The organism is Marinobacter sp. (assembly GCF_039977835.1).
Taxonomy (GTDB): domain Bacteria; phylum Pseudomonadota; class Gammaproteobacteria; order Pseudomonadales; family Oleiphilaceae; genus Marinobacter.
Map to the genome: position 1 here is coordinate 1 of NZ_JBDWCL010000070.1, position 83,603 is coordinate 83,603.

The following is an 83,603-nucleotide window of genomic DNA, read 5'->3' on the forward strand; positions in this document are numbered from 1 at the left end:
CGATTCTGCGGAGGTAATAGCTTCTTCAACACTGCGGCTTTTCGTTCTTCGGAATAGCGTGGCATGAATGCTCCCATGCCGCCCCTGGATTATTAAATTCAGGCGAAACCGCCTACTGGACAACTAGGCTGACAGAGGGGGCCGGCATGCCGCCCGTGCTGCTGGAGAATTTCCGGCGCATGATCAAGAAACCCCACGGTATGATCCTGGTCACCGGCCCCACAGGTAGCGGTAAAACGACCACCCTGTATGGGGCACTGACGGAACTGAACCGTCCGGAAGTGAAGATCATTACCGCAGAAGATCCGGTGGAGTACCGGCTGCCAAGGATTACCCAGGTTCAGGTAAACCCGAAAATCGGTCTGGAATTCGCCAGCGTTTTGCGCGCCGCCCTGCGCCAGGACCCTGACGTTATCCTGGTGGGGGAGATGCGCGATCACGAAACCGCAGAAATCGGCCTGCGCGCAGCCATGACCGGTCACCTGGTGCTCTCCACCCTGCACACCAACGATTCCATCAGCAGCGCCATGCGTCTTATCGATATGGGTGTGGAGCCTTTCCTGGTAGCCAGCTCCCTGCTTGGTGTGGTGGCCCAGCGGCTGGTACGTAAGGTATGCGATAACTGTCGCGAAACCTACGAACCCACCAGCCAGGAAAAAGTCTGGCTTGACCAGTTTGATCTCGACCCACTGGATCTCGAAGCCGGCTTTGTTCATGGCAGGGGCTGCTACCAATGCAGCAATAGCGGATACCGTGGCCGACTGGGTGTCTACGAAATGCTGGAAATGAACGAAGGCATGTTGGATGCGCTGCGCCGCCAGGACCTTTCCGCCTTTACCCGGGAAGCCCGCCGAAGTCACCTGTATCGCCCACTGGGGCTGTGCGCCATGGATTTTGCCCTCCAGGGGATTACCACGCTGGAAGAAGTGGCGCGGGTGGCCGCCACCTCGGAAGGGGACATTTCTCTGGAGGAAGTGCCGGTGCTCTCGCAAACCCGTGGCAATGGTGCGCAGCACCCTGCGGCCAGTGAGGGCGGTGCCTGATGCAGTTCAGTTATCGGGGTAAAGACAGCCGGGGAGCTGTCCAGCAGGGTGCGCTGGCCGCACCGAGTCCGGAAGCGGCAGCGTCCGAGCTTATGCGACGGGGTATTACGCCTCTGTCCATTCGCGAGCAGGACCAGAGCGAATCCCTGGGCGAGCGACTGAACAAAATGCCGATTTTCCGCAAGAAAATCAGCCTTGATGAACTGATAGTGTTCTGCCGCCAGATGTATGCGCTGACCAAGGCCGGCATCCCCTTGATTCGTACCATGCGGGGGCTGGCGGATACTACCCGCTCCCAGGTGCTCAGCGAAGTACTGGACGATGTCACCGACCGACTGGAGGGTGGCTCGACCATGGCGGCTGCCATGCAGGCCCACCCGAAGGTCTTTTCCGAATTGTTTATCGCCATGATCCACGTGGGGGAGAATACCGGGCAACTGGATGAGGCGTTCAAGCGTCTGTCGGACATTCTGGAACTGGAACGGGATACCAAGCGCCGCCTCAAACAGGCCATGCGTTACCCCATGTTCGTGGTGATTGCCCTGTTTGCCGCTTTGATGGTGGTGAATTTCCTGGTGATCCCGAAGTTTGCGTCCGTCTTCAACAAACTGGGTGCCGACCTGCCGTTCCTGACACAGGTGCTGGTGGGCACATCCAACTTCCTGCTGGGTTACTGGTACATCGTGCTGTTTGGTATCGCTGCCGCCGGGCTGCTGGTACGTCAGTGGAAGCAGACCGAGCAGGGGCGGCTGACCTGGGATCGCTACAAGCTGAAGGTGCCCATTATCGGGCCGCTGATGGAACTGATTACCCTGAGCCGCTTCGCCCGCAACTTTGCCAGCATGCTGTCGGCGGGCATGCCCGTGACCCATGCACTCACCGTTGTGGCAGATGCTACGGATAACGCCTGGATATCAAGCCACATCAAGGAGATGCGGACTGGCATCGAGCGTGGCGAAAGCCTGCTGCGCACGGCCCGGCAGAGCGAGATGTTCACGCCACTGATCCTGCAGATGATTGCTGTGGGCGAGGAGACAGGCTCTGTGGATGACATGCTGGTGAACGTGGCGGATTTTTACGATGAAGACGTGGACTACGGCCTCAAACGCCTGGCGGAATCCATCGAACCGATACTGATTGTGGCCATGGGCATACTGGTTCTGATTCTGGCGCTGGGTGTGTTTCTGCCCATATGGGACCTGGGGGCTGCTGCCATGGGGCGCGGTTAAGGTATGGCCCGGCAGCCGCTATCGGATGCCAGCAGTATGAAGAGTGAGCGCTGGCTCCGAAACCTGGTTGCACTGGCAATACTGTTTTTTCTCTGGTGGTTTTTGTTGGGCGTACTTGAGCGAGAGGTCCGACGAGCAGAGGAACAGGCCGCCAACATGGTGATCAGCCAGTTGCGATCTGCGCTGGTGATCAAGGGGGCGGAAGTCATGCTTGACCGGCATGGCAGCCTGGAAGAACAGGAAGGCATCAACCCCTTCGAGTTGATAGACCATCAGTGGGGAAGCTACGCCGGCCAATGTAAGGGGCGCGTGCCTGAGCCAGGCGCCTGGTGCTTCAGGAACAGAACACAAAAAGAAACAGTAAAACAGGGTAGTGGGTGGTTAATTTATAACCCACGGCAGCCGATAACCATACAGAAGCGGCAAGCAAACACAGGTGAGCCCCTGGCCTGGAGAGTGACCACAGAATTTGCAGACCGCAACCAGAACGGAGAGCGGGAGCAAGACGAACGATCAACTGGCCTCAGACTGATGCCAGTGTCGTTACAAGAAGACTCAGTGGGTACGCAAAGTGCGGCACGCTGACGAAATGAAACCAGTAATCAAAAATCAGAAACCGGGTATGGGGCAGACTATGAAAGAGATAAACGAAAAACGGAAACAGCGGGGTTTTACGTTGATTGAGCTGGTGGTCGTGATTGCCATCCTGGCGATTTTGGCGGCGTTTGCGTTGCCTAGGTTTGCGCAGCTTTCGGAGCAGGCGCATCAGTCCAGCATCCGGGCGACAGCTGGTGCACTGAGTGCAGGTGTGGCACTCGTTAAAGCACAGTGGGTGGGCAATGGTAATACCGGAGCAGTTGCGGCTGTTGAGGGCTTTGGAAACAACAACGTTGCCGCTAACGCCGAGGGCTGGGCAACTTCCACAAATGGCAACACCGGTGCGCCGAATGCCACCCGCTGCCTGCAGGTGTGGCAGGGGTTGTTGCAGTCCAATGCGCCTGTGGCCGCGACAAGTGAAGCTGCTGACACGGAATACCTGGTCAGCCTGTCCGGGGACAACTGTGAGTATGAATACCTGCTTGATGAACAAGGCAGCACCATCGTGTATGACACAGACACCGGTGAAATCACTACAACGATTAACTGATCAACTGGTCAACTGAACAACCATCAACAAAGCAAATGGAGAAGACTATGAATGTAATGACTTCAATGGCATCAAGAAAAGAGAAAGGTTTCACCCTGATCGAACTGGTCATGGTGATTGTGATTCTGGGTATTCTGGCGGCGTTTGCGTTGCCGCGGTTTGCGGATTTGGGGGGTGATGCCAGAACGGCGACCATCCAAGGTGCGCGCGGAGCGGTGACGTCTTCGGTAAGTATTGCTCGGTCAGCATATTTGGCCAACGGCGAATCGACGCCAGTAGATCTTGATGGCGCGGATATTACGATGTCTAGCGATGGCTATCCCGCGATCCAAGGTGCTACTGATGAAGGCGGCATTCGTGAAGCGGCTCAGCTAAGCGCGGAGTTTGATGTATCGGCTGCAACGGATGGGGAGACAACCATTTCTTTGCTGGATGGTGACGATGCTGCAATTGAAAACTGTTCATTCACATATAACGAACAGACCGGTGCGGTTTCGGAAGCTACTGTAAATGGTTGCTAGCATCATAGGTCGGATTAGCGAAAGCGTAATCCGACAAATCTGATCACCGGTTCCACCCAAAGTCGGGTTACGCTTTCGCTAATCCGACCTAGGTTTTGCGTTGGGTGGCGGCCGGGAATCCGGGAGAGGGGCATGACAATAAAGAACGCCCCGAGGTCGTCGGGGTTCACCCTTGTTGAGCTGGTTATGGTCATCATCCTGATCGGGGTTCTCTCCGCTCTGGGTGTTGGCCTGTTTGCCGGCCGTTCTGCCTTCTCTCCGTTGCTGGTTACCCAGCAGCTTGCCTCCGCCACGTTGCTTGCTCAACAGGCAGCGCTGGCGGGCCAGCCTAATGCCTCCCTGCGAATTGAACACCCGGCTGGTGGTGGGCCGCTCTTTAAGGCTCAATTCGACCCTGATGGCGACGGGGCAAACCCGCCCATCGTTATTCAGGAATTTACCATGCCCGGGGGCGATGTATCGGTAACTTTGGATGGCATGGTGCTACCAGTGACGATTGGTTTCGATAAGCTCGGAGCGCTGGATGATCGCAATAATAGATCCATTGATATCTCTGGCGAAACCAGTTTCACAATTTGCTTGAGTTCACTGGGTGCGGTCTATCAGGGGGAGTGCGATGCCTCCTAGATGTCTGTCCCGGCAACACCAATACGGCGCCACGCTGGTGGAGTTGGTGATGACCATCGTGATCATCAGCATTGCGATTGCGGGGGTGGTCGGTGCTTTTTCCCTGATTGTGGGCAGAAGTGCGGACCCGCTGAATCAAAGCAGGGCGGTATCTCTGTCCCAGTTATATATGGACGAAATACTCGCCAAAAAATTTGCCGAGAGCTCACCGGTAGGCGGCGGTAAGGTTTATAGTAGTTCAGCTGCAAACTGTGGGAACTTAGGCGCTGATGGCAGTGAATCGCGCGCTACCTATAATGATGTCGATGATTACAATGAGCTGAATAACGTATCTCCTGAAAACAGTGAAAGTGATCCACTAAGCGGCTACACCGCCTTTCTGGTTTCGGTCTCCGTTCGATGCGCCGGAAGCGAACTTGGCTTCGCCGAGAACTATCAGGCGAAACGTATCGATATCACGATTGTCGATCCCTCCGACAATAGCTATCTGTTTAGCGCCTACCGAGGGAACTTCTGATGCCACGGCAACAGGGCTTCACGTTGGTAGAGCTGATCATGGTGATCGTGCTACTCAGCGTTGTTGCCACGATCTCTGTGCAGTTTGTCGCGCTGTCCACCCGTGGAGCCATTGATGTAGGCGATCGCCAGCAACGGGCGTTGCAGGGCGTAGTGCTCAGTGAACAGGTGACTCGTGAAATCCGTGAAGCCTTTCCTCTGTCGGTGAGGGAGAACGGAGAGTGCCTGGAATGGCGGCCGATTCTTCGTGCCACAGGCTATGAAAAGCTGCCGACTGGGCCAGATTTCGATCAAGTACAGATCCTGCCATTTGGCACCATTATCCCCGAGGGCGCTCGCCTTGTTGTTTACGGTTACGGCTCAGCCCGTAGCGACCTTTATGGAAGTAATGATCCTGGCCCCGTCTCGCCACCGGTTAATAGGGTGGAGCTCACGGATACCACTGTGACTTTCCGGGGAAGCGATCAGGAGCATCGTTTTCGGGAGCGCTCTCCTCTAAAGAGAATTTACGCGGTTGGAGACCGGATCAGTATCTGTCAGGGACAGGGAACCAATGGTCGCTGGCTTTATCGCTACAGCGGCTATAGCCATGGTGCCGATCAGCCAACGACCAGCGAGCTGGCGGGGAAATCCGGACGCACCCGTGAAGTCATGAGTGCTGGCCTGGTTCCTGGCAGTCTGGACCTGAGGGTAGAGCCACCCTCCCTGAACCGGGGCGCTTTAGTGCACTTCTCATTCGAATTGTCTGATCCGGACGGTGATGAAACCACTGAAGTTAGTCAGGAGGTGCAGATTCGCAATGTGCCCTGAACGAAAGCTTTCGAAACAGGCAGGCGCCGGTCTGCCTATCGCCCTGTTCTTAATAACTGTCCTGGCGCTACTGGTGGTGGGGATGGCACAGTTGCAGGAAAGCTCCGGTCGGTCCATCAGCCTGCAGATCCAGTCCCAGCGCGCTTTTTTTGCAGCAGAGAGCGGCGGTCAGGTCGGTGTTAGCAGGGTTCTGGCTGACCCGGATAGTCTTCAATGTTTTGCCAACGATACCATCAACTTTTCCAGTCCAGGACTGGGCGGTTGCAGCGCGGTACTCCGTTGTTCGGATACGGGGGGAAGTGGCCTTTTTGAGGTGACCAGTGAAGGCCGTTGTGGCAGTGGTCAGGAAAGAGCATCCCGGACGGTGGAGGTAAGGTTGAGGTGAGGCTGTTCACGTTTGCTAAGTCTGTGATGGAGCGTCAAACGGGGTCCCTGGTGTCGGTACTGGCATTGCTTGTGCTAATGCTGGGAGTCTTCTCACCAAAGGCGTGGGCACAGGACCCGGTAGCGTTCTGGCAGATGGATGAAGGCCAGTGGAGCGGCGACGCAGGAGAGGTCATAGACAGTTCGGGTAACGGCAACAACGGGACGGCGCGAACAGCAGGCAGCAGTAATTCATTCCCGGACACCATTGATGCGAAAGTCTGTCGGGGCGGATGGTTCCGTGGGCAGGGCTATGTTGAAGGTGGTGTTTATAACGATGCCCAGCACTATGTCGAGATTCCGGACAGCAACGAACTGTCCCCTCTGGCGACCACAGCCGAAATGTCCATATCAGGTTGGGTCCGTCTGGACGATCGCAGTGGCACCCAGACGGTTGTGCACAAGGGGGGCGGTGGCCAATCCCAGGAATACAACGTTTCGTTTGAGAATGGCCGTCTCACGCTCACACTGTGGAATAGATACGGGAGCGCAACCTCCCTCCGTCTGAACAGCCGGGTTAGCGAAGGCCAGTGGTATTTTTTCTGGGTCCAGGCAAGCCGCTCTAGCTTTTTCAACGTTTTGTATCCAGTGGATTTTCAGGTGGCGCTTTTAGATGACAGCGGAAATGTTGTTGCCAGTAACGGTGATACCGACTGGACTTCTTTCGATAGCGACTACACAAACAAGCCGTTCAATACGCCCCTTATCATCGGCGGGACCCGGTACGGCTCTGGCAATCCAACCAGTTTTCTGAACGGTACACTGGACGAGTTGTACATCCATGATACGGAGCTTTCAACGAACGAGGCCCAGGATTTGGCACTCAACACAAGGCCGTGTTTATCCCCAGAACCCTTGACTTGTGCCAGCGATGCTTTTTCCGGCGCGGCTCTCTCCGAAGACTGGGTAACGTCCGTGTCTGGAGGGCAGTTTACCCCACAGATTGTTAATGGCCGACTTCGTCTAACCGAGGATGTTGGCAACCAGGCAACGGCAGCAACCTACCAAAGGGTCTTCCCCGGAGCCGATAACCTGATTCGGGTCGAATTTGATTACTACGCATATGACGACAGCACTGGAGCTGATGGCATCGCGGTGGTTTTTTCTGACGCCTCGGTGACACCACAGGCAGGCGGTTATGGCGGCTCACTTGGTTATGCGCAGGCGCCAGATGGTAGCGGAGGCTTTGCCGGCGGCTGGCTGGGCATCGGGCTTGATGAGTACGGCAATTTTTCCAACGATAGCGAAGGCCGGGAGGGAGGTAACAATGGACGCACGCTGGATTCCGTGGCTGTACGTGGTGCCGCTCCAGATTACGCGTTTATTGCGGACACGGGGGAGCTTCAACCAGGCATTGATGCCAACAACGACAATAACCCTTATCGATATCGCATTACCATTGACTCTCTGAACGGCAAGACTCCGGTCCTTACCGTTGAGCGTAACGGTAGGGGGACTGGCAATAGCTATGAACTGCTGATTCAGGAAACTCTTACCGGACAGCCGGTGATTCCGGAAAACCTGTTTCTTTCACTAACTGGGTCTACCGGCGGCTCAACAAACATTCACGAACTCGATAATTTGGAGATCTGCGCTGACAAAGTAGGGTCTGTCCAGAACCTTGTGGATCACTTTGAGATTGAGCATGGTGGTACGGGACTGACCTGCAGTCCACAGGAAGTGACGATCCGAGCCTGCGACAATGTAGACTGCAGCCAGTTGTTCCCTGATCCGGTAGAAGTGACCCTGGCACCTACGGGGTGGGTAGGGGGCGACACCTTCACCTTCACCGGCGAGGCAACACCCTCTTTGCGGGTGACTACCCCGCAAACTGTGACGCTGGGTGTGGCAAGCTCCGTGCCAGGCAGCGTGGCTTTCTCCCAGACACTGTGTGACAACGGAACCAGTGGTCTTGCCCCGACCAATTGCGACATGACGTTCTTCGACTCCGGATTCGATATTTCGATTCCGGATCACATTTCCGATACCACGGTTTCGGCGAGCATCGCAGCAGTTCGCAAAGATGACATTGCCGAGCAATGTGTGCCTGAGTTTTCGAGCGAAACAAAGTTAGTTGCACTCTGGTCGAATTATGTTAACCCCTCCTCAGGCACCAGGAGTCTGTTTGTTGAAGGCAACGCGCTTGAGGATTCACCGGGTGCGACGACGCCGTTGCAGTTTGATGGCAACGGCGTGGCGACGGTCGGAGTTCGCTACCCGGATGTTGGGCGTATGCGACTGAATGCGCGCTATGAAGGTTCGGGTGAAGATGCGGGGTTGGTCATGGTGGGGGATGGCGCGTTTGTGGTTCGCCCTGATCATTTTGAGCTGGATATACCCGGCAATCCTGCGGCAACGACCGTACAGGACGGCAATGACTTTGTATCCGCCGGTACCGATTTCGAAATCCGGGTGTCGTCAATCAATGCCAGCGGCAATGTCACTCCGAACTTTGGACGGGAAACTCCGGCGGAGGCGGTAGCCCTCGAGTCTTCACTGGTTGCGCCAGGCGGCGGGGATTCACCGCCATTGTCCGGCGCGTTCGGTGCTTTCGGTGAGGACTGCAGCGGCGATGCGATAACGGGCGGAACGGCATGTGGCCAGTTTCAGTGGCCCGAAGTCGGGATTATCCGCATTACTCCTTCACTGGTTAGTGAAAACTACCTGGGTACGGCCGATGTCGCAGGTGATCCCATAAGTCACGTTGGTCGTTTTATTCCCGATCGGTTCAACGTGATCGTGGCCGAACGCGGAGAAGTGGAGCCGTTTTGCACGGTATCCACAGCATTTGCCTATGCTGGCCAAGACCTTAACTGGCAGGCAGGCCTGGAGCCAAGGCTGACACTGGAAGCCCTGAATGCCAACGGTACTCTGACCCGAAATTACACCCTGGGTGATTTCCAGCGGTTAACCACCGGTAGTCTCTCCCGCTCACCGAGCAGCTCGGACCTCGCTGCAGTGGATACACTCGGAAATTCCTTCCCCGTTTCCGCAAATCTTGACCCGCCCGGGTTAGCAGTGATTGAGCGTGGTCGGCTGCAGTACCAGTTTTCATCGAGCGACCAGATCAACTATACGAAAACCACTCAAAGCCGGGTGCCGCCATTTACGCCGAACTATCGAATCAGTTTAATCGGGTTGATGGATGCTGATGGCGTTTCTTCCCCTCAGTTGCCCGTTGCCATTGATCCGAATTTTGCGTTCGAGATGATGTATGGCCGGTTGCAGATGGAGAATGCCTACGGGCCGGAAACGTCTAACTTGCAAATTCCCTTCCGGGCGGAGTACTTCACAGCCAACGGGTTCACGCTCAATACGGCGGATAGTTGCTGGCTCTATAACACAGCAACAACAGTCACTCTGGATCAGTCCGGGCTGAGTGGTGGCAGTACATCTGTGGTAGCAGCCTCGGGCAGTTTGGAGGCAGGAATTCCTGTACCAGGTAATGAGTTAATTCTGTCTGCCCCTGGAGAAGGAAACCGGGGTAATGTCCGGGCGACGTTCTCCGTCCCGCTCTGGTTGCGCGGAGATTTTAGTGAGGATGGGGCGCTGGAAGACCCGTCGGCTCTTGCCACTTTCGGCGTCTACCGTGGCAACGACAGAATCATTTACTGGCAAGAAGTCTTGAATTGACACCATTGAAAAGAACGGGTGAGATGAAAATTCGCATCTGACCCCAAAAACTCAACGAAGACTGCTAGTTCATCAGTCGTCCTCCCCCTCCGGATGATCCATCCCCAACTCATTAATCTTCCGTGTCAGCGTATTCCGCCCCCAGCCCAGCAGAATTGAAGCATCCCGCCGCCGCCCGCCGGTATGCTTCAGGGCCGTCTCGATCATAATGCGTTCAAACTCCGGAATTGCCGTATCGAGAATCGCCTTGCGCCCCCGTTTTAATTCCTGCTCGGCCCAGTTGCGCAGGCCTTCCTGCCAGGTCTGGCCTGTCGCGGGTGCTTCCGCCTGCTGCATGAGCTCCGGCGGCAGGTCATCAATGTGTACTTCGCGGCCACTGGCCATTACGGTCAGCCAGCGGCAGGTGTTCTCCAGCTGTCGGACGTTGCCGGGCCAGGGCAGGGTGGTGAGGTATTCTTCCGCTTCCGGACGTAGCAGTTTGGTTTCGACCGCCAGTTCCTTGGCGGCGCGTTTGAGGAAGTGCTCCATCAGGCGGGGGATGTCTTCCCGGCGTTCTGCCAGTTTTGGCAGGTGTACCCGGATCACGTTCAGTCGGTGGAACAGGTCTTCCCGGAAGGTGCCGGCCTGTACCAGTTTTTCCAGGTCCTGGTGTGTTGCCGCAATGATGCGTACGTCCACCTTGATAGGCGTGGTGCCGCCAACCCGGTAGAACTCGCCATCCGCCAGTACGCGCAACAGGCGGGTTTGAGTATCGGCAGGCATGTCACCAATTTCGTCGAGAAACAGGGTGCCGCCGTTGGACTGCTCGAATCGCCCCTGTCGCGCAGCTGCAGCGCCGGTAAATGCGCCTTTCTCGTGGCCGAACAGTTCGGACTCAATCAGGTCTTTGGGGATGGCGGCCATGTTCAGAGCGATAAACGGGCGGCTGGCACGTGGGCTATGGTTGTGCAGCGCCTGAGCCACCAGTTCCTTACCGGTGCCGCTTTCACCGTTGATCAGTACGGTGATGTTGGAGTGTGACAGTCGTCCAATGGCCCTGAACACTTCCTGCATGGCGGGCGCTTCACCAATGATCTCGGTGTTGCGCTGGGAGCTCTCTGCCTGGGGTTCCGCTGTGGCTTTGCGTTCGTGACTGTGGGCCACCGCCCGCTTCACAAGCGCAACGGCGTCATCCACGTCGAAGGGCTTGGGAAGGTATTCGAAGGCACCGGTCTGGTAGCTGGTTACCGCGCTTTCCAGGTCGGAATGGGCCGTCATGATGATCACCGGCAGATCCGGGTGGGCCTCGACAATCTGGGAGAGCAGGGTGATGCCGTCCACGCCGGGCATGCGGATATCGCTTATGATGGCGTCTGGCTGTTCGTGTTCCAGCCGCATCATGATGCTTTCGCCGCTTTCAAAAACCCGGGGTTGCATGCCGGCCTGATTCAGGGCGCGCTCCAGCACCCAGCGTATACTGCGGTCGTCGTCAATTATCCAGACGTTTGCCGGTTGGCTCATTGATTGTCCTCCAGGGGAAGGAAGATGATGAAGTCGGTTTCGCCGGGCTCGCTCTCACATTCAACCAGCCCGTGATGTTGCCCGATGATGCTTTGGGTGATGGACAGGCCAAGGCCGGTGCCGCTCGCCCGTCCACTGATCATCGGGTAGAAAACGTTTTGCAGCAGGTCCGGTGGTATGCCCGGCCCGTTGTCGATGACATCCACACGGCAAACAAGGCGGTGGCGCTTGTGGCCGATGGTGAACTGTCGAAGCGCGCGGGTGCGGAAGGTGATGGTTGGTTGTTCGTCGCCGGTCATCTCTGCCTGGTTTTCGAAAGCGGCTTCCATGGCGTTCCGGGCAATGTTGAGAAAAGCCTGGATAAGCTGTTCCTTGTCACCCTGAAACTCCGGAAGGCTGGGATCATAGTCGCGGCGGAAATTGATCCGGCCGCGGCTCTCGGCTTCCAGGAGAGTCTTGACCCGTTCAAGCACTTCGTGAATGTTGGTGAGGGCCAGTTTCGGTGCTTTGTTGGGGCCTAGCATTCTGTCTACCAGGGACCTGAGGCGATCAGCTTCTGCAATGATCACCTGGGTATATTCCTTCTGCCCTTCATCGTTCAGTTCCCGGTCCAGTAACTGCGCGGCTCCCCGAATTCCGCCAAGTGGGTTCTTGATTTCGTGGGCCATGCCCCGCACCAGGATTCGGGTGGTTTCCTGCTGGGAGATGATGTCCTCTTCCCGGCTGATGCGCAGCAGCCGGTCCCGTGGCTGTATTTCGATCAGCAGTTCAGCGGGGTCCAGGCTGATGGGAGAAACCGAGTAGTCAACGGTCAGCCGCAGGCCGCTTGTAAGCACGAACTCGGCTTCACGGCGAGTGTAGGACTGACCGTTTTCCGCTGCGGCGTACAGGGTTTTGAGGGCATCTTCCGAATCGATGAGAATGTCCTTGATCGGCGCGCCCTGGCTGCGGGTGATACTGGTTTCGAACAGGCTTTCGGCGGCGGGATTCAGGTACTGGATCTGCAAGCCTTCTCTCAGCACGATCACCGCTGTGGTAAGGCTGTCCAGTATGCTTTTATATCCGGCCGGTATTGCCATGCTTCCATCCCTTTTGGTGGGCAATGCTGAGTACTCACGCAGTTTTGCAAAAAGCGAACCACATTGGAGGATCGCAGCATTGAAAGTGCGCATTTTACGGGCATTGCGGTTTGACGGCCCGTTAATGCGCCGTTGTGTAGTGCATAAGTATCATGGCGCCACTCAGAACGCTGGCTGGACGCCCTGCGAATGATCAGAGTATGGCTGCTTTGTGGTGCGCGCGCACTAAAATAGTGCGCTGCATGAGGTCAGGTGACAAGCGGAGGCGAAGCAGTCCAGGTATTCGCGCGCTATCCGGGAGAGAGGTGGAAAGACTCGTCAGTTGTTAACGCTGGGCCGGTGGATGGTAAACGTTATGGTCTCGCCGCTTTTCACAGTGACACCGTCGCTGTCTATGATGTTGACTCCGGCGTCGTGGGTGCCCCGGTAGACGTTCCGCACCATAACGGTTCCGGACTCGCTCTGGCCTACCGGCTGGCCGTCCAGGGTCACTTCGTATTTGTGATTCTTCCGCAGCGAAGGCGAGCTGGTGACCTGAAATTCAACGTTGCCACTGCCGCTGTGAAAGGCCTCATCATCGCCAGGTGCGACAAATGTCACGCTGTCATACGCCGCGCCTTCCTGTTCGACCTTCGCCCTGAGCTTCTCCGGTTCCCGGACAGCCTCCAGCTTGGGTAGAGTAACAGTGGTTACCGGCTTGACCTTGATCTCCTCAGCTTCCGTGCCCTCTGCAGGTTCATCGGTGTATGTGACGTTGCCCTGGGCATCAACCTGGCGATACACCTCTGCGGAAAGCGGGAAGGCGAAAAAGGCAAGAATGCCTGCGACATATGCGAGCCGTGGTTTCATAGATACAGCCTTTCTGTTGTTTATCCGATTATCAGCGCCAGCTCCATGTATTTCAACGCTATTCCTATCGTGCTTGGTTACATTACGTTAAGAGTGGTGCGGCGTTGTGATTTCAGGCACAAAAAAGCCCCGCGCGGGGCGGGGCTCTTGTGACTGCCGGCACCCTGGAGTGCCTTGGCAGGACGTCTTAGCAGGAATAGTAAAGCTCGAACTCGACCGGGTGAGTGGTCATGTTGAGTCGCTCAACTTCGCCACGCTTAAGGTCGATGTAACCACCGATCATGTCTTCGGTGAATACGCCGCCCCGGGTCAGGAACTCGTGATCCGCTTCGAGGGAGTCCAGAGCTTCCTGGAAAGTCTCGGCAACGGTCGGAATGTTCAGGGCTTCTTCCTTCGGCAGATCGTACAGGTCCTTGTCCATGGCATCGCCCGGGTGGATCTTGTTCTGGATGCCGTCGAGGCCTGCCATCATCAGCGCTGCGAACGCCAGGTACGGGTTGGCGGAAGCGTCGGGGAAGCGAACTTCGATACGACGGCCTTTCGGGCTGTTCACGTACGGGATCCGGATAGAAGCGGAACGGTTACGGGCAGAGTAGGCCAGCATAACCGGTGCTTCAAAGCCCGGAACCAGGCGCTTGTAGCTGTTGGTAGAGGCGTTTGTGAAGGCGTTGATGGCCTTGGCATGCTTGATAACACCGCCAATGTAATAGATGGCCATTTCGCTCAGGCCAGCATAGCCGTCGCCAGCAAACAGGTTCTTGCCGTCTTTGTTCAGGGACATGTGTACGTGCATACCGGAACCGTTGTCACCAACGACCGGCTTGGGCATGAACGTGGCTGTCTTGCCGTAGGCGTGTGCCACGTTGTGGACGCAGTACTTCAGGATCTGAACTTCATCAGCCTTGCGGGTCAGGGTGTTGGCGCCAACGCCGATTTCACACTGGCCAGCGGTGCCCACTTCGTGGTGGTGTACTTCAATTTCCAGGCCCATGGACTCCATGGCAGCACACATGGCGCCACGCAGGTCGTGCAGGCTGTCTACCGGCGGTACCGGGAAGTAGCCGCCCTTCACGCCCGGACGGTGGCCGATGTTGTTACGATCAAAGTCTTCACCGGATACCCAGGCCGCTTCTTCGGAATACAGCTCGTACATCGCGCCCTGCATGTCGATTTTCCACTTGGCAGAGTCGAATACAAAGAATTCCGGCTCAGGGCCAAACAGCGCACCATCCGCAATGCCGGTAGACTTCAGGTATTCTTCCGCACGCTTGGCGACCGAGCGCGGATCCCGCTCGTAACCCTGCATGGTGGAGGGCTCCACGATGTCACAAGTAATGTTGACGGTGGTCTCTTCCGTGAACGGATCCAGAACAGAGGTTTCGTCGACAGGCATCAGGATCATGTCGGATTCGTTGATGCCCTTCCAGCCGGAGATAGAGGAGCCGTCAAACATTTTGCCGTCGGCAAAGAAATCCTCGTCGACCTCGGTTGCGGGCAGCGTTACGTGCTGCTCTTTACCGCGGCTGTCAGTGAATCGCATGTCGACCCATTTGACTTCGTGTTCTTTGATCAGATCAATCGTCTTGGACATTGTGCAAGCTCCGTCAGTTATCCCGCAGGGCGGGCGATTTCTGTGTACGTTGTTGCCGGATCGTTCAGCGGTGCTGACTCCCGATCTTTCTTTCAGGTTGGGCAGCTTATCAAAAGCTGTTCCGACTTACCTGCAAATTCGGCTGACAAGACTGAAGCAATAGCCTTGCCAGTTTTATATGCATGCTCCACAACTGCGCAATCGCACGGTTTCCGGACTGTTTTGGAGCGAGTCATGATGAGAGGCGGCCGTTACCGCCCTGTGTTGGTGCATTAAATTGGTGCGAGACCCTGAAAGCTGCATCAAATTGGTGCGTTGAGACGAGGGCCGCAGTAGGCGTTTTTCTTCATATAAACGGCGAAGACTTTACTATATACTGCGCGCCACTTCATTTTCGTCCCGCTGAACACCTCTCAGGTCATTTCAGTGCATGCTGCAGGATTATAGTTGTGATTGATAAACTCCGTAATATCGCCATTATCGCCCACGTTGATAATTGCCTCTGAGACACCCCAAGACAACCTAAGTCATAAATTACAATAAAAGCTATATAAATCAAGTAATTATAAAAACCACCCAAGACAACCTTGTACTACCTCAGACGATCCAAGATAATAATATTGTGTACATAAGTGTGCACAAAACTTCGTTCCCTCCATATTGAACGAATTTTCTTGTACACATTGCAATGATTGAGGATAGCGGGTGGCACTAACAGACACGTGGTTACGGTCGAACCACAAAAAGACTAGAGAAAAGCCAGAGGAAAGGGCCGACAGAGATGGGCTCTCCGTGAGGGTAAGTCCAAAGGGAAAAATTGTCTTCCAGGTACGATTTCGGTTTCGCGGTAAGGCAGCCAGAATCGACTTGGGCGCGTATCCTGGGATGTCCTTAAAACAGGCGAGGGAAGAACTACACGACGTAAAAAGGCAGCTGGAGCAGGGAATAGACCCGCGCATCGCGAAGAAAGAAGAAAAGCTCCGGAATCAAGACCGCCAATCGCTGAGCGAGATATTCGAAGAATGGTTCGCACGGGAACGTGCGGGTAAGGTGACATCCGCAGAGCAAATTCGTCGCTCCTTTGAGATTCATGTCCTGCCTACTTTCGGCAGCTACCCTCCAGAAACTATCACCCTTTCTGCCTGGATGGAGCTCCTAGAGGACCTGTCAGATGCTAGGCCAGCTATTACCAAAAGGCTGCTAGGAAACCTGAAGCGAATGCTCAAGTGGGCGGTCAAACGGGAGAAAATTGACCGCAATGTATTGGCAGACATTACGGCGTATGAAGATCTTGGCATTGAGTCGGGGACTCGCGGGAGAGCTTTGTCAGACGAGGACCTTCTGTACTTTTTTGACGCGATTCGAGGGAGCCGGATTGAGCGAAAGAACAAGTTATTTATGGTTCTTTGCCTTTTCTACGGCTGTAGGAACGGTGAGCTTAGGAAAGCAGAGAAATCAGAATTTAACTTTGAAGAAGGGTACTGGGCAACGACAAATCACAAGAGGTACAAATATACCAAGCAACCGCTGTATCGCCCGATAACTGCGGGTATTGAGCCCTACATTAAAGAGCTAATGCTTTTAAGCAAGTCGAAGTACCTGTTGGTCAATCGCGGTGAAGATACGCCAATGTCTGACAGTGCACAAATTTCCATTCCATATAACATTCGACAGTGGGTAAGAAAGAATACGGGGTATGAAATGGAGCACTGGTCAACTCACGACTTGAGGAAAACAGCCAGGACGTACTTTTCAGCGGCGGCGACCGACACACTTGCTGATAAGATGATAGGTCATGCGGCCCCTGGTGAACGTGAGAAATACGACTTCCATCGGTATTTGGAAGAATCCAGCGCAGTGTACGATAAATGGTGGGAAAAGCTCTATAAAATAATGGGCAAGAAGCCTTTGTAATGGGTCAGGCAGCGTCTGCCTGACCGGCTACTTTTTCTTCCCAAGCGATAACATCATCGACAGCCCATAGGTTGCTAGAACCACAGTGCGCGAAACGAGGGCGTGGAAAAGGGTTGATGTCGCGCTTTTGCCAGCGGTGTAACGTTCGAGAGCAACAGCGAAATCGCTCGCAGAGATCTTTTGTTGACCAATAACCTTGAACCATAACTTTCTTCCCAAGAGGTGCGTTAAATCAGGTATGTGTCTATGATGCCGCATTCCTCTTTTTGGGCACGACTCCCTATTTGCCCATTTGGGGTGCAAAGAGCCAGATGCTAAAATAATTTTGTGTAGCATTGGCAGATATATTGGGGGTAATGAAATGGCGAGGACATTAGAAGAAATTCTGGAAACTGAAAAGCCCGAAATCGCTGAGGCTGCGAAGGTCAAAGCTGAAAGGATTCTCAAAGAGATAGAGTGCGCCGACAAACATGATGAGGATCAGGAAGATGCCTGAAGCCACCCCCTCATCTGCTCAATACTTGCGGATTTGTAGGCGGGAAGCAGTAGTCCCCTCACGATAGTCCAAGCAGTAAGCTCAACTTGGAATGACGGAACTTTCATCTCTGGAGCAGCTCGCGGATCATAGTTGGCACGGAGATAGTCGAGTCCAACAATGATTCCGTTAGCGGGAAGTTCAACCTTAGCACCAGGCTTGACCATGGGGCCTTGAACCGACCGAAAGCCCACCTCCTCTGGCCTGAGTCCTTTGAAGATCTTACGTATCGCCAGCCTTCGGAGGTGCGGCACAGCCTTTTTGCCGTGCTCCGCACGGAGACTTTCCAGAGAAAAGAGCTGTAGATCGAGCAAGTCGTCGGGATTGGGCACTGTAACCAACATATTCATACTCCTGTAGAAATCTGATCAACAGCGTTCCAGAATGCTTGGCAATCCTGGTACTCATTTTTCACTCGGGCTGCTTCATCGGCATCCAGCACTACGTTTCCGCAGAGGCAGTGCCACCCTTTCACGCAATGAATTTCTATCCCCTTGTATTGGACATGCTTCGTTTCGAATGAAAGGTTTTCAGACTTGCAGTTAGGGCATACTGGCGATTTTTCTTCGTTCATAATTCATCTCAACTACTTAAACGTTTTGCGGAACCACTTCTCAAGAGGCTCTGACCAAAAATACGCGGCACCACAAATTGCCAGCACACATATAATGAACAGGCTGTATCCAGTAAGTGCAGCTATCATGACTTTTCTCCAGATTCATTTTCTTTCACATGTGAAAGATTTATATCATCAGCCCGCACAACCTCAACCTCATTGTGTGCAGGCGCGTAAAACAGATACCAGCCACCAAAGTTGGTAGTTTGTTCGCTCAGAACATTTCCTGTCGCCTTATCGACCAAGGCGACTCGGATGCCATCCTGCTCCAACTGACCTTCGACTTCCTGGATTTCGGACAGGGGCAGCCGTAGTCGATTGACCCCACCCCGAACCAAACGGCTAGACTCAACAGCCCTATACCGAGGAGACAACCCAAAATCGCCGGCAACCTCAACATTGTATCGACGGTAGGGTGTTAGTGAATCCACAATTGCCGGTGTTATTACTCTACGCTCGCCTACCCGAGCGGCGATACCGGTAACCTCTGGTTCATCGGCTTGGCAAATGCCATCAGCGTTCTCATCACGGCACGTAGTCAGCTCTAGTGTGGCCTGATTCCGCTGGGGAATCCGAGTAAATCCAGAGCGTCCAAAAGAGCCACTGATCGACAACGAAAAACTCTTCTCACCAGTGGACGAACGATTTACAGCAGCAGATAACGTGGCGAACTCCCAGTTCCATAGATCCGCTCGGACACTCTGTTGTTGCGTGGCCCAGCCTCGTCCATGGTCCATGGCGGTGTGACGGTAGGTTAACCTCCCCAGACGGAACCGCTTGGAAATTTCCCCTCGGAACCGCTGCATATTATCCAGCGTGGAATCGTAGCTCTCTCGCTCATAGGACGCCACGGCCTGCCATCCATGCGGCAGGTTTGCTAGTAACCTGCCCCCGATAACCTTGGTATCGAGGCCATTGCGCTCGCGCATCGAGAGATAGGGCGAGACCGACACCGATGAACGAAGCGGTCGTATGTAGGCACTGTGGTAGGTGCGCAGCGTTGTCTCCTGTACCTCATAACCATAGCGCGAGCGAGAGGAATACTGAAGTGAGGGTCGGAACAGAGCACGGTATGACAGACTCACAGATTGTTGGTTGTAGTCATCCAGGTCACTAACTCGACCAAACACAGAAAAATCATCGTTCTGCCACGACCCGTTAACGGCGTAGCCCCTGTTTCCATACCAGCTCGGTTCAACTGAAAAACTGTCCCGAGCAAACAAAGCTGAGACGTAGCCGCGCTCTTGATGATCCCGACCAGCGAATAGCGATAGTTCGCTTGTTAGACCATATGACAAATAGCCTGTAGCCAGAGATTGCCCGGACTCCGGCGACTGACCAGCAGCTAACCGATAGTTGAACTGCCCCACGGGAGCCAGACGGCCGGAAATAGCTCTCTCTACCGTTCGGGTATCGGTACGACCATCAGGCAACACAGCTTGGAACTCGTACCTATTATTGGCATAGTCCAGTTCGATTTCGTAGGAATAGGGATCACTCTCCAGAACCAACGACTCGATATACGCCCCATCACGGTATACATCGACGCGAGTTCCCACAGGCCAGTAAAGTTCGATCTGGTCAGTGGAAAACCGGCCCGTGGCGAGATAGCTTTCGTTCGTTAGGCTGATACCGTCCAGCCCGTAACGTTGAACGCGACCCAGCTCCAGGTCTTTCACGTATTTGTTGTCTTCATCGTGCCACTGGCCTGAAAAATAGTTTTCGTGGTTGCCGATTCCTGCTCGCACATCGAGATCGAAACTAGCCATGCGCCCCGTAGCAGTGATACTACCCACGACCGATTCATCAGATTCGCTGTGGTGAGTCAGATAATAATCGGCAGACTTGAGATCGTAACGGGCAACGGTTGGCTCAATTCGGGCTTCAGGTTTGAGGTTTTTCCGGCTAGTTTCCGCCTGCCGTGGATAGAAATAGATAGTTTGTTCCGACCAAACAATTTTGGCTGTACCAAGCCCATGAAGCCTTTCCAGCGGGAGCGGCTTGGCGGCATTCACTCCGGCTGCTCTCCAGAGCCCAGCTTCAGCCGTAGCTTCTGACTTACCACGTGAAACTAGGAACTCGCCCTTGCTTTGTCCGTTTACGACAAAATCCATCAGGTAATCTTCCGCTTGTACTGGCGTTGCGGTGAATGAAACTGCCCCTACCAGGGCTAAAACTTTCACATGTGAAAGTCGTCGGAGGTGAATCACTATCGCACCTCCCTAATCGGAATCCTCAGCGTAATCCGAGCATGAGCCCCCAGCTCTTCAGGTCGCTCGACGGCGTAACTGAACGCCATCCTACTTCCCTCAATCAACTCTCCCACAAGGCGAGCTTTGATAATCTGGCGTTGACCAGGAAGTAGCCGGACACGCCGAGGGAAAGCCTGCACCCCCTCCGGCGGTGTGACACGGACCAGCATTGGATTTTCATGGTTGTTGGTAACCGGAATCTCGACCGCAGAAGCGGACGAAATCACAATCTCGTGCTGCCGCAGCTGAACGGCGTGGGCGGAAGCTGCCAGCGTCAGGGCAACAAAAAATGATATGAAAATTTTCATAAGGAACCTCCAAACAACAAATAGAGCTGGCCGAAGCCAGCCCTTATTTGCCGGAATCACTGATAATCGACAGTGATATCGACGGTTCCAGTGAATGCGCCTTCCTCCCACGCGCTCATGCTCATATAGCCAGCTGTAGCATTCGTCGGTTCCTGATAGCGCCACGCTAAATACAATTCACCAGTTGCACTCGTTGAACTAGCGATAGGCGTTCCAGCGAGAGTTGTCGGAGTAAACGAACCCGCCACAGCATCAGAGCAGTCAACTGTCGATGTTGCGACCTCAAATTTCGGCTCGCCTGCACCTCCCATGAAGGTAATTTCCGCCCCGCCTGGTGCAACCAATGTGCTGAAACCAGTCATTGTGATTGAGACTGCCTTGTCAACATCACCAGCAACTTTCAGACAGCCAGGGACGACGCTCTCTGCCGGATCTTTAAGAATGCCATTCGATGCCCATTGTTTGAGGTTGATAGAGCCGGTTGGCATGGTCGCACCTGGGGCGCGCTCAATTTGCATTTGATAAGCCTGAATTTCTTGCACACTCAAAGCTGGAGGCATTGCCGTCACCTCCGCAGTGGCAGTACCAGTTCCGGCCATAGCTGCACCCGAGAGGCTCGTCAAAGCGATGGCAGATGCAACAGCGAAAGGGATAGTTTTGATCTTCATATTATTTCTCCTGTTAATTAAATTGCTGAACGCAGGAGAAATTATTACTGAGATTACATCAGGGGCACCCATGCGTTTCTGCCCATTTGGGGCGCGTAGGGGAATTGACTGTGAAAACTTTCACATGTGAAAGACGGATGGAGAGTAAAACCTATTATTACGATAATTATCGTAATTACAGTAATGTAGGTTCCAGCTCTAAATTCAAAGCAATAAAAAAGGGGGCGATGCCCCCTGTATAGCTGAAACTTTATAATTGACGATTAGTTAATCATCCTCAATAACAGGTGACTCCATTTCCCAGAATCGCTGGAATACATCATCACCGTCTTTGATATATGTATGAACTTCCCTCCCGCACCAGTCAAGCTCAATGACCGCAAGAACGGCTTGTTGTAAATCCGTGTCGAGACACCGCAGGCGACGCATGTCCATAGGCCACTCAAATCCATTGTAGAGTGATAAAAGAAACCGCCGAATGTGCTGAGCTTGCCCGTGGTGGCCTGGTGCGACTTCAAGCAATCGCTGGAGAGCAGGGACCCCGGCCTTCACACGCTGCTTTTTTACTATGTCCTGCCGGAACATTTCTTCCATGAACCGCTCTGTTGCTTCACGGTTCGCTTCTTCCATTTCGCGGCGAGAATCGTAGCCGTTAAAAAATCCTGGGATTTTTTGGTCCAAGGGATATGAATCATAAATTGATGCCATGATAATCTCCTGTTATTACATGTTAAGTAGGAGAAATTATCGGTCAGGCTGTAGTTAGGGCACGCATCTGTTCCTGTCCGTTTTGGGCGCAAGCCAAAAAACTTTCACATGTGAAAGAAAATAAAAAGGTTTCGTAATGGCCGGAAAACTTCCTTTTTGTGAATTTACTGTACACAATGACAACGGAAGCGATGAAGTTGTCACGTCGCAACAACTTGAGCTGTATGCTGAACTATATGGCATACCTCAGCTAATACCTGGGCGATACAGCGACCTCTTGCTTCTTGACCTATATCTATCAGAGAAAAATATAGGTTTATCTCCAGAGCAGGTTGTTCAAGAGATTAAATCGCTGGAGACAGGCAGCCAGAGTTATATGAAACCTCCCACGCAGTTTACGCGAAAACCGCTCAAAGGGCTGTGGCATAAGCATTTCCTGATGGTTACACCATCAAGCATGGCTCACAACATCCTGAACGAGTTAGGAAAACATGGCACTAAACGCGCTGCGGAAGCTGCAGTTCATCCCAGCAAGGGTGAGAAGGTAACACCAGAAATGCTCAACGACTTCGTTAATCAAGTTGTAGAAGCGCCGATCCAAAGCAGAAGTGAACGAGCAAGTCTCACAGGTGAATGGTTAATTTACGCAGAGCACAACGGGGAAAACTACTACCTCTGCATTGCCAACCATAAGCGGGGAGAACGCAACAGCGACGAATACGTAGCTAAGCAGCTCGAAACTGTATGCTGTCGTGAGTTTGACTGGTTGAGAGTTATTCTCAATAACTAGAAGATTGAAATCAGATCCGGGGCAAGTCGCCCCATATTCGTCCCTAAAACACTGAAACCGCAGGCGCTGCCTTTAGTTAGCGCGGGGCTGTAGATTGCGTCTAGTCATAATGTATGTTTATTATAGGCTCATTTTTTGATGCTGAGGATTGGGCGTGGAAAAAGAGCTAGAAGTCTATATCAAAGACGTACTGGAAGTCTGTAGTTCACGGGCGGCGTTCGTTATCCATCATATAATTGAGCACGGCTCAATCAACTCCGAGCAGATCCGGAATGCTGGTTTCGTACACGGCGCCCGAGCGGTCGGAGATGTGAGGGACAACGGTATTCCTTTGGTCACAAACAACATTAAAAGTTCTGACAATAGGACGATTGCTGAGTATACATTTGGCCCTGCGTCTGAAATACGTAAGCATAAATTTGGCGGACGTATTAATTTTCCCGCTTCGTTGAAAGGAAAATTAATAGAGCGTGATGGACTATACTGCGCAATTTCAAAACAACAGCTTCCAGAAAAAGAGCTCCAAATAGATCATAGGGTTCCTTATTACATTTCTGGAGACATCGCTGGAGATCGAGATCCCTCCGATTTCATGCTTTTATCTAAATCGCTACAAAGGTCTAAATCTTGGGATTGCGAACACTGTGAAAATTTAAAGCTTCATTTTGATTTGAACATATGTCGGACCTGCTACTGGGCGTATCCCGAAAATTATACTCATGTTGCAATGCGCACTCAGAGAAGCTTGAATGTAACCTGGGAAGGTAGTGAAGTGAAAAACTTCGATATGTTGACTGAAGAGAGCGATCAAACAGGCCGCTCTCCTCAAGAGCTGATAAAGATAATAGTTAATGATCGATATAAAGGAAATCAGAAGAACTGAAGCTGAAGCTCACTCGAAATAAGAGGTTTATCACTGTTACAGCGTTCGACTAATGACGGAGATAAATAGAGAGATTCAATGGTAATGTCTTCTCGACCCAGCAGAGTTGCTTGACTTGAGCGGCCCGCGTGAACTCCGATTTTAGTCAGGCCTAATTCAGTCGGGAGCTCATTACCGTATGTTCTATCCCCACATGTACCATCAAACGATAGCATAAACGGCACATTTCTTTTATTTAACTGTTCCAAGCCGTATATTAACCTATCAAGTTCTAGGAGATAAGCATATCTTGGGTCTTTCTTGTTGCTTGTGCCTTGCCATGGCGGATCCATATAAACGATGTCATCAGAAGTCGCGCACTCCAGGATATCTAAAAAATCCCCAGATCTAAGTTCTACACGGCCTTTGAGGAGTTGCGAAGCTCTCTTTGCTTCTCGACGGACTCTTTCTGGCTTTGTCCCTAGACGGCGGTTATCAGGAGATTGGTTAAATTCACCCTTTGAATTGAATCTGATTGCATTTTTCACGCACCTGGCAACCAAATAAAGAAACTTTACCGGATCTGAGTCAGCGTTATATTGGTCACGTATTTGGGTGAAGAATTCTCTTGGATTAGACAGTTGAGACATCCAAAGGTGTTCATATCGGTTAGCCACATCTTCTGGGGATTCGATTATTATTTTCCATAGCTCAACCAATGGCTCATACTTATCTCCAATAACATACCCGTTAGCTTTGCCTTTAGCCGCTGCTGATAATGTGATAGCCGCAGAACCTGCAAATGGTTCATACAGCTTGCCGGGGACATCGAAGTCGATATACTTCAGAATATCATCTGCGATTTTTCGTTTGCTCCCCTGATATGGAATTACATGTGGCGCTCCCATCTATTTAGCCTCTTTGTTCAATTGATAATATTGTGTTCCACCGCGCTTTATTACCAAAAATAGAGGGGGCTGCCCCTGTTCCTTTCTTCGTTTCTCTCTTCGATAAATAATAGAATAGAGAGATTTCTCCGGCGTCTTGCCAGATAAAGCCGATTTATCTTTTTTAGCTATAGCTTTTACTATTTCTGACATGTTTAATGACTGACCAGCAGTCTCTAAGACCGAGATCATAAGCTGCTCATTCTTGCTAATACTTCGATTCCACGCCATTGCTAGAAGCTCTTTTGTGATTTTTCAAGCATAATAGCATGCAATTGCATGCTAAATAAAGCCGGAGCTGAAATCTTTCACATGTGAAAGTTTTATATCCTTTCGAAGGAATTCCGCTACGCGGAAGAAGTCGGCCTAGCGGCCTCCTTTCACTGGCCAGTATGGTAAGGGCGAAGCCCGCGCAGGCCCGAAGGGCCGGAGAATTTGGCGGTTAGCCGCACGCTCTAAAGGCGGGCGGCTGTGCCGCCCTGAACATCCTGAATATACTGAATAACTTGCTAAATCCGAGCCGCTGTGGCACACATCCGGGCCGCTGTGGCACACCGTCGGGCCGTTGTGGCACGTTTTTCCCGGCACTACAAATCCAATCAGGCCGCTGTGGCACGTATTACTCGCTTTGCCGTTTCGCATAGCTCAATTCCTACCTTCATTAGACCTTCGGCATCCTCCTTCAGTCTCCGTCGCCCATTGCGAAGCGCCATGCTGGTAATGTCCTGACCATACACGGCACGAAGCAGGGTGTCGGTATGCCAACCACCACTAGGATCGTGCTGATGGGTAAGTACATGCCGGGCCACTGCCTGGCTCACGCCATGCTGAAGCCGGGCAATCGGTTCTGGTGAGTAGTAAAGGTTGAGATCGCGTTCCAGCAACATTACCAGAGCTATTCCTAGCCTCACCCGCCATAGGTTACGTTGGCCCCCTGTGAGCGGGTTATGCCGGGTCTTAGGAGACGGGATCACATGATCAATCAACCCTCCAATAATCCGGTCGCCAGAACCCTCCAGCTCCGGCGTAATTATTTCAACGGTTGCGCTTCTCAGATCCCGAAGTAGGGCCTGAATGCGGCTCAGGCTGTAATTGTGATCAGATAGTGTCCGCCGCACCTTAGCGGGATCAACCAACAGCTCAATACCTCCATCCGATACTTCGCGCTTGCGTTCGGAAACATACATGAGAGCCTCAACAACGTCTGCGTGTCGCTGCCCTAGCCTGCCTGCTACACGGCAACGACCGAATTTGGTTTCCACCCAGTCGCCTTGTCTCTCGCGGGGCCGCTGAGTCGGCTGATACAATACAACTCTAGCTTGTAAAGCTGTGCTGGTAGGAGTGACTTTATTACCAGTTTTCATCGTCACCCCCTATTGCTGCTTCCGCTTTAGTTGCTTGCTTTACATACTGTTTGCGCTTTGGTTCCTGTTTTTCTAAGACTGCGGGACTGAGAACTCCTCCTTCATGGCGTCGTAGCCATCTTTCAGGGAGAGGAGGTCCATAATTGACCTTTGATACACCCAGTCGCACAAAATGGCTCCGCATTGCCTCATCTACGCCCCATTTTTCAGCCTCGTTGGGAGTCATAGATGATAGGTATGCCTGCCACCGGATGTTATCTGTCAGAACTGAGGATCCGCGACTAGCCTGTTGCATGTCGCCAGCCCCAAGAAATGCAGCTGATTTGTTGGTGTGGTGAAGAAACAGGATGCTGCATCCGGTCGCTTGGGCAATACTTTCTAAACGACCGACCACTGCCGCCATTGCGCCAGAATCATTTTCGTCGTATGAGTGAAATCGGCGAAGTGTATCCAGGATTAACAGTCTCGTGCCGTCAGCAGCTCGGACCAGCGCATCTGACCAACGGCCATCCATCACATTCGGTTCGCGGCCAACAAGCGGCTCGATTAGAAGATTCTGAGCAACCAACTCCCGTTCATTGGGAGCAAGATGTTTGCCCAAGTAGTGCAGCCTGTGCTCAATAGTACAAATCGGATCTTCCGCTGGCAGGTATACCACTCGCCCCGAACGCATGTCGCTCAAGTTAAGCAAATCGGGACCACCGGCCAACGTTGCACCTATTTGTAGAGCGGCCATCGATTTTCCAGCTCCACCTGGGCTAACGATAGCTCCCACGCTTCCTGCCACCATACCAGGCAATACATAGTCGATAGGTGCAGGTTCACATTCAAAAGCTGAACGAATGTCGATCATGCCGCACCACCTACAGACGCTAAGGAAACTGTCCATGAGCGAGCAGACGCTGACTTACGGCGTTGGATTTCGCGATCTACAATGAGTAGCGCCTGACATGTGGAGAGTCGAGCATGGCGAGCTAGTACGAGGACACAGTACGACCGGTAACCTGGGCTATCGTGTGCCGCTGTAACATCTAGCATGAGAGAGAAAAGTTCCGACGACACAAACTGCCGGACACGAAGAGAATGGGGGGTGCTTTGTATTTTCATGAAAAACCTCAACTTTTGACATTGTTGAGGCACTGCGCTCGCGGCTGGTGACAGCACTCGGCCCCGCTCGTGCCAGAAAGCGAGGGTTAATGGCGAGACGCATTAACCAGACAGGCCAGATAAAGACCCGAAAGGCCGCCTGCACTTGATGAGATGTGCAGACTCGCGGTGGACAATGCTCCGCTTTCCAAAAATTCTCCCCAAGGAGATGCCCCCGGCCCAGTCACCTTGCAAGTTAGTGAACCCGAGGTTGCTTTTACTTGCTGCTTCTTTTCAGGGGCCAGCTACCCACTTATTCGTTGTGCCTGACTATGTTAGCCAGCGAAACCTGAAACAATCAGCGCACCAAGTATTTTGTGTGTAAATCCCAGCAGATCGATACCGACCGCCTCCAGAATCGCCAGTCCTGCAAATACACCGATGATCTTCATTTCAAATTGCTCGGTCATATCTAACCCTCCTGTTGCTCTTACTTTCATTATAGGCACTTAATACCTATTTATCAATATTATTGAACCCATTTTGCCGTATTTCTCTTCCTAAGCACGGGTCGCTAATTGCCCATTTTGGGTGCAGAGTAAAAATAATCGTTTCACGCCGAACAGGGCTTCTCAAAGGTCTCTTGCGAGACCCGCACCACCGAAACTTTTCTACTAAGCAGTCAGCCGTCTATTTGAAGGTCTCGCAAAGGACTTTTTCGGGACTCAAACCCACTTGGGGAGGGTCAGAGATAATAAAAATCAGAAGTCCAGGTCTTACAAAGGACCTTTATGAGACTCTATGCCTCTGGGTTGTCAGCATCAGGATCGGTCAGGGCTTTTTCGAGACCCTCTGAGCGCCAAATCAGCCCAAACCCTGCTTCGTAGCACAAAATCGACCACGCTCCATACGGAATTCTCGATTCTCCGCCGACCCACTTCCTCACTGTACGAGAGCCTTTGCCGACCCCAGCACCGGTAGATGAAGCGCCAACCAGATCCGCTACCTGTGCTCCAGTTAGTTTCTTTAAACCTCGTCGCTCACCTGCCAGGACGAAAACTTGTCGTATCTCATCTGGCGAAGGTGGCTCCCATTCAGGAAATGGACGCAGCGTCTCAGGACGTACGTTTACTTTGTCTTTTTGTGACATTTGCTCTCCTTAATTGGTGGGGACTTTTTAGAGCCCCTTTGGGGCTCCAGACTTTCCAGGTAGAGGCGGGTATTACTGCGAGGTCTCCTGAGAGTCCTTCTGGAGCAATTTCACCTCAAATGGGAAGGCTCCGGTAGGCCGGGGCGAATGAATTTGTTACGCCTGCTGGAGCCGTTCCAGTAGCGGTTCTAGTTCACTTAGCCCGAAACTATAAATCGCTCGGCGAACAGCCTCCGTGGTCACTTCAAGACCGAGTTGGTCGCCCCGTGCAATCTCCCAGTGTTGCTCCGAAGTGCGGTAAACCATGACAGGAGCAAACCCCTCGGGGGCAAGGTAGGTGTCTCCCTCTCTGGTCTGATACTCCTCCCAACTGATAGCGGTAGATAGCGGGTCAGCTACCTTCAGGTCGGCAAGAACGTCGCAGATCATCGCGAAAACAAAGTTATCAGCGTTTAGGTTAGTTGCTGTATTCATCATCAGATTCCTCTGGTTTTGGCCTTGGCAGAATACCCGGCCCTCATCTTCATTATAGGTATTAAGTGCCTATTTTCAAGTCTTTCTGATAAGAAATTTATCTTTTTTTGCTATGCACCCAAAACGGGCAATTCGACGTGGGTCGCTTTTGGGAGTCCCGTGCGAGCCTATCTCCGTCATCAACAAAGAGGAGATTTCAAATGACGCTGAATAAAACGTTTTGTGCCGCGGTTACCGTGCTTCTAATTGGACTCTCGGGGTGCGCATACAACCCAAACAAGGTAGATGGGGTTCAAGTACATGTAGAGAGCAAAAATGGTGAGTCGCTTTGCCACCTAAGATATGACCCAGCCAAGTTCAATTCCGATAACAAAGAGAGAACCGGGAAGCAGTTACGCCGACATTACAGTCGTCAGCTAGACGAGTGCACCTTCATAAAATTCACAGCAAACGTGGATGACGGGAGGGTCTCTAATGAAAAAGAATAATATTTTCACTCTCAGTAGCCCCCATACTTGCTTCCATTGCTGCGGTAGTACATATCTGCGAATTCTGGAGGAGGCAGCAGATACTTTGACCGCTGAGGAGGCAATCCAAACCATTGTATTTCGTCTCTCTATCTTGGGCGAAAAGCGTCGCGAGTATGCCATCAAAAAGCTCGCGGAGCAGTTCCAAAGACTTGCGGATTTCCCTCCAAACATCACCCCAAGCCTGGCGGCTCGGGGACCCCAACATGGGGTCGTAAAATCAGGCCTTCGTCCTGATTTTTCTCCACACCCCACTCACCGCGAGTGGGCTGTCTCATCCGGCGCTCTCGCGCCGTCTGAGGGGACTCCCTGCACCCCCGAACATTCGGAGTTACAAGGGAGTCAGGAACGCAGAAACAGGGTGCAGGAGGGACACTAATGGGAGTTTCTAAGGCGTATCGAATCCAGATCTATCCGAGCCGAGCTGTTCACCTTTTACTGAAGGAGCTGGCCCAAGAGTCGGGCCAGACCATCAGCAAAACGGCAGTTTCTTTAATTGAGCAGGCCCTCAACAGCGACTCCGTTTTGAGTGAAGTCAGACTCGTCAAACAAGAACAGGTGGACATATATCAACGGTTAGTTGAACTCATTTCAATCAATGCCGCCACGGTCGAATACATGCTGAAAAAGTCATACAAACCGGAAGAAATGGTGGAAGCACGACAGGCTATTTCGAATGGAGCCAAGGCGATTCGTGAGCACTTTTCGGGAGGAAATGAAAATGCCGGAAATTAGAAAAGGAAAGATCGGTAACTTTATTCGTGGAGCCGATACTTGGCTCCATGGACAGCAGATGTTTTTCTTTAGTTTCGCCTGGTTAGTTCTATTAGGACTTCTCCTGGCTACTGCATTATCTCTTATATACATCTGGTTATCTTTGGATAAGTGTACCTTGAGTAATAGTGCTACGTATTACTGGGCACAATTGAAAGGACTAATACATCCATATTCATCAATAGCTATAGGTGAGTGTGTTCCATTGGGAAGCAACAGCTCGATACCACTGAAACTGGTAATGGAAGAACAGTTTTTTAAGGGAGCCGCGAGCCAAGTTTCTGGTCAATTTGGATGGGCGTTTCTTGCGAGCTTTATTCTATATACCCCGCTAGGTGCTTTTCTTGCTATCAAGGCAGCGAAACGAGGCAAGGAAATTAAGGAGGATAAATTTATCCGTGGGGCCAAGCTGGTATCAGTTGAAGAGTTAAAGAAAGAGGTTGCCGATAAGCATGGCCTCTCTGATCTTACCATTGGTGATTTTCCGCTACCTGTTGGTTTTGCCAAGAAGCACACGCTGATCAGCGGTACTACCGGCGCGGGTAAATCGACAGCTTTAACCCACTTGCTGAAAGCGATTCGTGCGCGTGGTGATAGAGCTGTGGTTTATGACAAAAAAGGAGAGTTTGTTGAAAAGTTCTACCGGGACGGAGTTGATCACATCCTCAATCCATCAGACAGCCGGTCCCACCAATGGACGCCATGGGAGGAAATGGCTTCTCCATTTGATGCTGACTGGATCGCAGAAACTCTTATCCCAGAGAACAAGTCCAACGGCGGAGACCCGTTCTTCAGAGATTCCCCTCGTCATGTGTTTTCCGCTGCATTACAGAAACTCTATCTGGACGGATTCCGTTCTCTATCCACACTCTTGCAGGCTACTGCTTGGAGTGACTTGGAACTGTTAACCGAATTAGTCGCGGGGACACCGGCTGAAACCCACTTTTCTGAAGGCAATGAAAAGACATTGGCGAGTATTCGGTCAACTCTCGTAAATGGTGTCTTGCCACTCCGATTACTGAAAGAGTCGGACTCCCGTGGATTTTTCTCAATCCGAGATTGGATTGCTCAAGGCGACGAACAAGGTGCTGACGATTCATGGTTGTTCCTGCCGGTACGAGAATCTGACATTGAGATTCAGAAGCCTCTGATTTCAACGTGGATCCAGTCAGTGGCTAAGGGACTGATGGCTCGTGGAGTTAATAACGACCGAACTCTCTGGCTCATTGTGGATGAATTGCCTTCGTTGAAGAGAATTCCAGCTCTCTCCATGCTTATGGCTGAGGGGCGTGGATTTGGGGCAGCAGTTGTCTTAGGTATTCAGGAAATTAATCAGCTCGAAGAGGAGTTTGGGAAGAATACGTCCAGAACCATTCTTGGTCTGTGCTCTACCCAGCTCCACTTCCGTCTAAACAACGCAGATACTGCTGAATGGGTTTCCAAGGTGCTTGGCGAGGCTGAGCGAGAGGAGATAGACGAAGATCTCAATTACTCCGCTGACGACATCCGCGATGGCGTGAGAGTCTCGTCCAAACGCCAAAGCAGAAAGATCGTGCTGCCCAGCGAGATCATGGACCTTCCGGATCTGTCCTGCTACGCAAAGATTTGGGGGGTAGAGGGTAAAGCTCGTATCGACGTTCCGTTCCTGCCTTTACCACCGATTTCTGAAGGTTTTATCCAGGGTGATGAGAACGAAACAGTAGGTATGCGCCTCCTGAATGCGGCTCGCGCCTCGAAGGGCACGGTGCCAACTGAGTCTGCACCTAACGAACAAACCATCGAAACCGAAGGTTTAGGGGCTCGTAAAGAATCGCAGGAAGAACCTTCTGGCAATGCCCAACAAGAAGTTCAGAAGATTCTTGACTCCGTAGGGATGGATAACGATTCCCTTTATTTGAGTATGTTGGGAGATAAAAAGTCATGATGTCAGTATCAGCTATAAAAAGTGCCGGGGCAGCAGGCCACTATTTTGAGCATGACGATTATTATGTGGATGGCCTCTCGCCTTCCGATTGGGTCGGCTCGGGTGCGACAGCGCTAGGTCTGTCAGGAGACGTGGATCGAGAAACCTTCAAGTCTCTTCTTGAAGGTGAACTGCCGGATGGTCAGCGAGTTGGAACCGTAAGAGACGGCGAGTGGAAGCATCAGCCGGGTACTGATATAACCTTTTCTGCTCCCAAGAGCGTTTCTGTTCTGGCCGAGGTCGCGGGTGACCAGCGACTACTAAACGCCCACGACAAGGCCGTGCAGGCTGCTCTGCGCTATATAGAGCAGGAGTATATTGTTACCAGGAACCGTAACCGGACCGAGAATACTGTTGAGTACGAGAAAACAGGCTCGATGGTGGCGGCAACTTTCAAGCACACAACTAGCCGCGCTCTTGACCCCCAGCTCCATACGCACTCAGTGATCATGAACCTGACTCAGAGAGCAGATGGACAGTGGCGTTCTACCGAGAACAAGTCCCTTTTTATTGATCAGAAGCACTTGGGCCTTGTTTATAGGCAATATTTGGCCGAAGAAGTGCAGTCATTGGGATACCGGCTCGACCATGGAAAAGATGGAACTTGGGAAATTGCCGCTCTTGATAAAGGAGTCATCCGTGAGTTTTCAAAGCGTTCAGAGGCTGTCGGTGATGCTTTAGAGGCGCGGGGGAAAAACCGCGACACAGCAACAGCCGCCGAGAAAGAGACTGCAACCCTCGACACACGAGATCGAAAGGTTCATGCAGAGCGCGGAGAACTTCTTGAACTGTGGCACTCCGAAATAGGCCAAGAAAAGCTGGCCGAACTAAATAAGACCGTTACCCAATCAAAAGCAAACCGCCCATCACTCGAAAAGACAACAGAGGCACTGTTAGAACGAGTTCAGATCGCTAACGAGGCTGTGATGTGGGCTGCCGAACACCTTGGCGAACGCGACACCTCTTGGTCTCGTCAGGAGCTTCTCAAAGAAGCCAGCCGTTACGCTGGTTCTCGGGTTGTTCTTACTGATGTCCAGAACGCCATCGACGCAGCGGCAAGTGATGGATTGCTTCAAGAAAAGTCCGTCCGCATGTACGACAAGGTGAGTCAGCAGGAGATAGATGTCCGAGGTTACACCTCAAAAGCGGCCATCGTAATCGAAGACGAAATGCTGAAGGAGGAGTACATCGGCAGAAATCGCGCCGGGTCTCTTTGCAGTAAGGAGAGAGCGACAGAGGCCATCGCCAAGGCAGAGGAGAAGGCCAATGCCGCCGGTTACGAGTGGAACTCTGACCAAAAGCGTGCTACCGAGGGAATTCTCACCTCAAAAAACCAGATTATTGGTGTTCAGGGCTTCGCCGGTACTGCTAAAACCACCTCGGTCCTACGAACGGTAGCTGAGACAGCAAGGGAGATGGGATATGAGGTGAGGGGGCTTACTCCCACGAACTCTGCTGGGCAGAGCCTGACTGATGGCGCTGGAATTCAGTCTGGAACCATTCAATCCTTTCTAGCACAGAGTCGGAACGAGTGGGTTCAAGAGCGAAAAACCCGTTCCCAGATCGACAAAATCGACAATCGACTGGACCAACTCGAAAAAGCTCTCGCCAATCCTGGCACGGACGAAAAAACGGGGGTTCGGATTCCTGATAACTCCCCCCTCTACCAGAAACGGCTCGATGAATTCCGATATGAAAAAGCTGAACTACAGGCAGAACGTAAAGAGCTTGGAAAAATGTTGGAGAAAACGCCTCAACTTTGGGTTGTGGATGAGTCCAGCATGGTCGGCACCAAGCTAATGCGAGACCTCCTGCAACGTGCGGGCCAATCGGGGGCTCGTGTCGTGCTGGCCGGTGATGTTCGTCAGCTAGCTTCGGTCGAGGCTGGAGCCGCCTTCCGGCAACTTCAAAATCAGGGGATGGAAACCTACCATCTAGAAGAAATCGTTCGGCAGGCGAACCGAGGTACTCGGGATGCGGTTTACCTCTCTTTGATGAAAAAAGCCAAGCAGGCACTCGACCGAATCCAAGAGAGCGGCAGTGTAATCAAGGAAATGGTTGCCCATAAAGCAAATGGCAAAATCGATCTTGAAAAAAGCGGTGACCTGCGTAGAAAAGAGATTGTGAAGGATTACATGGCTCTCGCACCAGAAGAGAGGGACAAAAGCATCATCCTAGAGCCTAGCCGCGAAGGAAGGGGGCGTACCAATGAACTGGTTCGTAGTGCGTTGAAGGAAGAAGGCACCCTTGGCGACGAAATTCGGGTTCATCGGTTGTCGCCTGTCGATTCAACTGAAGCCGAACGGCGACTTGTAGAGACTTACCAGGATGGTCAGATCGTCAGGTTTGCCCGCAACTATAAGCGAGAGGGCATCAGGCAAGGAGCGTACTACGAGGTCGTTGGTCGTGAGGACCAGAGTGTCCTATTGAAACTACACGGTTCGGATGAGCAGGCAACCTTAATTCGCTTCACTCCTGAACGCTATTCAGCCAACAATGTCCAGATCTTCGGTCTGACGGAGAGCGAGTTAGCCGTTGGCGAAAAAGTAGTTTGGCGTGATAACGATCATGCGACAGGTCGGTTTAACAGTGAAACTGCCACTGTTAAGAATATTGAAGGTACGGTTGTCACATTCACGCTAGCCAATGGAAAGGTTGAAAAATTTGATATGTCCCAATTGGGGAACTCTCTTTGGGATCACGGCTATGCAATGACAGTCAACGCAGCCCAAGGTAAAACAGCGGAAAACGTATTTGTACACGCTGAGACCAACAGAAAGGCACTGCTGAATACCGAGCAGCTCTATGTCCAGATTTCACGGGCAAAGAATGGAGTTTACCTCTATACGGACTCCCGAAAGGGCCTTATCAAGGCCGTCGAGCAACGCACAGGCCAGAAGCAGGCTGCTAAAGAAAGCCGATTTCAGAATCTTGCCCCGCTGGATCATTTGATGGACAAGGTTTGGGATGTGATGGGCCTCAGACACAGCAACGAGAAGCAGCAGGAGTCTTCTCAGAAGCACCAAGGCCGCGACCGTGGAGGAGTAGAGTTGTCTCGCTGATAACGAGAGCCGCCAAGGAGGGCGGTTTTCCTAATTACCGTAATTATCGTAATTACGGTTACGCAAGCCCCCTTTTCTTTCACATGTGAAAGTTTTTCACAGCCAATTCCCCTACGCGACCCAAATGGGCAGAAACACATGGGCGAGTCCCACGTTACACGCGCGACAATACCTCCGTTTCATTAACGGAGGATAACCCATGAAATTTATAAAACCATTTACGACGGCTGTTTGCGTCACCCTTCTAGGCGGTTGTGCGTCTATTTCCAATCCTATCTCTAGCCTAACCGGTGAAGCCCCTCCCTCAGAAGCACAAGCCATTGCAATAGACACTGGAGGGGCACTAACTACCCTGCAATCAGCAGGCTTCGTGGAAAGTGATTTTGGTTCACCGGCATCGATGCGCTCTGCCGCAGTCATGCTGTCAGCCCTAGGTGCGGAATGGCAGGCATTTAATGCATGGACAGAAGAGTTGTTCGAGCGCCAGTCCGAACTCAAAGGAAAAATCGGTTTCTCGGAATGCTTTGGGGAATCTGGAAACCTCCTGACCTACTCCCAGTACGCTGATGAAGATGTGAAGCGGCGAGTTACCTATGCCAGTACCCCAGATCTACAGAAAAGCGAATGGCAGAGAGCCGAACTGAAAGCGGGTAAGAAGATGGATCTCGATGACTTTGTGGAGTGGCAGCTTGCGCGAGAAAATGACGAAGTTCTCGAACAGCATCGTCACAGAGCACTTAGGGAGTATGGTAGTAAATGCACCATCGGGACACCAACAAACCATGCTCACTATGTTCTAAACGTACATTTTGCTGATGTAAAGGGTTCCTTATTCGCAGCGGCTATTGATCGTGTAGGTGCGCATAGAGCGCTGGAAATGACCACCAGAGCCATGCAACAGCAGGTTGGCTCGATGAATGAGGTCACCAAAGCACTTTGGAAACTATCAGATGGCGGTGAGTGGCGCACTCCCACTGCGCCTTTGCCAGCCTTTGTTGGACGTTCTGAGGGAATCCTTCCATGGCACTTGGGCGGCATGTGCTCACCTTTCGGCTCCAGGTCTCGGAACAATGAACCTGTGCCAGTCGATGAAATCGCGGTAGCCCTCGGCTATGAGCCTCGCCCAACAGACGGAGGCTGGCATTGCCTCACGTGGTCCGACTATAACTGGGAGCTGGTAGCTGAATTGGTCGCGAATGAGTCCAAGCTATTCAGGGAATACATGATCGAGTATTCGGCCATTTCAAACGGGTACTCCGTTCCGAGCTGGGCTTATCCTGGGCCGAATCAGACAGATCAGAAATTCTATACGCGTCGTCGGGATCTGAAGCGGGAAAGCGGCATGAGTTCACAGTCAACCGTTCACGAACGCGAGACCTGTAACACTTATGCAGCGAAGAACTCCAACCTCATGACCTGGTTGTATCCGGCTTGCAGTACCCTCGAAGACCTAGCAAATGCCTTCGACGACAGGGCTGAGTTGATGCGCGCCGCAGGCCGAGCTGATGCTTTTACGTGCTCCCGCGACCTCACTGCCAGCTCGTACGCACCAGATGTATCAAAATGCCCTTCAGTATTCCCTCGTTCTTCTATGGAGAGCAGAATACATAAAGTTACTTCCTTTTAGTCTACCTGGGGGCCAATAGGCCCCTTTTTTAACTTTGCGCCCCAAACGGGCAATTAGCGACCGCTGCTTCAAGTAGAAAACGCGAAACAATGTCTCTTGCATGATTGTGTACAAAAGAAACTAAGCAAGGAGTTTCACCATGGGAATCTTAAAACATTTACTTCATCGCCACTCTATTAACACCGATGCGGAAAACGCCGACCGGATGCTAAAAAAACAGCTAGCGTCCGCTCGGGAAGCTATTAATCAGCATGACAAAAGCATGCGGGAAACGCTAGCGCATCTCGAACATATCCTTCATCCGGATAACTATGTCAGCGCCAACTTAGAGAACGGCATCCTGACGGTAACCCACCGATATTGATAAGGAATAAACTATGGATACTAAAGATAAAGCACGAGTAGTCAGTATTTTGGACTCATTATCTAGGTCAGATCAGTCGGACCCGCATAAGTTTTTGTCTGAGATAAACAAGGCGGCAGAATCTTCCCTAGATCAAGCCAAAATAAAGCAATTTGCGAATAGTCAGCCCGAACCAACGCTGAAGCAATCTTCTCTTGATATTAGCAAGCTCAGGGAGGAGTCCGCTCTACCGAGAGAGCAACTAGAGGCCATTGAGAAAACTGCGGAACTGGTTCATCGGCTCGAATCGGCTGGATTTCAACGACCAGAAAAGGAAAATTGGGTCAGCGAAATGCTGAACAATCATCAACGAGGATACCTACAGAATGACATTTTCACAGAGGCTGCTGTAGGTCTAGTTTGGATGGCCGCGAAGCTAGTCGAGAAAGCTTTTATAAGCCCTGACAAGGAGCAAAAAACTGACCTGAAGAGCGAACTAGTCTCCGAAATCAAAGGTGAGCTCACGAAAATTAGCAAAGCCGCTGAGAAGCAGCTTGCTCATAGTCATATCAGGGATGCGGCAGCGGAGCGGAATCAGGTTATGTCCCATACAATATCTCAGGCTCGTGAGCTTTGGAAAAGCGGGCAGGAGCAAAAGGCAGACAAGCTAATTGTTCAGACCCATAACAAGCTAACTCAAAGTGCCCGAAAGCAGTTCATGCACTACGAACCAAGCCCAGAGCATCGGCAGGTAGTAACTCAGGCAAAGGGTCGGGAGAAGGAGCGAGCAAAGCTCGCAGAAAAAGCCCAAGATGCGACTATTGGCCACCAGAAAGAACGTGACCGGGACAAAGGGTTGAGCTTGTAGCAGTCAGGCTGGTATCACAGAGCCCCGGTAATCCGGGGCTTTTGAGGTTAGTTGGATTTGGGAGAATTAACTTCGGCCTCACGCAAAGCGGCCCGCATGTCCTCAATGTCACTATCGAGCTGCTCAAACATCAAATCCATATCGCCAGAAAGTGCTTCTCGCTGCTGTTCCAAGCGCGAAATTCGAGCTTCTCGTTCAGCTTGCCGAGCGGCAAAGGTCTTCTCTTGCGCTGCTTGCTCTTCAGCGGTTGGCGGATTGTCGAAATCATGCCACGCTTGCGCGAAATCGCGTCTGAATTCTTCAGACTGGATCTGCTGCTGCACCTCGTGGGCTTTCTGTTGAACCACGACCTCTTGCCGTCCAGATAAAGCAAAATACACAATTATTGCTGTAAGTGGCATAGAAATAGCGATGCCATAGAGTATAGATTTCATAGTAGTCCCCTTAGTTATTTTTAATGCCTGGTTGCGAAACCGAGAATCCGGTTTCAGCCGAGTTCGTTACATTGGCCGCACGTTCAGTCTGAAGGCGCTCAGAAATGCGCATAGAAAGGTTCTTAGACTGACTCTGGCGGTTATCTAGGCTTGCGTACTGTGCGTCGGACGCGGACTGCTCAGAGCTATCAGTAATTGAGCGGGATCGTGAATAAAGCACATCTTGTGACCGTGATGTTTCTAGATCCCAGGTTTGACCGAAAACAGAATTGCCCCGACCGTAAACCGTTAATTCGCCAACCGACGCGGTTAAGCTCTTAGGGTCCACACTGAACGCTCCACAGCTCCAGTCATACTTTCCCTCGTAGCGATAGCCCCTGCTGGTAGGGACAACACAATTCTCTCCAAACTGCCTTTTGGCTATCTTTCGAGCGGCTTCAGGGAGGTCTTTGCGACCTAGTTGATGGCTCATGGCCTGCGCAAGTCCAAATTTCACGCTCTGTCCTTCAGGAAGGGACTGCCCCGATGCGAGCTCATCCATAGTTGCCTCAGCAACCAATCCATATAATGCCCAGCAAGTCCCATCATCGAGGAGGTACTGTGCTGGGATGCGCATCGTCGAGGGCATGCCGGTAGTTGCCCAGTTGTAGGCAGCTTGTTCAACCTCAAGCTGACACTGGCCTAACGTTTTTTCTTTGTTCCAGGCCATACAGGCTTGAGCGCTGGTTAAAACCGGCTTCGGCTCCCTGCGGGGAAACTGAGGCGCGCGGGGCTTTGTGACAAGAGAACAACTCTTAATGGCAGACGCGGTGGGTCCATGCGTTGAGCGGCCCTGCTCAACATAGGCAAATAGCTCATTCATAAGTGCGAGCGGCGCTGTCTTTACCGACAACCGGTCAGTATCTTGCGCCTGCTTGCGGTTCGACAGCTCCGTGGCATCCCTCCGGGAATCTGTTTCTGTCGTTCGAGATTCCTCACCTGTACGCTCTTCTTGGCCTTTCTGGCGCTGGATCTCTTTAGAGTTTTCTTCGTTGATGGATTTTTCGAGTTGAGAGCGATTTTCCCGAGCAGATTTCTCGCTCACACTTGCGCTTTGTTGAGCATAGGCTTGAGCACCAATTAGCAGTGCGGCCAACCCTATGAGCAACTTAAATGAGAAGCCCTTGGTTTTCATGTACACCTCCTGATTAAACGATTCCACGTTATTTTCTCGTAGAAAGAACCAGGTAGGCCGGTGTGTTCTTGCCCATTTTGGGCGCAAAGAAGATTATTTAATACTCTCGATCAACGGTCATAATCAGTTTCCGCGACGAAGCTAATAATCATGACCTTTCATAGAGATCGAATGCCACGTCTATGAGATTGAGGGCTCTGGATTCGTCCGTATCATCATACTTTAGTTGCCGAAGTGCATACGAATACAAACAAGCCGCTAATTCTCGATTTCCAACACCAATTCTACGAATCCATTCTCTACAAAAGCCAATCTCGTCGGAATATGGGCATTCTTGAAGATAGGAGTTGAGATCGGTCCAATGCCTGAGAGCTTCATTAGAAGGCCACTCTGGATATGGGGAGCTGGTATGAAAAAGAAAGCTACATTCCAAGGTAAGTGGATCTACAATGGCGCATTGTTCCTTCACGTCGCCGTAATCTATTAGGGTTGTAACTTCGTTGTCAGTATCGACTAAAACATTCTCTCCGTGTAAATCACCATGTGTACACGAAATTCGACATTGCACTACCTCTTTCTCAAAATCTTTGGCGCGTGAGATATTGTAGTCATTGATAATTCTTTGAGCTGCTTCATCAGAAATCAATTTTTGACGAATTTCTCTAACGGGAATTCGTTGCGTCTTGCCTCTGTCATGCCAGTTTGAAAGAATGTCTTCAAGCGACCTTAGAACCTGATGTGATACTAATTTTTCTTTACACGCCGAAAAAAATGAGTGGTTATGCTCAGTTGCTAATCCATAGAAAACTGCTGAGTCCTGTCCTGCACCAAACCTGAGGTGATCAAGCTGGCGTGGTGTCGCCTCAGGCTTCAACCGAGAGATTAGCCTGTTAAAGTTGTTTGAATCTATATCAATATCTAAACGTTTTCCACATTTTGCTATACATCGGTGGAGCTCAATACCATGCTCGTTAGTTAAAGAAAGGGAATAAACCTTCGCGTCTGAGTAGCCCCCGCCAATAATATCAATCTCTACGAAACCAGCACCATTCTTTTTCGCAAATATGCGAATCAATCGGTCATGAGATATAGGTATTTCGTCAAAAGAGAGGTTTAACTCTATATCGGAAAGAGACGAAACAGCGGAAATGCAGGGCGCAATTTTTTCCGAAAAGTCATTTATGTCAGCTTTCTCTAGGAATGATACGGTAGGCCTAGTGTTCCCCTCTGACCATATGTCAACATTATTTGAAGTTTCTAGAAATTGAGAAATCATGCGTAGCGTGCCAGTGCCGGTCAAGATTAAGGTCGGTGCACCAGGGCAAAGATTCTTTGACTCACCTAATACAGCTAAACCATTGGCAGGTGACTTCTCAAAGCTACCATTTGTTACAGGTATGGTGAGATCTAGAGTTACATAATCAAAGAATTGACCACTTTTCAGCAATGAAAGAGCTTCATCTCTACTTCTCGCAAAGGTAATGCAGCACCGATTGTTTGATATCCGTTCTATCTCGCCGAACAGGAAGTCTCGTATTTCTTCTTCATCTTCTATACATAAGACGTGAAAATCTCTGCTACTCATTACTCTTTATTCCATCTCAGAATCAACTTTGCGCCACCACTCGGGACGCTCGATAACTCGGCATATCCACCCAGCGTTTCCATGCATTGCGATAAGATTCCAAGACCAAAGCCGATGTGCCCATCTTTGTTTGTGCTACCAACTTTAAAGGCTTCATTAGGGTCGCCATGGAGTCCAACACCGTTGTCAATTACCGAAACCCATATATCGTGATCGCTCATACCCCAACAAATTACTATGTTGTTCAAAAGTGTGTAATTTGGAACCTGCTTGACGGCTTCGATACTATTTCGAATACCATTGGATAGAGCCAAGCGAAGGATGGCCTCATCGCATCGTATTATACAAGGTTGAGCTCCTTCGAAATTGAACTCTACTTCGGAATCACTGTCTTCACTATGTGAAATATCCTTGACCATTTGTGATAGGTCAAACTCTGAGGACTTAGGTGTTTCAGCAGATCTTTGAAGATTTTCAATTCCCCTGAAAACAGCTTTCAAATTGTTGAAGCTATTCTCGGTCTTGCTTCCTTCGAGCTGAGCAAATTCTCTTTTTAGATTGACTTCTAATAGACCTATTCTCTTCGATAGCTCATGAATGATCGTCCCAGAAAATTCGTGAATTGCTTGAGCTTTAAGATAACGCTTCAGCTCTCTATCAGTGGATTCATCATATTCCGATGAATCGTTCACTACAGAGCTTTCGATCACGTCAATACCACTGATGGCTTGATCGAGCGCCATTTTTATATGGCGTACGCGCTCGGTCTTTCGCATTTCAAGTAACAGTTGTTTATGTTCAGGAAACTTGTTCTTAACGAAGAAACGGGCAGCCTGAAACCTATCAGAAATGCTGTCAGAGCCAAGCTTTCGTAATGCATTTTCGACTGAATCAGCCATAGAATTCGGCTCGTCTTTTGAAAGCTTCTTTTCCACCTTCCATTACATTTGATATCGCCTCGACTATTTTTGGGCTTCCTAGCTCACCTTCATTTACAATATACCCTCTCGTGCCATCAGAGTTTAAGTGAATTACTTCACTTGCTCCTCCCAAGACAGGAATGTTGGCATTGTGCGTTGTTACTATAATCTGTGTTGAAGTGGCACGACGCCTTATTGATGAAATTAGAGTATCTACAATGAATGCGTTATCAATATGGTCTTCAGGTTGGTCAACTATCAGCACTGTATCCTGATGTTCCAGAATAATAGGTAGAATGACAGTGCATCGCTGACCAGTGGACAACTCATCGAAGCCCTTGTACTCAGAACCGTCTAATAGCTCGAAATTAATTTCGTCCTCTAGCCTTACTGTCGCTATTTTATCTATAGATGTTTTTAGTGCGCTAATAACCTTAAATGCTCGGTCCTTGTTAATGGATGTTAGCGACACGAACTCTTCTACTTCGTTATTCTCTACAATGTTTAAAAGAACTCGGGGAGGTACTGAATGACTAATTATGGGCGCTAAATCATTATATCTTATTCCGCTTCCCTTCATAGCGTTGACTAAAACTTCTTCATAGTCATTGAGCTGGCTTAGCTCTTCTAGCTTTATTCTAATTTTAGGTTTTAGAACTTCGTTAAGGTTGTCGCAGACATCTTGCCGTAGTTGCGTTGTTTTGCTTCTCGCTGTTTCTAGTTCATTTAGTGCTTTGTCACGTCTTTCTCGAATCATTAAAATTCGGGCTCTCATGTCCTTCGTCTGTGATTTTATCGCTTCAATTTTGGATACTTCCTTCTTAATGTTCTGCATTTTTCTTGAAAGTTCGCCGGCGCCCTCTTTGTATTGATCGACCTCCTTTCTTATAAGTTGTCCCTTCTTTGTTAGCTCTGCTTGCTCCTTTTCTTTTTCACTCAACTCATGTTCAAGAATAATGTTAATTTCTTTTAGCTTGTTCAGTCCTTCATTGATCATTTTTATAGCTTTAGATCTAATCGGCTCGGCCTCCTTAAGCTTGGGGAGATCGTTTAGAGTTTGAGGGATTTCGTATATGTTTTGAGTAATTGTAGTTTGAACTGAGGTTGTTAGTAATTCATTCGACTGTTTAGTAGTTTTAATTGCTTCAATTATTCCAGAGCGCTCAACATACTCGTTCGTTAATTGATTAAGTATCTTTGATTTTTCAGCCGCTTTTTCAGACACTTCCATAACTTTTTTCTCTTCAGCCTCTAGTTCTTTTAGTTGACTAATAAGCTGTGGGAGCGCTAGCGTCTTATCTTCATTGTCGTTTGCTTTTGAAGTTAGCTGAACTAATTCTTGTGAATACGATTCTACTTGGGAAATTGCTGAAACTTCGATTTCTTTTAAATTGGACGATTCTTTTATAAAATTATCTATTATATTTAATCGTCCGGCTGGAAGCAGGCCAATAGTCTCTACTTCGGTTTGAGAAAATATCAACGGAAGCTTGATTTCGGGAGGTATTGAGCCCGTCAAATCTTCTTCGACAGATCGAGAAACAGTATAGCTATCTATGCCATTCGAAAGCGTGATAGTTATTTGGCCGTCACGCAACACAGCGCGTGCATGACTTAGCGACTTTGAGGTTGAATCTGACGTCTGCCCTTGAATGCCCAAACAGAACCTAATGAGTTCGACTAGCGTAGACTTTCCTGTCCCCCTGGCTCCAATGACGGTATTCAGACCGGTTCTAAGCTGAACATCAAATCCATCCAAGAACCCTCCCTCGACTTGAACTCTGTCGATATAGAAATCTTTCATATTTTCGACCCCGATTTAAATTAATAGTATTTGTTTACACTAACAGATTTAAAAAGTCGAGATGCCTACAATTTGATATACACCTTCCATCGAAATGCTAGTCTATGGCCAGCCGCGATTCCCTTTCTACGCAATTATTTAGAGGTGTATTGATGGCACATGGCCGCCTCTTGATTGTCTATAACGCGCTGAATGAGAAGCTGTGAGAAATTCGTATATTTGAGAGGTCAGATCATGTACAATTTCGCACCTTTTATTCTCGTTTAGCAGCGGTTAGGCTGCAAGCATGTTTTTCGGTGTGTACATACTAGTGTACATATCACATTAATACAGCAGGCAAAAAAACATCATATGTCTAATGATATCAATAAGTTAAGAAATATAGCAATTATCGCCCACGTCGATCATGGCAAAACCACCCTGGTGGACCAGTTGTTGCGCCAGTCTGGCACGCTGGATCGCAAAGAGCTCGAGAGCGAGCGCGTGATGGATTCCAATGATCAGGAAAAGGAACGCGGCATTACCATCCTGGCCAAGAACACTGCCCTGAAATGGCACGACTACGACATCAATATTGTCGACACACCGGGCCACGCCGACTTCGGCGGTGAAGTCGAGCGGGTCATGAGCATGGTGGACTGCGTGCTGCTGGTGGTTGATTCCATCGACGGCCCGATGCCGCAGACCCGCTTTGTGACCCAGAAAGCTTTTGATGCCGGCCTGCATCCGATCGTGGTGGTGAACAAGATCGACCGCCCTGGTGCCCGCCCGGACTGGGTTGTTGATCAGGTATTCGACCTGTTCGATAACCTCGGTGCCAGCGACGAGCAACTGGATTTCCCGATTGTGTTTGCCAGTGCCCTGAACGGCATCGCCGGGATGGATCACGAGAAGCTGGACGACAACATGGATGCGGTCTTCCAGGCCATTGTCGACCACGTGCCTGCCCCGAACGTTGACCGTGATGGTCCGTTCCAGATGCAGATTTCCCAGCTGGACTACAACAGCTTCCTGGGCGTCATCGGTATTGGTCGCATCATGCGCGGCAAGATCAAAACCAATTCTCCGGTCACCGCTATCGGCGCCAATGGCAAGAAGCGCCAGGGCCGTATCCTCAAGATCATGGGTCACTCCGGTCTGCAGCGCGTGGAAGTGGATGAGGCACAGGCAGGTGACATTATCTGTGTCAGCGGCATGGATGAGCTGTATATCTCCGATACCCTTTGCGATCAGTCCGCCGTTGAGGCCCTGCCGCCGCTGACGGTCGACGAGCCAACGGTTTCCATGACATTCCAGGTCAACGACTCGCCATTCTGTGGTAAGGAAGGCAAGTTCGTCACCAGTCGTAACATCAAGGAGCGTCTGGAGAAAGAACTGCTGCACAACGTGGCCTTGCGTGTTGAAGAGGGTGAATCCGCCGACAAGTTCAAGGTCTCCGGTCGTGGCGAGCTGCACCTGTCGGTGCTGATCGAGAACATGCGCCGGGAAAACTTCGAGCTTGCCGTGGGCCGCCCGGAAGTGGTTATCCGGGAGATCGACGGGGTAAAGCAGGAGCCCTACGAGAACGTCATTATCGATATTGAAGAGCAGCACCAGGGCGCGCTGATGGACCAGATGGGTCTGCGCAAAGGCGAACTGACCAATATGGTGCCGGACGGCAAGGGACGTATGCGCCTTGAGTATACGATTCCGGCGCGCGGTCTGATCGGTTTCCGTAACTCCTTCCTGACCATGACCTCCGGCTCGGGTATTCTGACCTCAACCTTCAGCCATTATGGCCCGATCAAGAGCGGTGATATGACCAGCCGCCAGAACGGGGTGCTTGTTTCGATGGCTACCGGTGCAGCGCTGACCTACTCACTGGAGACCTTGCAGAGCCGCGGCAAACTGTTCCTGGATCCGGGGCAGGAAGTCTATGAAGGCCAGTTGTGCGGCATTCACAGCCGTGATAACGACCTGGTGATTAACCCCACCAAGGGTAAAAAGCTGGACAACATGCGTGCCTCAGGCAAAGACGAGGTCATTGCATTGGTGCCGCCCATCAAGTTCACCCTTGAGCAGGCGCTGGAGTTTATCGACGAAGACGAGCTGGTGGAGGTAACACCGAAGTCGATTCGTCTGCGGAAGAAGCTGCTTACTGAAAACGAGCGTAAGCGCGCCCACAAAAAGTAACCGCAGGGCAGTAACCATAAAAGGGGCAGATCACATCTGCCCCTTTTTCGTTCACTTCAGCTAAACTCCGGTTACATCCTTAATACCGGAGCGTTTCATGCTCACCCTGTATCCCGACATCAAGCCCAACGCACGGCATCGTCTTGCGGTGGACCCTCCTCATGAACTTTATGTGGAAGAGAGCGGTAATCCGGACGGTATACCTGTGCTTGTTGTTCATGGCGGACCCGGCGGAGGATGTGAGGATTACTACCGTCGGTTTTTTGATGCCGAACGATACCGCATCATCCTGATGGACCAGCGAGGCGCCGGCCGCTCCACCCCGCTGGCGGAATTTGACGGCAACACCACGCAAAAGCTGGTGGAAGATATGGAAACGGTCCGTTCGTTTCTTGGTATTAGCCAATGGATTCTGTTCGGGGGAAGCTGGGGCTCTACCCTGAGTCTGGTGTACGCCCAGGCTCATCCGGACAGGGTGCTGGGCCTGGTGCTGAGAGGGATATTCCTTTGCCGCCCCAGGGATATCCACTGGTTCTATCAGGAGGGCGCCAGCCGGGTATTTCCTGACTACTGGCAGGATTTCCTCGCGCCCATCCCGGAGAATGAGCGGGGCGACCTTGTATCCGCCTACTATCGCCGCCTGACCAGCACCAACGAGCTTGAGCAGATACAGGCGGCGAAGTCCTGGTCCATCTGGGAGGGGCGTTGCGCCACACTGCACCCGAATCCGCGGGTAGTAGAGCATTTCGGCCACCCACATGTGGCGATCGCCCTGGCCCGGATCGAGTGTCATTATTTCATGAATAATGCGTTTCTGGAGGACAACCAGATCGTTCGTGACGCAGGTTTTCTGAAAGACATTCCCGGGATTATTGTGCACGGCCGGTATGACATGGTGTGCCCCCTGGATAACGCCCTTGCTCTCAGTGAGGCGTGGCCCGAGGCAGACATGAGAATCATTCGGGATGCCGGGCATTCGGCCTCTGAGCCGGCGATTGTTGATGCGCTGATGCGGGGTATTGATGAGGTAGCGGCAAAGCTTGATAAAAGCGCCGAATAGGGACCTGTTCGCATTACCTGCAAATACCTCTTAAGAGGGGTTGCGGCGCCTCTGTGGCGTGGATAAACTCCCGCAGATCTTTTAAGTCCTTCCGCAGGGAGCTCAATGAAAGGGCTGATACAGCGAGTCACTCACGCCAGCGTTTCCGTTAACAGGCAGACTGTCTCCGCCATAAACACAGGCCTTCTGCTGTTGCTTGGTGTTGAGAAGACAGACACTCCGGAAACCGCCGCAAAGCTCTGCCGAAAAGTGATCAATTACCGGGTGTTTCCGGATGATCAGGGTCGGATGAATCGCAGTCTCCTTGATGCCGGAGGCTCTCTCCTTGTGGTCCCCCAGTTTACCCTTGCCGCCGATACCCGCTCGGGCACACGCCCGGGCTTTTCCGTTGCTGCGCCCCCGGATCATGCTGAAGCACTGTTCCGGGAGTTCCTCGTTGTGTCCGAGCAGCATCTGGGAACTGAGGCGGTTGGTCGTGGCCAGTTTGGTGCTGACATGAAAGTGTCGCTGGAGAATGACGGCCCGGTCACTTTTCTGCTGGAGGTCGGAGGGGAATCGCGGTGAGGGTAGGTACTTGCACTGATTTGACGCAACTGGCTGGCCGCTGTTCCTGGCTGGTGCAGTGGGGCTCCGCTGGACCGATACGCGACATTGCCAAAGTGCGTTTTGTTCAATTTAAGGCATTGAAAATTAATGAATTTGTTCGTGGTGGCACTGGATTTGATGCGTGTTAGCGGAGTCCGGTGCCTGCCATTTGAAAAAGCCTGAATACTTGGTCTGGCTAACCCGGTCGAGCCTGAAAGGTCCAATTAAAAATTTGCAAAAAAGAATGGTTTGTATTAAAACAGGTTCATCACTCATAGCTTTAAGAAAAAGCTGTAAGTGTTTGACATAAAAAGGCCCTGCTTGGTCTTTGAAATAAAAAAGAAAAATAAATTGTTATGGTCTTGTCACAAAACTGACATGGTCAATAAACAGAATAGGGCTCAACCAGCCCGACTGGTGAAGTCTGAAGAGCGGGAATTGAACCCGACGCTAAAACCTGAGTTAACTCAATAAAGGAAGACGTAACATGAAAAAAACGCTCATCGCATCTGCTATTGCAGCCGCAACTTTCTCCGGCAGCGCGCTGGCACAGACTACTGCTTCAGCTTCCGAGCTGGCAGCTCGCATGGATTCCATGCCGACTGTTTACGGTAACATTCAGTATGTCCTCTATCACGACAACTTTGACGGCGGCCCTTCAAGCGTAGAGCACGCTGACAACGGCTCAACTCTGGGTGTAAAGCACGAGCACGAAATTGCTCCGGGCATCACTGGTTTCTTCAAGCTGGAGCTTGAAGGTGTCAACGCCGATGACAAAGACGCGGAAAACGACAATGCAGGTCTGAATGAGCTGGACGAAGCCTACGTTGGTGTCAAAGGCGATAGCTTTGGTCAGGTATGGGTTGGTTCTGACGACTCAACCTACGAGCGTGCTGTTACGGAAATCTCCGAGTATTACGAACTGGCCATCCTGAACCAGGGCGTTGACTACACCACTGGCGAAGGCGACCTGATCCAGTACATGTCACCGTCTTTTGGTGGTCTGAGCCTGTGGGCCGCCGTTCAAGTTAATGGCGACAATGACACCAAGGGAGGCAGTGATAAGTCCTATCCTTACCAGCTGGCCGCTGTCTACGAGATGGATGCGCTGGAACTGGCTGCTGCCGTTGACTCCAACGACACCAGTGATGGCAACAACGAAAACACCTACGGTCTGCGTGCAAGTTTCGACGCTGATGCTCTTCGTGTGACTGGTGAATTCCACACTCGTAAAGATGCGTCCGACACCTTCGGTGTGATTGGTTACTACACCATTGGTGCAAATCAGTTCGCCCTGTCTTACGAGCTGACATAGTACGATGATGAGTCCAGCTTTGGTGATGTTGATTCTGACACCATCACTCTGCAGGCGCTGCACAACATCTCCGACCATATGTACGTTTACTTTGAAGGCTACCTGGGTGGTGGCGACGACGTGTATGAGTATGAAGATGAACTCGGTAATACCGCATTCACTGACGAGCGCTCTATCGCCTCTGTTGGTGCTGTTTACTACTTCTGATCAGCTGACCAGCTAATCACCCAGTAGTTGAAAAACCGGTAGCCTTCGGGCTGCCGGTTTTTTTATGTATGCTGATACCAAATTCCGCCTACCGGGAGGGGCAATGGCACAGGAACTGGAAATCAAGCTCAGTGTGGCGCAGTCCGATCTCGATCAGGCTGTGGCCTGGCTGTTGAGCCAGCCGAATACCTATGAGTCAGGCACTCTGCAACTGGGCAACACCTATTACGACACCCCCGAGGGTGACCTCAACCGACAGAAAATAGCCTTGCGGATCCGCAAAATGGGGGACAAGTACATCCAGACCCTGAAAACCCGGGGCGAGTTTGTGGATGGCGCCCATCGCCGGCAGGAGTGGGAGTGGCCGCTGGTCGGTACGAAGCTCAAAATGGGGCTGATTGCCGATACACCAGTGGGGCAAAGTGTAAACCTTGCCGCGCTGCAGCCAGTTTTCGAGACCAATTTTGAGCGCCGGGTGGTAATGATTGAGCAGGGCGAAACCCTGATTGAAGTGGCCATTGATTCCGGCAAGATTGTGGCCGGGGGCCACTCACGCCCGCTTAATGAGATTGAATTTGAACTCAAGGAAGGGGATGCGTCAGCTTTGCTCACCTGGGCGCGTAGGCTGGCGGACGAAGTGCCGGTATTGCTGAATCTTGTGAGCAAGGCAGAGCAGGGCTATTACCAGGCAGGGCTTTATCGGCCGAGCCTGGAGGGCGGGGCGAATTCAGAGCTGACAGTGAACGAATTCCTGTTTCTGTTGAGTGCCTCCTGGCTGACCGGTCAGCCCGTGCCTGTCCACGAAGATGAGCTTGGTACAATTGGCCGCCTGGCAAGCGCTTGCGGAGTAAGCGCGCTGTATCAGCAAGTGATTCGCTCTCTGGCTGATGGCGCGCCTGTCAGCGATCTGGTGTCTGGCAAGGAGCTCGGCCAGCTTCAACTGGCCATTGCCGCAGGCTAGCAACCCCTCCAGCCGACTATTGGTCGGCCGCCTTTGTGGCAATGGCTTCCTCCTCGGCCGCCTGGTCCTGCAATTCATGCCATTTTTTGATGAATTCGCGGTAGCGGGCCAGGGCTTCCTCCACCACGCCTACATCGGGTGTTTCACTGGATTTAACCAGCACGATCAGCCCCTTGCCTTCGATTTCCTGGTCTGTGGTCGGATGGCAGATCACGTCGTTGTTTTCGTCGATATAGGCCAGCGTGGTGCCAATACCATGGCGAATAAGAGCGCTGACAATGTCCGCCCAGGTCAGGTCATCCAGGTCAATCTCATAGCGATGAGGATGATCGTTCTGATAGTTGAACAGATCCTCCAGAACCTTCTCCGACCCCGGTGCCACCACCGAACGGACCATGATTTCCGGATAGGTCCGGACGGGCCTGATCACAGTGCGAACACCCATTGAGGTAAATCGTTCACGGTTCTCATCACGAACGCATTCCGCCGTGACCTTTTGCCCCAGGTTGGACTCGCTCAACCTGTGGGCAATATCAAACGTCAAGCTGTCAGATGAAGGGTCGGCCTCGTCGGCCGCCAGTATGATGATGTCCCTGGCGCTGCCCGCATGCACAGCCTTGAGCGCCGCAGGGTCGCTGCCAGAGCCATGGAAATGTACCAGGCCGTTGTCCGCCATTTCCGGGGGTAGCCCGTTAGGAAAGTGTTGCGTCAGTATCATGATCGGAACGGTTTCATAACCAGGCACAGAGCGCATCTGCGAAGCAAAACGCGTGAAGTACTGTTCACCGCCGGTCTGTGGTGTGTTGATGATAACAATGTGGTCTTTCATGGCGTATATCCAGCGTCCGGTTAAGATGCGTTCCCGGCGGTAGAACCGGTATTCAATGTAATCACTGACGATCAGTGTTAACAGGGTTATCGCCCCGACAAACATCATCAGTATGGTGCTGATTCTGCCTATATAGGTTTCCGGGGCAAAGTCGCCGTAACCGACTGTCACCAGCGTGGTCATGGTCATCCACGCGGATTCGAACAGCGTGAGCTCTTCCACAGCCCATAGAATCAGTATCTGGGTGATCAGCAGCCCCGCAAGAATGGTGAACAGCCGCTGGATACGAGAGCGGATAATCCCCGACATGGGCAGGTGGGAGAGCTGGTGTTCCGGGTTCAGCGGCCGGCGATTTCTCAGCATTGGGGTCCTTACAGCGGTTCAGTCGGGGGAGAGTTCGTTATACAGTACGGGAAATATAACAGAGACACAGGGGTTTGCATTATGTCCGAGCCTTGGCGCTCACTACCGAAGGTGTTGGCGGATGATGTGGCGTCTGCCTGGCCTTCGGTATTCCCGGAAGGTGTGCCGGAGTTTCTGTCCAGCTCTGGTGCCGTGTCCGAAGAAGATGTGGCCCAGGCCATCGCCCGCAGCCTGTATCTGCGGCAAACCCTGGAGCGCCACCCTGAGCAGGTGGAGTCTCTGTGCCAGTCGCGGCCACTGACCGAGCCCACCAACAAAGATTATCTTGCCCGGCGCTGGCAGGAGTTCCTGTCTGAAGTGACGGATGAAGGCAGCCTCCACACGGCCCTGCGGCACTTCCGCATGGAGATCCAGTTCCGCATTATCTGGCGGGATCTGATGCGCTGGTCCGATATGGCCGAAACCATCGCCGCAACCAGTGATTTTGCCGACACCTGCATCCAGGGCGCGCTGGACTGGCTGTATGACGACACCTGCGAGCAGTCAGGAACTCCATGGGGCGTAAACCCTGCGACCGGCACGGAAGGCCCGCAACCATTGATTGTCCTGGGTATGGGCAAGCTGGGTGGCCATGAACTGAATGTATCCTCTGATATCGATCTGATTTTTGCATTTCCTGGCAAAGGCGAAACCCGGGGCGGACGTCGTTCTATTGATAATCAGCAGTTTTTTATCCGCCTGGGGCAACGGCTGATCCAGGCGCTGGACCAGATCACTGCCGACGGTTTTGTGTTCCGTGTGGATATGCGCCTGCGGCCTTACGGGCAAAGCGGGGCGCTGGCCCTGAGCTTTGCTGCACTGGAAACCTATTACCAGGACCAGGGCCGGGACTGGGAGCGCTATGCGATGGTCAAGGCCCGGGTGGTCGCCGGCGACCAGAAGGCGGGGCAGATCCTGATGGACAGCCTCAAACCCTTTGTTTACCGCAAGTATATTGATTTCAGCGCGTTTGAGTCCCTGCGCAGCATGAAATCCATGATCAGTCGGGAAGTGCGCCGCAAGGGCCTGGAAAACAACATCAAGCTCGGCAACGGTGGTATTCGTGAAATCGAGTTTGTGGTCCAGGCCTTCCAGCTTATAAGAGGCGGCCGCGACAGGGAGCTTCAGCAACGCGAACTGCTGGTGATTCTCAAAGAACTGGAAGAGCTGGAACTGCTGCCATCACCCGTGGTGAAAGAACTCAAGGCCGCGTACATTTTTCTCCGCAATCTGGAGCATGCTCTCCAGGGTATGGAAGACAAGCAGACCCAGCTGTTGCCGGATAACGACCTGGCACGGGCCCGTGTAGCGTTGATCATGGGGTTTGATGACTGGGCGGCCTGTGCTGCGGAACTGGAAAAGCACCGCCAAAGGGTGGCGACGCACTTCGCGGACATCATTGCCATTGAAGATGAGGAGCACGAAACCGCAGCGCTGGATGAAGGGTGGCAGGAACTCTGGCTGGGCGAAATGGATACAGAGGCCGCTACTGCGTGGCTCCGCGAGCATGATTTCGAAGACCCCGAAGGCAGCTATTCCGCCCTGAATGACCTGCGTGGAACCCGAACACTGCAGACGCTGCAAACTCAGGGGAGGCACAGGCTCAACAAATTCATGCCGGTGTTGCTGGAAGCGCTCACTCACGTGGATGGTCCGTCCCAGACCCTGACCAGGGTGCTGCAGCTGGTGGAGGCGATCCTGCGCAGAACTGCCTACATGGTGCTGCTGATGGAGAACCCGGGCGCCCGAACCCAACTGGTCCGCTTGTGCAGCGAGAGCCCCTGGATTGCCAGCCAGTTGGCTGAAACCCCATTGCTGCTGGATGAACTCCTGAACGCCGAAAACCTTTACAGTCCGCCGGCGAAAACAGAGCTCCAGGACGATCTGCGTCAGCAAATGCTGCGGATTCCTTTTGAGGACCTTGAGGAGCAGATGGAAACCCTGCGGCATTTCAAGAAGGCCCACATCCTGCGAGTGGCTGCCTCCGAGATCCGGGAAACCCTGCCGTTGATGAAGGTCAGCGACTACCTGACCTGGATTGCCGAGGTGGTGCTGGACCATGTGGTGGACGTTGCCTTTGCCAATCTGGTCAGTCGCCATGGGTGCCCCCGGCGTAAGGATGGCTCCGCCTGTGATACGGATTTCGCCATCATCGGTTACGGCAAACTGGGTGGTATTGAACTGGGCTATACCTCGGACCTGGATCTGGTATTCATCCATGACGCCGACCCCGAGCAATCAACGGATGGTGATAAACCCATCGACAATGCGGTTTTCTATACCCGGCTGGGGCAGCGTATTGTGCATATTCTCAATACCCAGACGCCTTCGGGGCAACTTTATGAAGTGGATATGCGGCTGCGTCCCTCCGGTAATTCGGGGCTGCTGGTCAGTACCCTGACCGCTTTTGAAAAATACCAGCGCAACGATGCCTGGACCTGGGAACACCAGGCCCTGGCCCGTGCTCGCGGTGTGGCCGGGTGCAAGGATACCCTCGAATCCTTTGAAAAGCTGCGTAGCGACATCCTGTGCCAGCAGCGGGAGCGGGACAATCTGAGGGAAGAGGTGGTGAGCATGCGCGAGAAAATGCGTGCATCGCTGGGCACGCCTCAGATCGAAGGCAAGACCCCGGAGGTTTTCCACACCAAGCACGATTTTGGCGGCATCATCGATATTGAGTTCATGGTCCAGTACCTGATGCTGGCCTGGTGTTCCGAGCACCCGGAGCTGACCCAGTGGTCCGATAATATTCGCCAGATGGAAGAACTGGGCCGGGCCGGTATTCTGCCGGTTGAGGATACGGAAAAGCTGAGAGAGGTCTATATTACCCTGCGCTCCACCATCCACCGGCGGGCGCTGCAGAACCTGAACAGCCAGGTGGCGGGGGATGCGTTTCCCGAGGAGCGTGACTACATCCAGAGTATGTGGAATCGGGTGATGCTGGGGTGACAGCGGAGTGATATAAGAGCATTTGCACCTCTTCGTAAGGCCGGGATTTCCTGCTAGAATGCCGGTTTCCCGAAAAGAGCGCTTTAGGAGCAGAAACAATGTCGATGGCTGATCGCGATGGCTTCATCTGGCTGGATGGTGAAATGGTTCCCTGGCGGGAAGCCAAAACCCACGTGCTGACCCACACACTGCATTACGGCCTGGGCTGCTTCGAAGGTGTGCGCGCCTATAGCACCGAGAAGGGCGCTGCGATTTTCCGCCTGAAAGAACACACTGACCGTCTGTTCCGTTCGGCTCATATCCTCAATATGACCATGCCGTTCAGCAAGGATGAGCTGAATGCCGCCCAGTGTGCGGCCGTTCGGGAAAATAATCTGGACGAAGCCTATCTGCGTCCGATGGTGTTCCTGGGCTCAGAAGGCATGGGCCTGCGTGCCGACAACCTGAAGGTGCATGTCATGGTCGCCGCCTGGAGCTGGCCTTCTTACATGTCGCCGGAAGCCAAAGAGCTGGGCATCAAGGTTCGCACCTCGTCGTACACCCGGCACCACGTCAACATCACCATGTGTAAGGCGAAGGCCAACGGCAACTACATCAACTCCATGCTGGCCCTGAACGAAGCCATTGCCAGCGGCTGCGAAGAAGCTCTGTTGCTGGACAACGAGGGTTATGTGGCGGAAGGTTCCGGGGAGAATATCTTCATCATGCGTGATGGCGTGCTCCACACGCCGGAGCTGACCTCCTGCCTGGAAGGTATTACCCGCCAGACCATCCTGGATTTCGCCAGTGAGCTGAATATTCCGGTGAAAGAGCGCCGTATCACGCGGGACGAAGTTTACATTGCAGATGAAGCCTTCTTTACTGGCACCGCTGCGGAAGTATTGCCGATTCGTGAGCTGGACGGCCGTGTGATTGGTGCCGGCAAACGTGGCCCGCTGACCGAGAAGCTGCAGGGCATGTACTTCGATGCGGTGAAGGGCAAGAGTGCGGCTCATTCGCAGTGGCTGACTCCGGTTAACGGTTAACCCCGTACTCCATTAACAACACCTGCAGGAAGAGCAAATGGCAGACGTTATCAAAGTGCCGGTGTCCTTCGGCGAAGTACTGGACAAGATCACCATTCTGGAAATTAAATCCGAAAGGATTGCAGATCCGGAGAAAGTCCGGAACGTTCGACTGGAGTTGGACGAGCTGAGCGCTACGTGGAATGAGGCGGTACAGGACCAGGCCGCAATTGCCGATCTTCGCAAGCAACTGAAGTCGGTTAACGAAGAGCTCTGGGAAATCGAAGACGACATCCGCGATCAGGAAGCCGCCCAGGATTTCGGCGCCAGGTTTATTGAGCTGGCCCGCGCCGTGTATGTCACTAACGACAAACGCGCCGCCATCAAAAAAGAAGTCAACCTGGCTTTGGGCTCCCGCTTCGTCGAAGAGAAGTCCTACCAGGACTACACCGCCCGCAAGTAAAGCACTTTCTCCGAAGCCGAAGCCGAAGCCTACATCCCCTCTCCCCTAAGCGGGAGAGGGCCAGGGAGAGGGGGTAGCATCAATGCTGCTCAACCCACCGATCCAGCATCCCGGTAACATCCTCAACGGAAACCATCTCCATCGCCCCCTCAAACTCCGCCTTGGCCCCCCAGCGAGCCTCATCAACCGTTTTGCCCGTAAATCGCTCCAGCGCCTCCGGATAACGATTTACGCACCAATCAAGCGAGTTGTACGGTCCCGAGCGGTACGGATTGCTCGCTGCATAAATACCAAGCACGTCCGTGCCCATCGCACTGGCAATATGCGCCGGGCCGGTATCCGGTGCCACTGCGAGATCTGCATGACTCAGCAGGGCCGCCAGCTGTTTCAGTGTATCCTTGCCACAAATGTTGTGGGCCTGCTCCTCCATGGAATTTTCAATGGACGCGCAGAATTCGGCCTCGAAAGGCGCCGGGCTACCTACCAGAATCACCTTCATGCCATGAACCCGTATTGCATGATCCGCCAGACGGGCGTAGCGATCGGCGGGCCAGTTGCGAAGGGTATGGCTGGCGCAGGGGCTGATCACAAGGTTCCTGCGGTCCGTTGCCAGCTGGTTATGGGCAAATTCATGGTCTTCCTGGTTCAGAGGAATGACCCATTTTGGTGCAGCCGGTATCAGCCCCAGCGGCTCCAGAAAACTTGCCAGGCAATCCCGCACGTGCTGTTGCGGTGCCGGGGCAATCCTCCGGTTAATGAAGAGACTGTGCAGGTCCTTGCTGCGGGCCTTGTCGTAACCAACTTTCACTTTGGCAGGAATCATCGCTGCTGCCAGGTTGGCCCGGAGCGCCACCTGCATGTGGAGAAGGGCATCAAACTTCCTGGCTTTCAGGGTGTTGCGCAAGTCCACGTAGCCCTTGCGACCGGCCTTCTTGTCAAAAATGACAAACTCGACACCGGGGAGGTCGCCAATCAGTTTGGCTTCAATCTTGCCGATCACCCAGGTGATTTTCACACCGGGTAACTGCTCCTGAAGACTCAGGACCACAGGGATGACATGAGTAACGTCGCCAATGGCCGACAGGCGTAATATGCAGATGGAGTTGATCAATTTACGGTCCGTTTCCAATCTTTAACTGCTGGATGTGGAGCCGGGCGGGGCTCGTTGGTAAACTGTGCGCCATTCTAGCCTACTGGGCTTTTAACGTCTTTACCCGGCCATCCATGGTTTGCCGGTCCGAGGGTACCGATCTTTTGACAGTGACAGCGGGCAATACAGGTTCGGGGAAGTCAGTGCTGCTGGTATCACCGGAGTATGAAGGTGTTACTGAGTCCTGGTTTTCTCCGGAGTTCTGGGGGGAGTGTGCTGAGCCTGTTGGCGCTGGCGGGCGGGGAAGTGCGTGGTTTATACGCTCTCCGGGCGGCCAGCTTGTTCTGCGGCACTACAGGCGGGGAGGCTTCGCAGCACGTTTCTCCAGGCGTCGATATCTGTTCACTGGATACAGCAGAACCCGTTCCTTTCTGGAGTTCGATTTGCTGAGCGTATTGCTCGACAGGGGCTTGCCTGTGCCCAAGCCGGTGGGCGCTCTTGTCAGTCGGCATGGCGCTTTGACTTATGAAGCTGCGCTTCTCATTGAGCGGATCACGGATGGTGTACCAATGCCGGAGCATGCATTCCTCGAAAGCGACGCTTTGTGGCGGCGCGTTGGAATGACGATCGGCTTGTTCCACCGTGAAGGGCTGGATCATGTGGATATGAACTGTGACAACGTTCTGGTGGCTGGGGAGAAAGTTTATCTGATCGATTTTGATCGTTGCAGGCTCCATTCAGAAGCCAGAGAAGATGCTGGGTGGAAGGGCGACAACCTTCGACGATTGCATCGGTCGGTGAACAAACGTATACAGTCCCTCTCTGCCCAGCGGCGTGATGAGCTGTGGCAGGTTCTTATGGCAGGATATTACGAGTGTTGAGCAGTTCAGGAATACTTGATTGATTATGACTTTTAAAACTTGGCAGCCGGGCTTAATTGAAGAGAATGCTTGCAGCCTTTAATGAATGAGGTTTGACACCCATAACATGTCGTTTACAAAATCTGATGAGCCGATTGACGCAGTCGTTACGTGGGTCGACGGTGAAGATCCTGTGCACGAGAAGAAGCTCGAATCATATCTGGGGAGGCGTGCTAAAAAACGGCCGAAGGCGGCCGCGAAGACTCGCTATGCGGACAGGGGCGAGTTGGAATACTGTCTCGCATCACTGATCCGTTTTGCTCCGTGGCTCAGGCGGATTTACATCGTAACAGACGAGCAGACCCCCGGTTTTTTAGAGACTTTACCTTCTGATGTGGCTCAGAGTGTGAGCGTGGTCGATCATAAAATCATCTTCCAGGATTTTCACAATAATCTGCCAACATTTAATAGCCTGTCCATCGAGACCATGTTGTGGCGTATACCAGGGTTGGCCAATAATTTCATATACTTTAACGACGATTGTTTTCTTATCAAAGCCGTTGAGCCAGGCAATTTTTTTAGCGATGACGGGGTGGTGCTTCGGGGAACATTCAGGTCGCCGGTCAGGCGGCGGCCAATGAGAAAGTTGGCTCGATGGTTTGGAATAGGGCGTCCTACTCGGCGTACATTGCAATCTGAAGCTGCAGCTCTGGCTGGATTGGATGATCAATATCTCGATGTTGATCATATTCCGCATCCAATGCGGGTCAGTACTTTTCGTGATTTTTTTGCTCGCCACCCCGAACAGCTGGGCAGAAACTCGTCTTTTCCTCTAAGAGATGTCCGGCAGTTCTGGCCTATCGCGCTCGCCAACCACCTGGAGTTGAAACATCATAGTGCGCAGATTTCGTCAGTACCGAAGTCTCTATATTTGAGTGTTTCGGCGGGGACTTGTGACAGAGAGTCGCTGATCGATGTAGAAGGAGATCCAGACTGTAAATTTTTATGTGCTCAAAGTCTGGACAAGGTTAGTGACGAATTTTTGGGTGTCTGGAAAGCCTGGATGGACAAAACGGTTGGTCGTTTAACGAGGGCGCCCAATTGATCCACATGGTGCCACAACAACCCTCTCATTCTTCATTGAAACGCTCCTTCCGGATACAACATTGGATTAGCATTTTTCTGATGTTGTTCCTTACGTTTTCCTTGCTTGTGCCATGGATCGCTTTTTACAGAGCTTTTCTGTTTGTGGGTGTATTGCCGCTGATTGTGTGGGCTTGCGTTCGTCGGGATGCGTACACTGGTATCAGTGATCGCTCGGGCTGGCTGGCGATAGGGGTTATCGGGTATATAGCCGTGGGAACATTCGTTCCTGGTGGACTGGTCGCAGAGGATCAGTATCAGATCGTTCGGTGGGCGCTCAGTACGGGCGTTTTTGTGTTGGCTGTGCTTGCAGCATCACAGCGGTGGCTTCGTCAGCCGCTTTTTTATGCCCGCATACTGGTCTGTGTTTCCGTTTTCAGCGGCGTTTTGGCCATTGCGAATTACCTGTGGACGGATCAGTACCCGGCTCGGTTCAGCGGATTTGGTTTTCTTAGCCATCCCATACTGGGGCCTGCTTCACTGATGAGTTTGTGGGCCATTGGCATGGTCATGTACCGGGTGGATGAGAGTAGGAGTCGATTTGACTGTGCCATCATCGGTACATCGCTACTTGTGGTGCTTGTCGTCGTTATCCTTTCGCAAAGTCGCGGACCATTAGTTGCATTTTTGGTTTTTGTTTTTGCGTACTCCCTTTCCGCGCAGCTTGTGAGCGGAAAGGCAAAGCGCTGGCGTTACTTCTGGTGGCTGCTCGGTGGGGTGCTGTTTCTCGTTGTTATCTTCACTTTATTCTTTGACGATCTATTGGCCAGAATGACGGCAAGAGGTCTATCATACAGACCGCAAATATGGCTTGCGGTGCTCCAAAATACCCCTGAGATGATATGGGTTGGGGCGGGAATGGCTTCAGACTTTACTACCTCCGAAGCCGGCAAGTTGCTGTACCAGCAAACGGGCGTAAAGATTAAGCATCCCCATAACTTGATTCTGGGGGCCTTTTACTACTCCGGTATAATTGGCGCGGCTCTGTTTTTGTCCCTTCTGAGTTGGGTGGTGGTAAGAATTCTTCGCTTGTCGGGTTGGTATGGGCGCAGAGTAAGGCCATTTGCTCTGGGGCTTTTTGTAATGATCCTGTTGCTGAACATGACCGATGGGCATCGGGTCGTTGCTCCGCCAAGTCCTGATTGGCTCTTCTTTTGGCTTCCGTTTATTTTTCTTGTTGGCCTGGTCAGATATTTTGAGAGCAAAGAAATCTGAATTGATGTTGTAGCGCCGGATTTCGCTCCGTTACATAAGGTGTGGTATGCCTGATTCTTTTGATTATCGTCGCTACCGTGTGCTTACTTATATTGACGCAGATACAAGTCGTCGCCTTCTCGACGCGGTTGTGGATGGAGAAGCCATACAGAAGCAGGTATTTCGTGATAACTGGAGGACTTTGAGTGCCAAGCTGGATTTTGAGGGTAGCTCGTTACTCCTCAAAGTTCCGCGCGCCCGCAATAAACGTAACTGGGAGCGCTTTCTCACGCGCTTCAGGGGAAGTGATGCGTTTCGAACCTTCATTCAACTCAACGGCATGGCGTCCATGGGATTCTGCGCACCCCAGCCAGTGTTGGCAGCCGAGCTTAGATCTAAAGGCGTCGTTGTTGACTCCTTTGTGTGCTACAGGTTTGTCGAGGGTCGTCCGGCAGAGTTGGGTGATGCCGATAAGATTTTGAACGTGCTCCGAGCGCTTCATGAAAGAGGTTATATTCGCAGTGATGCGCAACTGGCTAACTTCCTGATGAGGGGAGATTCTGTTGTTTTTATCGATTTTCGATTGAAAAAGCCGCTATTTTTGCCGAAATTGCAACAGGCTAGAGAGGTAGACCGTTTTCTGCGGAGCTGTCCTGAGAGTCGATACCTCCTTTCGCCAAAAGAGGCTTCATCTGCGTGGCTATGGTTGGCATCCCGCCTGGAGGAGATCAGTTTCGGCATGAGAAATTTAAAGCGGCGAATAAGGGCGCGCAGAAAAGGGAAGTGTCGAGAGCGTTAGCTACGTTTAACGGCGCTATCTAACTTCAGGATGATGGACCATATGAAAAAGGCCGTGCTTTTTTGTCCTTCCCGAGTATGGGGCGGAATCGAAAAAAACGTGCATCTAAGAGCCCGTTTTTTGAGTGCTTTGGGTGTTAGGGTTTATGTGATTTTACTAAAGGGTTATTTTGCCGAGCGCTTTGCCGACATAGATGACGTCGAGACGATAGAGGTCAAATCGCGGGGCGGGGATTTAAACCTGCTTGTTGTGGCCAACTATATAAGAATCTTGAAATCAATAAGGCCAGATGTTGTCTTTTCAGCACTCAAAAAGGATTGGTGGCTTGTGGCACTGGCCTCACGGCTCGCGGGTGTTAACCGCATTGTGCTTTATCTGGGAATTGCGCGGAGAGTGAAGAGTCCGATCAAGTACTTTGCCATTTTCCGGTTAATGAGATCCATTTTAATGGTGAACAGTGACTCACTGAAGAACGAGATGTTGAAGTACCCAACCTTCTTTAATGAACGCAATGTGGTCAGGGTGTACAACGGATTTAACCTGCCTTCTTCTGAAGGCAAGGGTCAGGATTTCAGGGCCTTGCTGGATCTTCCGTCGGGCACCGTAATAGTAGGCTGTGCTGGCCGCTTCAGTCCTCAAAAGGGTTTCGATTTACTGCCGGACATCCTCTCACACCTGCCGGGCAACATACATATTGTCCACGCTGGTGAGGGCGAGTTCGAGGAGGAGATTAAAGCGGCAATCAAAGCACGGCCGGAGTCCCGTAGAATTCATTTTCTTGGCTATCAGCGCGATATGCATGCGTTCTTCAAGGGCATTGATCTTTTCCTTCTGTGCTCCAGAAATGAAGGGATGGCAAATGTGTTGAATGAGGCAATGAGTTTTGGCAAACCGGTAGTGTCCACCCGTGTCCCGGGAAGCGAAGAGTTACTGGCCAACGGGAGATACGGCGTGCTGGTTGATGTAGATGATGTGGAAGCCATGGCCAACGGAATTCGTGCGATCAGTAACGGGAACACGGTGTTCGCTCCAGCCGACCTTCAGCAGTGGATTGGCGAAGAGTTCAGCCTGCAGCGAATGATTCGTGAGACAAACCAGCTGTTTTTTGAAGCCGAGCTGCGCTGAGCACAGCGAGGCGGGAGCACATGTTTACGCATTTTTCCCAGTATTAAGGATGTTATTTGGCGATCAAGTATAAGCTTCGTGCGCTTAGAATCGACTCTTTCAACCGGTTGAGGTTTGGCTCTCGGGCTCCGCGCTACGCTGAGCGTATCTGGGTTAATCCGGTTCGCTGCCAACGTTATATTGAAGCCGCGGATCTTAGAGCCCATTTCGGGTCCCGGGTCCGGCAATTGTCAGGAAAGGTCGTCTCTGACTGGCCAACCTCACTGGAACAGCCGTTCAGCAATCACCCGAAGCTGACATACTGCTGGTCGCATTGGCGAGATCGCAAAAGCTGGGAGGACGCTGGAGCCGTCAATTTCATGTTGGGACGAATTGCCGTGTCGCCCACCGGTGTTACTGATCAGTGCCGTACGCCTGGTGATGTGCAGGGACGTTTTGAAACTCTGGACAACATTTGGGCGGATGTCAGAAACAGGGGGGCATTGCCGTCACGCGGGGAGCTTGTTCCGGGTAATTTCCGTGAGATCGGGGGAGTTCTGATGCACATTGGTCCGGGCGGAGAACCAATTTTTTCTGGTGCAGGTTGTCACCGGTTTGCTATGGCGTTGATGCTGGATAAGCCCTTCCCTGCGCAGATTGGTATTGTCCACGTTTCTGCTTTGGATGCCTTGTCGGCCTTGCGTTCGCGGGAGCAGAACTGCTGAGTATATGATTGTGTTTACGACCGGTCACACTGCGGCAAAGCCACCGCGGCTTTTTATCACTGAAGATCCTGTGTAAACCTCTCCGCTATTACAGATACAATGCGCGGGTTTTTGAAAGAATCAGGTGGGTTCAGCATTGAAAAGTGAACAAGCTCGTCTCATCATCCTCGGCGCCGGAAAACCCTTCAGCGGCGAGCAGCACAGTGTGCTTCGTGGTACCACCGGGCGCCGGCGTGTGCTGGATTGGTTGCTGCATGCCATGCGGACAGTGGAGCCTTCCATTCACTTTGTGGGTGGTTACCAGTTGGATGAAATTGCCGAGCGCTATCCGGAGCTGCACTATTCGGTGAATCCTAACTGGCAATCCACAGGGGCTGCCGCATCATTGCTGGAAGCCCCGCTTACTGACCAGACCATTCATTACGTTTCCTATGCCGATGTGTTATTTCGGGATTCCGCGGTCCAGGCGCTCGCCGCCAGCGAAGCGGATATCGCTGTTCTGGTTGACACCAGTTGGCGTCATCGTTTTGAGGGGCGCTCCACCGAAGACCTGAAGCGTTGTGAAAAGGTGAATATCCACGACGGCCGGGTTACCCGTCTGGGGCAGGATATCCTGCCGGAACTGGCCGATGCGGAGTTTGTCGGCCTGGTCCGTCTTCAGCCGGACGTTGCGGGCTTTCTGGTGGGACAGTCGGATTTTCCGGATTCAGTTCGCAAGGGAAGCCTAACGCAGCTCCTTGAGCTTTTGCGGGTTCGTGGGTTCAGCGTTGCTGCGGTGGACGTGGCTGGCGGATGGGCGGAGTTGAATGAGCCCAATGACCTCAGCCGCTTTATCCTGGGTACCAAGGCGCAGACTCTACATCGCCTGCAGGGTGTCGTTAGCCACAGCCGCATTGAGGATCAGGTCAGCTTTACCGTTGCGGAGTGGCAGGATTTGAATGCCGAGGTGCTTGTCCGGATTGGGGAGCGTCTTGCAGGAACCGACAAACTGGTTGTGCGCAGCAGTGCACTTTCCGAGGATGGCTTCGGGGTCTCCAATGCCGGTGCCTACATCAGCGTTCTGAACGTCGACCGCAGGAGTGAGGGCGAGTTAAGGGCCGCGATCGGGAAAGTGATCGCTTCCTATCCGGATGGTCACCCTGACAACCAGGTTCTGGTGCAGCCCATGCTGGAGCAGGTGATTGCCAGCGGCGTGGCGTTCACCAAAACCCTGTCATCTGGCGCGCCTTATTACGTGGTGAATTATGACGACACCACCAGCAGCACAGAATCCATTACCAGCGGCGTCAGCCGTGACCACAAAACCCTGTTTGTACACCGGGACGCGCCAGAGCCGTTGATACGGATTCCGGAGAACCTGGCAGGATTGATGCCGGCCCTGCGGGAAATCGAGGATTTGCTGGATTTTGATTCGCTGGATATGGAGTTTGCGATCACCCGGGGTGGTTTGATTCATATCCTCCAGGTGCGACCGATTGCCGTTCAGCACGAACTGACCAGTAGTGATGAGGCCGAAGGCATGCTGGCGAATGCTGCAGCCCGGTTCCGGCAATTACAGGCTCCGCCTCCCTTTGTCGTCGGTACGCATGCTTACTTCGGCGTGATGCCCGACTGGAACCCGGCGGAGATCATCGGTACGCGGCCCGGGCGTCTGGCATCCAGTCTCTATCGCTACCTGATCATGGACTATGTCTGGGCGGCCCAGCGGGCGGAATATGGTTACCGGGATGTTCGCCCTCAGCCTCTGCTGAGGATGTTTGCCGGTCATCCCTATGTGGATATCCGGGCCAGTTTTAACTCGTTCATTCCGCAGTCGCTGGATAATGAGCTGGCGGGGCGGCTAGTGGACTTCTATATGGACTGGTTGCGTCGCCGCCCGCATCTCCACGACAAGGTGGAATTCGACGTAGTGCCCACCTGTTATGCGCTTGATTTCGAACGATGGCGCTTCAGACTGACCAGCGAGGGGGATTTCCGGGCAGAGGATATTGACCGGCTGGAAGCCGGCTTGAAAACCATCACAGCGTGCGCCATCACCCGAACCGAGGCGGACCTTAGGGCGGTTGATCTGGTAGAGAAGCGTTTTTCGGCCTTTCCGAGTGTTGCGGCCCCCAGCCTGGATCAGGCCCTATCTCTGCTCGAAGAGTGCCGCCGGCATGGAACCCTGGTTTTTGCCCACCTGGCACGTAGCGCCTTTGTGGCGGTAACCTTGCTGCGCTCAGCCGTTGAAAAGGGCGTATTGTCCCAGGGGGCCATGGAGGCCTTCCTGAATTCAATCCGCACCGTTTCCCATCGGTTCACCGATGACGCCGCGAAGGTGGCGCGCAAGGAACTTTCCATGGAGTCCTTCACCCGGCACTACGGCCACCTGCGGCCTGGCACCTACGACATTACGTCGTCCTGCTACGGAGATAACCCCGAGCATTTCCTGGCACCGGTCGTTGAGCGCGCGGCCCTGGACGGGCAGGGCAAGGCGGACCATCAAGCGCCTATGGGTCTCTGGGAATCCGAAAAACACGAATTTGCCCGTGCCGTTGCGGCGGCAGGACTGCCGGGGGATATCGAGCAGCTTGAGCGCTTTATGCGCAACGCCATCGAGGGCCGTGAGTACGCCAAGTTTGTGTTTACCCGGCACCTGTCCCTGGCGCTGGATTGCCTGGCAGCCTACGGCGAAAGCCATGGCCTGACGCGGGAACAAATGGCAAGCATTCCCCTGGAGCCACTGTCTGCACTGCGCTCGGGAACCGTGGCGGTTGCCGACGAAGCTTCCTGGCTGGCTGGACAGGCCGAGGAGGGGCATGAGGCCAGCCGGGCGGCTGCGATGGTGGAGTTGCCGCCACTGCTGCTGTCGGAAAGCGATTTCCATGCGTTTCTTTACACCGACAGCCACGCGAACTTTGTAGGCTCTGGAAAGGTGCTGGCGGAGTGTATCGATCTGCAAAAACAGCCGGCGGATGACAACGGCAGCCTGGCCGGCAGGATTGCCATGATCCCCCAGGCGGACCCCGGCTACGACTGGCTGTTCGGCCATGGTATCGCAGGGTTGATTACCACCTACGGCGGCGCCAACTCCCACATGGCCATACGGGCTGCGGAGTTTGGCCTGCCGGCGGCCATCGGTGTGGGTGAGGGTAAATACGAGGCACTGGCGAGGGCCTCCGTGCTGGAGCTGGACCCGGTCAACAAGCGAATCGAGGTTATCCGTTAAGATGCGCATTGGAATCAGCCAGCGTGTGGAAGTGGTCCCGTCCTACGGCGAGCAGAGGGATTGCCTGGACCAGCAATGGTTCCGGTTGCTGGAGGCTCTTGGTTTCCTGCCCGTCCCTGTGCCGAATTCGCTTTCCAACCCGGAGGGTTGGCTGGCATCCATGGGCATCGAAGGTTTGATCCTGTCGGGTGGCAATGATCTTTCACATCTGCCGGATGCCAGCAATGCGTCACCGGAGCGGGATGCAACCGAAAAGGCCCTGCTCGCATTCGCACAGCAAAGGGAGTGGCCGGTTCTGGGCGTATGTCGCGGGCTGCAGATGATGAATGTCTGGCTTGGCGGGCAACTCACCCCGGTTTCCGGGCATGCCGGGGTAAGACACCCGGTGACTCCCGCTCCGCAGGCAAGTACCTGCTTTCACCCCTACCGTGAGGTAAACAGTTTCCACAACTGGGGCATTGCTCCGGAGGGCTTGGCCGCGGACCTGGTTCCCCAGCTCGTGAGTCCGCAGGGTGACATTGAAGCCTACGAGCACACTTGGTTGCCCTGGGCTGGCATTATGTGGCACCCCGAGCGGGAAACGCCTTTCGCGGAACACGACAAGCAACTTTTTGATCGCATTTTCAGAGGTAAACCATGCAAACATTGATACTGGCCGCCGGGCAGGGTACCAGGCTCCGCCCCTACACCAACGACCGCCCCAAATGCATGGTGGCTCTGGCAGGCAAGCCCCTGCTGCATCGCCAGATGGCGGCCATGGCGGCCTGCGGTATCACGGATGGCATTGCCATTATTGGCGGCTATCGGTCCGGTGACCTGGACACCCTGGGTGCTGACCTCGTCCTCAATCCCGAGTACGCCACCACCAATATGGTGCGGACGCTCTTTTGTGCGCGGGAGAGAATGAAACCCGGGGAGGATCTGCTGATTAGTTATGGTGACATCGTCTATGAGCCCTCGGTTCTGAAGGCCGTCCTCGATTGCGACGCACCGGTTTGCCTGGCAGCGGATCGCGAGTGGAAGCGGTTGTGGCAGTTAAGAATGGACGAACCCTTGGACGACGCGGAAACCTTCATCATGGACGATGCCGGTTATGTGAGGGAGTTGGGCAAGAAGCCCGGGGATTACAGCCAGGTCCAGGCCCAGTACATGGGCCTGATCAAAATCCGTGGAGACCGGGTGCAGGCGTTCCTGGATGTGTTTGACGGCCTGGACCGCAACGCCACCTTTGATGGCAAGGACTTCGACAACATGTACATGACCAGCTTTATCCAGCACCTGATCGACACCGGCTGGCCGGTGAAGGCCTGCCTGGTGGACAACGGCTGGCTGGAAGTGGATACCGCGGATGAACTGGAAGCCTATTCCGCGATGGCGGAAAAGGGCGAGCTGGCATCCTACTGCGCGTTATCGAACTGAGCTCGTAGTTCGTAGAGCCGGTCAACCAATGGTTGGTATCCTTTGAGCATGCCCTGGATTTCATCCGTGTCGCCGATGCCGATATTGCGGATGGAGTAGGAAGGATTGAACGGCGCTGACGGTACCTGCGCCTCGGGGAAGCCGAGAAAATCACAGATTCTCTGGGCTTCCGCCTTATGGGATTTGACGAAGGTCTCGAAACTGACCGCAAGCATATGGCTTTCGGTCAGTTGTTCCTGCAGTGCCATCAGGCTTTCCATTTTTGCCGCAATGCCTTTCAGTACGTAGGCGATGTCGTCTTTCTCGCTGTCATCAAACGCCGGGTCGGACTTGCGCTTGCCGATCTTGCCTTGCCTGACCACTTCGGCAAACTGGTCGACCGGGTCCCGGTGAACCACGATCAATTTGAACGGTTTGAAAACAGCGGGCCAGGTGCGTTCATGCTTGCCGACCCAGATCGGCTGATTCCATACAATGGCATGCCTCCCATCCGCGTATTCCCTGTCCACGGCCTGCAGCCACTGGTTCCAGACGGTGCTGTCGGACGGTGCGCCCCCGTTGCCCAGGTGTTTCCGGTAGCGGCCGAGGTAATGGAGTTTCAGGCGGTTGTGTTTTACCTGTTCTTTCAGGGGGAGTTTGCCCTGATCCTTTCCCTTCGACTGTTTGAGTCGGGCAGCGGGAAGTTTGCCCAGCGCGGTTTCAATCCACATCGCCCTTGCCAGCCATTTTGCCCGGAAGGCTGAATTCGCTTCCAGAATGCTGCCAATCCGCCCGCTTCTCTTGAAATCGGTAAATTCTCCCCGGGGAACGTAGCAGTCCGGGTGGCCCTTGAGGTAATCCACTACGGCGCCCGAGCCCGACCAGTAGATGCCGGCGACAAGAATGTTGAGAGGTTGGGGGTGGTCTGTCATCGTTGGCTGGTTTTTTCCGGTTGTTCAACAAAGTCGGACACCACCACCTGACTGCGGAACGGCGCCAGCCACTCCGGCTTGACGGTGATGGGCAAACGGCTGACCACGGAAGACAGCCCCTCTGCCAGCCCTTCCACGGTACGTGGTGTCAGGAAGGCTTCTAGTTCTCCCCGGAACACGTCGCGCACACCGCCACGGCTTTCCGCGGCCAGGATGGGGGTATCGCATGCCAGGGCCTCTGTTAGCACGATGCCAAGTCCTTCGTATTCGGAGGCGAGCACAAACAGGTCCGCCTGTTTCATCCAGGGGTAGGGGTTCTTGCGTTTACCCGCAAAAAGCACGCGTTCGGCTATGCCCAGGGCTTTGGCTTTTTCCTCAAGCTTGCTCCGCAATGGCCCCTCACCCACGACCACGAGCTTGTGACTGACTCCGGATTCCCGGTAAGCCTCCAGAAGCAATTGGTGCCCTTTCTGGGGGACCAGACGGGCGACATTGAGAATATAAGGCTCCTCGGGTATGTCAGGGTCCTTTTCCTGGGCAAGGGCATTGATCTGCTCTACCGGGCAGGGATTGGTGATCACCCGCAGGCTTTTCGGCTCGATAGCTCCTTTCGCAAATGCTTCTCGGGCGGAATCCAGGACACCGGAAGAGACGCCGGCCAGATGGCGGTTGTGGAATACCAGCTTCCACTCCAGCTTTTTCTGCCATAGCGGACGGTCGTAGTGGATAACGTTTTCCAGAACGTACACGTTGCGGTCGTCCCGGAACGACCAGAAATATTTGAAGGTCCCCAGTCCCCGGAAAACGATGCGGTCGAAGCGCCCGAAACGCTGCTCCAGGGAGTGTATGTGGCGCTTGAGCAACCAGCCGCTGAGCCAACCCACCCACATGAAATGAGATTTCGGTAGCAGCACGCCCAGTAACAGGCGGGAGAGCAGGAACACCGGAATGCCAATGACGGATTTCATCAGCGCCTGGAACTGGTCGAAATGGTGCAGGTGTACCGAGGGATTGGCAGGGCTGAGATCGTTGGGGCGATCCCGACAGGACAGCAGGTGGCTCTCGTGGCCTTCATCCGCGAAGGCATCAGCCAGGTTGACGGCAACCCGTTCCATGCCGCCCATTTTCAGGCTGTGAATGACGACCAGTGTCCTCATGCAGCCGGGCTCTTCTTGATTCCATTTTCCGCCCAGAAGGTACGGTTATCTTTCACAGCCTTGCGGATAGCGCGGTTCCTCGCCCAGATTTCCGGCTTTGAATAGCCACGGGCATGGTCCAGGTGCAGGCACACAGTGCTGTAGCGAATCTGTTTGGACTTATGGCCGTAATTCCACAGGCGCTCACCCAGTTCTCGGTCCAGGCCACCATATTGCATGTCTTCATTGAAACCGTTGACTGCGATCAGATCCATTGTCCAGGTGGAGCTGTTCATCCCATTCCAGCTTGAGGCCGCGGGCGTGATGGCATTCAGCAATTTCTTTTTCAAAGACGAACGGGACAATTTCCAGAGCTTGTGGTTTTTCGGCTGGCCCTTGCTGACAAGCCACTGCGGATCAAAGATAGCGCCACTGCGGATATCATCGTCCGAAATGGCTTCGGACACGGGCATGGTAAGTTTGATGTATCCGCCAGACAGAAAAAGCCCCGGCTCTGCCAGCCGTTGATGGGTTTCGATAAAGGTCGGTTCCGGTATGCAGTCGCCGTCGGTGAAGATCAGGTAGTCGCAGTCGGTTTCGCTGATGGCCTTGTTGAGGATCTGGCACTTGCGAAAGCCGTCGTCTTCATGCCACACGTGGTCAATTCGAAGAATGCCTTGCTCACGGAACCGGTCAATCAGGGCGCGGGTTTCATCGGTGGAGCCGTCGTCGGCGATGATGACACGAAAGTCCTTCTGGCTCTGATTCTCATAGCCTGTAAGAACCTTGCTCAGCCATAACGGGGAATTGTAGGTGGTGATTACAACACCAATGCGTTCTGGGGACATGAATCCGGCCCGGCCTTTGTCAGGGAAAACAGATAGTCGTCGAGACTGTTTCGGTACGCGGATTATACAGTTTTAGGCCCGCACAGGCACCGGCTGTAAACGCGGAAGTTACTTACACACGCGCCCTGGCCTGTAGGGGTGTGGCAGGCCGGTCGGCCGGTGGCGGAAACGTTTGTATTCCCATTGATACTGCTCTGGAATCTCGCGCACTACGTTCTCGATGGACTTGTTCAACGCCGTGGTGGCGACGACCGGGTCCGGGTCGGCGATCCCGTGCTCGCACTCACGAATCACCAGTCGGAAGCCCTGGCCGTCTTTCAGTCGCTCCGAGTAGGTAACCAGGGGTTTGGCACCGGATTTCTGCAGCAGTTTGGAGACCAGCGTCATGGTGCGCACCTCCATGCCGAAGAACGGTGCGTAGGCGTTGCCTTTGCCTCGCGGGCTCTGGTCGGGCAGGATGCCGGCAACCTCTCCCTCACGGAGCAGGGTAATCAGTCGTGCAAGCCCCCGGCGGTCGCCCCGAACCAGCTCAGAGCCCATGCGGCCACGCACCCTGATCATATAATCTTCAAATTCCCTGATATGCGGCGGGCTGTACAGGGCGGCCATGCGATAACGGGACGAAAAGTACAGGCCGGTGAGCTCCCAGTTCCCCAGGTGTGGTGCCAGCAGCAAAAGACCACGGCCATCTTTTTTTGCTTCGGCCAGTAGCTCCTCGCCCTCGATTTCCCGGATCAATCCCAGGCAGCGTTCCACCGGCCATTCCCACATCAACGGAATCTCCATCATGGTCTGGCCGGTGTGACGCAGGCTGGAGCGGATCATGCGATGATACTGTTCTTCGGTCAGTTCCGGTAAGCAGATTTTCAGGTTGATGCCAGTGGTTCTGCTTGACTGGGTTTTGAACACCCAGCTTGTCATGCCCAGAAAGCGGCCAATGAGCTGGGCGCCACGCAAGGGCAGTTTTCCGGCAAGCCGGAGAGCGGTGATCAGTAGCGTTGCTTTGGAAAGGGCCATAATCCGGAGGACAATCAACAGGAAACAGGATGAGCGGAAGCTATCACCATCCTGCTTGTGCGGCAAGTTTGATGAAGGTCCGGTGTCAGGTTCACAGTTTCTGGGAGGCCTCCCAGCTCTCGTTGCGTGCTCCGGTTTCCCATTGGATACGGAGGTAAAAGCGTCTGATCCTGCGGGAAATATATCGCCGGCGCCAGGCTGGGAAGGCTGCCAGCTTGTCAGGGATGGACGGCGCCCCAAGCCCGTCCACCAGAAACAGTTCCGGCTGTCCCTTCCTGTCGGCAATCACCAGATTATGGGGCAGCAGGTTGCGGGTGAGGATGCCGGTTTCAGCGAGCCAGTTGCAGAATCGGTCGGCGGCCTCTTGAACGGGTTGATCGAATCCTCTGCGCTTCAGGTAGCCCTCGAGCGTTTCGGCCGGTTCGCCATCGCTTCCAGTAATAATTTCGCTGACGTTCGCTATGCCGAGCGACGTGTCTGCTGTGCCGTGGAAGCGGGGCAGGTGAGCCCATACCAATGAACTCTGGTCCGCCGCGAGCAGTCGTGTAATGGCCGGCTGCTGATGGGCTATGAGCTCCTGATGGTTGTCGTTGATTCTGGCTCTGCCGAGCACTTTCTTGGGCCAGGCCTGTCGTTGGAAGCGGGCTTCAATGTTTTCAGGGCGGAGAACCTTGAGACACAATTCGGAACGATCCGGGTGCCGATAGCAATAGCGGTTGTCGCCAGATGCAAAGGGTTCAAGGCCCGAAAGGTTAATCATTGATGAGATACCACGCATTTTAAACGGTTGTATTGTCTAAGGTGAATGCTTTGTCGACGCACTTGCAATCAGGTCCCGATAGAAAGCTTCTGTCTTCGCCACCATGGTTGCAAGGGTGAGTTGCGTCCGAGCCTGGCGGAAGCTTTCGCTCTGCAGGTCTGCCAGTGAACTGGTATCGGCAAGAGTGCGCCGGATCAGCTCAGCAATATCGTCAACGTCATCAGAGGCCGAAATGCAGCCTGGGGGCAGGAAGTCCGAAACGCCGCTGACCGGGGTAGACACCACCGGGCAGCCTGCCATCAGCGCCTCCACCATGATGTAGGGAAAACCTTCCCGGTTTGAGCTTATGACGCAGGCCGTGGCCGCTTTCAACCAGGGTAAGATTCCGGATTCGTGCCCTGGAAGCAGAATTTGGTCTTCGGCACCCAACTCTCGCACCAGCGCGTCGAGCTTTGGTCGTTGGCTGCCGTCACCCAGGATAACCAGTTTGCCGGCAGAACCCGTGCGGGCCCAGGCTCGAACCAGCCGATCAAACTGCTTGACCGGTTCCAGCCGGCCCGCGGCCAACAATAGTGGCCTCTCTTCGGGAATGGGAATGTCCGTAGCTTGTGCCGGGTTAGAGCGTTTTTCCTGCCAGGGCTCAAGGCCATTATAGATCAGCCGCGCGTTGGGGTGTCTGGCAGAATCTATGATTTCGCGGCTGACCCCGATCAGGCCATTCAGCTTGTTGAAGGCTTTGTGAGAGCTTTTCGTTCCGTGAACTGTGCCGACAGTTGCCCGGCCATTGTGAGGCATGGCACTGATCAGGCTGGCAGCCTTGTTGCCCTGAGCGTGGGCAATGTCCGGCTGGATGGAGCGAAGTGTTCGTTGCAGGCGGTGTCGTAGCCAAAGATTGCGTCGGCCGAGCTGGAAGGGCAGCGGGTGGAAAAGGACAGGCTTGGAAAAGCGTTCGCTATAGGCGGAATGGGCCAACACGTGAATGGCATGGCCCCGTGCTGCAAGTGCCTCCGCCAGGTCTGCTGTGTGTTTTTCCATCCCGCCCCATCCGGTGCCGGGTGTGGCAATCACCAATGCAATGGTTAGCGGGCCCCGGTTATTCATTGTTGCGCCTGTTTCCTGGCCAGCAGGGTTTCATAGACCTTAAGGGTTGATTCGGTCTGTGCCTCCAGCCGGAACCGCCAGGGGATTTCTATCTCAGGTCTGGTATTGTCGATCAGGGACAGGGCTGTTTGTGCAAATGCCTTGATGTCATCTGGCTTTACCAATCCCTCGGGGAAGCAGGCGCGCAGGGTCTCGGCGGCGCCACCACGATCGAAGGCGGCAACGGGGGTGCCGGAAGCGAGTGCCTCGGTAACGGTACGCCCGAAAGGCTCTGGTTTGGTGGACATGTGGCACACCACATTCGCCAGCAGGTACAGGGTGGTCATGTCATTGCGCTGGCCGAGAAAGCTCACCTTGTCGGTAAGGTTCAGACGGGTGCGTTCCTTTTCCAGTTCTTCCAGGAATTGCTCCTTGCCGGGTTCGGCGCCGCCGACGATGATGCCGTGACAATCCGGTCGTTTTTGCACCAGCTGCGCCATCATGGCCAGAAAGTCCAGTTGGCCTTTCCAGCGGGAAATGCGCCCGGGCATCATGATGATCTTTTTCTGGGCCAATTGTGGGTACTGTCGGAACCAGCGGTCCAGCCATTGTGGGCTGAGCTCCCGTTGTCGAAAAGCACTCACGTCCACGCCCCGTTGGATGACGGTCAGTTTTTCTTCCGGCACCGGGTATTTGTTCAGCACATAATCCCGAACACAACCGGACACGGCGATGATGTGATCAGCCCGGGTCATGATGGCGCTGTAGGGGGTCACGGAATACATGCCGTGAAAGGTTGAGACGACGGCCGGGCGCTGGTTGGCTGGAATGGTCTTCAGGGCCAGGAAGATGATCCAGGCGGGCATGCGGGAGCGGACATGTATGATGTCCGGTTTCAGCTCCAGAAGCAGCTTGCGCATGGGCAGGATTTGCCCGAACGACGCCGGGTTCTTCCGGTGTATTGGCATGAATATGTGTTCAGAGCCTTGCCCGCGAAGCTGCTCCGCCATGGGCCCGCCTTTCGAAACCACATAGGACTCGTGCCCACGTTTCACCAGGTCGGCGGCGAACTCCACGGTGCCTCGTTCCACCCCGCCACTGTATAGCGCGGGTAACGCCTGCAGAATCCTCAACGTTTGCCTCCCCTTAAAAAGTGTTCAATCAGCCACCTTGCGGCCCTATCAGCCTCCCAAAGCTCCTGCGATCCGCGCAATTTTCCAGCCATAACCGAGGCATGGTCACTCCAGTGCGCGACGTACCCTTTCTCTACCAGGCTGGCCATGCCCCGGGCGACCCGGCTGTTATTCTTGGGCGCGAGCTCAAACAGACCCGTAGGCACGCCGGAGGTGGCAGCTTCGCAGGCCATGGAGGCGCTGTCTGGTGTGACCCACACCGCGCGGGAGGCGGCGAGTTGATGGGGAAGCCAGCTGGCGTGCGTTCGCCTGGGATCCACGACCGTGACCTTCGGGCCTGCCAGGTCGTTCAGTCGCATCAACAGGTTTTCGGGCGTACGGCGAGAGCCGCTGATCGTCCAGCGCCATTCCGGGTAGCGACCCATTAGCTGGGATAACTGTCCGAGAATAACGTCGTCATCCCAGTCGAAATGGGGGGAGGGGCCGCCTACGAGAACAAGGCCTTCGGGTTTGTCGGTAATTCTGGCCAGGGGCGTGATTGCATTTATGACACCTTCGGTGGCAAGGACATGTCTGGCTGGGGGGACCTTATCGTGTTCTGGAATGATGGCCGCATCGACCCAGTTGAGAGGGAAGCCCGGTTTCATTAAAACCACGGTTTTTACCTTTCGGAGCCGCCGCAGGGATAGCAACAGGCGGTGGGTACCGCTGCCGGCTGCGATAATCAGGTTTGGTCTTCCCAGGGCTTTATCCATGGCCGGCGCAACGCCAAGCAGCGCCCGCCACAAGGGCGGGGGCGCTTCGGTCGCATCGATTTCACTCACGCTGGCGCCAGCCAGCACCCGAAGGCGGTTGCCCAACCCTTTCAGCTGGTTGTGATGGCCAGGCTTATTATCGGTCAGTAGCCAGACAACCGGGGCGGGGGAGCCGGTGTGGGAGCGCATTCAGTTTGCGTCCTTGCTGTACAGGTTCGGATCTTCCCTGGAAGGACGGGTCTTGAAGCGGCGATGCATCCAGAGGTACTGGTCCGGGTGTTTTCGGATTTCGTTTTCGATGGTCTTGTTCACCAATGTGGCGTCCGCCATGTCATCTCCGGAAGGAAAGTTCTCCAGTGGAGGATGGAAGTAGATATCGTACCCTGGAGCGTGTTCCCGTCGGAAATGGCTGAAGGGCACCACGGCACAGCCGCTACGGTCGGCTATGCGCGAGGTGGCGGTGATGGACCCCGCAGGTACTCCGAAAAATGGGGCAAAAACGATGCCTTTGCGGCCGTAGTCCTGATCTGTGGCGTACCAGACGATACGGTTGTTTTTGAGCTGTTTGAGCAGGCCGCGCAGGTTCCGGCTGTCCAGTGCCACCCCATAACGACGCTCCCTGGCGCGGGTCATCACCGCGTTCATCAATGGGTTGTTATGGTCGCGCTGCATCACGTCGGCCTCGATGTATTCGGTGACCAGGGCGCCCCCCAGGTCAAGAGTGCTGTAGTGACCGCCCAGCAACAGGATGCCCTTGCCTCTGGCAAGGGCAGCGTCGACATGTTCAAGGCCGTGGACTTCTGTAATGGGCATGAAGCTGGTGGGACTGCGGAACCAGGCCAGCCCAATCTCCATGACACCGATGCCGTTGGCGCGGAAAGACGCCTTCACCAGTGCCTGCTTTTCCGTTTCGGATAACTCTGGAAAGCACAGGCGAATATTCACATCGGTGATTTGCTTGCGACGGCCGGCAAAGCGATAGGCTATGTCACCAACCCGTTTGCCCAGCCACCATTGTAACTTCAGTGGCAATTGGGCACCCAGCCACATGGCGGCGACCCCGATCCAGGTTGGCCACCAGCGCGGATGAAGGTAGCTGGTATAGCGGGTGTCGCGAGTTCTCTGTTTAGCGGTCTTCACTCGTGTCAGTCCCTGATGATTTTTAACGGCAAGAACCGGAGTTTAGCAGGGCCATTATCTCCGGCTAAAGCCGCAATATCCGCAAGTTGCGGAAAATCATGAATTCCAGGTCGCAGACGCCGGCCACCGCTTTATGTAGAATGACCGCCGCATCGACCCGGCCGGAGTTACCATGCTTCATTTTTTCTACTCCCTTTTTTTCCGCATCGCGCTGCCGTTTGTGTTGCTGCGGTTGTGGTGGATCGGGCGTACCAATCCTGAAGCGTTCGTGCGCTGGCAGGAGCGCCTGGGGTACGTGGAGGCCTTCGATGAGCCGGTCATATGGGTTCATGCCGTATCGGTGGGTGAAACCATTGCCGCAGCCCCCCTGGTGAAAGCCTTGCTGAGGCGTAATCCTGATATCCCCATATTGATGACCGCGATGACACCGACCGGCTCGGCCCGAGCCAGGGCTTTGTTCGGTGACCGGGTCCACTATGCTTTCTCACCTTATGACACACCCGGTGCGGTGCGCCGTTTTGTTGGCCGCGTAAGGCCCCGGGCGCTTGTGATTATGGAAACTGAGCTTTGGCCCAATATGATTGCTCTTAGCCGCCAACGCGAGGTGCCCATTTTTCTCATTAATGCGCGCCTTTCCAGCCGTTCCGCGCGGGGATATGAGCGGGTGGCGTCACTGGTTCGCCCGCTGCTCCGCAGTATTAGCTGGATAGCCGCGCAAGCAGAGGAAGACGCTGGCCGGTTCCTGCGTATTGGGGCCACGCCGGAGTCGGTGTCGGTGACCGGCAGTATCAAGTTTGATGTTGAGGTCTCGGACGAAGTGCGCGCCGAATCTTCGGGGCTGAGGGCGGCGCTGGGCGCTGACCGTCCGGTTTGGATCGCAGCCAGTACCCACGACGGTGAGGATCGCCAGATATTGGAAGCTCACCAACAAATCCTCGAGCATTTCCCGAACGCATTGCTGATGATTGTGCCGCGGCATCCAGAGCGTTTTGATGATGTGGCCAGGCTCATTGACGCCATGGGGCTCTCTCTTGTCCGTCGGTCCCAGTCAGGAAGTGACGGGGGCGGAAAGGTGGGGAGCGAGGTGTATCTTGGTGACACTATGGGTGAATTGCTAATGCTGTACGGCGCCTCCGATGTGGCCTTTGTGGGCGGTTCGCTGATTGAGCGCGGCGGCCACAACCCGCTGGAGCCAGCCGCTTGGGGAATACCTGTTGTTTCCGGGCCGCACATATTCAATTTCGAAACCATTTACGACCGCCTTGATTCAGGGCAGGGGCTGTTTATTACGGATTCGGCGGAGTCTCTTGCCCGGTGCGTCGTTCATCTCTTTTCGGATAAATCTTCTGCTCAAAAGGCGGGGCACAACGCGCTGGCGGTTGTGAATGCCAACCGTGGTGCGCTCGAAAAAGTGGTCGATGGGATTGTTAAGCGGGTCTAAGGTGTGATGCCGGCGTTTTGTTATTGGCCGGGGCATGGTGCCCCGGCCTGGTTTGCATCAGTTTACTGAGAGGGGTTGTCGATGGTTTCCTGTTCGTTAGCCATGGCTTCAATCCCCGGCGCTGATGCGCTCAGCCAATTGTTCAGGTCAACCAGATCCTGAGGGCTTAGGGTGCCAGCTGCCTGTTTCAGGTTCAGGGTGTTAATCACGTAGTCGTAACGGGCATTGGCGAAGTCACGCAGTGCCACGTAATAGTTCCGTTCCGCATCCAGCACTTCCACGATGTTCCGTGTACCCACTTCGTAACCGGCACGGGTGGCATCCAATGCACTGCGGCGGGAAATGATGGTCTGTTCAAGTGCATTGGCGGCCTCAATGTTGTTGTCAATGGTCAGGAACAGGCTGCGCGTGTTTACACGTACATCGCGGCGCGCTGTATTCAGGTCATGTTCGGCAGCCGTCACCAGCGAGCGCTGTTGACGCACGCTAGCCTTCGTTCCTCCTCCTGTATATAGAGGAATATTGAGGGACAGGCCAATGACGCCCTCAGTGCCTTCTTGTGTTGTTGATAAGGCGTTGTCGAGACGAGTTTCACGATAGGAGGCGGTAAGCTCAAGCGTTGGCAAATGGCCTGACTTGGCCGCTTTCAGGTCGGACTGACTTGCGTTAAGCTGGAAAAGGGTCGTTTGAAGAGACCAGTTGTTTTTGAGGGCTCTTGACTCCCAGGATGCTGGGTTTGCCGGTTCAGGGCGCCTAAGAGGGAAGTTCTGCCGAAGGTTTTCCAGAGCGGTAGGGTAATCGCCGGTTAGTCGCGCCAGTTGTTCTTTTGCAATGTTCAGTTGATTTTCAGCAGCGATGCGTTGGCTTCTGGCATCGTCATAGCTGGCCCGCGCTTCGTATACTTCGGTTATGGCGATAAGGCCCACTTCAAAGCGTTCCTGGGCCTGATCATATTGGCGCTGAATGGCAGCTTCAGTTGCTCTCGCGGTGGTAACTGTATCCTGAGCCCGCAAAACATTGAAATAGGCGGTTGCTGCATCGAGAATCAGTTGTTGTTGGGACAGGTTGTATTGGGCTTCAGCAGCCTTTGTTTGGAATTGGCTGGCTTCGTATGTAAACCAGTCGCTGGCCTGGAATATAGGTTGGCTCAACTCAACGCCGTAACGATAAGCCTTGTAGCTGTCACCCGAAAAAAACTGTCGCGCCAACTCATCGTTCCCTGAGCCGCTGAATGCGTTATGGGGCTCAAAATCTGTGTGGTTTACTGACCCTGTTGCCGTGATTTGCGGCAGCAGGGAGCTTTTACTGACGTCAACGGCAGCTTGCTGCGCCTGGAACTGAGCCTGAGCCGATGCAATGCCGGAATCATAGGAGAGTGCTTTCTCGTACGTTTCAACCAGATCCATGGATAGTGCAGGCTGGGCTGCGAGCAGTCCAATCAGCCCGGAAAGCAGTCGTTTCTTCATGATGTCTCCTGTTTGTGAATCACCCGGCGTGTTGGAATGCCTGGCCACATATGTTCAGATAGCCATTGAGCGTTTCAGGCTCGTCATTATGGACAATAATCGGCCTGAGCTCTACACTTGCAGTCGGCACTGATTGTAAGTGTCAATTACATTGATTTCGCGTCTTGACGGGGTGCTGGCGTCAGAACATCTGACCGCCGGCTGAGATTGCCATGCAGAACCCGCAACCTGATCCGGATAATACCGGCGTAGAGATTTGAGACAATATGCTGCAACGACACAGAACCGTTCTGTGATCACTGCCCGTCATACGCGACCCGTATACCTAATCAACCCCGGGGACGCACTATGACAACAATACCTTCCTATCTCAGCGATTCAGCAAAAGTCGATTCTGCAGCCATCAAGCCGCTGCCCCAGTCCCGAAAAATCTACGTTCAGGGTAGCCGACCTGATATTCGGGTGCCCATGAGGGAAATTACTGTGGGCGATACGCCGACCGACATGGGTGGCGAGAAAAATGCGCCCGTTGCCGTTTATGACACCTCCGGTCCGTACAGCGACCCTGAAGCCACCATTGACCTGCGTAAGGGGCTCAAGCCCATCCGTTCGGCCTGGATTGAGGAGCGCGGAGATGTAGAGCAGCTATCCGATTACACCTCTGAATTCACGCGTCGCCGGATGAAAGACCCCCTGCTGGACCCACTCCGTTTTATGGACGAGCGCAAGCCTCTGAGGGCCAAGCCCGGCAAGAACGTCAGCCAGATGCATTATGCCCGCCAGGGGATCATCACTCCTGAGATGGAATTTGTGGCCATCCGCGAGAACATGAAGCTGCAGGAAGCGCGAGAGCAGGGTCTACTGAAGGATCAGCACCCGGGCCAGTCCTTCGGCGCGTCCCTGCCGCAAGAAATTACGCCGGAATTTGTCAGGGACGAAGTTGCCCGCGGCCGGGCGATTATTCCCAACAATATCAATCACCCGGAAACCGAACCGATGATCATCGGTCGCAACTTCCTGGTAAAAATCAACGGCAACATCGGCAACTCGGCGGTCAGTTCTTCCATCGAGGAAGAGGTCGAGAAGCTCACCTGGGGCACTCGCTGGGGTTCCGACACCATCATGGATTTGTCCACCGGCAAGAACATCCATGAAACCCGCGAGTGGATCATCCGCAATTCGCCGGTTCCCATCGGCACCGTGCCCATCTACCAGGCGTTGGAAAAAGTCGGCGGCGCCGCCGAGGATCTGAGCTGGGAGATCTTCCGCGACACGCTGATCGAACAGGCAGAGCAGGGCGTGGATTACTTCACCATTCACGCTGGCGTGCGTCTGCACCATGTGCCGATGACGGCCAAGCGTACCACTGGTATTGTGTCTCGTGGCGGCTCCATCATGGCCAAATGGTGCCTGGCCCACCACAAGGAAAGCTTCCTGTACGAGCACTTCGAAGACATCTGCGAAATCATGAAGGCCTACGACGTATCCTTCAGCCTTGGCGACGGACTGCGTCCCGGTTCCATCGCCGATGCCAACGATGAAGCCCAGTTTGGCGAGTTGGAAACCCTGGGTGAGCTCACCAAGATTGCCTGGAAGCACGATGTCCAGGTGATGATCGAAGGTCCTGGGCATGTGCCCATGCAGTTGATCAAGGAAAACATGGACAAGCAGCTTGAATGCTGTGATGAGGCACCGTTCTACACCCTCGGGCCACTGACCACGGACATTGCCCCCGGCTATGATCACATTACTTCCGGTATCGGCGCGGCAATGATCGGCTGGTACGGCTGCGCCATGCTCTGCTATGTCACCCCGAAAGAACACCTGGGCCTGCCCAACAAGGACGACGTGAAAACCGGCATCATCACCTACAAGATCGCCGCCCACGCCGCTGACCTGGCGAAAGGTCACCCCGGTGCCCAGATCCGCGACAATGCCCTGTCGAAGGCTCGTTTCGAATTCCGCTGGGAAGACCAGTTCAACCTCGGCCTGGACCCGGACACCGCGCGCGCCTTCCACGACGAAACCCTGCCCAAGGACTCCGCGAAGGTGGCTCACTTCTGCTCCATGTGTGGCCCGAAGTTCTGTTCCATGCAGATTTCCCAGGAGGTCAGGGACTATGCCAAGGAGCATGGGCTTGACGAAGTTTCGGCGGTGGATGCCGGTATGAAGGAGAAGTCCCGGGAGTTTGTGGAGGCCGGGTCCAAGCTTTATGACAAGGTCTGAGTTTTTGTAAGACTGTTTGGTTTGGCGTCTGAGCCACGAGCACAAGGCTTGCACCCAAACCAAAACAACGGCTATCGTTCAGAATCGTTCTCAAAAACGGATCCGAACACAGCAATGACTGAACCCTTCCAGTTCAAAGCCAGCGACGTCAAAATTGAAAAGCGCGAAACCGTCTTTCAGGGCTTCTTCCGCATGGACAAACTCTGGCTGACCCACCCGCGCTTCGATGGCGATGAAATGCCCACCTTCACCCGCGAACTCTTCATCCGCGGCGATGCCACCTGCGTATTACCCTACGATCCTGATCGGGACGAGGTCGTCCTTCTGGAACAATTCCGCCTCGGCGCCCTTGGCCGTGACCAGTCCCCCTGGTTGCTGGAGCTTGTGGCAGGCATGAACGAGGACGGCGAGTCGCCGGAAGAGGTGGCCCAGCGGGAAGGTCAGGAAGAAGCCGGACTGACCTTTGAACCACTCGAAAAAATCTGCGACTACCTGGTTTCTCCTGGCGGAAGCACGGAACTGATCCACCTTTTCTGTGGTCGTATCAGCACCGAATCCGCGGGCGGCCTGTTTGGCATGGAGCATGAACATGAAGATATCCGTGCCCACGTATTCAGCGCCGACGAAGCCATCGCAATGATTTATGATGGACGTATCAATAACGCCGCAGCAATTATCGCGCTGCAGTGGTTGCAGTTGAATCGCCCGCGACTGCGGGAAGGTTGGAGCTGATATGACAGAATGGGTGATGAAACCCCGGCGCTATGTACCGGATTTACGACGTTTCGGCGCGCTGTGTGATGGTAACTACATGCGGCTTCACCGATTGCGGAAGCTGGAGGCCAAAGGCCAGCCGATTTGCGAATTCGAGCTTCACCGTGAGGACCAGTACCTGGGCAGGGTGCGCATCGAAGTGCTGCAAACCACAAAGTATACCGAAACCCTGCTGCTGGAGCAGGTGCACAATTCCGGGCGCTGGCTTAACAATCCCCAGCTGACCGTGCGGGTTTATCACGATGCCAACATGGCAGAGGTGATCAGCTGTTACCGCGACCGGCACATCGCCCCGGTGAACGACTACCCGAACCGGTTTATGCACCACCCGGACGAGAAGGTTCAGGTCAACAGCTTCCTGGCCGACTGGCTGGACTACTGCCTGCGATTTGGTCACCTGCCCATGGAACACGCCGCCTGGTCCGCCGGGGAAGGCGTGGACTAAGGTTGTATGTTTGCCCCCAAGTTATTGGCATAGAGTGCGCTGTAGAGTGTGCGAGAGTTGTCAAAACAGGCAATTAGGTCCAAAAGCCTGAACAGAATGTGATGAATATTCCGGATGCAGTCGTAGAAACTGAATAGTCTGCCAATATGCCTGCATCACCAGTGAGTGTTGCGAAAACGCAAGAAACACGAGCGCCATGACCGAGAATGACAACCAGCGTGCCCTTCGGGTGCTACAACTGACCGACCCGCACCTGATGGCCGATCCGGGCGGTGAGCTGCTGGGTGTCAATACCAGAGACAGTCTGGACGCTGTGATCGCGCAGGCGCTGCACGACCATGGTCAGCCGGATCTCATCCTTGCCACCGGGGACATCGCCCAGGACGCGACCGAAGAAGCCTACCGGCTTTTTGGTGACAAGCTGAAGGTGTTTCGTTGCCCATCGGCCTGGATGGCCGGCAATCATGATGACTCGCCATTGCTGAGCCGTATCGCCGCAGAAAGACAGGCCAACCAGCGCCGTATTGTTCAGGGTGGGTGGCAGTTTTTATTACTGGACACCTCGGTTCCCGGCAAGGTATTTGGTGAGCTGGCGGAATCGGAACTGGTCTTCCTTGAGGAGGCTCTCAGCCAAACCCCTGATACTCCGACGCTCGTCGCTCTTCATCATCATCCCATAGAAATTGATACCGAATGGATGTCGCCGATCGGGCTGCGGAATCGTGATGCCTTCTGGCAGGTGATAGACCGTTTTCCACAGGTTAGAATCGTACTTTGGGGACATATTCACCAGGAACTGGATCAGACCCGCAACGGTATTCGCCTTCTGGCCACACCGTCCACTTGCATCCAGTTTACTGCCGGTTCGGTGGAGTTTTCGGTAGAGGACAAGGCGCCCGGTTATCGTTGGTTCGAGTTGCTGCCTTCAGGAGATTTCACTACGGAAGTCAGCAGGGCCACGGATTTCGTGTTCGATCTGGACAGCACCAGTTCCGGCTATTAACAGTTTTTTGACACGCTGGCCGGCCTGTTAAAGGCGGTCAATTTACGTATATAATTCCATCTCCGCTCAGGACGAGCGAAAGACATTAACTTCTTCAGGGATCGAAGACATGCCTCAGGCAACCGGACTGCAGTTCACGGCCACCCTTGGCCAACTCCCCAAAGACCTGTTCGTGGTCGCCCGTTTCGAACTGACCGAACACCTCTCCAGGCTGTGTCACTGCAAGCTGGAACTGGCCAGTACCTCCCCGGACATT

The 83,603-nt window shown here is 53.5% G+C and carries 76 protein-coding genes, 1 pseudogene and 1 riboswitch; of the genes and pseudogenes, 43 read left to right on the plus strand and 34 right to left on the minus strand.

From position 1 onward, the window contains the following. Positions 1-134 precede the first annotated feature (134 nt). The 10 genes and pseudogenes from ABJM11_RS19775 to ABJM11_RS19820 form a co-directional block, all read left to right on the plus strand. A pseudogene (locus tag ABJM11_RS19775) lies at positions 135-1,043 on the plus strand (GspE/PulE family protein); the annotation flags it as partial. Next, the gene (locus tag ABJM11_RS19780; RefSeq protein WP_348292759.1) at positions 1,043-2,272 is read left to right on the plus strand and encodes a type II secretion system F family protein; all 1,230 of its coding nucleotides are present in this window, start codon (positions 1,043-1,045) and stop codon (positions 2,270-2,272) included. The pseudogene ABJM11_RS19775 and the gene ABJM11_RS19780, both read left to right, overlap by 1 nt. A gap of 36 nt (positions 2,273-2,308) precedes the next feature. Next, complete coding sequence (locus tag ABJM11_RS19785; protein WP_348461500.1) at positions 2,309-2,857, plus strand: hypothetical protein; 549 nt, start codon at positions 2,309-2,311, stop codon at positions 2,855-2,857. A gap of 49 nt (positions 2,858-2,906) precedes the next feature. After that, positions 2,907-3,419: a prepilin-type N-terminal cleavage/methylation domain-containing protein gene (locus ABJM11_RS19790; RefSeq protein ID WP_348292761.1), complete on the plus strand. Its 513-nt coding sequence runs from the start codon at positions 2,907-2,909 to the stop codon at positions 3,417-3,419. Between the two features lie 47 nt (positions 3,420-3,466). Then, a complete protein-coding gene (locus tag ABJM11_RS19795) occupies positions 3,467-3,940 on the plus strand; it encodes a type II secretion system protein (RefSeq protein ID WP_348292762.1) in 474 nt (157 codons plus the stop codon). Between the two features lie 132 nt (positions 3,941-4,072). Next, the gene (locus ABJM11_RS19800; protein ID WP_348292763.1) at positions 4,073-4,567 is read left to right on the plus strand and encodes a prepilin-type N-terminal cleavage/methylation domain-containing protein; all 495 of its coding nucleotides are present in this window, start codon (positions 4,073-4,075) and stop codon (positions 4,565-4,567) included. After that, on the plus strand, positions 4,557-5,084 hold the full coding sequence (locus ABJM11_RS19805) for a prepilin-type N-terminal cleavage/methylation domain-containing protein (protein ID WP_348292765.1): 528 nt from the start codon (positions 4,557-4,559) through the stop codon (positions 5,082-5,084). Before ABJM11_RS19800 ends, ABJM11_RS19805 begins: the two co-directional genes overlap by 11 nt. Beyond that, positions 5,084-5,893 (plus strand): type II secretion system protein, encoded by an 810-nt coding sequence (locus ABJM11_RS19810; protein ID WP_348292767.1) that lies wholly within the window; start codon positions 5,084-5,086, stop codon positions 5,891-5,893. The genes ABJM11_RS19805 and ABJM11_RS19810 overlap by 1 nt, the downstream gene beginning before the upstream one ends. Further along, positions 5,883-6,278, plus strand: a complete 396-nt coding sequence (locus tag ABJM11_RS19815) for a hypothetical protein (RefSeq protein ID WP_348292768.1) — start codon at positions 5,883-5,885, stop codon at positions 6,276-6,278. The genes ABJM11_RS19810 and ABJM11_RS19815 overlap by 11 nt, the downstream gene beginning before the upstream one ends. Next, entirely contained in the window at positions 6,275-9,949 is a 3,675-nt protein-coding gene (locus ABJM11_RS19820; RefSeq protein WP_348461501.1) for a DUF6701 domain-containing protein, read from the plus strand. The genes ABJM11_RS19815 and ABJM11_RS19820 overlap by 4 nt, the downstream gene beginning before the upstream one ends. Before the next feature lie 72 nt (positions 9,950-10,021). Here the strand turns inward: ABJM11_RS19820 and glnG are convergent, their stop codons facing one another. From glnG to glnA, 4 genes are all read right to left on the minus strand, one after another. Beyond that, positions 10,022-11,449: a nitrogen regulation protein NR(I) gene (gene glnG / locus ABJM11_RS19825; RefSeq protein WP_348292771.1), complete on the minus strand. Its 1,428-nt coding sequence runs from the start codon at positions 11,447-11,449 to the stop codon at positions 10,022-10,024. Further along, entirely contained in the window at positions 11,446-12,528 is a 1,083-nt protein-coding gene (gene glnL, locus ABJM11_RS19830; protein ID WP_348292772.1) for a nitrogen regulation protein NR(II), read from the minus strand. Before glnL ends, glnG begins: the two co-directional genes overlap by 4 nt. Positions 12,529-12,846: 318 nt before the next feature. Beyond that, a complete protein-coding gene (locus tag ABJM11_RS19835; protein WP_348292773.1) occupies positions 12,847-13,377 on the minus strand; it encodes a DUF4124 domain-containing protein in 531 nt (176 codons plus the stop codon). A gap of 187 nt (positions 13,378-13,564) precedes the next feature. Continuing rightward, positions 13,565-14,968 carry a glutamate--ammonia ligase gene (gene glnA / locus ABJM11_RS19840; protein WP_150994679.1) on the minus strand — a complete coding sequence of 468 codons (1,404 nt, stop codon included), beginning with the start codon at positions 14,966-14,968 and terminating at the stop codon, positions 13,565-13,567. 705 nt (positions 14,969-15,673) lie between these two features. On the opposite strand from glnA, the gene ABJM11_RS19845 reads away from it, so the two are divergent. Next, positions 15,674-16,882, plus strand: a complete 1,209-nt coding sequence (locus ABJM11_RS19845) for an integrase family protein (protein ID WP_348292774.1) — start codon at positions 15,674-15,676, stop codon at positions 16,880-16,882. A gap of 361 nt (positions 16,883-17,243) precedes the next feature. Further along, positions 17,244-17,378, plus strand: a complete 135-nt coding sequence (locus ABJM11_RS19850) for a hypothetical protein (protein ID WP_348292775.1) — start codon at positions 17,244-17,246, stop codon at positions 17,376-17,378. Here the strand turns inward: ABJM11_RS19850 and ABJM11_RS19855 are convergent. From ABJM11_RS19855 to ABJM11_RS19880, 6 genes are all read right to left on the minus strand, one after another. Then, on the minus strand, positions 17,363-17,761 hold the full coding sequence (locus ABJM11_RS19855) for a hypothetical protein (protein ID WP_348292776.1): 399 nt from the start codon (positions 17,759-17,761) through the stop codon (positions 17,363-17,365). The genes ABJM11_RS19850 and ABJM11_RS19855 overlap by 16 nt on opposite strands. A 2-nt stretch (positions 17,762-17,763) precedes the next feature. Further along, the gene (locus ABJM11_RS19860; protein ID WP_222562666.1) at positions 17,764-17,991 is read right to left on the minus strand and encodes a YgiT-type zinc finger protein; all 228 of its coding nucleotides are present in this window, start codon (positions 17,989-17,991) and stop codon (positions 17,764-17,766) included. Positions 17,992-18,116: 125 nt separating this feature from the next. Then, positions 18,117-20,216, minus strand: coding sequence for a hypothetical protein (locus ABJM11_RS19865; RefSeq protein ID WP_348292778.1), 2,100 nt, complete (start codon positions 20,214-20,216; stop codon positions 18,117-18,119). A gap of 26 nt (positions 20,217-20,242) precedes the next feature. After that, a complete protein-coding gene (locus tag ABJM11_RS19870) occupies positions 20,243-20,593 on the minus strand; it encodes a hypothetical protein (protein ID WP_348292779.1) in 351 nt (116 codons plus the stop codon). 56 nt (positions 20,594-20,649) lie between these two features. Then, positions 20,650-21,261 (minus strand): hypothetical protein, encoded by a 612-nt coding sequence (locus tag ABJM11_RS19875; RefSeq protein WP_348292781.1) that lies wholly within the window; start codon positions 21,259-21,261, stop codon positions 20,650-20,652. A 267-nt stretch (positions 21,262-21,528) separates the two neighbouring features. After that, positions 21,529-21,969 (minus strand): hypothetical protein, encoded by a 441-nt coding sequence (locus ABJM11_RS19880; RefSeq protein ID WP_348292783.1) that lies wholly within the window; start codon positions 21,967-21,969, stop codon positions 21,529-21,531. A gap of 136 nt (positions 21,970-22,105) precedes the next feature. Here ABJM11_RS19880 and ABJM11_RS19885 point away from each other — a divergent pair, with 136 nt between their 5' ends. Together ABJM11_RS19885 and ABJM11_RS19890 are read left to right on the plus strand one after the other, a co-directional pair. After that, on the plus strand, positions 22,106-22,759 hold the full coding sequence (locus tag ABJM11_RS19885; protein ID WP_348292785.1) for a hypothetical protein: 654 nt from the start codon (positions 22,106-22,108) through the stop codon (positions 22,757-22,759). Positions 22,760-22,913: 154 nt separating this feature from the next. Then, positions 22,914-23,642 carry a hypothetical protein gene (locus tag ABJM11_RS19890; protein ID WP_348292787.1) on the plus strand — a complete coding sequence of 243 codons (729 nt, stop codon included), beginning with the start codon at positions 22,914-22,916 and terminating at the stop codon, positions 23,640-23,642. Here ABJM11_RS19890 and ABJM11_RS19895 read toward each other — a convergent pair. The 7 genes from ABJM11_RS19895 to ABJM11_RS19925 form a co-directional block, all read right to left on the minus strand. Continuing rightward, entirely contained in the window at positions 23,630-24,529 is a 900-nt protein-coding gene (locus ABJM11_RS19895; protein WP_348292789.1) for a DNA adenine methylase, read from the minus strand. The genes ABJM11_RS19890 and ABJM11_RS19895 overlap by 13 nt on opposite strands. After that, the gene (locus ABJM11_RS19900; protein WP_348292791.1) at positions 24,530-24,799 is read right to left on the minus strand and encodes an HTH domain-containing protein; all 270 of its coding nucleotides are present in this window, start codon (positions 24,797-24,799) and stop codon (positions 24,530-24,532) included. It lies immediately after the preceding gene. A 368-nt stretch (positions 24,800-25,167) separates the two neighbouring features. After that, complete coding sequence (locus ABJM11_RS19905; RefSeq protein ID WP_348292792.1) at positions 25,168-25,755, minus strand: ABC transporter ATPase; 588 nt, start codon at positions 25,753-25,755, stop codon at positions 25,168-25,170. A gap of 163 nt (positions 25,756-25,918) precedes the next feature. Next, on the minus strand, positions 25,919-26,785 hold the full coding sequence (locus tag ABJM11_RS19910; RefSeq protein WP_348292793.1) for a helicase RepA family protein: 867 nt from the start codon (positions 26,783-26,785) through the stop codon (positions 25,919-25,921). 568 nt (positions 26,786-27,353) lie between these two features. Continuing rightward, on the minus strand, positions 27,354-27,488 hold the full coding sequence (locus ABJM11_RS19915) for a hypothetical protein (RefSeq protein ID WP_268890757.1): 135 nt from the start codon (positions 27,486-27,488) through the stop codon (positions 27,354-27,356). 329 nt (positions 27,489-27,817) lie between these two features. After that, on the minus strand, positions 27,818-28,168 hold the full coding sequence (locus ABJM11_RS19920; protein WP_348292795.1) for a hypothetical protein: 351 nt from the start codon (positions 28,166-28,168) through the stop codon (positions 27,818-27,820). Between the two features lie 156 nt (positions 28,169-28,324). Beyond that, complete coding sequence (locus tag ABJM11_RS19925) at positions 28,325-28,642, minus strand: hypothetical protein (protein WP_348292797.1); 318 nt, start codon at positions 28,640-28,642, stop codon at positions 28,325-28,327. 905 nt (positions 28,643-29,547) lie between these two features. Between ABJM11_RS19925 and ABJM11_RS19930 the strand changes: the two genes are divergently transcribed. The 6 genes from ABJM11_RS19930 (at position 29,548) to ABJM11_RS19955 (ending at position 37,806) form a co-directional block, all read left to right on the plus strand. Beyond that, the gene (locus tag ABJM11_RS19930; RefSeq protein WP_018982176.1) at positions 29,548-29,904 is read left to right on the plus strand and encodes a hypothetical protein; all 357 of its coding nucleotides are present in this window, start codon (positions 29,548-29,550) and stop codon (positions 29,902-29,904) included. After that, on the plus strand, positions 29,891-31,867 hold the full coding sequence (locus tag ABJM11_RS19935; protein WP_348292798.1) for a type IV secretion system DNA-binding domain-containing protein: 1,977 nt from the start codon (positions 29,891-29,893) through the stop codon (positions 31,865-31,867). The genes ABJM11_RS19930 and ABJM11_RS19935 overlap by 14 nt, the downstream gene beginning before the upstream one ends. After that, a complete protein-coding gene (gene mobF, locus ABJM11_RS19940) occupies positions 31,864-34,968 on the plus strand; it encodes a MobF family relaxase (RefSeq protein ID WP_348292799.1) in 3,105 nt (1,034 codons plus the stop codon). The genes ABJM11_RS19935 and mobF overlap by 4 nt, the downstream gene beginning before the upstream one ends. Before the next feature lie 199 nt (positions 34,969-35,167). After that, positions 35,168-36,595: a hypothetical protein gene (locus ABJM11_RS19945; protein WP_348292801.1), complete on the plus strand. Its 1,428-nt coding sequence runs from the start codon at positions 35,168-35,170 to the stop codon at positions 36,593-36,595. A gap of 139 nt (positions 36,596-36,734) precedes the next feature. After that, the gene (locus tag ABJM11_RS19950) at positions 36,735-36,959 is read left to right on the plus strand and encodes a hypothetical protein (protein ID WP_348292802.1); all 225 of its coding nucleotides are present in this window, start codon (positions 36,735-36,737) and stop codon (positions 36,957-36,959) included. A gap of 13 nt (positions 36,960-36,972) precedes the next feature. Next, entirely contained in the window at positions 36,973-37,806 is an 834-nt protein-coding gene (locus ABJM11_RS19955) for a hypothetical protein (RefSeq protein ID WP_348292804.1), read from the plus strand. 47 nt (positions 37,807-37,853) lie between these two features. On the opposite strand, the gene ABJM11_RS19960 is transcribed toward ABJM11_RS19955, so the two are convergent. The 5 genes from ABJM11_RS19960 to ABJM11_RS19980 form a co-directional block, all read right to left on the minus strand. Continuing rightward, positions 37,854-38,240, minus strand: a complete 387-nt coding sequence (locus ABJM11_RS19960; RefSeq protein WP_348292805.1) for a hypothetical protein — start codon at positions 38,238-38,240, stop codon at positions 37,854-37,856. 10 nt (positions 38,241-38,250) lie between these two features. Continuing rightward, positions 38,251-39,414: a hypothetical protein gene (locus ABJM11_RS19965; protein WP_348292807.1), complete on the minus strand. Its 1,164-nt coding sequence runs from the start codon at positions 39,412-39,414 to the stop codon at positions 38,251-38,253. A 148-nt stretch (positions 39,415-39,562) separates the two neighbouring features. Then, positions 39,563-40,999 carry a phosphotransferase gene (locus tag ABJM11_RS19970; RefSeq protein ID WP_348292809.1) on the minus strand — a complete coding sequence of 479 codons (1,437 nt, stop codon included), beginning with the start codon at positions 40,997-40,999 and terminating at the stop codon, positions 39,563-39,565. Then, the gene (locus ABJM11_RS19975; protein ID WP_348292811.1) at positions 40,999-41,898 is read right to left on the minus strand and encodes an ATP-binding protein; all 900 of its coding nucleotides are present in this window, start codon (positions 41,896-41,898) and stop codon (positions 40,999-41,001) included. Before ABJM11_RS19975 ends, ABJM11_RS19970 begins: the two co-directional genes overlap by 1 nt. Continuing rightward, positions 41,891-43,723, minus strand: coding sequence for an AAA family ATPase (locus ABJM11_RS19980; protein WP_348292812.1), 1,833 nt, complete (start codon positions 43,721-43,723; stop codon positions 41,891-41,893). Before ABJM11_RS19980 ends, ABJM11_RS19975 begins: the two co-directional genes overlap by 8 nt. 351 nt (positions 43,724-44,074) lie before the next feature. On the opposite strand from ABJM11_RS19980, the gene typA reads away from it, so the two are divergent. The 6 genes from typA (at position 44,075) to ABJM11_RS20010 (ending at position 50,023) form a co-directional block, all read left to right on the plus strand. Further along, on the plus strand, positions 44,075-45,895 hold the full coding sequence (gene typA, locus ABJM11_RS19985) for a translational GTPase TypA (RefSeq protein ID WP_348292814.1): 1,821 nt from the start codon (positions 44,075-44,077) through the stop codon (positions 45,893-45,895). 97 nt (positions 45,896-45,992) lie between these two features. Next, positions 45,993-46,955, plus strand: coding sequence for a prolyl aminopeptidase (gene pip / locus ABJM11_RS19990; RefSeq protein WP_348292815.1), 963 nt, complete (start codon positions 45,993-45,995; stop codon positions 46,953-46,955). A 105-nt stretch (positions 46,956-47,060) separates the two neighbouring features. Further along, positions 47,061-47,519 (plus strand): D-aminoacyl-tRNA deacylase, encoded by a 459-nt coding sequence (dtd, locus tag ABJM11_RS19995; protein WP_348292817.1) that lies wholly within the window; start codon positions 47,061-47,063, stop codon positions 47,517-47,519. Between the two features lie 508 nt (positions 47,520-48,027). Then, positions 48,028-48,855, plus strand: coding sequence for a porin (locus tag ABJM11_RS20000; protein ID WP_348292818.1), 828 nt, complete (start codon positions 48,028-48,030; stop codon positions 48,853-48,855). A 78-nt stretch (positions 48,856-48,933) separates the two neighbouring features. Beyond that, a complete protein-coding gene (locus tag ABJM11_RS20005) occupies positions 48,934-49,062 on the plus strand; it encodes a hypothetical protein (protein ID WP_348292819.1) in 129 nt (42 codons plus the stop codon). Between the two features lie 103 nt (positions 49,063-49,165). Then, on the plus strand, positions 49,166-50,023 hold the full coding sequence (locus tag ABJM11_RS20010; protein WP_348292820.1) for a CYTH domain-containing protein: 858 nt from the start codon (positions 49,166-49,168) through the stop codon (positions 50,021-50,023). A gap of 16 nt (positions 50,024-50,039) precedes the next feature. Here the strand turns inward: ABJM11_RS20010 and ABJM11_RS20015 are convergent, their stop codons facing one another. Further along, the gene (locus ABJM11_RS20015; protein ID WP_348292821.1) at positions 50,040-51,215 is read right to left on the minus strand and encodes a potassium channel family protein; all 1,176 of its coding nucleotides are present in this window, start codon (positions 51,213-51,215) and stop codon (positions 50,040-50,042) included. An 81-nt stretch (positions 51,216-51,296) separates the two neighbouring features. Between ABJM11_RS20015 and glnE the strand changes: the two genes are divergently transcribed. The 3 genes from glnE (at position 51,297) to ABJM11_RS20030 (ending at position 55,670) form a co-directional block, all read left to right on the plus strand. After that, positions 51,297-54,203, plus strand: coding sequence for a bifunctional [glutamate--ammonia ligase]-adenylyl-L-tyrosine phosphorylase/[glutamate--ammonia-ligase] adenylyltransferase (glnE, locus tag ABJM11_RS20020; protein WP_348292822.1), 2,907 nt, complete (start codon positions 51,297-51,299; stop codon positions 54,201-54,203). 98 nt (positions 54,204-54,301) lie between these two features. Next, positions 54,302-55,228 carry a branched-chain amino acid transaminase gene (locus ABJM11_RS20025; RefSeq protein WP_348292823.1) on the plus strand — a complete coding sequence of 309 codons (927 nt, stop codon included), beginning with the start codon at positions 54,302-54,304 and terminating at the stop codon, positions 55,226-55,228. A gap of 37 nt (positions 55,229-55,265) precedes the next feature. Beyond that, positions 55,266-55,670: a DUF6165 family protein gene (locus ABJM11_RS20030; RefSeq protein WP_348292825.1), complete on the plus strand. Its 405-nt coding sequence runs from the start codon at positions 55,266-55,268 to the stop codon at positions 55,668-55,670. A 79-nt stretch (positions 55,671-55,749) separates the two neighbouring features. Here ABJM11_RS20030 and ABJM11_RS20035 read toward each other — a convergent pair whose 3' ends face one another. Next, positions 55,750-56,778: a glycosyltransferase family 9 protein gene (locus ABJM11_RS20035; RefSeq protein ID WP_348292859.1), complete on the minus strand. Its 1,029-nt coding sequence runs from the start codon at positions 56,776-56,778 to the stop codon at positions 55,750-55,752. Between the two features lie 185 nt (positions 56,779-56,963). Here ABJM11_RS20035 and ABJM11_RS20040 point away from each other — a divergent pair, with 185 nt between their 5' ends. From ABJM11_RS20040 to ABJM11_RS20080, 9 genes are all read left to right on the plus strand, one after another. Beyond that, a complete protein-coding gene (locus ABJM11_RS20040) occupies positions 56,964-57,641 on the plus strand; it encodes a 3-deoxy-D-manno-octulosonic acid kinase (RefSeq protein WP_348292826.1) in 678 nt (225 codons plus the stop codon). 106 nt (positions 57,642-57,747) lie between these two features. Beyond that, entirely contained in the window at positions 57,748-58,725 is a 978-nt protein-coding gene (locus tag ABJM11_RS20045; RefSeq protein WP_348292827.1) for a stealth family protein, read from the plus strand. 80 nt (positions 58,726-58,805) lie between these two features. Next, the gene (locus ABJM11_RS20050; RefSeq protein ID WP_348292828.1) at positions 58,806-59,978 is read left to right on the plus strand and encodes an O-antigen ligase family protein; all 1,173 of its coding nucleotides are present in this window, start codon (positions 58,806-58,808) and stop codon (positions 59,976-59,978) included. A gap of 46 nt (positions 59,979-60,024) precedes the next feature. Next, on the plus strand, positions 60,025-60,756 hold the full coding sequence (locus ABJM11_RS20055; protein WP_348292830.1) for a lipopolysaccharide core heptose(II) kinase RfaY: 732 nt from the start codon (positions 60,025-60,027) through the stop codon (positions 60,754-60,756). A gap of 42 nt (positions 60,757-60,798) precedes the next feature. Further along, complete coding sequence (locus tag ABJM11_RS20060; protein WP_348292831.1) at positions 60,799-61,881, plus strand: glycosyltransferase; 1,083 nt, start codon at positions 60,799-60,801, stop codon at positions 61,879-61,881. A gap of 56 nt (positions 61,882-61,937) precedes the next feature. Further along, positions 61,938-62,585, plus strand: a complete 648-nt coding sequence (locus ABJM11_RS20065) for a hypothetical protein (protein WP_348292833.1) — start codon at positions 61,938-61,940, stop codon at positions 62,583-62,585. Between the two features lie 136 nt (positions 62,586-62,721). Then, on the plus strand, positions 62,722-65,793 hold the full coding sequence (locus tag ABJM11_RS20070; RefSeq protein WP_348292835.1) for a PEP-utilizing enzyme: 3,072 nt from the start codon (positions 62,722-62,724) through the stop codon (positions 65,791-65,793). Between the two features lies 1 nt (position 65,794). Further along, positions 65,795-66,442 carry a gamma-glutamyl-gamma-aminobutyrate hydrolase family protein gene (locus ABJM11_RS20075; RefSeq protein ID WP_348292836.1) on the plus strand — a complete coding sequence of 216 codons (648 nt, stop codon included), beginning with the start codon at positions 65,795-65,797 and terminating at the stop codon, positions 66,440-66,442. After that, entirely contained in the window at positions 66,430-67,212 is a 783-nt protein-coding gene (locus tag ABJM11_RS20080; RefSeq protein WP_348292838.1) for a phosphocholine cytidylyltransferase family protein, read from the plus strand. Before ABJM11_RS20075 ends, ABJM11_RS20080 begins: the two co-directional genes overlap by 13 nt. Here ABJM11_RS20080 and ABJM11_RS20085 read toward each other — a convergent pair. From ABJM11_RS20085 to lpxL, 9 genes are all read right to left on the minus strand, one after another. Then, the gene (locus ABJM11_RS20085; protein ID WP_348292840.1) at positions 67,191-68,123 is read right to left on the minus strand and encodes a sulfotransferase; all 933 of its coding nucleotides are present in this window, start codon (positions 68,121-68,123) and stop codon (positions 67,191-67,193) included. The two genes, ABJM11_RS20080 and ABJM11_RS20085, sit on opposite strands and share 22 nt — an antisense overlap. Beyond that, positions 68,120-69,280, minus strand: coding sequence for a glycosyltransferase (locus ABJM11_RS20090; protein WP_348292841.1), 1,161 nt, complete (start codon positions 69,278-69,280; stop codon positions 68,120-68,122). The genes ABJM11_RS20085 and ABJM11_RS20090 overlap by 4 nt, the downstream gene beginning before the upstream one ends. Then, the gene (locus ABJM11_RS20095) at positions 69,277-70,107 is read right to left on the minus strand and encodes a glycosyltransferase family 2 protein (RefSeq protein WP_348292842.1); all 831 of its coding nucleotides are present in this window, start codon (positions 70,105-70,107) and stop codon (positions 69,277-69,279) included. The genes ABJM11_RS20090 and ABJM11_RS20095 overlap by 4 nt, the downstream gene beginning before the upstream one ends. A gap of 108 nt (positions 70,108-70,215) precedes the next feature. Next, on the minus strand, positions 70,216-71,124 hold the full coding sequence (locus ABJM11_RS20100; RefSeq protein WP_348292860.1) for a lysophospholipid acyltransferase family protein: 909 nt from the start codon (positions 71,122-71,124) through the stop codon (positions 70,216-70,218). A gap of 91 nt (positions 71,125-71,215) precedes the next feature. Further along, positions 71,216-71,884, minus strand: coding sequence for a YrbL family protein (locus ABJM11_RS20105; protein WP_348292843.1), 669 nt, complete (start codon positions 71,882-71,884; stop codon positions 71,216-71,218). A gap of 36 nt (positions 71,885-71,920) precedes the next feature. Beyond that, positions 71,921-72,985 (minus strand): glycosyltransferase, encoded by a 1,065-nt coding sequence (locus tag ABJM11_RS20110; protein WP_348292845.1) that lies wholly within the window; start codon positions 72,983-72,985, stop codon positions 71,921-71,923. Continuing rightward, positions 72,982-74,097, minus strand: a complete 1,116-nt coding sequence (locus tag ABJM11_RS20115; RefSeq protein ID WP_348292847.1) for a glycosyltransferase family 4 protein — start codon at positions 74,095-74,097, stop codon at positions 72,982-72,984. The genes ABJM11_RS20110 and ABJM11_RS20115 overlap by 4 nt, the downstream gene beginning before the upstream one ends. Continuing rightward, positions 74,094-75,041, minus strand: a complete 948-nt coding sequence (locus ABJM11_RS20120) for a mitochondrial fission ELM1 family protein (protein ID WP_036203502.1) — start codon at positions 75,039-75,041, stop codon at positions 74,094-74,096. Before ABJM11_RS20120 ends, ABJM11_RS20115 begins: the two co-directional genes overlap by 4 nt. Next, positions 75,042-75,992: an LpxL/LpxP family Kdo(2)-lipid IV(A) lauroyl/palmitoleoyl acyltransferase gene (lpxL, locus tag ABJM11_RS20125; RefSeq protein WP_075195814.1), complete on the minus strand. Its 951-nt coding sequence runs from the start codon at positions 75,990-75,992 to the stop codon at positions 75,042-75,044. Positions 75,993-76,164: 172 nt separating this feature from the next. Here lpxL and waaA point away from each other — a divergent pair, with 172 nt between their 5' ends. Further along, on the plus strand, positions 76,165-77,433 hold the full coding sequence (gene waaA / locus ABJM11_RS20130) for a lipid IV(A) 3-deoxy-D-manno-octulosonic acid transferase (protein WP_348292849.1): 1,269 nt from the start codon (positions 76,165-76,167) through the stop codon (positions 77,431-77,433). Positions 77,434-77,495: 62 nt separating this feature from the next. Here waaA and ABJM11_RS20135 read toward each other — a convergent pair whose 3' ends face one another. Next, complete coding sequence (locus tag ABJM11_RS20135; protein ID WP_036203512.1) at positions 77,496-78,899, minus strand: TolC family outer membrane protein; 1,404 nt, start codon at positions 78,897-78,899, stop codon at positions 77,496-77,498. 158 nt (positions 78,900-79,057) lie between these two features. Beyond that, positions 79,058-79,172: riboswitch (TPP riboswitch) on the plus strand. A gap of 75 nt (positions 79,173-79,247) precedes the next feature. On the opposite strand from ABJM11_RS20135, the gene thiC reads away from it, so the two are divergent. The 4 genes from thiC to cpdA all read left to right on the plus strand — a co-directional run bounded on the left by thiC (position 79,248) and on the right by cpdA (position 83,347). Then, complete coding sequence (thiC, locus tag ABJM11_RS20140) at positions 79,248-81,125, plus strand: phosphomethylpyrimidine synthase ThiC (protein WP_348292851.1); 1,878 nt, start codon at positions 79,248-79,250, stop codon at positions 81,123-81,125. Positions 81,126-81,239: 114 nt separating this feature from the next. Then, positions 81,240-81,857, plus strand: a complete 618-nt coding sequence (locus ABJM11_RS20145) for an NUDIX domain-containing protein (protein ID WP_348292853.1) — start codon at positions 81,240-81,242, stop codon at positions 81,855-81,857. A 1-nt stretch (position 81,858) separates the two neighbouring features. Then, positions 81,859-82,344: a DUF1249 domain-containing protein gene (locus tag ABJM11_RS20150; RefSeq protein WP_348292855.1), complete on the plus strand. Its 486-nt coding sequence runs from the start codon at positions 81,859-81,861 to the stop codon at positions 82,342-82,344. A 196-nt stretch (positions 82,345-82,540) separates the two neighbouring features. Next, on the plus strand, positions 82,541-83,347 hold the full coding sequence (cpdA, locus tag ABJM11_RS20155; protein WP_348292857.1) for a 3',5'-cyclic-AMP phosphodiesterase: 807 nt from the start codon (positions 82,541-82,543) through the stop codon (positions 83,345-83,347). Positions 83,348-83,603: the final 256 nt, after the last annotated feature.

Bases quoted from the DNA above. Each gene is read 5' to 3' on its own strand.
- ABJM11_RS19780 (WP_348292759.1), top strand. From the start codon at position 1,043: ATGCAGTTCAGTTATCGGGGTAAAGACAGCCGGGGAGCTGTCCAGCAG.
- ABJM11_RS19785 (WP_348461500.1), top strand. From the start codon at position 2,309: ATGAAGAGTGAGCGCTGGCTCCGAAACCTGGTTGCACTGGCAATACTG.
- ABJM11_RS19790 (WP_348292761.1), top strand. From the start codon at position 2,907: ATGAAAGAGATAAACGAAAAACGGAAACAGCGGGGTTTTACGTTGATT.
- ABJM11_RS19795 (WP_348292762.1), top strand. From the start codon at position 3,467: ATGAATGTAATGACTTCAATGGCATCAAGAAAAGAGAAAGGTTTCACC.
- ABJM11_RS19800 (WP_348292763.1), top strand. From the start codon at position 4,073: ATGACAATAAAGAACGCCCCGAGGTCGTCGGGGTTCACCCTTGTTGAG.
- ABJM11_RS19805 (WP_348292765.1), top strand. From the start codon at position 4,557: ATGCCTCCTAGATGTCTGTCCCGGCAACACCAATACGGCGCCACGCTG.
- ABJM11_RS19810 (WP_348292767.1), top strand. From the start codon at position 5,084: ATGCCACGGCAACAGGGCTTCACGTTGGTAGAGCTGATCATGGTGATC.
- ABJM11_RS19815 (WP_348292768.1), top strand. From the start codon at position 5,883: ATGTGCCCTGAACGAAAGCTTTCGAAACAGGCAGGCGCCGGTCTGCCT.
- glnG (WP_348292771.1), bottom strand. From the start codon at position 11,449: ATGAGCCAACCGGCAAACGTCTGGATAATTGACGACGACCGCAGTATA.
- glnL (WP_348292772.1), bottom strand. From the start codon at position 12,528: ATGGCAATACCGGCCGGATATAAAAGCATACTGGACAGCCTTACCACA.
- ABJM11_RS19835 (WP_348292773.1), bottom strand. From the start codon at position 13,377: ATGAAACCACGGCTCGCATATGTCGCAGGCATTCTTGCCTTTTTCGCC.
- glnA (WP_150994679.1), bottom strand. From the start codon at position 14,968: ATGTCCAAGACGATTGATCTGATCAAAGAACACGAAGTCAAATGGGTC.
- ABJM11_RS19850 (WP_348292775.1), top strand. From the start codon at position 17,244: ATGGCGAGGACATTAGAAGAAATTCTGGAAACTGAAAAGCCCGAAATC.
- ABJM11_RS19855 (WP_348292776.1), bottom strand. From the start codon at position 17,761: ATGTTGGTTACAGTGCCCAATCCCGACGACTTGCTCGATCTACAGCTC.
- ABJM11_RS19860 (WP_222562666.1), bottom strand. From the start codon at position 17,991: ATGAACGAAGAAAAATCGCCAGTATGCCCTAACTGCAAGTCTGAAAAC.
- ABJM11_RS19870 (WP_348292779.1), bottom strand. From the start codon at position 20,593: ATGAAAATTTTCATATCATTTTTTGTTGCCCTGACGCTGGCAGCTTCC.
- ABJM11_RS19875 (WP_348292781.1), bottom strand. From the start codon at position 21,261: ATGAAGATCAAAACTATCCCTTTCGCTGTTGCATCTGCCATCGCTTTG.
- ABJM11_RS19880 (WP_348292783.1), bottom strand. From the start codon at position 21,969: ATGGCATCAATTTATGATTCATATCCCTTGGACCAAAAAATCCCAGGA.
- ABJM11_RS19885 (WP_348292785.1), top strand. From the start codon at position 22,106: ATGGCCGGAAAACTTCCTTTTTGTGAATTTACTGTACACAATGACAAC.
- ABJM11_RS19895 (WP_348292789.1), bottom strand. From the start codon at position 24,529: ATGGGAGCGCCACATGTAATTCCATATCAGGGGAGCAAACGAAAAATC.
- ABJM11_RS19900 (WP_348292791.1), bottom strand. From the start codon at position 24,799: ATGGCGTGGAATCGAAGTATTAGCAAGAATGAGCAGCTTATGATCTCG.
- ABJM11_RS19905 (WP_348292792.1), bottom strand. From the start codon at position 25,755: ATGTATGTTTCCGAACGCAAGCGCGAAGTATCGGATGGAGGTATTGAG.
- ABJM11_RS19910 (WP_348292793.1), bottom strand. From the start codon at position 26,785: ATGATCGACATTCGTTCAGCTTTTGAATGTGAACCTGCACCTATCGAC.
- ABJM11_RS19915 (WP_268890757.1), bottom strand. From the start codon at position 27,488: ATGACCGAGCAATTTGAAATGAAGATCATCGGTGTATTTGCAGGACTG.
- ABJM11_RS19920 (WP_348292795.1), bottom strand. From the start codon at position 28,168: ATGTCACAAAAAGACAAAGTAAACGTACGTCCTGAGACGCTGCGTCCA.
- ABJM11_RS19925 (WP_348292797.1), bottom strand. From the start codon at position 28,642: ATGAATACAGCAACTAACCTAAACGCTGATAACTTTGTTTTCGCGATG.
- ABJM11_RS19930 (WP_018982176.1), top strand. From the start codon at position 29,548: ATGGGAGTTTCTAAGGCGTATCGAATCCAGATCTATCCGAGCCGAGCT.
- ABJM11_RS19935 (WP_348292798.1), top strand. From the start codon at position 29,891: ATGCCGGAAATTAGAAAAGGAAAGATCGGTAACTTTATTCGTGGAGCC.
- mobF (WP_348292799.1), top strand. From the start codon at position 31,864: ATGATGTCAGTATCAGCTATAAAAAGTGCCGGGGCAGCAGGCCACTAT.
- ABJM11_RS19945 (WP_348292801.1), top strand. From the start codon at position 35,168: ATGAAATTTATAAAACCATTTACGACGGCTGTTTGCGTCACCCTTCTA.
- ABJM11_RS19950 (WP_348292802.1), top strand. From the start codon at position 36,735: ATGGGAATCTTAAAACATTTACTTCATCGCCACTCTATTAACACCGAT.
- ABJM11_RS19955 (WP_348292804.1), top strand. From the start codon at position 36,973: ATGGATACTAAAGATAAAGCACGAGTAGTCAGTATTTTGGACTCATTA.
- ABJM11_RS19960 (WP_348292805.1), bottom strand. From the start codon at position 38,240: ATGAAATCTATACTCTATGGCATCGCTATTTCTATGCCACTTACAGCA.
- ABJM11_RS19965 (WP_348292807.1), bottom strand. From the start codon at position 39,414: ATGAAAACCAAGGGCTTCTCATTTAAGTTGCTCATAGGGTTGGCCGCA.
- ABJM11_RS19970 (WP_348292809.1), bottom strand. From the start codon at position 40,999: ATGAGTAGCAGAGATTTTCACGTCTTATGTATAGAAGATGAAGAAGAA.
- ABJM11_RS19975 (WP_348292811.1), bottom strand. From the start codon at position 41,898: ATGGCTGATTCAGTCGAAAATGCATTACGAAAGCTTGGCTCTGACAGC.
- ABJM11_RS19980 (WP_348292812.1), bottom strand. From the start codon at position 43,723: ATGAAAGATTTCTATATCGACAGAGTTCAAGTCGAGGGAGGGTTCTTG.
- typA (WP_348292814.1), top strand. From the start codon at position 44,075: ATGTCTAATGATATCAATAAGTTAAGAAATATAGCAATTATCGCCCAC.
- pip (WP_348292815.1), top strand. From the start codon at position 45,993: ATGCTCACCCTGTATCCCGACATCAAGCCCAACGCACGGCATCGTCTT.
- dtd (WP_348292817.1), top strand. From the start codon at position 47,061: ATGAAAGGGCTGATACAGCGAGTCACTCACGCCAGCGTTTCCGTTAAC.
- ABJM11_RS20000 (WP_348292818.1), top strand. From the start codon at position 48,028: ATGAAAAAAACGCTCATCGCATCTGCTATTGCAGCCGCAACTTTCTCC.
- ABJM11_RS20005 (WP_348292819.1), top strand. From the start codon at position 48,934: ATGTACGTTTACTTTGAAGGCTACCTGGGTGGTGGCGACGACGTGTAT.
- ABJM11_RS20010 (WP_348292820.1), top strand. From the start codon at position 49,166: ATGGCACAGGAACTGGAAATCAAGCTCAGTGTGGCGCAGTCCGATCTC.
- ABJM11_RS20015 (WP_348292821.1), bottom strand. From the start codon at position 51,215: ATGCTGAGAAATCGCCGGCCGCTGAACCCGGAACACCAGCTCTCCCAC.
- glnE (WP_348292822.1), top strand. From the start codon at position 51,297: ATGTCCGAGCCTTGGCGCTCACTACCGAAGGTGTTGGCGGATGATGTG.
- ABJM11_RS20025 (WP_348292823.1), top strand. From the start codon at position 54,302: ATGTCGATGGCTGATCGCGATGGCTTCATCTGGCTGGATGGTGAAATG.
- ABJM11_RS20030 (WP_348292825.1), top strand. From the start codon at position 55,266: ATGGCAGACGTTATCAAAGTGCCGGTGTCCTTCGGCGAAGTACTGGAC.
- ABJM11_RS20045 (WP_348292827.1), top strand. From the start codon at position 57,748: ATGTCGTTTACAAAATCTGATGAGCCGATTGACGCAGTCGTTACGTGG.
- ABJM11_RS20050 (WP_348292828.1), top strand. From the start codon at position 58,806: ATGTTGTTCCTTACGTTTTCCTTGCTTGTGCCATGGATCGCTTTTTAC.
- ABJM11_RS20055 (WP_348292830.1), top strand. From the start codon at position 60,025: ATGCCTGATTCTTTTGATTATCGTCGCTACCGTGTGCTTACTTATATT.
- ABJM11_RS20060 (WP_348292831.1), top strand. From the start codon at position 60,799: ATGAAAAAGGCCGTGCTTTTTTGTCCTTCCCGAGTATGGGGCGGAATC.
- ABJM11_RS20075 (WP_348292836.1), top strand. From the start codon at position 65,795: ATGCGCATTGGAATCAGCCAGCGTGTGGAAGTGGTCCCGTCCTACGGC.
- ABJM11_RS20080 (WP_348292838.1), top strand. From the start codon at position 66,430: ATGCAAACATTGATACTGGCCGCCGGGCAGGGTACCAGGCTCCGCCCC.
- ABJM11_RS20085 (WP_348292840.1), bottom strand. From the start codon at position 68,123: ATGACAGACCACCCCCAACCTCTCAACATTCTTGTCGCCGGCATCTAC.
- ABJM11_RS20090 (WP_348292841.1), bottom strand. From the start codon at position 69,280: ATGAGGACACTGGTCGTCATTCACAGCCTGAAAATGGGCGGCATGGAA.
- ABJM11_RS20095 (WP_348292842.1), bottom strand. From the start codon at position 70,107: ATGTCCCCAGAACGCATTGGTGTTGTAATCACCACCTACAATTCCCCG.
- ABJM11_RS20100 (WP_348292860.1), bottom strand. From the start codon at position 71,124: ATGGCCCTTTCCAAAGCAACGCTACTGATCACCGCTCTCCGGCTTGCC.
- ABJM11_RS20105 (WP_348292843.1), bottom strand. From the start codon at position 71,884: ATGATTAACCTTTCGGGCCTTGAACCCTTTGCATCTGGCGACAACCGC.
- ABJM11_RS20110 (WP_348292845.1), bottom strand. From the start codon at position 72,985: ATGAATAACCGGGGCCCGCTAACCATTGCATTGGTGATTGCCACACCC.
- ABJM11_RS20120 (WP_036203502.1), bottom strand. From the start codon at position 75,041: ATGCGCTCCCACACCGGCTCCCCCGCCCCGGTTGTCTGGCTACTGACC.
- waaA (WP_348292849.1), top strand. From the start codon at position 76,165: ATGCTTCATTTTTTCTACTCCCTTTTTTTCCGCATCGCGCTGCCGTTT.
- ABJM11_RS20135 (WP_036203512.1), bottom strand. From the start codon at position 78,899: ATGAAGAAACGACTGCTTTCCGGGCTGATTGGACTGCTCGCAGCCCAG.
- thiC (WP_348292851.1), top strand. From the start codon at position 79,248: ATGACAACAATACCTTCCTATCTCAGCGATTCAGCAAAAGTCGATTCT.
- ABJM11_RS20145 (WP_348292853.1), top strand. From the start codon at position 81,240: ATGACTGAACCCTTCCAGTTCAAAGCCAGCGACGTCAAAATTGAAAAG.
- ABJM11_RS20150 (WP_348292855.1), top strand. From the start codon at position 81,859: ATGACAGAATGGGTGATGAAACCCCGGCGCTATGTACCGGATTTACGA.
- cpdA (WP_348292857.1), top strand. From the start codon at position 82,541: ATGACCGAGAATGACAACCAGCGTGCCCTTCGGGTGCTACAACTGACC.